This window comes from Streptomyces sp. NPDC107654, from assembly GCF_055639035.1.
The window spans coordinates 115344-227814 of sequence record NZ_JBVKBI010000013.1; the positions used below are offsets into that span (position 1 = coordinate 115344).

The following is a 112471-nucleotide window of genomic DNA, read 5'->3' on the forward strand; positions in this document are numbered from 1 at the left end:
TACCGCTTCCCGAGCCTGGGCGGCTTGCTGATCTTTCGGAGCGGGATGAGGTGCGGCTTCTGTGCTTGACGATGTCCGCTCGGCTGGCCCCCCTGGGCGCGTGCCGCTGTTGTTCCTGATGACCTGGGGGCGCGGACGGCCCCGCTGCTGCCGCCTGCTCCGAGTCGCGCCGTGCCGGCCTGCTGGACATGGGTGACTGCTGTGACTGCGGTGACTGTTCGGTGGACGTTCGCAAGGCTGGGCACTCGATTCCGCGACGGGTGCAGGGTGCGGATCGTCGACCGACAGAAGGGCGGGGGCTGGGGCGATGTCCCGGGCAAGCGCTCGGCCCGGCTGTCGAGGGAATCGCCGAAGACGCTGGATGACAGGACTGAGTTACCGAACGTCACTGTCGTGTGCCAGGGAAGATCATGCCCGCCCATCAGGCGAATGCCAGCGGCGTAACGCGACGGGCCATCCACACGCCGGCCGCCGAAGGGCGCCTTCGGTGTCGCTTCCGCGAGATGCGCTGTCCACACAGGACCGGGTCACCACGGCCCTGGTGTCGGCTGGCTGTCCAGTGGCCCCTTGGTGGCGTCCGTCCGCAGAGCAGCCCAGAAGTGACGGGGCCGGGTGCTGGCCCGGGTGCCGCCTCGCCCGCCGCGCGAGTGGGCGGGCGGGTTGGTTCTCGTCCCCCGGTGCGGTCGCGTGGCGGTGCGCCGCGTGCGGGGGTGTGCCCGGGGCGGGGGTGCGCCGCCGCTCAACCGACGGTAGGCCGGTCGCTGCCCGGGACCAGGCGTGCGTGTCGGCCCCGGGGGCAGGACAGCAGCCGTTCGTCCAGTCCGAGCCGGTGCGCCTCGGTCAGGAAGTCGTCGAGAGGTGAGCGGAAGACGGTGTAGTCGTCGTAGTGCACGGGCAGCACCCGGCGGGAATCCAGGCGCCGTGCGAGTTCGGCTCCCTGGGCGCCGTCCATGGTCACCACGAAACCGCCGGGCAGCTGCGTGCCGCCCAGATGGAGGATCGCCAGGTCGGCGGTGGGGAAGCGGCGGCCGATCTCTTCCAGACCGTCGAACAGCAGTGTGTCACCCGAGACGTACAGGCGCAGCCGTACCGGTCCGGTGGCCGGGCCGAATTCCAGCATGCTGCCCATGACGGGCGGCAGCAGACGGCGCAGCGCGGGGTGCAGGGCGTGCCGTCCGGGCAGTGAGGTCACCCGGACCTGGGCGGTGCCGTGCCGCAGGGTGCAGCTCTCCCAGGTGCGCAGGCCTCCTGCCCGGTGAAATCCCTGCAGGGTGCGCAGCCGGCGTGCGGCGTGGGGTGTGGTGACGATCGGGAGTGCGTGGTCCAGGTGCTTTCTGGCGCGGCGGTCCCAGTGGTCACCGTGCAGGTGCGAGAGGACTACGCCGTCCAGCCGGGGCAGGCCGACGGCATCGAGGGCGGGTTCGGTGAGCCTGCGGCTGACCAGTCCGTATCCCAGGTGGGCGCGCTCGCCGCGATGGAGGAAGTTGGGATCGGTCAGCAGGGTGAGTCCCCCGAACCGCAGCAGGACGGTGGCGTTGCCGATGAAATGGAGGTCGAGGGTGTCGTCGAAGGCTGTCATACCGGTTCCTGCCCGGCGGGCGCGGCCCGTCTGAGGTCGGCACGGTCTGGTTGCCGGTCCCCGGGTTCCCCTCACTCCGGGGCGCATACGTCGTGCCCGCTCCGGCAAGGAGCGGCTGATCACACGGCTGGGGCGGTCACGTGCCGTGACGATCTGGGACGGTCGCGTCGCTGGGGCCGCTTGTCGTCCGTTTGCCGGCGAGGAGCGGGCTTGGTGGTCCGTTCGAGCATGGTGGGCTTTGATCTCGTCGATTGTGGGGGGCGCCGGTGGGGCACGGCTTGCCGTCGTTGCCCGGTTCCGTACGTGCGGGGACGATCTTCAGGCGGCCGCAGGCGGCATCTCGATGTGTGTGCTCCCCATGAGGGCGCCGACCGAGTGCTCGGCCCCTCGCCGACGGCCCCGCGTCCTGCGGCCGGCGCGGCCCTTGCCCATCGACCGTGACCGAGAGCCGGCCGCCACTCGGTCCGGCCGCGAACCGCGGCGGTGCTCGCAACCGAGACCCCAGGGTTCGAAGTGGCCCCACCCGCGGAGGGCGCCGGTCGTCTGTTTGGATCTGGTCGTGACGGACTGGTCGAAGCTCAGCGATGCGCACGGCTCTGCAGAGGGTGAGAGGGTGTCCCAGCCCTGCTCGAGCGTTTCGAGGCGGACCCGCAGGGTGTCTGGTCAGAGCTGATGGACCGGATGTGTCCGCAGCTCGACACTGCGTTCTCGGCGAGTTTCGCGACCTTTCCCGGCTTGCCGAGATGGCGGCCGGCCGGGAGCCCGCGGAAAGACACCGGGTCCTGTTTGCAGCCGGCCCGATCGTGTCCGAGTCCCAGCTTCAGCGGCAGGAGTTGCCAGGCGATGTCCTGGTGCAGGACGTACAGGTTGCCTTGCAGCAGAGCCGATCTTCCACTGGCCTCGGCGACCGCGTCGGCCTCGGCCCCGGCGACCGCGTCGGCCAGGGCGGCAGCAGCGGTTCGATCAACGCCGCAAGTCATCGTCCATCATCCACGGCCGAGTCGTCACGCCCGCCGAATGATCGGATCGTCACAACAGTCACGCTCGACCGGGACACCTCAGCAAGTACTCTCGGCGGGCTTACACAGCCATGCGTCGTGCTCCGATTTCGCCACCCGGTCAGCTGGGCCCACCGTGAGGCTGCGGGCGGGAGCCGCGTGTGTCAGGCGTCCGCCGCGTACCGCCAGAAGTCCCTGATCACCGGTGCCGGCACGGGACCCATCGCTGCCACCTGAGTCAACAGGATGGTGACCGCACCCGTGGCCGGGATGACGTGCGCCGCTGTTCCCGTGCCGCCGACCCAGCCGTAACGGCCGGGCGTATTCCACGGGTTGGTCCGGTCGATGTCGACCGAGCCGCCGAAGCCCCAGCCCTGGCCCTCCAGGAACAGCCGGCCGATGTCGCGCTGCGCCGAATTCGTATGGTCGGTGGTCATCATGCGCACGGAGTCGGCCGACAGCACCCGGTGGCCGTCGGCTGCCACCCCGCCGGCCAGCAGCATCCGGCAGAAGGCCAGCCAGTCGTCGGCGGTCGAGGCCAGCCCGCCATTGCCGAGCGGTAGCGCGGGCAGGCTGCTCCACTCGCCGTCCGGGCCGTCGGCGAGTTCCAGGCTGCCGTCGTCGCGTGGCCTGTAGAAGCTGGTGAACCGGTCCCGCTTGGCGGCCGGCACCACGAAACCGGTGTCCACCATGCCCAGTGGTCCGAAGATCCGCTCCGTCAGGAACTCCGGCAGCGGCTGTCCGGCGACCCGCGAGATCAGTACTCCTTGCAGGACGGAGCAGGTGTCGTACAGCCAGGCAGCGCCGGGTTGGTACAGCAGCGGGATACGGCCGAGCGCCGCCATCCACTCGTCGGCCGGCGGGAAGCTGCTCGGCACCCGGCCGTCCTTCTGCACCGTGAACAACTCCTGCACCGCCGGCAGTGTGAAGTCGGAGGGGAATCCGTACCCGGCCTGGTAGGCCAGCAGGTCGAATACGGTGATGTGCCGGTCGGCCGGCACGACGTCGTCCACCGGGCTCGCCGGCGTGCGTACGACCACCGGCTTCCCCAGCTCCGGCAGCCACATCCCGATCGGGTCGTCCAGTGCGATCCTGCCCTCCTCCACGAGGATCAGCAGTGCGGCGGCGGTGACGGACTTGGTGATCGAGGCGACCCGGAAGATGGAGTTCCTCGCCATGGGGGCGCCGCCGCCGGCGTCCTGCGTGCCGACGGCCGCCACCTCGACCTGGTCACCCCGGGCCACGAGGCCGACCGCTCCCGGCAGCGTACCGGCACCTACGTGGGCTTCGAGCAAGTCGTGCAGGGTCGTCATGAGGCCGCCTTCCAGAAGATCGCTGTCGCAGGACAGACTCCCGCACGGGCCGGGAATCATCGGCGCCGACAGGTCTGGTGGCCGCAGCCTCGTCACGGAACGTCTCAGGAAGACCAGATCATGATCGTGTCACGGGCTCTTTGTTCGTGTTTCCAAGAGGTCCCAGCGGAGGCTGTCGATCACGACCGGGATCGTTCCAGGCGGCCAGGCTACGTACTTGGCTTGGTCGTGGCGATGATCACTCCTCCCGCGTGTGGTTTCGGCTGCGAGGCATTCCCCCGTCATCACCGAACGCGGCCGACAGCACGGCACCGGCCTGGGCGCCTTCCGCTGAGTCGTGGAGCCGACCATCTCTTACCGCCGCGTCCAACGCCTTTGTCAGGGCCTCTGAGCCTCGGTGCTGAGCGCCCCGAAGCCCTGACGTTGGCGAAGTGGTCGAACACCGGACGAGCGAGGAGAGGGTCTGTCGGTCGTCAGCCTGGTCCTGGCGGTCGTGCCCGTTGTAAGGGCGGGGTCCGAGGTCGGCCGACCCGGCGTCGACCCGGCCCAGGGAACGGGGGCAAGGAAGTGACCTACAGCCTCGGCCTCCTTCCACAACGAGGAGATGGACGAGTACTCCGGAAGCAGTGCCCGCGCCCACGAAGGTGGTGCCGCCCTGGATCACAGGCCCTGCAGCGTGCCGCGAGGAAGCGAGGGTCAGCGCCGACCGTGTAGCGGCGGCCAGGGAGCAGCGGCATCGCAGACGGACGGAGCCGGGGCTCGGTTCTCCACCGCTCCTGATGTGTGCCGCCTTGGCATCCCTCCACGACCCAGCGGTGTCGGCCGAGCCGCGTGGAGGACTCGACGCCCTTGCGGGCGATGCGGTGGCGGATGCGACGCTCGCGAAGCCAATTCCTCGGGTGGTCGGAGTCGTAGCCCTTGTCGGCACGGAGTTCGGCCGGACGTCGGCGACGCGGACCGCGGTGGGAGCGGAGGGGCGGGAGCCGCCGCACGCGCGGTCCCAGGCCGAGGCTGTCGTGGGTGTTGGCGCCGGAGACACCCAGTGACAGCGGTACGCCGTTTCGGTCGGTCGGTCGGATTCGGTCCGGTCAGTGGCCCCCTTTTGTCGCTCACCGCGGCCAGTCCAGCTCACCCGAGCGCCGAGTTCGTCGAGGGTGATCCGGTGGAGTCTGACCCGCACTCGGTCCCGGCTCCACTGGGGCGAAGCGCCGGTAGACCGTGGGTCAAGCCGGCCCGAACACCGGCTGCAGTTGCCTCCAGGTGCGGCCCGAGGCGGCCACGAGAATGATCGCCCGCAGGCATTCACGGTCACCGGTCCGGCGTCGCCCACCGCCCTGCGGGCGTATGACCACCGTCGGTGGGACCACCCATCGGCACCATCCCCACAACTCGTCCGGCACCAACCGCTCCGCCAGATCCTTCATGGAGAAGCTCAGCGAGCGAAATCGGCGTCGTAGAGTCTCTCTGTGGACAGCAACACCTGGTTCGAGGTTGAGGATCCGGAGGAGTGCGGCGAGGAGCCCTGGGACTTCGACGAGGCCGAACTCGCCTTCCTCGCAGCTCTTCGTACCCGCGCCTCCGCCTGGCGAGTGTCATGGGCTCCCAGCAACGTCTCTCGTCCCGAGGACGACTCGTCGCTCCTCGTCTGGATCTCCCTCCTTGATGAGAGGCGCCCACGGATACTCGGTGAGTGGGCGGTGCATTTCCACGGCACACACGTGCGGGCAGGGAAAGTCTCCGACCAGCTTTTCAACCTGCATGAGTCACACGAGCACGGCTTCTTCCGTATCTCCGGCACGGCGGACGAGCTCGCCCTACGGTGCGCCGACTGGTTCGAAAGCCTGCTGAGCCGCCCTGTCGTTCGTGCCGAATGGCCGGGAGCGGCCGGAACAATCGCAACCCGCTGGGAGTTCGCCGACACAGGAGAGGCCCTCCTCATCAGTCGTGACGTGCCCGCCGATGGCACGCCCCCGATTCGCCGGGTTCTTGTTCGTCCCTGAGCCGCCGCGTCCCTGATCCGCCGGCCACTCCCTCGGCCGCGAGCCGGTGGTCCCAGCGCCCGCACCGCCACCGCCACCGCCACCGCACGGACGAGACCGCGCCTGTCCGCAGCCAGGTCTCGCCGTAGCCGACGGGTTGGTCGCGTCGTTGGGGATGCCGAGGACGTCCGGGTCCTCGCCGAACTGCTCATGAGCGTCTCGTACAGCCCGTGCAGCCCGTGCAGCTCGTACAGGTCGTGCAGCTCGTACAGGTCGTCGAAGGGCGGCCCCCTGCAGATCGCCAGGCACATGGCGAACTTCCTGGGGGAGGGGTGGAGGACAGGGAACATCGCCGGTGCGTCGACCCGCTGCCGCAGCGCGGCCAGGACCGGGTTGTCCGTAGCCGCAGCCCGTGGAGCACGTACCGCAGGAGAAGCAGCGCGGGCCGACCAGCACCGTCCGTGCCCCCCGCCGGCTCCTCATCACCGGCCTGGCCCGTCTCGACTGTCCCACGATGCGGTGTGCCCGTCCGTTCACCCGGGCGAAGAAGTGCCTGTCCAGCCAACGCCTGGTCCGTAGGCGAGTAACGTCCTTGAACTGTCGAGGGTCGAGAGCAAGTCCGCCTCCCTCGTGGACCCTCCTCGAGCGTCCCTGGAATGTGAACTCCCGCCAGATCCCGTTCCCCCCACCACCGGAGCCCCCCTCATGACCACAACGGCGCTGGGACTCCCCGGCGAATCCTCCGGCGAAGAGCCGGCCGACCCCCTGGCAGGCATGCCCGCACACCTTCGCCCGGCCGCACCCGACGAGGAACCCGCCGGAGGACTTCCCGCAGGCGTCACCCGGCGGGGCTTCCTGGGTGCGGCGGCCCTGGGCGGCGTCGGTGCCACGCTCGGTCCGTTCCCGGCGTTCCCCGCGGCGGCCGCATCACCCTCCGGCCCTTCGACGGACAGGTCCGCGGCAAGCGGGCCGCACAACCGGACGCTGACGTTCACCGCCGGCACCAACGCCTCCGCGACGGTCTCTCCCGACGGTGAGCGGCTCGTCATCGAGGTGCAGGGCGTGCTGTGGGCGTTGCCACGGAGCGGGGGCACGGCGACCGCGCTGACCGCCCCGGAACTGGAACCGACCCGTCCCGTCTGGTCGCCGGACGGCTCGTCGATCGCCTTCTGCTCCTACAAGGGCGGCGGCTTCCACGTGTGGACGATGGCCCCGAACGGTTCGGACCCGCGTCGGCTCACCTCAGGTCCCTGGGACGACCGTGGCGTGTCCTGGTCACCGGACGGCACGCGGATCGCCTTCGCCTCCGAACGCGCCGGGGACCCGGTGCGGGGCAGTTCGTACGACATCTGGACCGTGGACGTGGCGGGCGGTGAGCTGACCCGCCTGACCAGCCGGCCGGGCGTCGAGGACTACGACCCCGCCTGGCACCCGGACGGCGACCGGATCCTCTTCGTACGCGCGGACGCCGCCGGAGCGCGGACCATCGCCTCCGTACCCGCCGCGGGCGGCGAGGTCACCACGGTACGCACGGTCGAGGCCGGCACGCTGACGTGCCCCGCCGTCTCCAGGGACGGCCGCGTGGCCTTCGTGTGGACCGCCGGCGGAACCCGAGCCGCCGCCGCGACGTCGGCCCTGGTCGTGGACGGCCGGACGGTCTCGGGCACCGAGGACGTCTCACCGCTCCCGCCCTGCTGGACGCCGGACGGTGGCCTGCTCTACTTCGCCGACGGTCGGCTCAACACCCTGAGCCCCTCGCTGGAGCCGGCCGGGGACATCCCGTTCACCGCGTCGCTCGAAGTCCCTCGGCCCGCGTACCGCCGCAAGGCACGCGACTTCGACTCCGCCGCCCCCAGGCCGGTGCGCGGCATCCACCTCCCCGCGCTCTCACCCGACGGCGGGTCCGTCGTCTTCGCCGCTCTGAACGCCCTCTGGCTGATGCCCGTCGGCGCGCGCCCCCGCAAGCTGGTGCAGGCCGCCCCCTCCCGGTACGTGCAGATGCCCTCCTGGGCCAGGGACGGCAGGAGCATCGTGTACGCCTACGACGGAGACGCCGGCGGCGACGGCCTGGCCGCCGTCCACCGGTTCTTCCCCGCTACCGGTGAGGACGCGGTCCTGGCCACCGGCGGACGCCTCAACCCGGCTCTCTCCCCTGACGGGAGCCGGCTCGCCTGTCACGACACCACCGGGAACCTCCTCGTCGTCGACGTCGCATCCGGTGCCGAGACCAGGCTCGCCGCACCTCTCGGCGGCAACGGCCTGCCCGGCCGGCCCAGTTGGTCGCCGGACGGCCGGTACATCGCCCTGTGCGACCGGAACCGGCTGAACCAGCGGTTCCGCGAGGGCTACAACGTGATCCGGGTGATCGACACCCGTGACGGCTCTTCCCGGGCCTTTCTGCCGCTGCCCCACATCTCGGTGTCCGACCGCTGCGACAGCGGACCGGTCTGGTCGCCCGACGGAACGGCGTTGGCGCTGGTCGTGGAGTCCGCGTTGTGGGTCCTGCCCGTCGGCCCGGACGGCACCCCCGCCGACGGACCGCAGCGCATCACCGACGAACCGGCCGACCACCCGTCGTGGTCCGGTGACTCCCGCCGCCTGCTCTACCTCTCCGCCGGCCGGCTGCGGATGGTCGACCGGAACGGCACCGGGCGCCGTACCCTCCCGGTTCCCCTGGCGGCGGCCCGCCGTCTGCCGCCCCGCACCGACGTGACCCGGGTGCACGCCGGACGGCTGTGGGACGGCACGGGGGACACCGTCCGCGAGGACGTCGACATCGTCATCACCGGCAACCGCGTCACCGCCGTCGAACGCCACCGCTCCGGCGCCGGACGGGCGGGGGAACGGCGGATCGACGCCTCCGGATGCACCGTCGTCCCGGGTCTGTGGGACTCCCACACCCACCCGTACCAGAACATCTACGGCGGCCGTCAGACCAGCCTGATGCTCGCCTACGGCATCACCACCAACGTCTCCCTGGGCGGCTTCGCCTACGAGCAGGCACGCCTGCGCGAAGCCTCCGACAGTGGCGCCCTCGCCGGTCCCCGGCTGCTCACCACGGGCGAACTCATCGACGGCAGCCGGGTCGCGTACAGCATGGGCCGTGCCCACAACACCGCCGACGGCCTGCGGCGCACCCTCCAGCGTGCCGTCGCGCTCGACTACGACTTCGTCAAGACCTACGTCCGTGCCCCCGCCCGGGTCATGGCGGAGGCGGCCCGCACCGCCCACGAGAGGCTCGGCGTCCCCGCCGGAAGCCACCTGCTGACGCCCGGCATCCAGGTCGGCCAAGACCTGACGACGCATCTGACGGCGACCCAGCGCCAGGAGTACGGCCGCTCGGCGTCCGCCACCGGACACACCTACGAGGACGTCCACGAGATCTACCGCGGTGGCCGCTTCGAGATCATCATCACGCCGTTCAACGCCCTCTGCCTGCTCGGGGACGACCCGGCCCTGGCCGACGACCCCCGGGTGACCTCCCTCATGCCCCCGTGGGACACCGTCGCCGTGAAAGCCCTGGCCAAGGCCCGGCCCACTGAGGAGCAACTGCGCGAACTACGACGGGAAATGGCCACCTACCGGCGGATCGTCACCGACGGCGGCACGCTCGCCATGGGGACCGACTCCCCTCTCACCCCGATCGGTCTCCAGGTCCACCTCGGTCTGCGCGCCCTCCACCAGTACGCCGGTCTGTCCCCCGCCCAGACCCTGCGGACCGCCACCGTCGTGCCCGCCCGGATGTTCGGTGTCGAGGACGACCTGGGCACCGCGGAACCCGGCAAGCTGGCCGACCTCACGGTGATCGACGGCAACCCCTTCCAGGACTTCACCGACCTGACCCGTGTCTCCTGGGTGATGCGCGACGGCATCGTGCACCGTCGGGAGGACGTGGTCGGCCCCCACCGCCTCGCCACCGGGCGGGCGGCCGGCGACAGCGAACACTGGCACGCGGTCGGCCGGATCATCCGCCGCGAAAGCTGCTGCGCGACCTGACCGCCCCGGCTCCGACGGGCTCCTCGGCCCTGCCCTGAGCGTGTGGGCGGTGGCGGAGGGGCCGGTCTCGGACCGACCGGCAACGGCGGCGAGCCCGCATCAGGACCCCCGACGCGTTGCGCCCCCGCACGCCTCGCCTGCCGGAGTCACATCCCCGTCACCCGTGCCACCGTGAACGGTGTCCGAGGGGTGCCCGGGCCCATCGGGCCCCCCTTGTCGAACTGGGAGCGGACGACGAGCAGGCCGCGGTGGTCGTGGGCCAGGGTGGTCGGGGTCTGGAGCGCGGGGTCGGTCAGGCTGCCGGTGAGACGGGCCCTGGTGCCGTCGGGGGACAGGCGCCAGCGTGTGAGGGTGTGGGTGGCGTTGTGCGCGGCCCACAGGGTGCCGTGCGTCAGCTCCAGGCCGTCGCCGTGCGTCAGGTCGCCGCCGTGCAGGGCGACCCGCTGCACCGAGCCGTCGGCCACGGCCACCCGGTAGAGGCCGCCGCCGGGCATGTCGACGACGAACAGCAGACGTCCGCTGGGGTCGGCGGCGATGCCGTTGAGGGCAAAGGCCGCGGACGGTCCCGGGGGCAGGGCCGTGCTCAGGTCGTAGCGTGCGGTGAACGCCGCCCGGCCACCACGGGCGCGGGCCAGTTCGGCCGGGGTGACACGGTGGATCAGCGGACGCACGCTGTCGGTGATGTACGCCGTTCCGTCCGCGGTGACCACGAGGTCGTTCAGGAAACGCGGGTTGTCGTCCGGCGTCTCGAAGCGGGCCAGCAGGCTCCGGTCGTGCAGGTCGTACACGTCCACGCCGGTGGTGGAGTCGATCACCCACAACCGGCCCGCACGGTCGACCTTGAGGCCGTTGGCCGTGGTCCGGCCGTCTGCCCCGGCCGGCAGGAAGACCTGGGCGGTGCGGTGCCCGGCGGCGGCCCGGTAGACAGCGCCGGTGGTGTACGAGCCGACGTACGCGTCGCCTGTCCTGCGGTCGAGGGCGATGCCCTCGGGATAGGCCCGCTCATCGGGAAGGGTGCAGGCGGTGGAGATCTGGGGCCGGGTGGCCGCCTGCGCGGACACGGGGGCGGTGACGGCCAGAGCTGCGGCCGTGCCGGCTGTCAGGAAGGTGCGGCGGTGCATCGAACGGGACACGGGTACCGGCGCCTCTCGGATCGGTTGAGTCGTCGCTTATCGACGTACGCGAACCTATGTTAGAACTCTAATACTCGTCACGGTGCGAATCTTTCGAGGAGCGCGCATGCCTGTATGTGCCCGCTACCATGCGCGGGTGACCACCTCCATGCCCGCGTCCGAGCGCCTCGGCTCCCACCTCAAGCAGGCCGAGCAGGCCCTCGCCGCCACCAAGACCGCGGTGCTGAAACCGACCGGGGTGACGGTCGCGCAGTACGCCGCGCTGCTTCACCTCGCCGACAAGCCCGGCATCTCGGCGGCCGCTCTGGCCCGGCTCTGCGGTGTGACACCGCCCACCATGAACACGGTCCTGAAGAACCTCCAGGACCGCGGACTGATCGCCCGCACCCCGCACGAGTGGCACAGGAACGTCCTGGAGACCCGGCTCACGGACGAGGGCCGTACCGTCCTGGCCGACGCCGACGCTCGCGCCGTACGCGTGGAACAGGCCCTCGCCGCCGAGTTCACCGACGAGGAGAGAAGCGCGCTGACGCAACTCCTCGCCCGCTGCGTCAGGGTGCTGGGGGAGCAACGCCCCCGGTGAGCGCCCCAGCGCGGCGTCCCCCAGGACGGGACGGACGACAAGCCGCAGAAGCAGCCGGCCCGGCCCCGCCCCGCACCCGGCCCTCGAGCCTTGGCACCGATGGGACGGTCGAGCCGCGGCGGTGCTACCGGGCGTCCGCGATCCAGTTGCCGTGGAATCCCAGCGGCACCCGGCCGGGGAGATGGACCCGGGCCAGCGGACGGCCGCCGAAGTCCACGGCCGAGAGGATCACGAGGTCGGTCGCGCCGCGGTCGGGGTCGTGCACGTACGACAGGACATAACCGTCGTCCTCGTCGCGCGCCCCGCGCCGCGGCACGAACACCGGCTCGCTGACCGCCGCTCCCTCGGGAAAACGGTGGAACTGCCGGCTGCCGCGCAGCATGTCGTGCTTCACCAGGTAGTTCGTGAACTTCTCGTCCGGCGGCACCCCGTCGACGGTCTCGTACGCGCGCCACATCTCGGCCGTACTCGCCGTATAGGCGTACCGGTGCCGGCGGGAGACCAGGGACTCGTTGATGCGGGGGAACTCCTGCGGGCGGTCGTCCAGCCGGGTGCCGCGGACCCGGCCCGCGCCCACATCGATCGTCCAGCGGCTCAGAGTCGGAGCACCGGTCGCCGAAGGACCGCCCGTGCCGAGCCCGGCAGCGTAGAACGGCGCGGGGAACCCGGTGTACTCCACCACGACGGTGTCACCGTCGTCGTAGGCGTTGAGGGTGTGCGAGTAGAACACGGGGTCGATCTCGAACCAGCGCGCGGTGCCGCCGGTGCGCGGCAACAGCCCGACACGCATCGGGTGCCTGTCGTTCCACACGTACGGCACGATCGCGCCCGCCTGTGCGGCGGCACCGTCGAAGGTGACCGGCACGTCGACGATCACCACGTACGTCGCGGTGAGCGCGAAGTCGTGCATCATCGGCGCGTCCGCGACGGGGATCCGTGTGGTCCGCACCGCCCGGCCGGTGCGGTCGATCATGATGTGCCGCACGTGGTTCCAGGCGGGGTAGTACGCGATCGCGTGGAGTTCGTCAGCCGTGGCGTCGTACTTGGTGTGCGCGGTGAAGGCGCCCGTGAGGGTGGAGCGGAAGTCGTACGGGCGCACGGTGTTCAGCTCGCCGTCCAGTTCGTACGGCAGCGGCCCGCCCTCCTGCAGGGCCAGGACGCGCCCTTTGTACGGGATCACGTGCGTGTTGCACGCGAAGTCGTCCGGCGGCGCCTGACCCGGGTACGTCTCCCCGAGCTTCGCCGCCACCTGGGAGGACCGCACCCAGCGGTTGCGGTACCACTCCGCACACCCGCCGCGGAGACGGACCCCGTGCACCATGCCGTCGCCGAGCATCCAGTGGTGAGCGCGGACATCCTCCAGACCCAGCGCGTTCGGACCGTTGCGCAGATAGCGGCCGTCCAGGTCACGCGGAACGCGTCCCGTCACCTGGAGATCGAACACGGTCGACTCCTCGGTGACCGGAGCGAAAGCCCCCTGAAGAAACGGGGTCGCCCCCGTCGTGCCGCCGCTCCCGCCGGCGAGGGGGCTCGCCTGTGCCGAAGCCGTGAAGAAGCCGCGCCCCAGGCCGCCCCCGACCACCCCGCCCGCCGCCGCGACCGCGGCGCCCTTGAGAAGTCGCCGCCGCGTGTGACTGGCCATCATGCTCCCCCGTTCCCTTGCCGATGCACGGACCCGTCGGCCGGACCCGTCGTGACGGAGGCAACCTTCCTCCTCGCTCGCCCCCGAAGCAGTCGGCCCAGACCCCGAACGGGGGGTGGTGCCGGCACCACCACCCCCGGAGTCACTGTGTCGACCGGATCCGTGAACCGGTCTCCGTCTCACCGGAGTCGCACCCCCGGCCGCCGTTGCGGGCCGCCATCGGGCGACTCTCCGCCGTCGTCGAGAGCCTCGCCGACGACGGGGACGGAGAGGCTGGTCACGGGGGAGAGGGCCTGCGCCGGTCCCCGTCCCGCTCCGGCACCGGCGTGTGTGGACGCATGAGTGCCTGGGTGGCGTCCCGCATCCCGAGACGTTCATCGAAGAAGGAATGACAGGCGTAAAGGGATTGTTTGCCCATGACATGCCGTCTTCTTCCGCCGAGCTCAGCAAGCCCGTCCCCGCCGAGCCCCCGTCAGCACCTGCCTCGTCCCCGGCGCCGTCCGCCCGCATGCCACTCGCCGTGTACATCCTCGGCCTGTCCGTCTTCGCGCTCGGCACCAGCGAGTTCATGCTCTCCGGGCTGCTGCCGCCCATCGCGCAGGACATGCACGTCTCCATTCCGCGCGCCGGACTGCTCATCTCGGCCTTCGCCATCGGCATGGTCGTCGGCGCCCCGCTGCTCGCCGTCGCCACTCTGCGGCTGCCCCGCAAGACCACGCTCGTCGCGCTGATCAGCCTGTTCGGGCTCGGCCAGGTGGCCGGCGCGCTCGCGTCGGACTACGCCGTGCTCTTCGTCTCACGGGTGGTGAGCGCACTCGCCTGCGCCGGGTTCTGGGCGGTCGGCACGGCCGTCGCCATCGCGACGGTGCCCATCGGGGCGCGTGCCCGCGCCATGGCCGTGATGATCGGCGGCCTGTCCATCGCGAACGTCCTCGGCGTGCCCGCCGGCGCCTTCCTCGGCGAGCACCTCGGCTGGCGCTCCGCCTTCTGGGCCGTCGCCGTCGCCTCGGCCATCGCTCTCGTCGGCGTCGTCACCCGCATCCCGCACATACCGATGCCCGAGAACCGGCCCCGCCTCAGGGGCGAGCTGGTGATCTACCGCGACCGGCAGGTCCTGCTGTCCGTCCTGATCACCGCCCTCGCCGCGGGCGGCGTCTTCTGCGCCTTCTCCTACCTGGCCCCGCTGCTCACCGACGTCTCCGGTCTCGACGCGGGCTATGTCTCCGCCGTCCTCGCCCTGTTCGGCATCGGTGCCCTCCTCGGTACGTACATAGGCGGTCGGCTCGCCGACGCCCACCTCTTCGGCGTGCTGCTCAGCGGCATCACCGCCTCCACCGTCTTCCTCGTGGCACTGGGGCTGCTGGCCTCCAGCCCCGTTGCCACGATCACGCTGACCTTCCTCCTGGGCGTCTCCGCCTTCTACACCGCGCCCGCCCTCAACGCCCGGATGTTCAACGTCGCCGGAGCCGCCCCCACGCTTGCCGGCGCCACCACCACCGCGGCTTTCAACCTGGGCAACACCGGTGGCCCCTGGCTCGGCGGCACCGTCATCGACGCCGGCCTCGGCTACGCCTCCCCGGCTTGGGCCGGCGCCGCCATGACGGTCCTCGCCCTGGCCACGTGCGCCATCGCCCTGCGGCTCACCAGGACGACCTCCCGGATCGTGACCCGGTCCTCCGTCGCCGACGCGGAGGAGACGTCGGCCCCCACGGCTGACCCGCCCCGCGTCTCGTCTCGCTGACCCACCCGCCACGCGCGAATACGCCATCGCCGGGCCGGCGCCTGCGCCGACGGCCGGGGAGGCGAGCAAGGGGTCGGCCCGACCCATCCGGCCCGACCCATCCGGCCCGACCCATCCGGCCCGACCGATCCGGCCCGACCGATCCGGCCCCGGCGAACCGCCCCGACCGCACCTCTCCGGTCTGCGAGTCGCCCTCTCCTCGGACGGAACTGGTACGGCTGGCTTCAATGCCGCGGATGCGACGTGGACGAGGGCCAGCCTTCTCCCGTGCACTGCGGGACACGGACGTGCTGGGCCTCGTCTCCGGGACGGATTCCCTGCCTGTGCTGATCCGCCCGTACTGAGCCCGGCGCCCTCCGGGTCCCGACGGCCCGCCGAACCCTGGTTCCGGCGGGCCGTCGGCTTCCGGGGGCGTCGTCTCGACGGCCGGACCAGGCGCGGTCCGGGCGGGCTGGAGCAGAAGCCGCGGCGCTCACCGCGCCGGTGCCACGACGAGCGACTGTGGCGCCGTTTCCGTCCGCCGCCAGGCCGGCACGGTATTCGGTCTGCTGCCGGTCAGCCCTTCGGTGACCGTGGGATGGTCCCTCACGCCCACTCTCGGCACGGCAGCGGGCGGCCACAAGCGGGCACCCGGGGCGGCGGGCCCCGGCGTCGTTCAGGACGAGGTCCGGCGGCGGTGCCGGGCGGCGACGGCCCCCAGGACCACGCCGACCGCGATGACGATCAGCCCCCGCGTCCAGACGGCGGCCTCGATCTGTGTGGCGAGCGCCACGCAAGAGGCCGCCCCGAGGACGGGGACGGCGGTGTACGCCCGGAAGTGTGGACGGTCGGAGTGGTCGCGCCGCTGGACGAGCACCGCGGTGTTGACGATGAAGAACACCACGAGGAGCAGCAGGACGAGGGTGGCGGCGAGGCCGGCGACGTCACCGGTCAGCGCCAGCAGGAAGGACAGCACGGTCGTGGCCGCGATCGAGGCCCACGGCGTACGGCGGCCCGGGAGCACCCGGGTCAGGAAGCGGGGGAGGAGGCCGTCCCGCGCCATGCCGTAGGCCAGGCGGGAACTCATGATGCCGGTGAGCAGCGCGCCGTTGGCCACGGCGACGAGGGCGATGGCGCCGAACACCTTCGGCGGTACCCCGCCCGCCTCCTTCACCACCTCCAGCAGGGGGCCGCTGGAGCGGGCCAGCGTCGCGGTGGGGACGGCGGCCGAAGCGACGACACCGACCAGCACGTACACGGCTCCCGCGGTGACCAGTGCGCCGAAGAGGGCGCGCGGGTAGGAGCGCCGCGGGTCGCGGGTCTCCTCGGCGACGTTGACGGAGGTCTCGAAGCCGACGAAGGAGTAGTACGCGAGCACCGTTGCGCCCAGCACACCGGCGGCGGCTCCCGTGTGGCCGGTGCCGAGGTGTACGAGCCTGCCGGGGTCGCCGTCGCCGCGCAAAAGCAGCCAGACACCGAGGCCGACGACGAGCAGCAGACCACCGACCTCGACGACCGTCGCCGCCACGTTGGCGCGGGTGGACTCGCTGATTCCACGGGCGTTCAGCAGGGCCAGGGCGCACAGGAAGACGGCCGCCACCGCGACGACCGGAAGGCTGACGAAGACGGCCAGGTAGTCGCCGGCGAAGCCCCGCGCCAGCGCGGCGACGGAGACGATGCCCGCGGCGAGCATGCAGTATCCGGCGAGGAAGCCGGTGAACGGTCCGTAGGCGAGGGTGGCGTAGTGGGAGGCGCCGCCCGCCCTCGGGTACTTCGTGGCGAGTTCGGCGTACGAGGCGGCCGTCAGGAGTGACAGCAGCAGGGCCAGGAGCAGGGGCAGCCACACGGCGCCGCCCGATTCCGAGGCGATCTGGCCGACCAGGACGTAGACACCGGCGCCCAGCACGTCGCCGAGGATGAAGAAGTACAGCAGGGGGGTCGTCAGCGCTTTCTTGAGCGCGGGCGCCCCGCCCTGCGGCGAGCCGTCCGTCGCAGCGGTGGACGGCGTGGAAGGAGTGGTAGGAGGTGTCACCACACCCGCCTACCCCCTGGGGGCCGTCCGCAGACGGGAACGAAAGTGTGACGTGCCCGGACGATCACGGCAGACCTCCGCCGGTCACGGAGCAGATCACGCATCGGTCGCCCTCGGCGGCCTTGCGCGTCATGGGGGAGACCTCATCAACAGTGCCGTCATCGCGGCGTCCCCGGCGGTCGCCGAATTCCATGCCGTACTGGAGCCCCCTACACCCTGTAAGCCGTCCAGGCCGAGGTCAGTTCCGGCAGGTTCTGTCGTGGGAGGGCAGGACACCGGTGGTGAGGTAGTGGTTGACCGCCTCGTCGATGCAGGCGCTCTTCGGCGCGAAGAGCCCTGCGTAGACGGTGTGCCGGAAGGCACCGCGCAAGGTGATCAGGCGGGAGTTCCCCAGGTCGCGGTGGGCAGCCAACTGGCCTTGGTACACGGTCGCCGGGTCACCCGTGGCACCCACCATCAGCAGTGGCACGTTGTTGTGCACGTCGGTGGGGGGCTCCGCGGGGGCCGTCGGCCAGAAGGTGCAGGGGGTCACGGTCCGGGTGAGGGGCCCGAAGACGGGGTCGTCGTCGCGGTGCTGCCGAATGTCGCGGTAATAGGTTTCCGGGTTGCCCGCCGCCCGGTGTCCCACACCGGCCAGGAGCAACCCGGACGCGGGGAGCGGCCGGAACGGCGGCCGCGCGGCCAGGAGGGGGAGTGGCCACCCCTGTGCGTCGGTTGGACGCAGCTGGCGGGTCGTACCACCGACGAGGTTGACGCGGACCCGCCGCTCACCGATGCGCTGCTTCCGTGGACCGTGGACCGCGGACCCTGGCACGGGCGAGTAGGTCGCCAAGCCCCGCGACGTCACCGTCGTCGACGAGCTCCGCGTACCGCGCGATCAGGTTCTCGACAGCCCGGTGACTCGGTGTCGAGTCGGCATGCAGGCGTGCGGGCGGTGTGACTCGCTCTCCTCCGGGCGAACAGACGGACCCCGGCGAGCCTTCGACGGCATCACCGCCAAGTCGCCGAAGGTGCCGGCAAGTCGAGGCGGCGTAGCACAAGGAACCTTCCACCACCTCTGCCCCTTCCTGCCGGGGAGGTGCTTCCCGCGCCCCACGGCCCCCAACGGCGAGGGCTCCCACTTCGGCCCGCATCCCGAAACGGCCCTGCTCCTTCGGCCCTATGAGCGTAGGGCTTGGTGGCTGGGCGCGGTGGTGAGGTTCATGACGGTGTGCAGACCGAGGCGGTTGAGCAGTGCGTAGTGGTGTTCGTTGAGTCCGGTGACGGTGAGCGAGCCGCCCAGATCGTCGAGGCGCTGGTACCAGTTGATGAGGGCGGTGATACCGGTGGAGTCCAGGGACAGGGTGCGGGAGGCGTCCAGGGTGAGGTGCCGACAGCCCTCGTCGATGATCCGGTCCGCGACAGCGCGTACGAAGGGTGTGGAGTGGAGGTCGACGTCTTCGGGCAAGGCGGCGGTGACATGGTCGCCGATACGTCCGACGAGGTGAAGCACCGCTTGGCCTCCCAGTGCACGGGCTGGTCACCGCGCGGATGAGAACACGTCAGCGACCTCTCGCTGAGCCGCGTGACAACGTTACTGGCGGCGATCGCGAACGATACAACGATGCCCGGATTATGCACGGCGGTGGCTTGCCTTACGCCAGGACGCTTGTGGCGTTTGCGTGAGCCTTTCCCGAGTGACTTGCAATGACCGGGGCTGGTGCGGGACGGTTGCCACAGGACATCTGTTTCCATATGGCAGGAAGGTGGTGAGGTACGCACTGGGCGTGCCTCCGTTTGTGACTGCTTCCCGCAGCTTTTCCACCCGTCCACCCGACGCCGGCCGGCAGACCGGACCGGCGTGGACCGAGGCTCCCTATCCGGTGCTGGTCGCCGACCGGCACGGCCACCTCGTGCGCCTGAACGACGCCGCCCGGCTGGTACTGCCGGGCGCGGTGAGCGGCGCCCGTCTTTCCGAGCAGGTGCCGTCCTGGCTCGCCGACGCCCATCAGCGGGTCGTAGCCACATCCTCGCCAGGCACTGCCGCCCCCGAGGTACCGCACGGAGCCGTCGGTGACCGCCACTTCGAGGCGCGCCCCACCCTCAGCGAGGGTGATGTGGTGTGGTGGCTGGTCGATGCCACCGACCGACGCCTGGCCGAGAGGGCGCTCAGCGATGCGCGACGCCGCTCCAAGGTGTTGTCGGAGGCGTCCAGCACGCTGCTGTCCACACTGAACGTGCCGCGGTGCATGGAGGTGGCGGCTTCCTTGGCCGCGGAACACCTCGCCGAGGCCGCCGTCCTGATAGCGCCGCCTCGGGGGCGGCGCTTGTCCCTCACCTACGCCTGTCAGGGGGGCCGCGTCGTACAGACCAGTCGGCAGGTCGACGTCGGCGGTGTACCCGGGCTCAGGGAGGCGCTGCAGGGCTTCCCGCCGGTGCCGGCCCGCTGGATCAACCCCGCCGACATTCCCGACTGGGCGATCCCGGACGACTTCGCCGGTTCGGTCGGCTCCGTCATCGTCGCCCCGCTGCCCGGACACGGCGTGCCGGCCGGCGCACTCGTCCTGCTGCGCTCCAGCACGGAGCAGGCGTTCACCGAGGGCGAGGAAGTCTTCGCCCGGCTGTTCGCCGCACGCGCCGGCGCGGCCCTGTCCGCTGCCCGCCTGTACACGGAGCAGGCCACGATCACCGCCACGCTGATGCAGGACCTGCTGCCGCCCACGCTGCGGACGGTGCACGGCGTGGAGTACGCCGGAAGCTACCGGACCTCGAAGGAGCACGAGCGGGTCGGTGGCGACTTCTACGACGTCCACCCCGGCGCCGGGCCGTCCGAGGAGACGCTGGTCGTGCTCGGTGACGTGGCGGGCAAAGGCCTGGACGCGGCGGTCCTGACCGGCAAGATCCGCAACACCCTGCACGCCCTGCTGCCACTTGCCGCGGACCACGAGCACATCCTCAACCTGCTCAACAGCGCGCTCCTGTCCTCCCACCACACCCGCTTCGCCACCCTGGCGCTGGCTTCCGTACGCCGCCGCGGCGGCCGGGCGCAGCTGCGGCTGACCAGTGCCGGGCACATGCCGCCCCTCATCGTCCGCACCGACGGCACCGTGGAGGAGGCCGACACCCGAGGCACCCTGGTCGGAGCCCTGCCGACCGTCACCGCGCGCACGGTCAGGACGGTTCTCGCCCCGGGTGAGACCTGCCTGCTGTACACCGACGGGATCACCGAGGCCCGTGGCGGCCCCCTGGGTGACGAGCTCTTCGGTGAGGACCGCCTGAAGCGGGCCCTTGCCGAATGCGTGGGCATGCCGGCGGAAGCGGTGGTGGAGCGGGTGCAGATGCTGGCCGCGCAGTGGCTGGGCAACGGCCGTCACGACGACATGGCCGTCATGGCCATCACCGCCCCGAAAACCGGCGCGCTGAGCATCGTCAACGGGCAGGCGAGCGGTGGACCGACCAGGAGGAGCGGGCGGTGAGTGAGCCCACCGCGACAGCCGGTGCGGTGCGACGGCTGTGGCAGGCCGTGATCGGCGGTGACGAGGACCAGGCTGCCGCGACCGTCCACGACGCCCTGGCCCAGGGGTTGAGTGAGGAGACGTTCCTGCTTCAGGTCATCGCACCCGTGCAGGAGAAAGTCGGCGTGGAATGGGCGGCGGACCGTATCAGCGTCGCCCAGGAGCACGCCGCCACCGCCATCAACGAGCGGGTCATCGCCTCCCTCGCCCACCATCCCGGCGCCGGCCGGCCCGCACCCGATCGCGGTCGGGTGACAGTCGCTTGCGTGGACGGGGAATGGCACGCGCTGCCCGCCCGCCTGGTCGCCGAGGTCCTCGCCCTGCAGGGCTGGCGGGTGGACTACCTCGGCGCCCAGACCCCCACTCCGCACCTGGTCGCGCACCTGCATCTGACCAATCCCGACGCCCTCCTGCTGTCCGGCTCGATCCCCACCCACCTGCCGACCGCGCACGCCGCCATCACCTCCTGTCAGGCCATAGGTGTCCCCGTCCTGGCCGGTGGCCGCGCCTTCGGCCCCCAAGGCCGCCATGCGACCGCTTTCGGGGCCGACCGGTGGGCGCCCGACGCACGGGCCGCGGCCGCCGTCCTGGCGGCGGGCATACCGCGGCCGGACGCCTCGGCGCTCCGGCACACGGTGGACGACCTGCCGCACCTCGGCGACCAGGAATACACCCTGGTCGCCCAGTCGCGGACCCGGTTCGTCAAGCAGACCCTCGCCGACCTGGAAGACCGATTCCCCGCCGTGCGCGCCTACAGCCGCGCCCAGCAGGAACGCACAGCCGAGGACATCGCCTACATCGTCGAGTTCCTGGCCACCGCCCTCTACGTCGACGACCCCCACCTGTTCACCACGTTCCTGACCTGGACCGCCGGCATCCTCACGGCCCGGGGCGTCCCCGCCCACTCGCTGCCGGCCGGCCTCGACGCCCTGGCCCACCAGCTCCACGACTTTCCCCGCGCCCTCAAGATGCTCGAGCACGGCAGGACCGCCCTGACCGAGCACGCCACCCGCCCTGTCCCCGGCCCCGACATACGCGCATGACGCACCTGCCACCCAGCGAGTTCACCCTGACCGTCCGCCGTGAGTCCACCACGCTGACCGTCATCATCCGCGGCGAACTCGACTACGACGCCAGCGACGACCTCCTCAACGAGGTCGGTCAACGGTTCACGGCCGGCCGGCCACCGCCCGCCGATGTCCGGCTCGACTTCCGCGAGCTGGCGTACATCGACTCCTCGGGACTGACCGCCCTGCTCATGATCCACCGCCGCACCAGCGCCCTCGGCGCCACCCTCCACCTGGACAACCGGCCGGCCTGCCTCGAACGCATGCTGCACCTCACCGATGTCCTGGACCACCTCACCTCCCACCCGCACTGAGGCCCACCAGGCGGAGGAGACGACGGCCTCACCGGAGCAGGCATCACCTGACCACACTGCCAGCGGCCGGACCGGGGCACCCGCAGCGAACGTCTGGCGCCCAGCCGGTCCTCGCCTGCGGGGCGCCCAGTTCGGCGTGCTCATGGCAGATGCTCCTCTCGGCCGCCACATGGACGATCGGGGCGATACTGGCGAAGCTGCCCGAGCCGAAGCCGCCGGGCGGGGGACAGCGGGCACCGCGGATCGATCTGCCAGACCTCTCCGGTGTGCGGGCCGTTCAGGACGAGCCGGTTGTAGATGCCGCAGCCCTGCTCGGCCAGCATGAGGGTGCCGCGGGTCAGATCGGCGGGTGCTCCGATCGGGCCGGGCAGGGGTTTCGTGAGGGGGAACGGCTCTCCGAGGCGGCCCGGCAGCCGGTCTTCTCTCCACTCGTCGTCCACGGCCCACTCCTCGTCGGCCTGCGGGCGTGGGACGGTCAACGGCATCATGCCGTGTCCGGGCCCGGCGGGGCCGTTGCCCACCTCCGTGACGAAGGACCGGTACTCGGCCGGCAGCACGATGCCGTGGGCTTCCTCGAACGCCCGGATCACCTTTCCCGGTAGCTGCGGCTCCAGCGCGTACCGATGCGTGCGCGCACCGAAACGCTCCCACTCGGGGTCTCGTGCGGCCATCTCCCGTATCCGTACGCGGACGCCGTCCCCGTCCCAGTTCGCCATCCAACGACCGTAACAATGACGTCCGCGCCCCCGCCCGCCGCACCGGTCGGCCCCGCATCGGCTTGGCCCGACGGGTCCGAGCTGTGAGTCAGCCGGCCGTCCTGACTCCCGGTCGCTCGGCCCGGGTCGCGCAGCCATGCGCCCAGTGCGCGCAGCCCTGCGCCCAGTTGGGTGACCGGCACCGTGGTGCGGGTCTCGACTGGCCCGGCCCCGACCGAGTATCGGTGGGGTGGACGCAGGTCATGGCCCTGCTCAGGCCCGGCGGGGCACTTTGACAGCTCGTCAGCACGATGACACGTACGGGCGGCTGCTCGCGGTGACGGCCACGCTCACCATCCGCGGTCGGTATGTCTGGTCCTGTGGGCGAGTTACGGAACGGGAGGCGCTGGTGCATACGGACAACGCGTCAGGGGCGTCGGACCTGCCAGGTGATGCCTGTCGGAGCAGGCGGGGTCACGGGTCGGCGGCGCGGTGGGCGTCGGCGGCGTTCCTGCTGCCTGTGGCGGGTCTCCTCTACAACGACTGGTTACTTCAGTTCTGGGTGCAGACCGGGCTTGACCAGCGCAATTCCTATGTCAGCGAGACGTTCGCCGCCGACCAGCCCCACCGTTTGCTGTTCACCGCGGTGGAGTTGCTCTCCGCCGCGCTGCTCCTGGTGGCCTCGTGCCCGATCCTTCCCTTGTTGTCATGGAGCTGGACGTCAGCAGCTTGGGCCGCCCTCGCGCTGTTCGCTGTCTGCTCCGTGGCGGACGTTGCGCTGCCCATGCGGTGCGCACCCTCTCGGGAGCCGGGCTGTCCGGTGGACAATATCGCGCACACGACGACCAGCGCGCTGGTGCACTTTGCCGTGTTCACCTCGATGGCCGCACTTGCCGTCCATGCTCGATCGGCCACCGGGCGGCAGTGTCGTCCCGGACGCTGGGCCCGTTGGCTGTTGCCGCTGTCGATGACGGCGGCGATCCTCTCGGCCGGTCCCTACGTCGGCATTCACGGTGGGCAGGGCATCGCTCAGCGCGCCCACCTGATCACCGTGGGAGTGTGGCTGTGGCTCTTGGCAGCCGAGGCACGGCGCGAGCAGCGCCGGACAGCGGCCGGCGATATCCGCCGACAAGTCAGAGTGGGATGACCGACGGGATCATCACCTCCGGGCCGTCGAATCACAGGGAAGGAACTCTCCGCTCGGTGCGGCCGGCGCGCGCCGCGAAGAACACCCGCATTCTGAAGGGCGCGGTTCCGCTCTCGGATGCGGGCATCCGCACCTGGGCGCGCGGTGTGCGAAGCAGACCACACGGCCGGACCGAGGCTTCGCCCGGTTCCTCGCGGGGGCTGGCGCCGCAGTGAACGCCTACACCGGTGACGTCTCCCGCATCGGCGAGACGCTGCTGGCCCTGGGCCGCGGCGAGTACGCCCCGCTTCGGAGGAGGTACTCGCACACCCGGTCGGTGATCTGCTGGTCATGCACCGGATGATCACCGAGCCCGAATGGCGCGGGGCCGGCCTGGGGCCGGTGCCGGCAGGCGCGGCCGTCCGCCGCCTGTCGCGGGTCTGCACTACGGCAGCGTGCGAGCCGGCATCGGCCGGCGGCCGCGAGATGACCGACGACAGCAGCGCCAAACGGTCGCTGAACTTGGCGGTTGTGGTCCCTCATCGGCTTCGAGCCCTTCCAGGACGGAGTCGCGGTTCGTCGCGGTGTTCATGCTGTCCCGGTCCTGGATCCGGGCAAGCGGGGGATCGGTGACCGGTCCGGGCCCGGGGAGGGTGGTTCGCCGAGGCGGAGGAGGACATGGTCGCCGTCGTGGATCACGTCGTCGACGGTGAGGCGGACGACGCGGCTGAGTGGTCGCGCGCCGAGCCGGACGATGGCGCCCGCGCCCCGGTCCGCAGCGGCAGATCGTGGCTGGTCAGGGGCCGGCACATCGCAGATCCAGGACTTGCCGTCATCGACATCCCGGCAGGCGTCACAACAAGCCGGGTGCACTCTTCCGGCCGGGATCCTTGGATGCCGGGTGATCCGGACCGCCTGCCTGGGTGGCGGCACGCAGCGCCGCTTCGACCCGGCGGTTGCTGGTCATGGATGCCGTGACGGCCGTCATCGTCAGGAGGAGGCCGGCGGCGGCGCAGAGCGGGGTGCGGATGTCGTAGGTGGCGGCCAGCCAGCCGCCGAGGAAGGCCCCGATGGGGGCGGCACACATGGCCAGCATGCGGGAGGTGGAGGCGACCCGGCCCATCAGGTGGGCCGGGACGATCGCCTGCCGGAGGGAGGGCCCGAGCACCATGGTGGCGCCCATGCCGGCCCCGCAGACGGCGAGCGCCAGCCCCGCCGCGTAAGGGTTCGAGGCAGCAGCCAGGCCCAGAATGGCGAGCCCTTCGACGGCGGCTGTGCAGGTCAGTGCGGTGCCGGTGCCGAGTCGTCGGCCGAGGCGGGAGGCGATGCCTGCTCCCAGCAGGCCGCCGGTGGCCTCGGCCGTGAGGAGCAGTCCGAAGCCGTAGGTGCCGATGCCCAGGCGGTCGTGCGCGAAGAGGGCGAGGACGGTCTCCACGGCGAGGAAGGCGACGTTCCCGACCGCCGGGCGGAGCGCCAGCCCGAGTAGCACCCGGTCCCGGAAGACGTACGAGGCTCCGGCCCGCGCTTGCCGGAGCAGCGACTCGCGGACCTCCGGCACGGGCCGGGGCATGGCGGGCAGTGTCCGGACGAGCAGCCCGGAGAACAGGAATGACACCGCGTCGGCGAGCAGCGGGACCGCCCGTCCGAGCGCGAGCAGCGCACTGCCCGCAGGCGGCCCCGCGAAACCGGACATGGCGGTCTGGGCGCCGCGCAGGCGAGAGTTGGCGCGTTGCAGGAGCGCGGGATCGCGGCCGAGCAGATCCGGCAGGTAGGCCGTGGCGGCCGTATCGAAGAACAGCCCGCCGATGCCGAGAAGAAAGGCAACGACCGAGAGCAATGGAATGCTCAACACGTCGAGTGCGGCCGCTGCCGCCGCTATGGCGAGCAGCACCGCACGCGCCGTGTCCGCGACCCACATCGTGCGCCGACGGTCCCAGCGATCCACCAGTGCACCGCCGAGCACCCCGAAGAGCAGCCACGGCAGCGTCCCGGCGGCCGTGACGACGGCGAGTGCCATCGGATCCCGCGTCAGCGTCAACGCGAGCAGCGGCAGTGCGGCATGCGACACCCCGTCACCAAGCGAAGACACCGTCTGCGCACTCCACAGCCGTCCGAACCCGGTCGGCAACTTCCGTATCCGCAAGGTCACTTGGCGCCCTCCTCGGCCTGCTCGCGCGCTGCCGGGTGGAACAGTGCGAACACGAGAGACGCGTCCGGCAGTGACGGATCGGACAGCTCCCGGTACTCGTCCGCCAGTGCCTGCAACCGCGCCCCCAGCTCCGCGAACTGCTCGTCGGTGAGCCGCAGATGAGCCATCCGCACGTGCCGCTCGCCCTCCGTCGGCGCCGCCTCCAGATCCGCCACCGCATGCCGCATCAGCACATCCGGCCCTCCGTCGCCCGGATCCGGCAGCACGATCGCCCGCGCGGCCATCGCGTAGTACCGCTCGGTGACGCCCCGGACCTTCCGCGTCCGCACCACCTTCACCAGGCCGGCCCGCTCCAGCAGCCGCACGTGATAGCTGGAACTCCCCTTCGCAAGGCCCACCCGCTCGGCGATCTGCGTAATCGTCGCCGGTTCGAAGCGGAGTACGGCCATGATCCGGTGACGTGTGAGATTGGAGACGGCACGCAGCTGCTCGTCCGTGGTGACGTGAAACGTCTCGGGCAGATCGTCGGTAGACACGCGAGCAATGGTCAACGAATCTTGACCATTGTGCAAGGGGATTCGCTCGAACTTCGATACCGGAGCGGCAACTTGACGCGCTCAGCGCCGCCGGGTTGCGGAAGAAGGGCGTGCTCCGTCCCGAGCCGAAGGTGCGCGTATGCCCTGTACCGCCGCGCTCGCCGCCCGCCTCGTCCGCGCGACCGCGCACGCCGCTCCGGCCGCTGTGCCCGGCGAAACCACCACCCTGCCCGTGAGGGACGTGCTCGCCCGGCTCCAGGTCCTCGACGAGGACCGCACCGGTTACGAGCGCACCGCGTGCAAGCACTGGATCGATGCCGACGAAGCGAGCGCCATCACCTCTCGTCCGGCGGGCGGATGAAGTAGGGCTGCTCGCGCGCCTTACCGGTAGCCGGGTGCTTACCTGGCTGCTACTCGTGGAAGCCGTCCCCCGGAAGCAGACAGGGCCGTTTGACGACCGTCGCGGTGGAACGCCGGTGTCTCGTGTACGGTCTCCACCCGAGCGTTGATCATCCGTGCCCCGATCTCGCACATGCGGCCACTCCCTCACCGCGGGGCCTTCCGGCTGGATCGCGACTCCGCTGAGCACGGACGGGCGGCATCACCTCCAACCTCAGCTTCCGGGCAGGCCAGTGCTCGGAGCGCCTGCTGCCCACGGCACGGGAAGGGACCGAGAACGCCGGTTCCGGCGCGCAGGCGGTGTGTCACGCGCACCTCGTGCGAAGCGATGGTCATCACGGACAGGTCGAGCGTCTTTTTGAGGAGCATGACCTGCGTTTCGTGGGCATACGGTCTGCACCAGACCCCGGCATCGGGGGAGCGTGTGGGAGGAAGCCGGCCATGGCGATGGACGATTCGGAGTGGGAGACACGGGCGAAGTGCCGCACCGCGGACCCTGAGGAGCTGTTCGTTGAGGGCGCATCCCAGAACCAGGCGAAGACTCTGTGCAACGGCTGCCCGGTTCAGACCGAATGTCTCGCCTACGCTCTCGACCACCGCATCGGGCACGGCATCTGGGGAGGGATGACCGAACGGGAGCGGCGAGGTCTTCTGCGGCGCCGCCCGACGGTGACCTCTTGGCGCTTGCTGCTTGAGACCGCCCGCAACGAGCACGTCGGCCCGGGCCGACCGTTGCCAACCTCGGAGGCGGACCGCATGCGGACCGCCTGAACCGCGCAGCCGGCACCTCAGGATGCACTACTGATGCTCAGCCCAACTGGACTCAAGCCGCAGCGCGTCGGCGATCGCGGTCCGAAGGTGCAAATGTTCGGCAAGGATCGCCTGATCCTCCTCGCTGTCCAGCGTCACTGCTGCGTTGGGGCAGGTGATCTTGTTGACGAACTGGATGCGGAGGTAAGTGCGAGGGGAGGCCTTGTCGGACGCGTCACCACGCAACTGGGCAAGGCGCAGGCGCCGCCATTCACCTGCAGTATCCGGAACCGACGCCAGGGATACGCGGACTTGCCCCCAGACCTCGGCCCCGCCTCGTGCGGCGCGTTCGAGTACGAGCGGGCAGCCTCCTCCAACAGCAGAGCCCGAAGCAGCCCGTCCGCCGAGTCTGCGGAGGCCACGCGGGCGGCCATCTCGGCAGCCTTCCTCGTCGACGTGGGGGATCCACGACCGCGGGCGGGAGTCGCGTCGCCAGCCCTCCTCGAACGCATCGTCAGCCGCTGCCGACCAACACGGTCCGCTACGCACACTCCGCGGAGTCCGTGTCCGCGGCAGCTGCCCGGCACCCTGCGAATCGACGTCACCGACGACGGCCCCGGCGTGCCGGCGGCGTTCGCCGACGACCAGGTCCAGCCCGGCCGCCGCACCGACTCCGGCGACGGGTACGACGGCCCGGGTGTCGGACTGCCGCTCGCGCGGCGCCTGGCTCGCGCCCTCGGCGGCGAACTGTCCACGATCGCGGTCACACCTGCGGGGCACGCTTCCGGGCCGACCTGTCTGTCGGGTGACCGGACCCGGTCGACCCGCTGAGGGCAAGTGGTCCCACCCGGCAGGCTTCTCAACGGCTTGAGGTGGGGCCAGGACTTCCGGTCAGCGCTGTTCGGGGTGGATCGCATACCTGAACGCATCCTGACTGCGGCGCGGCACCGGCTGGCCGCGACCGCCTCACCGGAGCACCATGGGAGTCATGACCAGTCATGACCACCGGCTTCCCATAGCGGCACCCCACTCCCTCCCGTCCGCCGCGATGGAAGAAGTCCGTAGTGCACCCTCCGACTGGCTCCCACCCGCCCACTGACCGGGCGGCGCTCTGGCTGCGCCGCAGACTCGGCCGGGCCGTCGTGCTGTCCTACCTGACCGCCCTCCTCCTGCCCGGCCCCGGACTGTGGCTGCGCCGGGAGCACACCCTGCCCCTCGGCACAGTGACCGGCCTGCCGCTGAGTACTGGCCCGCTGCTGCTGTCCCTGGTGCTCTTCTCCGCCGGGCTGCAGGTACCCATCCGCGAGCTGAGCCGGCTGCTGCGCAGCCCCACCACCCTGTTGGCGGGACTCGTCCTGCACCTGGCGATCCCGCTCCTGGTCATCCCCCTCGTCGCGTTCGTCCTGCACCAAACCCCCGACACGGACGGCGGCAGCGGCCTCGTCACAGCCATGATCCTCATCGTGGCGATGCCCGTCGCCGCCGGAGCCACCGTATGGACCGGCAAGGACGACGGGGACCAGCCCACCATGGTGGGGCTCGTCCTCGCCTCCACGCTCCTGAGCCCGTTCACCATCCCGCTGGTCATCACCGCCCTCGTGCCGCTCCTCAGCGATGACTACGCCGAGACGCTCACCACGAGCGGGCACACGGCCCACGGCGGCTTCGCCCTCGTGAGCGTGGTCCTGCCCTGCGCGGCCGGAATTCTGTGCCGTCTCGCGCTGCCGACGGCGTGGCGGGGCCGCACGCTGCGCGTGATCACGCCTGTGGCCCTCGTCGGATCGCTGGTCCTGACGTATGTCAACGCCAGTGGCGCCCTGGGTTCCTTCCTCGCACATCCGCGCCCGCTGTTGTTCGGTGCGGCACTGGTCGTGGCGGCGCTCGTCTGCCTGCTCTCCTTCCTGCTGGGCCGGGCCGCCGCACACCTGCTGCGCCTGGACGCCCCCTCCTCCTCGTCGCTGACGCTCGCCTGCGGCATGAACAACAGCAGCGCGAGCGCGGTCCTGATCACCACCACGCTGCCCGACAAACCACACCTGCTTCTCCCTGTGCTCGCCTACGGACTGCTGCAGAAGACCGCCGCGAGCCGGGTCATCGCCGCGGCCTCACGCGCCTGAACAGTCGCGGCCCATGACTTCCGCTTCCCGCGCGGTCGGCGGGCATCCGGCGGGCGCCCTCGCGCACGATCTCGTCGATCAGGGAGCCGGACTGGGTGGTGCCGCCTTCGGTGACTACCCTTCGCGGAAGAGGACCGGGCCTACGGTGAGATCGGCTTCGTCCACTGGTAGCCAGGTCGGGAAGACATCCATGTCGCCCTCGCGCAGTCCGGCGAAGGGGTCGACGTAGGCGCCCGGCGCAGCTGTACGGCGATGACCACCACCCGCTCGATCCGGGCCGACCCACCCCGCGGCACGCCCACGACGGCCGTCCGTTCCGCAGCGATCCGGAGGTAGGCCCCGGGCGAAGCGCGGTACTCACGTGCGGAACGGTCGTTCCCCCCGGTGTGCCGCCTCCCAGTGCGGCGGTCTGTCATCTCCTCGCGTAGAGCCCACCGGACCAACAGCTCCTGCCCGGCATCGAGAGAGGACTGTGCTGTCAGTGCCCATTGATAACGTGCGTCATCCGGTCGTGGAGTTCATGGAGGGACGCGGTTCGTGCGAGATGTGACATGCCATGAGGTCGGCGAGCAGCGGTTGGCCGAGGCGCTTGACGACATCGATGGGCGGGCCTACACGCGGTGGCACTCGCTGCGGTACGGCAGTATCTCGCCGACGATGATCCGGGCCATGGCGGACGAACTGCTCGACCACGTCGCCGCGCGAACGGTGACGGAGCCGGGGCTCGACGCCGCGGCCGGCACGGTCGCCGTCACCGCCGCCGAGTGTGCGCACGGAGTGCTCGGCATCATGTGCTTCCCGAGCGGGGACCAGGAAATCCGCTTCCCTCTTATCGGGGAGCGGATCAGCACGGACCCGGACGACGACGAGTTCGGGGACGGCCCCATCACCTTCCGGGACGTCGTCAAGGAGGCGCCCACCGCGCGGACCTGGCTCGACATGTTCGAGATGTGTGTCGTCAGCGGGCACGTGTGGGACTGGGAGCGGGGGACGGGGCTGCTGCTGCGCGGCGACTACGCGCACGCCATCCGTGACGGCGTGCCCTACAACCGGTACACCTCCGTCTCCGACCCCGCCGACCTCGCCGCCATGGACGCCCTGTGCCCCTATCTCACCGAGGCGGCCGGGCATCTGCCCCGCGACTGGCCCACGGTTCCGCTGCGCAAGCCGGACGTCGGGGAGCGCGCGGAGGCCGCCCGGCGGCTCGACGAGGTCGGCGACGCGCTGAGCGCGGACCAGCGGCTGCTCCGCGTACTCCTCGACGACGACCAGCACGCCTTCGAGGACGCCCTCGTCGCCCGGCTGGTCGCTTACCGGAAGAGCGTCGAGGCCGGTTCCGGTGATCCCGCGCCCCGGTCCCTCCTCCCCCTCGGCACACTCGCCCTGGCCTGCCTCGCCGTCCAGGTCCATGGGTGGGAACTCGGTGTCCGGTCCGGGTATCTGCCGTACGGTCTGCTGGGATCGCCGGACGCGCCGCGCCGGGCGGCGGAGGGTAACCGGAACAACTTGGCTTGCTAAGCCGACAAGTAGGCCACCAGGTGTGCGGATCTGACGAGGCGGGCTGCCGTAACCTGCCAACGCCATGAGCACGCGGCGGCAGCCGCACCTGCGAGGGGCCACGGCTGGCCGCTCGGCCTCGCGGACATCGCGCAGCGGCGACCCGCGCCGGCCCTGGACTTTCCTGCGGGTGCGGGGAGTACTTGAGCGGCTGTGGCCCGCTCGCCGCGGGACCATCCCCGCCGGCGCGGAGGGCACTCTGCACCCGACACCCGACACCCGACACCCGTGACCCGTGACCCGTTTGGCGTGGTCACATCCCCGTGGGCACGGGGGAGCAGCCGTACGACCCGGTCCTGACCCGGTCCCGGGCGCGGAGTACCCGGGACCTTCCCCCACGTGCGGGGATGGTCCCGCCCCAAAGGTGTCTGGCAGGCCAAAGCAGCCGTGCCGGGAACAACCGGGCCCACCAGCACGGTTGCATCGCTGAGAGACCGGCGCTGCACCAGGTTCCGGGCTCAGGATTGCGGTGCAGCCGCTAGGCACTCAGACCAGACGTATCTCCGGAGAAGGATTGCTTCATGACCAACCGGCCCTTGACGCTCATGGCAGTGCACGCCCACCCCGACGACGAAGCCACCGGAACCGGAGGTGTCCTCGCTCGGTACGCGGCGGAAGGCATCCGCACGGTTCTCGTGACGTGTACCGACGGCCGTTGTGGTGACGGTCCGGGAGGTGTCAAGCCGGGAGATCCGGGACATGATCCGGCGGCGGTCGCCGCGATGCGCCGTCAAGAACTCGAAGCGAGTTGTGCCGTCTTGCAGGTCAGCGATCTGGAGACGTTGGACTACGCCGACTCCGGGATGATGGGCTGGCCGAGCAACGACGCCCCCGGATCCTTCTGGCAGACCCCCGTGCAGGAAGGCGCGGCCAGGCTCGCGGAGCTCATGCGTCATTACCGACCTGATGTGGTCGTCACCTACGACGAGAACGGCTTCTACGGACACCCTGACCACATTCAGGCCCACCGCATCACGATGGCGGCACTGGAGATGACCGCGCTGGCACCGAAGGTGTACTGGACCACGATGCCCCGTTCGATGATGAAGCGATTCGGCGAGATCATGCGCGAGTTTCATGATGACATGCCTGAGCCGGACCCTGCCCAGGCCGCCGCGATGGCCGAGATCGGCCTCCCCGACGACGAGATCACCACATGGGTGAACACGACTCGGTTCAGCGGTCAGAAGTTCGAGGCGTTGGCCGCCCACGCCAGTCAGGGCGAGAACATCTTCTTCCTCAAGCTGGGAAGCCAAAAGTTTGACGAGTTGATGGGCATAGAGACCTTCGTTCGGGTCCAGGACAGCACCGGCGCCGCCCTACCCGAAGACGACCTTTTCGTCGGACTGCGCTGACCCACCCATGTTCGGCCGGAAAGGCGTGTCGACTGTACGACGCCCGATCGAGCAGGTTGCTCGTTCACGCGAGTTCCGCTTCGACGTCCGGCCTCCAGGACTCGTCGACGCGTGCCCGACCTCCACACCGACACCGCGCTCGTTCGCAAACCACCTGGCCAACTCACGGCCACATTCGGCGTGTCCGGCGGGTGGAGACCGCTGCGGAGGTCGACCGAGAGCGAGGTTGCTGCCATCTCGCCGGCCTCTCCCCGTACCGCGCGGGGAGCACCGCAGCTCGGCGCGGGTGTGAACCGGCTGCCGGGGCCATCCACACGGGGGCGGGGAGCAGTCGGGCATGCCGACGACGCCATGGCCGAGGCCGGGGCCATCCCCGCGGGCGCGGGGATCTGCACGAAGTAGCGGAACCAGCGGGGCCGTCCCCACGAGCAGAGGATGCGTCCCCGCGGGTCTCCCCAGATGACGACCCTCGCGCTGTCTGCGGCCTGTGGTCTGTCTGGTAGGAACCGTGCATCACGGGAAGCATGCATCACCGTTCACTCCGGACTGCCGTTGTTCACCCGAGAGCGGCTGTCACCGGCCCCGACGGCCGGCTACCACACCACCTCGGGCTCTACAGGACGACCTCGAACGTGCGCTGTGCCCCCCAGCCTGCCACTGAGGCCATCGTCGGCTCCGTCGCGGCGCCCCGGACGGCGCTGCTGGGCCGCTACGGCGCCGCAGGCCGTCTGCAGTGCACCGGGCGCAGCACCACGGAGATCCCGACCCAGGTACGGGCGCGGACCACGGTGAGCCGGACGGGGTCGTAGGAGCCGAGCTTGACGAGCACGGGGGAGGCGAGGCTGTTTGTCTGTGCGGTGTGGGAGGGACGCGTGTCCATTGACGCGCTCTGGAACAGCACGACTGCACGACAGCACTGCAGCCGGCGCGCAGCGGCGCCCCGGCGCGCTCATTCGGATTGGACGCCGGCACACTGCTGGCCGCCGGCTGCGCTCCCAGACGGATGGGCTGCTCGTCCGCGACCGTCTCCCGGAGGCCTCCAGCAGGCGGATCCCAGGGGCAAAGTGCTGAAGGCCATGTCCAGCGGCGGCTGAACCGGATTACCCGACCGCACTCTCACCCCTCCTCGTAGACGGTGGACGTCCGGTAAGGCGGGCTCGTCGAGACCATTGACCCGACGGACCCCCACTGGTTGAGTGGCTCATCCACTGAGCCACTGGAGGACGGCATGGAGCCCCTGCCCCGCGAAACCCTCGTGGACGCCCTGGAGAGCCGGCTGCGTGAGGACATCCTCGCCGGGCGCCATCCGGCGGGCGGTTACCTGCCGCCCGAGCGCTCCCTGGCCGACGGCTACGGCGTCACCCGCACCACCCTGAAGCACGCGTTCGGACGTCTGATGCAGGCGGGCCTGCTGGAGACCCGGCACGGCGTCGGCACGCGTGTGCGCGACTACCTGCGCCTGGGCGGCGCCGACCTGCTGCCGATGCTCGTACGGCACAGCCCCGACTGGATCGGTGAGGTGTTCGAGGTGCGGCGCGGCATCGGAGCGTTGATCGCCGAACGCGCGGCGGGCCGAGCGAGCGAACGGCAACGAACCGAATTGGCCGCCCTGCTGGCGGCCGTGGGGGAGGCGGCGGACGCGGACGCCGTGCAGCTGGCGGACATGGAGGTCCACCGGGCACTGGCCCGCGCCACCGGCAACCGCGTCTACGTCCTGCTCACCAACACCCTCTTCAACGCCTACCTCCCCGTGCGCGCCGCGCTCCGGGGACCGTTCACGGATGCCAAGGTGGCCCGGGAGCGCCTGGCGCCGGTGGTCGCCGCGGTGCGGTCCGGGGACGAGGCCGGCGCCCGGCGAGCGGCCGAGCAGTACCTGACCGTCACCGAGCGGATCATGCTGGAGGGCCTCGCATGAGCGCGGCCACGGCCTCACGCACCCACCCGGGCAGACGCTCGAACGCGCGCCGCACCGTCTTCCGCGAGACGATGCTCGGCACGCTGCGGCTCGACGGCGAACACCGCGACCGCCGCGTCCGCCTGGACCTGACGGTGTCCGCGGACCACGTGATGCGGCTGCGGGGCACGACGGAGGCGCGCGCCGCAGGCCGTGTACGGATCGCAGGCGTGGCCGACGATCCCGACGCGGACGGAGAGCTGGAGATCTCCCCCCTCGCGCGACGCCGTATCCGGTACCGCATCGCGTTCACCGCCGGTGGCCGCCGACTCACCCTCGACGGCTGGAAGTCCGTCTCCGCCCGCAGGCCCGTGGCCTCGATGACCGTGCTGCCGTTCACTCTCTACGAGGACGGCGCGCCGCTGGGCACCGGCACCCTTCGCTTCCGGTTGCGTACGCAGCTCCTGCCGTTCCTCGCGAGTTTCCGTTTCCCGCGGTCCTCGAAGCCGGGCGCGTTCCTCGCGTCCCGCTGGCGCGGTGAGCCCGGCCGCACGGAGGTCTGGTACACCACCGTCACCGACCCGGACTCCGGCAGCGGACTGTGGCTGCACCACGAACTGACCGCGCCGGCCGACGGGTCGGAGCCGTACGCGCACGGCTGGGCCGCGGTGTTCCCCGGTGACGGCCCCGTGCGGCACGCCCGCTTCGGCCCCGTGCCGTGGTCCGGCGCCGAGCCGGGCTTCGGCGCCGGCGAGGTCACCTCCCGGCCCGGGCGCCTGTCGGGGTCGGCGGACGGGGGCGCCCTGCACTGGGACATCGCGGAACGCCCCGCCGGCGAGCCGCTGTTCACCTTCCCCCGCTGGTCCTGGAACCGCCCGCTCCTGCCCGCCACGCACATGCTTCCGGCCGCGCGGTCCCGGTACGACGGGACCTTCACGTACGACGGCAGGACGCTGACGCTCACCGGGGCCCCGGGCGCGTCGGCCCGCATCCACGGTCACGGCAACGCCCGCCGCTGGGCCTGGCTGCACGCCGACCTCGGTGATGGGGACGTGCTGGAGGTCGTCGCCGCGGTCTCCACGCGCCCGGGACTGCGCAGACTGCCCCCGATGGTCTTCCTCCGGCTGCGCCGTCACGGCCGCGACTGGCCCCGCCGTCCAGAGCGCGGGGCCGCCGGCTGGGCCGGAGCGGGACGCTTCCGGGCGGACACGGTGCTGCCCACGTGGACGGTCACCGGCCGTACCGCCCTGCGCCGCATCCGGGTCGAGGTCACCCAGCCCGCCGACCGCACCCTCGCACTCGACTACACCGACCCCGACGGCCGGCACGCGACCTGCCGTAACAGTGAGCGCGCCGACGCGCACGTCCTGCTGGAGAGGTGGTGGTTCGGCGGCTGGCGCACCGAGGCCGAGTGGACACTGGACGGCACGGCCCACGCGGAGGTGGGCACACGATGAGTCTCACCGGCCTCGTCGCCGCCCTCATCGCCGACGACGGCACGACCGACTGGCCACGACTGGTTCCCGACCGTCTCGAGACGGTCCTGGCCGCGATGCCGGTGGCCGCCCGGACGGGCATCCGGGCCGCGGCACGCGCGGTGGACGCCTACGCCCTGGCCCGCACCGGGCGCACCCTGGCCGGGCTCACCGCGCGCGAACGGCAGTCCGTTCTGACCGCACTGGCCGCCCGACCCGCGCTCCTGCCGCTGCTGGACCTCCTCAAGGTGCCCGTCCTGATGTCGGCCGGAACCGAGCGCATGCTCCACGGGGAACCGGCGACGAGCGTCCTCACGCGCAGGGACCCCCCGCTCGACCTGACACCCGCGTGCGCCTGGCCCGCCCGCTCCACCGCCGATGCCGTGGTCGTCGGCTCGGGAGCGGGCGGGGCCGTGGCCGCGCGGGCCCTGGCCCGGGCAGGCCTCGACGTCGTCGTCCTCGAAGAGGGAAGTCACCACTCCACGGAATCCTTCGGCCGGCGCGCGCCCCTGGACCGGTTCACCGAGCTGTACCGGGACGGCGGAGCCACCTTCGCCGTCGGCTCACCGCCGCTGCTGCTGCCGGTGGGCCGAGCCGTCGGCGGCACCACCCTGGTCAACTCCGGAACCTGCTACCGCACCCCGGACCACGTCCTGTCCCGCTGGAGCAGGCACTTCGGGTGGACGGCGGCCGACGACTTCGACCGTCACCTGGACGAGGCCGAGCGCATGCTGAGCGTGGCCACCCAGCCCCTCGACGTCCTCGGCGCCAACGGACGAGTCGCACTCGCCGGCGCCCACGCACTCGGCTGGCGGGCCGCGCCCCTGCGAAGGAACGCGCCCGGCTGCCAGGGCTCCTGCCAGTGCGTGACCGGCTGCCCGACCGGCGCCAAACAGAGCGTCCAGCTCTCCGTGCTGCCCGAGGCATGCGCAGCCGGGGCCCGCATCGTCACCGAGGCGCGGGTGGAACGCGTACTCGTCGACCCGGACCGCCCAGGAGGCCCCCGTGCGGCGGGAGTGCGCGTACGCCGGGAGCGGGGCGGCGCGTTCGACATCCTCGCACCCCTCGTCGTCGTCGCGGCGGGTGCCCTGCAGACCCCGCAGCTCTTGCGCCGCTCCGGACTGGGCCGTCACCCCCGACTCGGACACAACCTCAGCGTCCACCCGGCCACGAGCGTCGCAGGACGCTTCGCCGAACCGGTCAAAGCCTGGCAGGGCGTGCTGCAGAGCGTCGGCGTGGAGGAACACCACGGCGCCGGCATCCTCATCGAGGCCACCGCCACCCCACCCGGCATGGGCTCGTTCGTCCTGCCCGGGGTGGGCGGCGAACTGCGCCGTGAACTGGAGGACGCGGACCGGCTCGCCACGCTCGGAGCGATGATCGCCGACAGTCCGGCCGGCCGCGTCCTGGGCCGCCACCGCACCGTGATCCGCTATGACCTGGACCCCCGCGACGCCGGCCGTCTCCTGCGGGCCGTCCTCGCCATGGGCGAGCTGCTGTTCGCCGCGGGCGCCGAGGAAGTACTCACCGGCATTCCGCGCACGCCCCGTGTGCGCAGCCTCACCGAACTGCGTGACGCGCTGGCCGGCACGAGCGTGAGACAGCTGCACCTGTCGGCCTACCACCCCACCGGCACGGCCGCCGCGGGTGCGAGCCCGCAACGCTTCCCGGTCGATCCGCAGGGCCGGCTCCGCGGTGTGCACGGCGTGGTGGTCGCGGACGCGTCGGTGCTCCCCAGCTGCCCGCGGGTGAACCCCCAGCTGACCGTCATGGCGGCGGCCATGGCAATCACAGAGACCGCCGTCCGCCCGCCTCGGCAGCGAGGGCTGCCACGGTGAGACTGCCGTGGGAGGCAGAGGTCTCTCCGCCCAGGGGGCGGTCGCGGTCCGTCGCCTGGCGGATGTGGTTGCCCTCGCCCTGGTGGTGGTCGTTCATGTGAAAGTCCTCGTGACATGCCTCCAAGCCCTGCCCCGCCCGCGTCTGGGAAGCGAACGCTTACGGCTGAGCCGGTTGATCGGATGAGGATGTCGGGCTTCTCAGCGACGAACGCTTACGGGCCATGGCCGGCGGAAGCGCGCCTCGGCCATGGAGACGAGCCCGACCGCGACGTGAGCCGTGACCTGTGACAGTGAACCTCGGCGGTTTGCCATCGAAGGTCAACCACTGCTCAGCTCGTGCCAACGGACACTGACCGCCCAGGCGCTGGATGTGCTGGATGCCATCCCGGTTGCCGGTTGCCGGTTGCCGGTGGCTTCGGAGCGGGCAGGACGCTGAGGCGACTCATCGGCACCCTGGCCGGAACGACCGCGCGGTTTCGATCATGAGAGGCCGCAGCCCGTTTTCGGTGGCTCGGTCATCCGGTCTGCCCAGATGCCGGGCCCGCTGTGGTCGGAGGGACTCAGCGCAGCCGTCGCGCACGCAGCACCAGGTCGTCGGTATGGTGCGCGCCGGCGCCGCCGCCGGGTGCCACGCGTGGCCGCTGCTCGTTCACCTCCACCTTCCAGTCGTCGGTGAACAGGGCGGCGACCATCGAGGGCCAGACGTAGTCAGCCGGGTCGAAGCCGCTGTCGTGCGCCTGCCGGGTCTCCATCCCCGCATGGTGTACGAGCAGCAGCACGCCGCCGGGCGCGACGGCCGCGAGCAGCGCTCGCTCGGCTGCGGCGTCGGGCGTGCGCAGCAGGGCCGGATACTGCGCGGAGACCAGGTCGAAGGAGGCCGGCGGGAGCGCTGCTTCCGTCAGCGCGGCGTGTACCCAGCGAACGGCGACGCCTGCATCCCGCGCGTGCCCGGCCGCCCGCTCCAGCGCCACGCCCGAGACCTCGAGCGCGGTCACGTCCCAGCCGCCGCGCGCGAGCCAGACGGCGTCCGCGCCCTCGCCGCAGCCGACGTCGAGCACCCGCCCGGGCGTGAGCCCGGCGACCTCGGCCACGAGCGCTCCGTTGGGCCGGCCGCTCCACAGCTGTTGTCGGTCGGCGTATCGGTTGTCCCACTCCACCCGCACCGCGGGGTCTCCGACGTATCCGTCACCAGGCAAGGAAGTGTCAGACGCGGGCGATCCCGCTGTGATGTTGTCGGTCATGGGCCCAACGTCACCCATCGTGGCTTGGTCACGCCACTCCTGTTGCCGCTCCGGCAAAACGGCAGCAGCCGGGCAGGCCGGCCGCGGCATCCTTGGGCGGCTCTGTCCGGTTCCGGCTCCGGCACACTTTTGTGACGCGTGCATGTTGAGTAATGAGGTCGGGAGGACCGTCCCGGCTGGTTGGACGCCTCACGCTCCCAAACCGTCAAGTCGGTTGCCGAGATGCCCGTAGCCTTGCCTCCTGTTCGAGAACGGACGCGAGGGGTCTTCGGTGGACGTGGTGCGAGTAATGGAAGCGTTGGCCGAGCAGGGGGTCACGGTGTTGTTCAAGGCCGATGCCGAGCGTATGCGCGACGGCGTGAAGCCGTGGACGTTCGTGGCGAACGGGAACCCGTTCCACGAAGATCTCCTGGTGCGCACGGACGCCGTGTCCGTGGAGGCCTGCCTGGACGCCTGTTTGCCTCGACTGCGCGCGCTCGGTCTGGTCATCCCGGAGTAGGAGCCGGGCTCAGGCGGCGGCCGTCGCCTCAAGCGCCTCCGGCGACGACGGGAAGGCCTGTGCTTCGTTGCAGTGCTCGCCGTGCGGTCGGTCAGGGCGGAGGCGTGCCAGTCGCGGGGCTTGTCGCGTCGCCCTCATGCCGTAGGCCCGGGTGATCGGTGATGAGCCCGCACAGGCCTTGAGGCCCCCGGCGTCGGTGAACCGCGTGTGGTCGTCCCCGATCTCGGCCGGCACCCGGGCGCGGAGCTGTACGCCGAGTCCGGGGAAGCTGAGGAGGACGTCAGCGTCCGGGTGCTGAGGGATCGTCTTCTCCACCGCCCTGGCCAGGTCGCCGGCGGCGGTGCACGCGGCTTCCAGCTGGCCGGGAGGGGCAGCATCTGCGTGCCGGGTGCGTCCTCGACCAACGGCAGTTGCCGCGCCCACTCAACCGTGACGGTGATTCGTGAAACCGAGCGAGCGCCTCCGCGAACTCCTCACCACAGCTGTGTGCCCGGCGCCCCCTTGAACGGTCCCCGCACCTCCGAGGTGATCCAGCCGCCGTGGAAGTCGCCCTCCTGCGCCGTGACCACTTCCCCGGCCACCGTGCAGCGGTCCACGCGGCTCGGGTAGAAGGCGAAGAAGTCGGCGAGGGCCGTGTACGGGGGCTCGGGACGGGGATACGTCCAGGCGGCGCGGGCGCGCACGTCGTCGCCCACGACGACGTCCCAGTACCGGGCCGTCCCCTTCCACTCGCACCAGGTCCGCCCCCCGGCCGCCGGGAACAGGAGCTCCATACGGACGTCCTGCGGGGGGACGTAGAACACGGGGGGATGGCTGGTCTCCAGGACCCGGATCGTCCTGCGGCTCTCGGCCACCACTTGGCCGGCGCACTCGACGACCACGACGCGGTCGTCGTGGCTCATGGCGGGCGGTCGCGGGTAGTCCCGGACGGACTCGGGCCCGCGCGGAGCGGATCGTGGTGCGGGCTCGTCCAGCGGATCCAGGTACACCTCGTCCTCGTAGCACCAGGCCCAGCCGCCGTCGTGTGCCAGGCTGCGGACCACCGGGTGCCCGGCGGCCTCGAAGTGGGCTGTGGCGTGGGCTCCGGGAGCGCTGTCGTGGCAGCCCACGTGGCCGCAGGTCAGGCAGAGCAGCAGGCCGGCCGGCGCCCGTCCGCGCGCGGCGCAGGCCGGGCACGTCGCGCTCAGCGGCGTCGGGTCGGCCGTACAGGTGTGGGAACAAGGCCTCCCCGACGGCCGTCCGCCGTCCGGCCGGGGCGTCCATCTCGTCATCGGCGATCACCGGCCGGTCGAGGCGGCATCACACGCGTCCGCCGCCTCCGCTCCCCGCAGGCATCCGTGTCGGTCACGGTCCCTCCTCTGCCGTCATCGGTCCTACACCTGCTTCGCCCCGACACCGCGCTGAGGATGCAGACCGCTGATCCCGGGGTGCGCCAAGCGTTCGGGCATCGGGGATGAGCCGGCCACCCCCTTCGCGGTTCGCTCACCCCCTCGCCGCGATCGCGTCCGTTCCGGTGGCGCAGGTGGGACAGGGGCGGTCAGCGGTGATCCGCAGCGGGATGACAACACCGTCGGCGGCCTCCGCCGCGGTGACGTCGATGTCGTGGCCGGTGTCCTGATTGCTGCTGGACGGGGTGGAGCCGAAGACCGCTCGTTGATCTCTCTGAGCCCTCACCCAAGGACTCGGCGACGGTAAGACCCCGCAGCCAGTCCGGGGTGCGCCGTGCTGGACTACGCGGAGACCTGCCACCACCGGTCTGCCTCAGCGCGAGCCACTTCGGCGTCGTACTGGCCGGCGTCGAAGTGGAACTCCGGCGGCGGGGAGGCGGGGGCCTGCGGAACCTCCCAGTCCGACCACTGCACGATGTCCCCGAACCGTTGCACGACGACGGACAGGAAACCGCAGCAGCCGCCGGTGCAGTCTGGTTCTCCCAGCTCCAGACGGCGTGCCTCGCTGGTCGCCCGCAGGAGGCTTGGCCGGCCAGCAGGCAGCACGTCCGCCGCGAACGGACCACGGCCGCCCTTGTCGAGCGCTCCTTCGATCACGTCCTCGCCGTTGACCCGGAACCGCAACTGGGCAGCGAACCGGGGTTCCGGCGGCAACACGCGGATCTCCCAAAGATCGAACATCGGACCACCCTACGGGGCCCGCCGGAGTCGGCGCGCGGCCCGGTCGGCACGTGGTCCTCGCCGCTCGACGTGGTCACCTGCCGCCCATCTCCGAGACCCCGGGCTACCCCTTCTCCAGCGCTGCCCACACAGACCGAGGCGGTGGTCCCGACACCGACGTCATCACCCTCGGCGTGCGCGGAAACACCCTCGGCTTCGCCGACATTCTGATGAAGTGCCCGCAGCTGTGCGGCGAAAGCGATGGCGAGGGAACCCCGTGCAAGGACGCCCCCGGGCGAAGGCGTCCCTGCCCGAGGGGGGAAGGTGTGCCAGGAATGCGACCGGATGCCCATCAGCTTCCTGCACCCCACCGACGAACGGGAACCGGTCGAATCGACACCCGGCACGGCACTTTTCCGGCTTTCCCTCCCCCGCACGGCCGGGGCGCGGTTGGATGTCCTCATGACCTCCGCCGAGCACGCGCGGCTGATGCGCGCCAATCAGGCGAACTGGGACGCCCGCACTCCGGTCCACGTCACCAGCCGGTTCTACGGCCTGGACGAGGACCTGGATCCGGAGCGCTGGTTCGCCGCGTTCGAGTGGGAGGACCTCGGTGAGTTGTCCGGCCGGGACGTGCTGCACCTCCAGTGCCACCTCGGCACCGAGACGCTCGCCCTCGCCCGGCGGGGAGCCCGGGCGGTCGGCCTGGACTTCTCGGCGGCGTCCGTGACGGCCGCGCGGGACCTCGCCGCGAAGTCGGGCCTCGACGTCACCTACGTCCAGGCCAACGTGTACGACGCCGTGGCGGCGCTCGGGGGCCGGCGGTTCGACGTCGTCTACACCGGCAAGGGCGCCCTGTGCTATCTGCCCGACCTCGACCGGTGGGCGGATGTCGTGGCCCGGCTTCTGCGGCCGGGCGGGCGGTTGTACGTCGTGGAGTTCCACCCGCTGCTCAACGCGCTCGGCCCGAAACCGGGTCCGGGCGAGGGACCGGAACTGCTGCTGCGTCACGACTACCTGGGGGGCTCGGGTCCGGTGCACCGGGATGCCACCCACACCTACACCGACGGGCCGGCCGTCGAGGGCGCCACCGACAGCTACGAGTGGATGCACGGAATAGGAGAGGTCGTGAACGCGGTGACGGACGCGGGGATGGCCGTCCGGCGCCTGCGGGAGAGCGACGAACTGCCCTGGCCGCGCTGGCCGCGGATGGTCCGTACCGACTCGGGCTGGTGGCGGCTGCCCGAGCCGCGGATCCCCCTTTTGTACGGCCTGCTGGCCGTTCGGTGAGCCCCCTTCCACCGCAGGGCAGCCCCGGCAGTGGCACAGCGCGAGCAGCACGCGTGCTTGGCCCCCCGTTCGGAGCGCCGGTGCCGGTTCACTTCTCCGTCGGCTGATCGGCCCGTCACTTTCCGACCCGCGCGTCAGCTCCCCCACACCGCCCCGCGAGCGGACTTCCCCTGTCGTATCCGAGGTGCGATGAGCCGCAACTCGGGCGAGGCGTCACGGCGGTACCCCCTGCAGGCGACCGAGCTCCACCGCCACGCCCGCACCCGCCCCGGCACCGGTCACCGCACGACAGGGCACCTCCGCAGGGAAGGCGGAGAAAGCCCCTCGCTGCGTCCTCAGACCAGGCGGAAACCGCCGTAGCCGAAGCGTCCGCCGGACGTCCGGCGACCCTGAAACCGACCGCCACGCGCGGCGGGTGCGCGTTCCGGCCCGGCGCCGTGCTCGTCGCACCACGGCGCCGGACCACGCACGCGAGTGCAGCGGGGGCCCGAACGTCCGCCGCCCGTTCAGCTCGACTCGCGGACCACGAGGTCGTTCGGCATGATCACCGGCTTCCTCGGGCCACCCTTGATGAGCGCCAGCAGCAGACGCACCGTCGCGGTGGCCTGGTCGGCCATGGAACTGCGCACCGAGGTGAGCGCGGGCGTGGTGTAGGCGGCGGCCTCGATGTCGTCGAACCCGACGACGGCCACGTCGTCGGGGACCCGGCGGCCCGCCTGGTGCAGGGCGCGCAACGCCCCGATGGCCATGAGGTCGTTGGCCGCGAACACCGCGTCGAGGTCCGGGTCGTCCTCGAGCAGCTGCCGCATGGCCTCCGCGCCCGACACCCGGGTGAAGTCGCCCAGCGCGACGATCGAGCGGCGCCCGGTGCCCCGCAGGGTCGCCCGGTACCCCTCCAGCCGTTCACGGGACTCGTACAGGTCCAACGGCCCCGTGATGGTGGCGATCCGGCGTCTGCCCCGGTCGAGCAGGTGCCGTACGGCCAGCTCCGCGCCGCCCGCGTTGTCCAGCGCAACGTACGGGACGTCCGTCGCGGCGGTGCGGTTGAAGGATGCGACGGGCAGGCCCATGCGGGCGAGCGCGGCCGGCAGGGGATCGGCGCCGTGCAGTGCCACGAGCATCACGCCGTCCACGTGGCCCCCCGCCACGTAGCGCTCCACCCGGGCCCGGCTCTCGTCGGACTCGGCGAGGATCAGCACCACGCGTCTGCCGACGGCCTCCAGCTCCCGGCTGACGGTGCGCACCACGGTCGAGAACAGCGGGTCGTCGGACACCACGCCCTTGGGCGGGTCGGAGACGACCACGGCCACGGCGTCCGTGCGGCGGGTGACCAGGTTGCGGGCGGCGGCGTTCGGCACGTACCCGAGTTCCCGCACCGCCCGCATGACGACGTCCCGGATCTCCGGCGCGACGGTGGTCTCCCCGTTGATGACCCGGGAGACGCTCGACTTGGACACGCCGGCCCGGGCGGCGACCACCGCGAGCGTGGGTCGATTCATCGCCTTCCGATCACCGGTGCCCGGTCCTCGAGTCCAGGGAGCGTTCTCCCCTCAGGATGACCTCGGCCCGATCCGCCTGTCAACGACCCCTTTCCGCACCCTGGTGGGGGGAACCCGCCGTCAACCGGACGTTTCCGAACGCCTGTTGAGGGGTGCCGTCCGTACCGCAGAAGGGATCTCAGAAACCGTTCCCCGGAACGGACCGTGTACGTCAAGGGTGCTGCGGGCCTGTTGCCCAAAGCCTTGACAGTCCACCGGGACCGGCTCATTCTCACCCCTCAGGGAGCGCTCCCTCACCCTTCCCCCACCGAGGAGTCGCCCGTGCATCCCCTGCTCCGCCGCATCGGCTTACCCGCCGTCCTCGCGGCCGTCCTGCTCACCCTCGCCGGCCTGCCCGCGCCCCGGGCCCACGCCGCCGAGACCCTGCTGTCGCAGGGCCGGCCCGTCCTCGCGTCGAGTACCGAGGACCCGTTCGGCGCGCCGGGAGCCGTCGACGGCGACCCGGCGACGCGCTGGTCCAGCGCCTTCTCCGACCCGCAGTGGATCAGGGTCGACCTCGGGACCCCGGCCCGCATCAGCCGCGTGACCCTCCAGTGGGAGGCCGCCTACGGCAAGGCCTTCCGCATCCAGGTGTCGGACGACGCCGAGACCTGGTCCACCGTCCACGAGACGACGGACGGCACCGGCGGCACCCAGAACCTGACCCTGACGGCCACCGGCCGCTACGTCCGCATGTACGGCACCCAGCGCGGCACCGGATACGGCTTCTCCCTCTGGGAGTTCCAGGTCTTCGGGACCAGCGGCACCGGCGGCGACCCGGGCGGCGGTGGAGGGGACACGCTGCTGTCGTACGGGAAGACGGGCGCGGCCTCGTCCTCCCAGAGCGACCAGAACTGCTGGGAGTGCACACCCGCCCGGGCCTTCGACCGCGACCCCGCCTCGCGGTGGGCGACCAGCTCCACCACCGGCTGGACCGACCCAGGCTGGATCTCCGTCGACCTCGGCGCGACCGCGCAGATCAGCAGCGTCGTCCTGCAGTGGGACCCCGCCTACGCGAAGTCCTTCCAGATCCAGGTCTCGTCCAACGGCAGCGACTGGACGCCCGTCTACTCGACCACGTCCGGCACCGGCCTCAAACAGACCCTGGCGGTCTCCGGCACGGGACGCTACGTACGGATGTACGGCACCGAACGCGCCACCCCCTACGGCTACTCCCTGTGGGAGTTCCAGGTGTACGGCACCGGAGGCGCCCCCGTACCGGCACCGCCGCTGCCGCCGGACCCGGCGCAGCCGCCGCGGCTGGTGTGGAGCGACGACTTCGACGGAGCCGCCGGCAGCGAGCCCGACCCGGCCAGGTGGCGGGCCGACCCCGGCACCGGGCAGAACGGCGAACTGCAGTACTACACCGACCACCGCAACGCCGCGCTCGACGGCGGCGGCCACCTCGTCATGGAGGCACGCAAGGAGGCCAGCCCCGGCCGGGCCTGCCCACCGGACCCGCTGACCGGCAGCACCACCTGCCAGTACACCTCGGCCCGCATGAACACCGGTGCCACCTTCCAGTTCACCTACGGGCGTGTCGAGGCGCGCATCAAGGTACCCAAGGGCAACGGGCTGTGGCCCGCGTTCTGGATGATGGGCGCCGACTTCCTCACCGGCCGTCCGTGGCCGTACAACGGCGAGGTCGACATCATGGAGGTCCTCGGCAAGGACGTGAAGACGGCCTACTCGACCGTGCACGCCCCCGCCTACAACGGCGGCGGCGGGATCGGCTCGCCGTACCGGCTGCCGTCGGGCGCCGACTTCTCGGACGACTTCCACACCTGGGCCGCCGACTGGAACAGCAAGGGCATCGTCTTCAGCCTCGACGGGCGCACCGTGTTCACCCTGGACAAGGACCAGGTGGAGGCCACCCGGGGCCCCTGGATCTTCGACCACCCGCACTACATGATCCTCAACCTCGCGGTCGGCGGCGACTGGCCCGGCCCGACCGACGCGTCGACGCCGTTCCCGTCCCGGATGCTCGTCGACTACGTACGCGTGTACCAGTAGCGCCGCCGGCACCGGCCCCCTTGTCAGGTCCGGCCCGGACACCTCGGTCGCGGGCCGGACAGCAGCCGCACCACGTCCCGCCCCCTCCGATGAGGAAGTGACATGCGTAGATACTCCTTACACCTCTGTCCCGTGTTGGTCGGCGCCCTGGCGATCGCCCTGGCCGCCGCCCTGGGCATCACCCTCGGCGCCCCCGCCGCGCAGGCCGCCACGATCACCGTCCAGGCCGAGTCCTACGCGGCACAGTCCGGCGTCGCCCTGGAGGCGACCGCGGACATGGGCGGCGGGCAGAACGCCGCCTACCTCGCCGACGGCGACTGGATGCGGTTCGACCAGGTCGACCTCGGGGCCGCCGGCCGTCTGACGGTGTCGGCGCGCGTGGCCTCCGCCACGGGCACCGGCTCCGTCGAGCTGCGCGCCGGTTCCCTGACCGGACCCCTGCTCGCCGTGATCCAGGTCGGCCCCACCGGGGGCTGGCAGACCTGGGCGACCCGCACCGCCGACGTCACCACCCACCCGACCGGACCCCAGACCGTGTTCGCGGTGCTGCGCAGCACCACGCCCGGCGACTTCCTCAACATCAACTGGTTCTCGTTCGTCAGCGGCGGCGACGAGCCCGCGCCGGGCTGGGTCGACGTCGACCAGGCCAAGTGGCAGGCCCAATTGAACCAGTTCCGGGCCATGACCCCGGCGCCGGTGCCCGCCAACGCGGTGCGCGTCCCCGAGTTCAACGCCACCTGCACCTACAGCCACTCCAAGCCGGACGACCCGATCGTCGCCCCCGGTCTGCCGGGCGCGTCCCACATGCACAGCTTCTTCGGCAACAAGAGCACCGACGCCTTCACCACGACCCAGAGCCTGCTGGGCAACACGGGCACGAGCTGCACACCCGCCAAGGACCTCTCCGCCTACTGGATCCCCACGCTCTACGAGCGCGGCAAGGCGGTCGAACCCGACGGGATGATCGTCTACTACGGGTCGCGGCTGCCCGACCCCACGGCTACCGTGCCCTTCCCGCAGGGCTTCCGCATGATCGCGGGCAACGCCAAGCTGCAGGTGGCGACCCCGGCCGGCTCGCCCAACCAGTTCTGGTGCGCGGGACCGGGCGGCGAGACCGGCCGCAGCACCGACGGCAACTGGCCGTTGTGCGCGCCGACCGCCAAGCTGGTGTACCAGCTGGTCTTCCCCGACTGCTGGGACGGCAAGCACCTCGACAGCCCGGACCACAAGTCGCACGTCGCCTTCACCTACGACGGCAAGTGCGGCGGCGCCTACCCGGTCGCCATTCCGTCGGTCTCGTTCGTCATCAGCTACCCGACCAGCGGGAGCGCCGACGGATTCTCCCTGGCGTCTGGCATGGCCTCGTCCATCCACGGCGACTTCTTCAACGCCTGGGACACCGCGGCCCTCGGGCAGCGCGTGAAGGACTGCATCGTGCAGAGCGCCAAGTGCAACTCCGCCGGAACGTTCTGACCCGGCGGAGGGCGGCCGCCCTGCTCCTGGGCCTGGCGGTCGCCGGCTGCACCCCGCAGCCGGCGGCCGACCGGCCCGCGCCCGCCGCCTTCAACGACACCGACACCGCGTGGATCCAGCTGATGATCCCCATGGACGAACGAGCCAAGCTGCTCACCGACTTGGCGCCCGCACACGCCGGCCGCCCGGCCCTGGCCGGGTGGGCGAAGGATGCGGGGAAGAGACTTGAGGACGAACTCGTCGGTCTGCGGCAACTGTTGAGGCTCTCGGGCGTGCCCGACACCCGCCCCCACGAGGGCCACGACATGCCCGGCATGGTCAGCCTCGACACGGTGCGCAGGGCGAAGACCGTGTCGGGGGAGAACTTCGACCGCCTCCTCACCGAGAGCATGCGGGCCCACCTCGTGCAGGTCCGCATGCTGTGTGCGAGCGAACGCACGTCGGGGAGCGCCGAGCAGGCGACGGAACTCGCCGCCGCGATCGAAAGGACCGTGGCCGAGCGGATCACGCGCCTCGACGCGGTCACGTGAGGCCGCCGGCGCTCGGTCGTCGCCGTCGGCCGGGGGCGGAGCCGCCGTCACGCACCGCCCCCGTGAACGCGAAGAACTCGATCATTCGCTCCAGCCCTTCCGGCCGAACATCGTCTCCAGGCTGATCCAGGCTGACGGCGGACTCGGCGGCGGACGCCTCGCTGCGCGGGAAGAGTGCCTCCTGGTACGCGGCGAGGGGCGCCTCCGGGCCTCCCGGGCGGGCGGCGACGGCATCGGCGAGCTCGGCGCCGTCCAGCATCGCCGGGTTGGCGCCCCGCCGCCGAAGGGGGACATCGGGTGGGCCGCGTCGCCGAGCAGGGTCACGCCGGGGACGCGGTCCCGGCGTGACCGACGGGCAGGGCGTGGACGCGCCGCGGAACGAGCGCGCCGTCGGCGTCGGCGTCGGCGACGAGGCCGCGCAGACCCTGGACCCGGCCGTCGACGTGCGTGAGGACCGCGGCCTTCACGGCGGCGCCGTCGCCGAAGCCGACGCAGTCCAGCCGGCGCTCGTCGCCCTGGTCGGGGCGATCCCGCCGAGGTCACGTGGAGTGCAGTGTGGAGTGCAGTGTCTTCTGTCCGAATCCGTATGGCGATGTCATGCGCGGGTTCGAGTGCGGCCCTTGTGGGCGAATGCGGCCACATCGCCGGACTTGGCCATTCCGATGGGCGTTCAGCGCGGAGCCGCTTCGCTTAAGGGAGGCTTAAACACTCCTTAAGCGACCTTGAGTCTCGGCTCACTCCCCAAGTAACCGCAGTTCAGGCGGTGTTGAGCGCACTGCGGACAAGTTGGCCGAGGTAGCCGTCGTGCGTACCATCGGGGTCCACCCGCGGCTCACCGCAGGCGAGAGAGCGCTCTCAAGCGGAATGCTCTGCCTCCTCGTCCGCGGCCTGCCGTACGGGCGGAACCACCTGAATCCCCCACAAGACAAGGTGTCATCCCAGCCATGGCAGCTCATCGCGCTCGGCGGTGGACGCTCGGCGGACTGGTCTCACTGGTCGCCGCCGCCCTCGTCACCGCCGTCCTCATCACCACGACCGGTTCCGGCGCGAACCGGGCCAGTGCCGCACCCACCGCGGTGACCTGGTCCGACGACTTCGACGGCAGTGCCGGAAGTGCCCCCGACCCCGCCAAGTGGACGCTCGAGACCGGGGGTTCGGGCAACGGCAACCACGAGCTGCAGTACTACACGCCGGGCAACCGGAACGCCGCCCTGGACGGCGAAGGCCACCTGGTGATCACGGCGCGCAAGAACACCGACTCCGGACTGCAGTGCTGGAACGGGACGTGCCAGTACTCGTCGGCCCGGCTCAACACGGCCCGCACCTTCAGCCAGGCGTACGGCCACTTCGAGTCCCGCATCAAGATCCCGCGCGGCCGGGGTGTCTGGCCGGCCTTCTGGATGCTCGGCAACGACCTCGGGAGCGCGGGCTGGCCCAACAGCGGCGAGATCGACATCATGGAGAACGTCGGTCACGAGCCCGGCGTGGTCCACGGCACCATTCACGGCCCCGGATATTCCGGCTCCGGCGGCCTCGGCGCCGCCTACACCCTGCCCGACGGCAAGGCGTTCGCCGACGACTTCCACGTCTTCGCCGTCGACTGGAGCCCGACGGCGATCACCTGGTCGGTGGACGGCCACGTCTACGAGAACCGCACGCCGGCCGACCTCGGCGGCAAGAAGTGGGTCTACGACCACCCGTTCTTCCTCATCCTGAACCTCGCCGTCGGCGGCGACTGGCCCGGCACCCCCGACTCGGCCACCTCCTTCCCGCAGACGATGACCATCGACTATGTCCGCGTCTCGACCTCCGACACGGGCGGTTCGACCGGGTCGACGGACAAGAGCGGTGTCATCAAGGGCATCGGCGGTATGTGCGTCGACGTCGCCGGCGCCTCCACCGCGGACGGGACGCCCATCCAACTGCACGACTGCACCGGTACCGACGCCCAGAAGTGGACCCTGGGCCGTGACGGCACCGTCCGTGCGCTGGGCAAGTGCCTCGACGTGCGTGGCGGTGCCACCGGGGACGGCACCCCCGTCCAGCTCTACACCTGCAACGGCAGCAAGGCCCAGCAGTGGACCTACACCGGCGCCCACGACCTGACCAACGTCGGGGCGGACAAGTGCCTGGACGCCACGGGCGGTTCGGCCTCCGACGGCACTCGGCTGCAGATCTGGACCTGCGGCGGCACCGCCAACCAGAAGTGGACCGTGGGCTGACCCGCAGGGCGGACGACCCACCCCACCAACCCCACCCACCCCCCACTCGCCTCCCAGAGGCACACGCACCAACGAAAGGCACGGCACATGGCAGCACGTCACCAGCGCAATCTCACCCGCCGCAAGCTGTTCTTCGCCCTGGGCGGAGCGGCGGTGGCCGCCCCCGCCGTCGCGGCCCTCGGCCCCTACGCCCTCGCCGGTACGGCGGACAACGGCACGAAGGCCGCCGCGGCGGGCGCGCTGCCGCTGACGATCGTCAACGACAGCGGCTCGTTCGACAACGCCTCGGTGCACGTCTACATCGTCGGCAACCAGGACGGGAAGCAGGTACGGGTCACCCCTGACGGCACCCTGGCCCCGATAGCCCTGTCCGACAACGGTGCGGACGGCTTCACCGACTACGCCCTCTCCCTGCCCGCGAGCGGAGAGGCCACCCTCAAGCTCCCTCATATGTCCGGCCGCATATACGTGTCGCTCGGGCAGAAGCTGAAGTTCAAGGTCGTCAAGGACGGCGACGGAAACCCGGCACTGCAGTACCCCGCCGGCTGGGTGACCTCCGACCCCAACTACCGCGTACTGCACGACTGCGCCGAGTTCACCCACAACGCCGCGGGCATGTTCTGCAACACGACCATGGTCGACATGTTCAGCGTGCCGATGAGCATCCGGCTGACCGGAGCCAAGGACCAGACCACGGGCACCCTGCGCGACGGCGGCCGGGCTTCGGTGTTCAGCGCGGTCAAGCAGGTCGCGGAGTTCGCCCCGCTGGTCGTCGACGACCTGCGCGTCATCGCTCCCGGACACGGCCTGGACGCGGGCCTGTTCGCCAAGGACTACTTCGCCCCGTACATCGACCGGGTGTGGAGCACCTACACCGGCAAGGACCTCAAGATCACCACCAACGCGGGCACCTTCACGGGCCGGGTGCGCGCCGACAGGTTCACCTTCGACGGCCCGGCCCCGGTCACCTTCGGCAAACCGTCCACCCGCGACGTCCTCTTCTGCGACGGCAACCTCGCCGCACCGAACGACGGCACCACCGGTCCTGTCGCCGCCGTCCTGGGCGCCGGCTTCAACCGCTCCACCCTCCTCAGCAACCCCGACCAGCCCGTCACCGACGCCTCGGCCTTCTACCGGACCGACCTCACCAACCACTACGCGAAGGCCATCCACGCGGCGACCCAGGACGGCAAGGCCTACGGCTTCGCCTTCGACGACGTCGCCGACTTCGCCTCCTACATCCAGGACACCGTGCCCACCGGCATCCGGCTGACCCTCACACGGTTCTGACGCGCGCCTCGTCGCGGACCGGATCGCGCCGCCGACACCGGCCGATCCGGTCCGCGCCCGGCGGAAGGGGCCCATCGACGGCGCCTGGACGGGACTACCGCCTCAGCGCTGTGCCGGCCCCGGTGACCAGCGCGCGGTGTTCCGGACCTGATCGGTGATGCGCTGCCTTCTCGGTTCAGTCGCCCTCATGACCCCCACGCCAGACTTCCGCACCGACGTCGAGGACAGCCCGCGGCCGGGGCAGGTGGGCGGGAGGGAGCGGCATGCGGATCGGGGAGCCGGCCGAGGCCGCCGGGGTCAGCACCCGCTCGCTGCGCTACTGCGAGGAGCAGGGCCTGCTGCCCGCCGAACGACTCGCCAACGGCTGCCGGGAGTAGGACGAGCAGGCGGTTCGCCCGGGTCGCCTTCATCCAGGACCTCTCCCGCGCTGGTCCGTCCTCCGAGCCGAGCGTCACGCGGACGTCGTGGTCACGCGGATGTCATCGCTTCCGCGCTGACAACGTCCTGCACACGGCCCCAAGACGCGACCGGGGACCTGTGTCGCGGGATACAGGTCCCCGCACCGAGCACGCCCGAAGCGGCGGGACTCACGGTCGTAAAACTGTCCTGCGGTGGCTTTACGGGCGGCCCACGGGCTGTCACCTGGCAGGCGGCGCCGCACCTTCGGCTGCGGCACGGTTGGTCAACGGTCCCGAGAAACTCCTTGGGCGCACGTCGTGCATCATCGGTGACGTCGACAGCGCCCACGGAACCCTGGACCGCGAGGGGTACCGGACGGTGACGGACCAAGCCGCTGCCTTACTGGGGGGCCGGACGCAACGCCCGCGTCGAGGTCGGCGGCGACGCGGACACCTTCCCCGAGGAGCTGTCCGTCCTCGCCCACGTCCACGCCTCCGGCGGCGCATGCTGATCTTCGGCGGTGTCGACTTCGCCGCAGCCCGTACGATGCCTTGACGTGGTACACGTCAGTTGCGTCGCGTGGGAGGGGATCATGTTCGTGACGAACAAACTTGGCAGGCACGGCTGTTGGCGGTCGGGGGCGCTCGTGGTCGCCGCTGTCATGGGCGCTCCGCTGTTGACGGCCGCGCCTGCGGCAGCTGTGCACGGGGCCGTGCCCGGTGACTTCAACGGTGATGGTTACCGCGACGCCGTGCTTCCGGCGCCGGGGGCGAACGTCGCCGGCAAGAGGGCAGCGGGCGCTGTGGTCGTGCTCTACGGTTCGAAGTCGGGGTTGTCGGCGTCCCGGCGGGCGACCATCACGCAGAACAGCGCGGGCGTGCCGGGCACGGCCGAGACCGACGACGAGTTCGGTGGTGCCACCGCGATGGCCGATCTGAACCGGGACGGTTATGCCGACCTGGTGGTCTCCGCGCGTTCGAGGACACCGCGGGGGGCGAGGACGCCGGCACGGTGACGGTGCTGTGGGGCGGCAAGAAGGGGTTGACGTCCGGCACCGACCTGCCGGCCGCCACGGCCGGCAGCTACTACGGCATCGACGTGGCAGCGATCAGCACCGGCCCCGGAGCGAAGACCGAGGTGCTGGTCGCCGGGTACCAGGGGTCGATGAGTTTCACGGGGCCCTTCAGCCGCAGTGGCACCTACGGCCGAGCCGTGGAGAACTCGGCCACCGCTGCCGTCCAAGGCGTCGCGCTGGGCGATTTCGACCGCGGGGGCTCGCCGGAAGAGGTTGTCGTCACCGTCCGGCTGAGCGACCTCAGCGGCGGCGCGGTGTACGTCAGTCCCGAGGTGGGCGGTGAACAGCGGAGGGGCAACGGCCTGATCGCGGCCACCGGGGACGTCAACGGTGACGGATACACCGATCTGGCCGTGGGAGACCCGGACGAGCCGGGCAGGGCCGGAACCGACGGCGCGCTCGGCGGTCGGGTCCTGCTGTGGTACGGCTCGGCGCAAGGCATCGCGCGGGACGCGAAGCCGGTGCAGCTGACCCAGAACACCGCCGGTGTGCCTGGTTCGAGCGAGAAGGCGGACAAGTTCGGCGGTTCCCTGGCGGTGGCCGACCTGAACCGCGACGGGCTGGCCGACATCGTGGTCGGCGCGCCGGGGGAGGACACGGGCAAGAGGAACGCCGGGCAGGTGACGGTCATCTCCGGTCGACGCACCGGGGCACTGGGCGGCGGCGCCTACGCCTTCACCCAGGACACCGCCGGTATCCCCGACGCCGGCGAGGCCGAGGACGCATTCGGCACCACCGTGGCCGTCGGCGACATCAACAAGGACGGCAAACCGGAACTCTTCGTCAGCGCCGAGGGGGAGAACAACTACACCGGCGCGGTCTGGGTGCTCCCGGGCGGTACCGGCGGCCCGACCGCGAAGGGCAGCCGCGTGATCACCGCCGGATCTGTCGGCTTCCCGCAGAGGGACAGCACTCTCCTCGGGGGCTACCGGGTCGGGTGAACGGATCCGTGTGCGCGTCGAAGCGGTGGCGTGGGAACCGCGAGGGCACTCCTTGCACCGCACGCTCATCCAGACCGGTACCGACTCCTACCGCTTCCAGGCCACACCACAATGCTGTCGTCCCCGGTGGCAGGAACCGTCGGTGCCGGGGGATGTGAACCATCAGCGCGGGTCGCCCTCCGGGACGAGGGCGACCCGCGCCTCCCCGGGCCGTCCGGCAAGAAGGCGACTTCGAGCGCCGCCAGGAGGTTGCCACAGAGGCAGCGGCGAGACCGGCATCGGCCTCCGCCATTGGGTCGCCGGTCGCGAAACGTTCGGCAACCACGACCGTGACCGCCGGTCAAAGCCGGGGCGGTTCAGGACACCACGGGAGCCCTGTCCGTGACTTCGCTCAGCCGGACCGTGCACAGCCCGCGGGGCTCGCTCTTCACCTCCGTCACCTTGAGCTGGGTACCCGGGGTGAGGATGTACTCCTCCTCGCCGGTGAAGGCGGAGAAGCTCTTGATCCCGACCGCCCGGGCAGGCGTCACTTCGAAGAGGGTCCGCTTGCCCCGACTGCCCAAGAACGCTCGGGCCACCTTCAGCTCGGAGGTACACGAGGAGACACCCCACCAGGTCACCGTCCGGCCCACCGGATACTGCGCCCGAAGGTCCAGCGACACCCCGCGCCACAACGGCTGCGTGTAGGTCGGCAACTGCGCAACCGCCGAGAACAGCAGTCGCAGGTACGGCAGATAGGGGGTGACTTCGGTGCGGTCGGGGGAGCGCAGAACGCTGTTGATCCCGCGGTAGAAGGCTGACTCACAGGTGTAGAGGTGGAGCGCGGCGATCGCGTCGGCGGGCAGGCCGCCGCCGGCCGTCTGGTCCGCACGCTGCTTGCCGAAGTCGAGGGAGCGCCGGATGTGGCCTGTGAGGTCGGACAGTGCCGCGGAGACCGGGGCGACGGCGTCCTGGAAGTCCATCAGCGGGGTGTCGAAGACGCCGGTGATCGTGGGCAGGACCAGGCCCTCGTCCTTGACGCTGGTGAGGCGCTCCAGGTACAGCTGGTGCAGGTTCATGGTCGACTCGATGAAAGCACCCATGCGTGCCGAGACACCGCCGTCCGCACCGCCCCCGCCGGCCGTCGGCGCGTTCCACCCCTTGCTCGGCAGCCAGTCGACGGGGCCGGCGCCCAGCGCGGTCAGGGCGTCGTTGACCTGGGCGAAGTGGTCGCCCTCGCAGAAGATGTCGCCCTGTGCCGCCGGGTTCGCGTGGTCGAGGTGCCGGACCTCGACGTCCGGGTACTTCTGCTGGAGCCGGAGCACGACCCGCTTCAGGCTGCGCGCGTGGGCCCCCCACCACGCGAACACGACCCCGCGGTCCTCCCCGGCCGCGTCCTGCTTGGCCTTGAGGATCTCTTCGACGATCCGTTCGGCGACCGGCCGCCAGAACGCCGTGTGCTGGTCGGTACCCATCGCCCCGTCACCGCTCGCGGTCAGCGACGCGTTCAGCAGGAGCACGCCCTGTGTCAGCATCGCCTGGAACCACTCCGGCGGCTGGACCGTCTCCCGCTCCTTCAGCAGCGCCCGCACGTCGGCGATCGGGGTCTTCTTCGGGATGCCGTACTTCCACATCGCCGCTGCCTTGATGAGGCACCGGATACTGACGACCCGGCCGAACTGGCTGTCCTTCCAGTCGCTGAAGGTGTTGTCGAACATGGCTATGCCGGTGGCGCTCTCCGGCCGCGGATAGGGGTTCTGACCGAAGACCACGACCTTCCACTTGTGCGGCGGGTTCGGCTTGAGCGCCTGGAACGTCAGCTCGCGGACCGGGACCACCTCGTGGCCGCGGTCCTTCCCGATGAACCGTGCGGCGTCCGGCTGCGCCTCGATGACCGGCTTCAGCAGCGGGAGCCAGGCTTCCCCGCCGCCGTCGAAGAGCTCGGTCAGCGCAAGAGGATCGTCCGCATCGGCGTGGGCGTGCAGCGGCTGTCCCGGTGCCGGGACGCCGGTCGTCGATCCGGTCACGGCGGAGGCGCCTTCGCTCGTCGTGGCCGAAGGAGAGCAGGCGGCGGAGGGAGCGGGAGCGGCAGTTCCGGGCGCGGGGGCAACGGGGGTGACGGCCGTCGGCGGCACGATGCGTACCCGATGGTCGAGGGGCGCGTTCTCGATCCCGTGGAGCTGGGAGATGATCGTGGACCGCAGCTCGTCGTCGTCCTCGAACCAGTGGTCGTGGAAGAGCGTGTAGCCGGTCCACATCAGGTTGGCGCACACCCGGGCCGGCACCTGGCCGGTCTGCGCCCCCATTCCGACCAGCGCCACGGACCGGATACTGCCCGCCTTCTTCCGGTTCTGCCGGTGGACGGCCTGGAAAGCGGCCGCGCACGCCAGTGCCACGTTCAGCGTGGCGCTGACGTTCTGCGAGGACCGCACCATCGTCGGCGTTGATATCAGATACCGGGGGACTGTTGCGCCGGACGGGACGCAGACCGCGCTGCCCACCGGCATGGGCCCGGCGAACCGGTCGCGGATCACCCGCTGGACACGGACCTGGATGCCCGGTCCCAGATACCGCTTGATGACGGCGTCGACCCCGCCGTCCATCCGTCCCCGGGAGTTCGTGGGGGTGACCCAGGCGTCGACGTCCTCGTCGAGGATCGAGCCCTTGCGGATCTCGATGCCGGGGGTGTCGGCGAACGCGGCGCGCCACGCCTCCACCACCCGCTCGTTGACGTCCGTCAGTACCACCCTGAGCGCGGGCAGAACACTGCTCTCGGCCATCGTCCACTCCTGTCGTGCAACAGCGTTTCCAAGGGCTCGAATGTACTGCCCACCACTGACAACGCACTGCCGCCAAGGGGCCGGTGACCTGCCGTCATGCTGGCTGCTCGTACGGAGCACGGTGTTTCCGAGCGCTGGACGAGACCCGTATCCCGGTCATGGTGCCGGGCGTGCATTCCACGCGGGCGTCCTCTCGACGACCCGGCGGCGGGACGGTACGACGAAGCCGTGGAGAGAGGGCCGGTACAGCCCGCAGGTGAGCGGCGTGCGGTCGACTGTTGAGTGTGGCCGCCTGCATGGCGGACAGCCGGTGGACGTGGCGGGAGGCGGCGACTGCCGTCGGTACGACGAGGACGTGCAGGACGAGGTTGATCCAGGTCGCCGGCTGGAACTCGTACGCGTCATCGATGCTGTCGGACGAGAACGAGTACTCGGTGCGCTCTTCGAGAAGCGCTGTCCACGGGGCCCAGAAGAGGAAGGGCCAGACCCCCGGCCCTCGAGCTCCATGCCGAGTTCCCCGAAGAACGCGGCGGCGGCGTCCATGTCCTCGACGACGCTGCCGGCATCGTCCATCCGCCTGATCGCCATGCCGTGCTCTCCTCGGTGCTTGTGGCCGAGCGCCCCACCGGGAACGTGTCCCCGAACAGAGCGCTCGGCACAGACGGGGCCCGGCCGCTAGCCCGGGACCACCGTGTCGCTCGTGCTCGGCTTCCCCTCACCCGACGCGTTCCAGGCGCAGACCAGGATCACGTACTCGTGACCCGCCGTGACCCCCGTGATCCTGGCGGAGCGGGCGGAGGCCGGGTAGCCGATGATCCGGGAGTAATGCGTCGGGGTGCTCTTGTCGTACACCCACACCGCGTACCGGACGATCGAGCCGCTGTGCGAGTCGGTCGGCGCCGACCAGCGCACGTCGATCGAGCCCGCGCCGGCCGTCGCGGTGAGCCCCGGCGGCCGCCCCGCCGTCGTCGGCGCCGCCTTGCCCCGGACCGCCGAGGACCACGAGGAACGGTTGGCCGCGCCGTCACCGGCGACCGCGCGGGCCCGCACCTCGTAGGTGTGGCCGTCATAGGGCTGGTCGGTGAACTGCCAGGACATGTCGTAGCGCGGGGCGCTCACGCCGGGCACCACGTCCTGCCAGTCCGCGTTCGAGTCGGTGGTGACGTCACGCCACTGCACGTCGTAGGTGTGCGCGCCGAAGACCTTGTTCCAGGTGGCGGTGACGCCCTGCTGGGTGCCGTCGAACTTCAGGCCGGACGGCGTGGCGAGCGACCGGCCGGGTGCGCTGTCCGGCACGTCGGGCGCGGCGGCGCCGATGCCGAACTCCTTGTGCAGCACGGAGCCGAACGCCTGGGCGATGCGGTACTCGCCGAAGGCGTTGGGGTGCAGCCCGTCGTAGGTGGTGGAGCAGGTCGTCGCCTTCGGGTCGCAGCCCAACGCCGTGTCCAGGTCGGCCAGTTCCACCGGCGAGGCGCTGGTGCTCCAGCCGGGGGCCGCCTTGGCGAGGGCCGCGTTGTAGTCGCTGATGCGCTGGGGGAGGGCGGGGTTCGCGTCGCCCAGGGTGGTCCGCTGGGGGACGTTGGCCAGGACGATCCGTACGTCCGGGTTGACCGCCCGCGCGTTGTCCACGAACTTCTTCATGGTGCCGACCAGATCGGCGCCCGCCCCGTACCAGCCGATGTCGTTGAAACCCAGCTCGACCAGCAGCAGGTCGGGCGTCCGGCCCTTGGCCTGCAGCTCCTGCATCACCGGCTTGATGGTCGGCACGGTCCGGGTCAGTGAACGGCCCCAGAGGGCGTAGTGAGCCGAGCCGCCGGCGGAGAACCCGGTATTCACGTCCCCGGCGTACTCGCCCTGGACGCGTGGGTCGCCCGGACCCGGCTCCGTGGGCTCGCCGCCGCCGCTCTCGCCCAGCACCGGCGGCCGCGGCGGCTGCGCGTCGGCCTGCTGCACGGTGCCCCGGTACGGTCCGACGAAGGTGACCGGCCACTTCTCGCTCCTGGCCCAGTCCCACAGCCGGTAGCGCCAGGTGTGATCGCCCTCGTACCCGTGGCTGATGGAATCGCCGACCACCATGACATCGCGGATGTCGGTGTGGGTCACGGAGTTGCGGGCGATGATTTCGTCGATGAGCTTCCCGCCGGGGAAGTCCATCATCATGACGCCCATGCGGTCCAGGTCGGACCGCCCGCCGAACCGGTCGTCGCGTCCGGCGTAGAACTCCGGGCACCGGTCCTTCTCGGCGCGCAGACACTGGATGAGGAAGTTGTTCACACCGGTCGCCGTCGGGGTGCCGCCCGCCACCGTGTAGGGGTGGACGCCGGCCCCGGAGCCGCTGGTGTAGTTCAGATACAGCGCGTCCTGCTCGTACTCGTGGTCCTTCTCACCGGGGCGGCTGCCGTCCCAGGTGCCGTTGGTCCGGCGCAGGTGCGCGCGGACCTTCTCCCACTTGTCGTCGATGTCGCTGATGGTGGAGAGCTCGAAGTCGTCCTGCACGTACTCCTCGTTGGAGCCGCCGGACGGGTAGGGCTGCTGCAGCCCGTAGCCGCCGTAGATGCCGCCGCCGGTGTTCCGGTAGCCGAGGAGCACGACCTTGCCGCGTACCTCGCCGAGCGTCGGGACGCGGCTCGACTGGCTCCTGCCGGTGACCGAGGGGCCCCAGAACAGGTTGCGCCAGGCGGTCGACGGGGTGCTCTCGTCGCCGTCCCCGGTGTACGAGCGGCCGTCCAGGTAGGAGTCGAAGACCTTCTTGCGCCACTCGTCGGTCCCGAACCCGCCGGCGTCCTTGCAGGAGAAGGTGGAGCCGGTGCACTCCGCCTTCAGGTTCATCAGGACGGTTTCGCCGGGGTGGTCGCTCAGGAAGTCGTGGGTGACCTTCAGTACGTCGGTGAAGTTGGCGTACTGATAGGTGGCGCCGTGGTGGACGGTGAACTTCAGCCCCTCGTCACCCTTGTCGACCCGGACCCGGATGTCGAGCGCCCGGATGCCGGCGTCGAACTGGGTGGTCAGGGTCTTCGCGCTGAAGCCGTGGTTCTCCTGCGTCTGGGTGATGCTGGTGACGATGCCCGAACACTGGCCCGTGTCCGGGTCCGGTGTGTCCCCGCAGAGCGCCAGACTGTCATGGGTGCCGGGTACCGAGAGCCAGGCGAGGTTGGTGCCCGTCCGGGACGCGCGACATCCAGTCGACGTTGGCCGCGGAGGCTTCGGTGATGCTGCTGTAGTAGTCGTTCGCCCGGGCGGGGGTGGCGGAGAGGAAGACGCCGGAGACGGACAGCAGCAGGGCGAGGAGCACACCGAGCACGGTGCTTCTCGCCACCATCGCCGGCCGGCGCATCAGGGATCTTCGGGACGAGCGGGTCTGGCGTATGACGATCATTTCCATCCTGGGGCGGATCGGTCGGTCGGCTGGAGGGCCTCGCGTGCGCGCGCGTGTCGTCCGGCGAGGTGTGTGATGATCTTCTTGTCGGGCTTGCCGGTTGGTGATCGCAGCCTGCCCGGGACATCCGTCCCGGGCCAGCCCGGACGGCCGTTCCGGGACGCTGGAACGTTCCGCACCCCCTGACCAGGCGGGATGCGGCCGCATGGGACACCGGGTGGGACGTGTGGGTGGGGTGAGGACGGTGAGGGACGCCGACACGGCGGCCGGGCTGGGAGAGATGCTGCGCTCGCTGAAGGAGCGCGCGGGCCTCAGCTACGGCGCTCTCGCGGGCCGGCTGCACCTGAGTACCTCGACGTTGCACCGCTATTGCACCGGTGACTCGGTGCCGGCCGAGTTCGCCCCGATCGAACGCTTCGGCCGGATCTGCCGGGCGGACCCCGAGGAGCTGCTGGAGCTGCACCGGCGATGGGCGGTGGCGGACGAGGCGCGGCGCGGAAGGGGGGCGAGCCCGTCGGAGCGTGCGGAGGTGCCGGTGCCCGCGCCGGTACCGGCTGTCCAGAGTCCGCCGACTGTCGCGGAGCCGACGCCGCGAGCCCGCCAACTCGTCTCGCGGTACGTCCTGCTGGGGGCCGCCGTGGTCGCCCTCAGCACCTCCGGAGCGCTTGCCATCGACCGGTTCCGGGCCGAGTCGGTACCGGACCTGACGGCCCCGGCCATCACGGTGCCCGACCCGTCGACCGAGGAGGTCGGGGCGGCCGGAGGGAACGTCCCCCTCTCGGCGGCCGTCGTCCCGTCCGGCGACGACTGCCCCCGGACGGACGGCACTCGGACCCGTCCCACGACCTTCCGCCTGAAGGTGCGAAGCACGGCAGAGGGCCCCGTGACCATGACCGCCATGGACGTCCGGGTACTGTCCGCCGAAGCCTCGCCCGCCGAAGTCACCTACACGGACTGCCAAGGCACAGACGCACAGCACCCGTTCGCCGTGGACCTGGACGCCCCCGAGCCCCGGGCCGTGAGCCCGAGGCGCGGCTTCCCGTACGAGGCGTCCGCCGGAACCCCCCTGGTCCTGGATGTCACCGCGCACACGTCGAAGAGCGAGGTGCGCTGGTACCTGGAACTGAGATGGACCCAGGGCCCCCGCTCGGGCACGCTACGGATCGACGACGGCGGTCACCCGTTCCGCACCGGAGCGGTGAAGTAGCGCCGCCCCCCGCCCAGGTCCGCACCGCCAGGTAACGCCACCCGCCCCAAGTGCTCACGCCGGTCATGTCCTCGGAACCGCGGACGTACTCCGAGCGGACGCGGGAGGCGGGAGCCACGTCCGCACCGTGGACGACCACGGCGTCATGTGCGGGCTTTCGTCATGGGGACAGGGCACGTCGCCTTGCCCGAACGGCGCTGCGGAAGCCGACCGTTCGCGCCGCCGACCTGCGCAGGGCGGGGCCTCAGCGCCAGTCACCGAACGTCTCGAAGTACGCTTCCAGGGGGCGCACACTGGTCGCCTCGACGGCGGCCCGCTGTGCCTCCCAGTCGCCGGCGAACGCTTCGACCAGCACCTCGGCGGCCCTCGGGGTACCGATCACCTTGCGCAGGCATTCCTCGCGCCGGGAACCGCTGAAGTGGACGAGCGCGGCCCGCGCCAGGTTGTAGGCGCGGCTCGTACCGCTCAGGCGGTACGGCGGATACGTGCGGAAGCGGTGTGCCAGCCGTGCCCCCGGTACGGCCAGCACCTCGAGCCCGGCCCGCCATGCCCGGAGGCTGAAGTCCACGTCCTCGATGCCGAGTTCGCGGAAGGCGCCGAAGCCGCCCAGCCGGTGGAAGGTCGCCCGTCGTACCGCGAGGCAGCCGCCCGGCGCGAGGGGCACGGCGTACGGGGTGGCACCGTCGGGTCCAGGGGGCAGCCAGCGCACCCGCAGGTGGGCGTCGATCAGCCGCGCCCCGCAACCCGCCGACGTGCCGGCCACATCGTGCACGGTGGGCGCGACGACCGCGTGGGGCCAGGCGTCCAGGGCCGCCCGCAGGCGTGCCAGGCAGTTCTGCTCAAGCCGGCAGTGTGCGTCGAGGAATACCAGGTGCGTACCGTGGGCGAGCCGGGCGCCCGCGTTGCGGGCCGCAGCGACGCCGCTGCGCCGAATGCGGCGTACGACGACGCCGCGGGCCCGCCACTGCTCCCGTTCCAGCAGGGCGCAGCTGCCGTCTGTGCCGCCGTCGTCGACGATGATCGTCTCGTCCGGGGCGACGGATCCGGCGTACACCGACTCGATGGTCGCGTGCAGTTCGGAGCCCTCGTCCAGCGTCGAGACGACCAGCGACACCGTCGACGCTCGTGTGCCGGGCGGCGTCTGCCCGGGCGAGGACGCCGTACGGTTCATGTCAGTGGTGGCCCGGGGGTGCCGGGCGGGACGCCCCCGGGCGGCAGCGTGGCGACGAGGTCGATCAGGCCCGGGAGGAGGGCCGAGTGCCTGAGGGAGTCCTGCAGGTAGGCCGTGAGCCCGGCGGTGAGCGCGAAGTGGTAGGAACCCAGCCGGTCGAGTTCCCCGCCGTCCAGGCTCAGTGACAGGAGGTCGCCGACCCGTAGTGTCGCCAGGCCCAGCGCGTCGAGGACTTTCTGTGGCGAGGCGGCGAACTCCAGATAGTCGGCGAAGTCGGTGGACGACTGGAACTCCGCCTCGGCGAAGCCGGCACGTTCGAGGGCGTGCTCGAGTGCCCGGTCGCCCTGGCGCACCAGATAGTCGGCGGACGGGACGTCCGCCTCGCGCAGGTGCTCGAGTAGCTGTTTCGTCAGGGCGCCGACGAGACCGATGTTGGTGGCGTTCCTCCGGTCGGTCAGGACTGGGGTGAGATGGGCCCGGCCCTCGGTTCCGATCATGGCGATGCCCACTGCCTCGATGGTCTGCGACCCGATGCCCTTGGGCGGCCACGGCCGCTCCGTCACGGCCAGCGCGAGGACGAGCCCCTGCCCGCACAGCAGTGGCTCCAGCACTTCGGTGAACAGGTACGGGTAGCCGTTGCGGCGGCAGAACGCCGCCAGCGCGGTCCGCGTCTCGCGGTCGGTGTCACGGGACACCCGCATCCGAACCGACTCGTTGACGGGGGAGTGGTAGGTCATCGCGGGCCTCCGAGGGCGGGGGAGCCGGCACTGGACATCCATCCGGCGACCGCGTACCGCGTGCCGTCCAGCACGGTCGCCACCTCGTGCATCAATGAGGAGCGGAACAGCAGCAGCATCCCTGGCTCGGGGACGACGACCACCCGGCGGTCGGGCAGGCGGCGATCGGTCTCGTAAACGGTGAGCGCGCCACCGTCGAACGCCGGCAGGGCCCCGGTGGCGCGGCGCCCGTTGAGGTACAGCAGCAGCGACCAGCGGTGGGCGGCGAGCCGCGGCGGATCGTCCTTGTGGTTGGCGACGTCGCGGTGCGCGCGGAAGTAGCTGCCCTTCTCGTACGACATGAAGTACGGGCCGTAAAGGAAGTCCGCGTCCGAGTCGAACGCCGCGCGATGGTCGTCGAAGTAGGACGCCATGCGCTCGCCGATGCGCCGCTTGTGATCCTCAGGGAGATGGTGGTCGAAGCAAAGACGCAGCGAGGAGTCGAGAACCGATTCGCCGGCGCGGACCACCTGAGCCGGCTCGCGAGGTGACTCGTTCATGGCCCGGATGACGTCGGTGCACTCGGCGGTCGAGAGGAAGCCCGGGGCCGACGCCACATTCTGCGTCCTGAACTGGGGTCGCATGAGTACTGACGCCTCCCGGTGGGGTACGTCGCGTGGGGTGCGTCCAGGCTCCTGCACGCGGTCCCGGCCGCCGGGGTCCGCCACGCCGGAGTAGCCCGCGCGGCGGAACGGGGGTGGGCCAGACGTCCTCCCGCCCACCTCGACCCCGCTCCATCCGCGGAGTCATCCTCTGCATCCCGGGCGCCGTCGACCCCGAACATGCGCTGCGTCGCAACTGTCTCCGCCTCCGCCTCCCGCGCCGCAACCTCACTGACCTCGAAACCCGCTCGCCCCTCCCAGAACCTCGACCCCGCCCCCGGCCAAGCCCGGGCCCTGCTCACCGAAACGGTCGAAGCACACCGGCTGGCGCCGCTGACCACCCCAGACCCATCAGCCGACGAAGTACTGGACCTCCTGCGCCAAGCCCTGAGCCACACCGAGCCGTCGCCTGAGCAGAACAGCGACGAGGATCCTCTCAGCTCCCTCACCAGGCGGCGCAACAAGCCAGGCGCCCTTCTTGGCCAGACCCGGCCATGGATCGCCGATCTCAAGCGCCAGTTCGCCGAGAACACCGGTGCCGGTTCGGTCTGCGGCCGGTGCTCGCCAGTGTGCCTGCCTGGTGTTCACGCGCACTGTTTCCCCCCGCTTCTCTCTCTCAATACGTACCCTGCATGTTCTGCCGAGATCGTGAGGAAGGAAGCTGAACATGCTGACAGTCCGTACCGCCCGACCCGACGAGTTACCCGCGCTGACGACCTTTTCGGACGACGGTGAACGGAATGCCGCCACCGCCGCCTACCTGAAAAGCCTGCTGGAGAGCGGGTGCACCCGGCCCGAGTGGTGCCTGGTGGCCGAGTGTGACGGCCGGTTGGCGGGCAACGTCGTGCTGTGGACGATCCCCGGGCGGAACGTTCCGATGGACATCGTGCTGCTGGAACCCGGCGACCCGGACACTGGCCGGGCGCTGTTGGCGTACGCCGCCCAGCAGGCCCGCGAACTCGGCGCGAAGATCCAGGGCCACGTGCTGGACACGCCGGCCCAGGCCCCCCAGTTCCAACGGGATCCGCAGTTGCGCGAGACGCTGCTCGTCGGCGCCGGTTTCACCGTCGCCCGCGACGGCCGCCGATACGAATGGACCGTGGGCGACCCGATGCCGGCCCAGGACGAGCGGCTGCACTGGCGCTCCCTGGCCGACCTGGGCGAAGAGCCCTTCGTGGAGCTGCTGTCCGACACGTTCACCGACACCGCGGATTCGATCTTCCAGGCCGAGATCGCCGAGCACGGCCTGCGCAGCGCTGCCGAACGCAACGTGGCCGACATGCTGGAGATGGACCACCGGCCCGCCTGGTTCGAGATCGGCTACGACGCGGCGGACACACCCGTGGCGATCAGCATGCCGGCGCGTACGGCCGGCTCGGCGGTGATCGGCCTGGTCGCCATCGCGAGGGTCGGCCGGGGCCGAGGCTACGCCACCGCCGTGGTCGCCCGGGGGACGCACGTGCTGGTCGAAGCGGGCTTCGGCGAGATCCGCGGGGACTGCGACGCGGGCAACATCGGCATGGCCAAGGCGTTCCAGCGCGCCGGCTACCGCAACTTCGCCAACCGGAGGATGTTCACCCGCCGGCTGTGAGGCCATGCCCGGCGGGCTTGTGCCCAGCACCCGAGTCCGGTGCCGGGCACAAGCCCGCCGGGGATCGGCCTTGCCCTTGTAGCCGGGTCCGCCCACCGCGGCCGCAGGCCGGTAGGAAGAGCGGGCGCGTAAATGCCGTCTCTTTCGTGGTCAGTGCGGTGCTGACGGGGCGGCTGCGGTTGTCCGCCAGGCCGGTAGAGGTGTCCTCCGTATGGACAGACGTGCGTGCCGTCCGGCAGGAGTTCGCCTCACGGCAGTGGCAGTGGCAGTGGCAGTGGCAGTGGGTGGCGGTCGCCCAGTGCACGGCCGTAGTCGCCGTCTTCAGTGCGACCCTCGGAGTTCCGCCAGCACCGACGGCAAGCCGCCGCGGGCCGCCGCCCATTACCAGCGGGCCGGGTTCGCCGGCCTCGCCGTCCGACGCCGCTCCCGCTCCCCGCAGCACCCAGACGCCGCTCCTGCTTCCTGCGGCGCCCCCGCGGCCGGCCGCACCTGTGGCGCACCGTGCGGGGCCGCCGCCGGAGATGAGTGAGCTCTTTCAGAGTGGCCACTGACCGGGTGACCGGTCAGTGGCCCGCAGCGCACGAGACTCCTGTGCCGTTGAGAGAGGTGTTCGGCGTCTCAACTCACCCACGCGAGAGCCTCTTTGGTTCCCTGTCTTGCCGCACTCGACCTGCCTCACGCTCTGGTCGAGTGGGTAAGCATGCTCATCGTCACCAGTGAGGGTGACCGCCGCTGCAAACTCCGACCACATCAGCGTGCTCTCGTCGCCCTGGTCTACCTGCGCCGACACGACCCGCTCGCGCACATCGCCGCCGGCTTCGGCATATCCGTCGGTACCGCCCACACCTACGTCACCGCCGTCGTCGGCCACCTGGCCCGCAGGGCGCCGGGCCTACTGCGGGTCCTGCGGGAAACCGATCCCGATCACGTCCTGCTCGACGGAACGCTCGTCGAGTGCGACCGGGTCGGCGACAGCCGGGCCACTTCTCCCACAAGCACCGTCGCCACGGCGTGAACGTGCAGGTCATCGCCGATCCCGAGGGCAATCTGCTGTGGATCTCACCCGTCCTGCCCGGCCGCACCCACGACCTGACCGCAGCCCGCCCCCACCGCATCATCCGGATCTACGAACGCCATGGCGTACCCGTCCTCGCAGACCGCGCCTAGATCGGAGCCGGCTCCTGGGTGACCACCCCGATCAGACGCCTTCCACACCAGGACCTCAACCCGACCCAGCGGACGATCAATCAGGCCCTGTCAGCGGCACGAGCACCCGTCGAACGAAACGTCGCCCGACTGTAGTCGTGGCGCATCTTCCGCAGAGCTTGCTGCAGCCCCATCCGCATGACCGTCATCGCAGCCGCCGTCCTCGCCCTGGAGAGGCAACGCTGAAAGAGCTCAGTGGCCACGATGGACTCCACCGCGCGCCCGGCGCAGAGAGGGGAGGGGAGACCACGGCGGTGCGGATCGGCTGTTTCGAGCGGCGGCAACGTCGCTCGGCGCAGCGCACTGCTGCACTGCTGCTCCCGGAGTAAATGGGACTCTTAGGCGTCTTGTTGTTCTTCACGGGAGGGATGATTTCCCAGTCGTCGGACAGTGCTTCAAGTGGTAGTTTTCTTCATTCTGCTGGCATTGTGCTCATAGTGGTTTCTGTGCTGGGAAACCTGTCGAGGGCGAGACGCAGATCGGAAGACGTGCAGCGGTACCGCAGCGATGGGTGGGCGCGATGCCGGCACTGCAAAGGAACAGGCGAGGTTTTTGAGAGCGACCATTGGCAGGACTGCCGTTCCTGCTCTGGCCGGGGCTGGCTCCCACCCAACTGATGTCGGGTCGCAAAGTGATCGGGGATTGCAGCCGTCGCGGCGACGGCAAGCAGCACCTCCGTAAGCCACTCCGCCGCATCCGGTCGGCCAAGGCTCCGAACCCGCTCCGCCATGGACTCCCGCCGTTCAACCGAGGCCAGGACCGGGACGACCGTCTCACGCAGGCCTTCGCCGTGAGGTGCCGGACCCCCCATGTAGGCGGGTGTGGGTCGCCCGTCGGCGGGGCCTGGGCTCCCGCTTGAGGCCCTTGTGCCGTCCGCCGCCCTCGACCCACTACCGCCCCGGGTGGTGTTGGAGGTTGAGCGGCCCGAACTCATCCGGGCACAAGATGACTTCGGGCTCGCCTTCCTCCGGCGTGACCTCGCTGTCGGCGATCGCGTAGAGGCTGCTCGACGCGGGCCTTCTTGGCCGCGTAGTCCGGGTCGCGGGAGGCCTTCCAGGTCTTCATGCGTTGAAACGAGATGCCCTCCTCGCGGAGCAGGATCCGCAGGCACTCGTGGCTTATGTCGTCGACCACTCCCTCCGCTATCAGCAAGTCGGCCGGCTTGACCAGGCTCCAGGACCGCCGCGTCGGAACGCCCTCGCGTCGGCGGGGAAGACCAGGCGACGCCGATTGGGACATGGACGCGGCCGCCCGGTACGACTGGAACGTCGGAACACCCCCACGGACGCGGGGGCTCCCCTCCCCGCTGGCAGTACCCCGCACCAGCGAGCCCGGGAAGACGCCGTCACGGGCCTGCCCGGCACCACCACCTGCAGGGACTAGCCTCCCTCGGCGGTCCTCACGCTCCTGGCCGACCGTTTCCCCACGGGGTGCTGGACGTGCAGGAATGAGGTAGTCCGGCCCAGCTCCGAGGAGCCCAGGAATCCGGACGTGCGCCGCCAGCGGATCGCCGACATCACCGCCCAAGGTGCCCCGCAGGCGCTGGTCATCTTCCAGCAGCGTGCCCTGGGCCAAGCACGGGAGGCCGTCGGTCAAACCGGTCGAGTCGCTCGCGAGGTCAGTACTCGAGGTACGGCCAACCAGTCGACCTGGCCGCCCTCTGGTGGGGTACGCGGCGAGCACTTCCGAGGCGTCGGCCGTCCACATCACCTGATGGCACCTCACCCGCCGACGGATGGCGACGGGCACCACCGTGCTCAGCCCAGTACAGGACGCCGCCGGCGGCCATGACGAAGCCGATTCCCGCGCCCACCAGAGCGCCGAAGACACCTCCCGAGGCGAAGCCCAGCACAGCTGCGGTCAGCAAACCCACCAGCGAGAAACGGATGAAGTACCTGCGAATCCTCTCGTCCACAAAATCACCGCCTTTCACAGGGCCCTCTGCCCTGCCCTACAGCGACTAACCGGCGACTCATCACATAGGGTGAAAAGGTTTCCCTGACGGTACGGGAAACGGCCGACCAGGAACCAGGCAGTTCCGCTTCGGGAAGCGGGCCGAGAGAGCCCCGTGAGCAGCCGATGCGCCGGCACCTGCCGGTTGACCGTGACCGCCACAGCGCAATCGTTCCATCCACCTGGCGTGACACCTCACCCACTATCACGCACCAACTTGTACGTGCTGCTCAGCACCGTTGTCGACTGGGTACGAGGGCGTGATCGCGCACTATGCGGTCGCAACGCCCAGGAAGCGCAACACCGCCAGGACGCGGCGGTGGTCGGCGTCGGCCTTGGGCAGGTCGAGCTTCGTGAAGATGCTGTTGATGTGCTTGGCGACCGCGCTGTCGCTCACCACCAGCTCGGCGGCGACGCCGGAGTTGGACCGGCCGCTCGCCATCAGCTCCAGCACCTCCCGCTCGCGTGGTGTCAGCCGGTCGAGCGGATCGCTGTGTCGGCGCACCAAGCGCGGTCCGATGTCCTGCCCTGCGGAACGGCGGGCCCGGCACCAGCCGCAGCCACGTGGTGAGTTGCATGCGTCAGACGGTAAAGCCGCAGGCCATCCCCGTGCCATGACGTTCTCGCCCGGTTCGGGGGTGCACTTTTCTCCACCCCAGGTCGGAAACCTGCGTGACCGACGGCGCCCTGGTGTGCGGCGGAGGGTGGAGCACATGAAGGGGAGAGTCGGCGGGGAGCGGGGAAAGATGATGCGTCAACTGGGTACGTGCGACGAGGACGTGGTCGGCGCCAAGGCCATTCCGCTCCTCGAAAAGGCGCAGGAGCCGCGCCCGGCGCGGGGCATGCGGCGGGCCGGGCGGCTGCTGGTCGCCTGCGGGCTCGCCCTCCTGCCGTGGCTGTTCGTGCTGGCCACCGACCTGCCGGCCACCGCGACCGCGGCGCACTGGCCGGTCGCCTGGGTCGGGCTCGACGCGCTGGAGGCGCTCGGCCTGATCGCCACCGGCCTCCTCGCCGCCCGTGGCGACCGGCGGCACGCCCTGTCAGCCGCCGCGACCGCGACGCTGCTTGTGGTGGACGCCTGGTTCGACACCGCGACCGCGGCCCCGGGCGGCGACTTCGCCACCGCGGTCGCCATGGCGCTCGGCGCCGAGCTGCCGCTCGCCGCACTGTGCGGCCGGCTGGCGCTGCGGGCGCTGAGCCGGCACGAATGACACCGAACGCCCTGCCACATGCCACGGACCGGATCAATCCACCGGAGAACACCATGCACCGGATCACCACCGCCCCCGTCGATGCAGCGGCGCTGCCAGGGATGACGGCCGACGAAGAGGTGACAGTGTGGAGCTCAGGACTCTGCCGCGCCGTCGCGGGCGATGGGGGTCTGGCGCTGTCGGTACGGGAGGGCAACCGGTGAATCGGCCCCGTTCAGCGGCCACGGCGTCGCGTCAGTTGCACGACGACGAAGATCGCCGCCGCGATGAACACGGCTGCAAAGAGTGTCACTCCCCAACCGGGCAGTCTCATTGGATGGGAATTGACTGCTGCCAGTGTGATCTCGTTCACCGCGTGCATTCCCCCTTCGCGCTGCACCCTGAATCACTGTGATGTTCGGTTCCCGCTCCCATACTCACGTCCCCTGTGTTGGAGACCGATGCCGTTGCGCTCCCCGCTCCGCATTCCCGGTTCATTGATCCGCCGCGTGCCGCGTCGGAACCGCTGGTTTCCAGGCCGCCGCTCACGTTCGGAGAGCCGACGCCCAAGCCGAGTTACGGGTGGTAGCGTCAGGCCGCCGCTGAGACATACGACGTAGCAGCCCTCGCGTGGTGCCTTCCAGGACTTCCGGTGGGGTAATTGCGGTTGACGGGATCGCCTGCGGCGTAGAGGTAGGGGTTTTGTTCCCCGCCGGAGAGATCCGGTTGGGCGAAGCGGCCTATGGTGGCGTCGTAGTAGCGGGCCTTGAGGTGGTAAGGGCCGGCGGGGTCCTCGTAGTTGCCGGTGAAGCGGTAGGGCTGGGCGACCGGTTCTGTGGACTGGGCGAGGATGCGGAGGCCTCGGGGGCTGTAGGAGTAGGCGTCGGCCTTGGTGTCGTCGGCGTCCGCCACGCCGGTCACCGAGCCGACACCGACGACGGCGCACGCGTGTGGTGGGAGTTCGCCGCCGGCGTCGGCCAGCCCGCCCCAGCCTATTGCCTCTACCACGTCGCCCAGGGCGAGCAGATCACCGCCCAGTGGTGGCACCAGCAGACCGACGACCTCGAGCCCCCACCCGAGCCCACCGCCTGCCAGGAACACCACGAGCTCGGACCGGCACCCCGCCGCCCACACCGTCACCAGCACCTCCACCACGACCCTCCTCAGGGTCCTGCGGCACCTGGTCAAGCGCACCGTCCGCGCTACCCGGACGGCCGCCGTCACCGAACTCATGGCCTACGCCTCCACCGCCGTCACCGCCGGCTGGTTGCACGAACCCGACTCCGAGATCCCCTGCCGGGCCCGGACTTCGCCGCCCGGAGCACGGCACTCTTCGAAGCAGCCGCCAACGGGCCGGACGTCTCCGGCACCCTCCCCGCACGCTCCATCGCCCGGGAACCAACCCTCGACCCGGACCAGCCCACCCCCACCGTGGCCGCCGCACGCCGGCACGCCCACGAGCCCGCACAACGGTGAAAACCCACGCCGACAGGGCACCACCGACTGACGCCGGCATCACTTCCGCTGCCAAGCCCAGAAGGTGGTGCCGGCGTCGCTCCCGCCGACGCTGGTCGCTGCCTTCCTGAGGAGTCGTGCTCGCGGTGTGGGTGAACGCCCTGCTCGAGTTCCGGCGTGACGGGCCTCGGCACCAGGCTGGAGCCGACGACCGGGGTCGGCGTCGTAACCGATGCCGGTGCCTATTGGGCCATAAGGGTGATCCCCTCGGTAAAGCGAGCCCTACGAACTGGGCTCTGTGATCTTCTTGCGCCGATCCCCGGCCGGGGTACCGTGCGAAACGGAGGACTCTCATGACTTTCAAGAAGTGGGTCAAGAAGACCTGCTCGGTAGCCGCACCGATGGCGGCCTCCGCCATGCTGGTCGTCGGCCTGTCCACCAGCGCCCAAGCCGCCACCGGCACCCTGAGCTGGCAGGGCCCTCAGGGGAGTCAGTGGACGTGGACCGACCCGCCGAGCGGTACGTGCCGCACCTTCAACAACACGGTCGCCTACCAGCCCTTCAACGACACAAGGGAATGGCTCTCCGTGTACACCGACTTCGGATGCTCCGGCTCCAGTACGCTGCTCGGCCCCGGTACTCGCGCCTCAGGCTGGACCAAGTACTACAGCTTCAAGTACTAGGCCGTTCGTTCGAGTCTGTGGCGCAAGAGGCCCCGGGGCGACCCGGGGCCTCGTCCATAGCGGGCGGCTACCTTCCTGCCCCGCGGACCAGCGCTTTCGCGGGCCCGTGCAGGGACGCCCCAAGCCTGGCCGGTTCATGTCAGACGAGGGAGGCATGACCGAACAGAGTTCCTTCGACGCACCGGCTCCCCTGTGGGGCAAGGTGTGCCTGGTCACCGGCGGAGCGCAAGGCACAGGCCTGGCCACCGCTCACGCTCTCGCACGGCACGGCGTGCACGTCCACGCCGTCGACCACCGCGAGGAGGACCGCGTACGACGCCATGGTCTGCTCAGTGAAGACCGCGCTGCCGCTCATGCAGGGAAGGCGGCGGCGGGCATATCGTCAACACGGGCTCCGCTGCCGGCGTGTTCTTCGTCAAAAGCCCCTCCGCCGCCTGCGCGGCGGCCAAAACAGCCGCCAACGCCTATCCGGCCCCGGCCTCGTCGGTGACGGCAACGACCTGCACCTGGTTTACCGAAGCCTGAGGTAGATGTGGTCGTCGTGGCCCCGGATGGCGCAGTACAGGGTGGTGCCCAGCGCGGCGAGGGCGGGAGAGCCCTTCGCGCTGCCGGGCAGTACGACGGGGCTGAGCCAGACCTCGACGAGGGTGCGCCAGGTGATGCACACCTTGCCGTCGGGGCGGGTGTAGACCAGGTGCAGCTTGCCGTTCAAGGGGGCCATGGCCGGTGCGTGGAGAGACTCGTGGCCCGGCCTGTCGACGCTGGCGGCCCACGAGTAGTGGTGGTCGCCGAGTGGGCCGTAGCTGGAGACCCTGAGCCGCGCCAGCTGTTCCCGCCGTCGAAGGCCGCGAACCACAGACGGCCGCCGAAAGAGGCGATGCCAATACCGCTGCCGGTGCGCCTGCCTTGCTCGCTGTGACGTGTCCAGTTCTCTCCCCGGGTGGAGGTGAGGATGCTGACCGGCCTGCCGGGGGTGGTGTAGGCCAGGTACGGGTTGCCGTTGTAGGAGGCGAGTGAAGGAGCGCGGTCAGTGTCACTCCCGGCGACCGCGCGGAATCCAGTCCACTGGCTGTCTCACGCCGGTTGACGTACACCTTGTTGTCGAGTCCGCGAATCGCGCTGTACAGGTTGCCCTCGTGGATGGCCATTGCCGGAGCGCCGTGGGTCTTCGCGCCGCCCCAGGGCTGTGCCACAGCACCCCACTGGGACCCGGTACGGATCACGTGCGCCACGCTGTTGTTGCTGGGCTGGGTGTAGCGGCCCCGGATGTCGAGGGTGAAGGCCCCTTCCGCGCCGCCGCCGTGGGCGTGCTGGAAAGCCCAGGTAGTGTCCGGGTTGGAGGCGGTGGGGTTGGCCAAGCGCTCCATCACGGCGCGGTCGAAGGCGATCGTGCGGTGGTGGAGCAGGTCGTCTGCCATCCATCCGACGATCTCGCCGATGAGCTGGCCGATGCTGCCGACGATGGCGATGAACTGGTGCAGCGTCTCCCACGCCCCGCCGGCCGGGAGGGCGCTCATGATCTCGGCGGTGTCCTCCAGCGCGGTAGCGATCTCCTGGATGGTGCGCCCAGCGCTGGGTCGACGCCCGAGTCCTCTTCCCACAGTTCGATGTGGCAGAGCAGGACCTTGTGGACCGAACCGCGGAACGGGATGGTGTTCGGGTCCATGTTGTGGGTCTCACCGGCGTCCACATCCCCGTACGTGCGGGTGATCGACGCCCGCTTGTCCCCTGTGCGTCGGCGCCTGCGGAGAGCGCCCAGTAGATCTCGTTCGAACCGCTGAGTTCGTGGGACTCCCGGATGCACTGAACCTCGGGTGCGTCATGTCGACTTCGAGCGCGGGCTTGTCCTCCACGTCCGCCTGGTGCTCCGAGGCGGTGACGACGGTCGCCCCGTACCCGTAGGCGGCCATGCCTTGACGGAACTCCTCGGAGTCCCAGGACGGCGCCTCGCCGCCCCCGCCGGGCTGCGCGGAGGCGTCCAGGTCGATGATGTTGCAGTTCGGCTGGGCCATCATTTCCTCGCCCAGCGCGTGCAGGTCCGCGGTCAGGTCCTGCACGGAGTGGCCCACGTCGAGCGGGCGTGAGGCGAGGCTGTCCGGAAAGAGCGCAGCGCGCGCGGGCGCCTCCTCCCGGTAGACCCGGCCGAAGTCGCGTACCTCCTCCTCCGTCAGTAGGTGCCGGAGGAGTCCGACCAGCTGCGACTCCAGATCCGTGAGCTCCAGGCCCGTCTCGAAGCGGGCAGCACCGTGGAGCATCACCCCGTACAGCACACGCGCGCTCCGCGTGGATTCCACCCGGGCGTCGAAGGCCTGGGAGGTTCCGCTCTGCAATTGGGCACGAAGCCGCTTCAGACGTTCATCGCGGGATACCGCGAACTCAGACGGCATAGCTGCTCCCATCGGCGAGAGAATGCGCCAGATCGAGGCCGCATCCTCTCAAGGCGACTTCGCACAATAGATCATTTGCAGACAGTCACCATGCCTCGTCCCGCTTGCCTAAGGGTTGTCCCGCATTGCCGGGCTGGGGGGCGGTGGGTGGTCGGCTCGGTCCGGGCCCTACTGTTCGTTGGGCGATCAGTCACGCTTGTCGAAACGCGGACCCCGGCCGGCGCCGACGGGGCTCTAGGCCGGCTCGATCCCGGCCAGGCTCATGGAGGTCGAATCAACTGTGTGGACCGAAGTCGTTGCGGCCCTGCCCGGCATGGCCGTCTTCCAGTCCCCTGCATCGGAGTCGTCGCTGATCCGCTGCGCCACGGTCCTCGGCCATCCACTGCCTACGGACCTCGCCGATCTCCTCCGCGAGAGCAACGGCGTCGAGGGCGAGTACGGAGACGGGCTCATCTGGTCGGCCGAGCGCATCGCCTCCGAGAACCAGCGTCTTCGCGAGGACGCTGAGCTTGCCACCCTGTACATGCCGTTCGATCCGCTGCTCTTCTTCGCGGATGCAGGAAACGGTGACCTCTTTGCGCTCCTCCCCAGGATCGACCGGCCCGACGTCTTCGTCTGGAACCACGAGGACGACAGCCGGACGTGGGTGGCGCCGAGCCTGGCCAAGTACCTCGAATGGTGGCTGACGGGGCAGATCAAGCTGTAACACCGTGGTTCACAGCCCAGCGTGCCACGATGAAATGATCTTGGCATGGCTGGTGTGATCACGGCGTCGGAACCGTCCTGGATAGCCCCATTCACCGGGCTGCGCCCCCGCGACTTCCGCAAGCTGATCACAATGCTGCGACGGGAAGGAGCCGACCGAACCCGTCCAGGGCGCCCCTGGTCGCTGCCGTTGGAGGATCGAGTGCTCCTGGTCGCGGCGTACTGGCGAACCAACCTGACGTTGCGGCAGCTGGCGCCCTTGTTCGGCATCTCAAAGTCCAGCGCCGACCGCATCATCGACCACACCGCGCCACAGCTCGCCTTCAAACAGCGGCGGCGCTTGCGGAGGGACGCCGTGTTCATCGTCGACGGCACCCTCGTGCCGACCCGCGATCACACCATCGCCGAGCAGTCCAGGAACTACCGCTACTCAACGAACCACCAGGTCGTCATCGACGCCGACACCCGCTTGGTCATCGCGGTCGGACGGCCGGTGCCCGGCAACCGCAACGACTGCAAGGCGTGGGCCGAATCCGGGGCCAAGCAAGCCGTAGGAAGGACCACGACAATCGCCGACGGCGGCTACCAGGGCACCGGACTCGTAATCCCGCACCGCCGCCCGGCCGGCGGCGAACTGTGCGAGTGGAAGCAGGACCACAACCGTTCTCACAAACAAGTCCGGGCTCGGGTCCAACACGTCTTCGCCCGGATGAAGACCTGGAAGATCCTGCGCGACTGCCGACTCAAGGGCGATGGCGTCCACCACGCCATGCTTGGCATCGCCCGCCTCCACAACCTGCTCCAAGCGGGATAGCCGGACCACCGCCCCAACAATCGGCATGCCCTGGCACACCTACAAGATTGATTGCGGGACAACCCTTAGTCTCTGAACTGTGTGAGGAGGGTGGGGCTTGAAGAGCGGTCCTTGATCACCAAAATGTAGGTCCGGCCATGAGTGATGACTGGCGGATGGACCGGATCGGGACTGCGATGAGAGGGGAGAACTCGACCGTGCTGCGACGGCTGACGTCGGGGTTCGCGGTGATCGGGGATGTTCAGTTCCTGCCGGGTTACTCGGTTCTGGTCGTGGACGAGCCGGATGTTCAGCGGCTGTGGGACCTGCCGAGGGGGAGGCGGCTGTCGTTCCTTTCTGATATGGACCAGCTCGGTGAGGCGGTCGTGCGTGCCCGTCGGCGGCTGGACCCGGCTTTCCGCCGGGTCAACCTGGAGATCCTGGGGAACACGGACACGTTCTTGCATGTGCATGTTTGGCCGCGGTTCGAGTGGGAGCCGGCCGATGTGGTGGGCAAGCCGGTGTGGCTCTATCCGCGTGAACGGTGGAGTGACGAGCGGTTCAGGCTTGGTCCGCAGCATGACGTGCTACGGGATGCGATCAGCGGCGAACTGGACCAACTACGTTTGGTGGCAGGAGGGTTGCGGGCCGCCGACCGTCAGGTCGGCGGGCCCAGGGATCGGTGACGGTCAGCCGAACCTCACTGGAGGCGCCTGAGCGGGACGATGCCGGTGACACAGTTGGCACTCGTGGGGCGGGCGGCTTCCTGGACGGCGAGCAGGGCGACGATCGTGACGGGCTGGTCGCAGTGCGGGCAGTTCCGGACGGCCGTCGGCGCCAGAGAGTCGATGGTCCCGGGGGCCGTCGCTGCGGGGCAGGCGGAGGGGTTTGGGGATGTTCGCCGTGGCGTCGTGCTCGTTCTTCGTCGCGGGTCCGGTTGCGTTGTCTTTCCGACTCATGACGGCATTCGGGCGAGCGGTAGATCTGCGGGGCTGGCGGAGAGGATGCCGTCGCAGACTGGGCAGGTGTGTGCGGTCAGGCCAGCGGGAGCGCGTCGAAGGTTGGCGGCGCTCTTGCAGCGGGGAGAGCAGTAGATCTGTCTCGGAGGCGGCAAGAACTCGTCTGTGCAAACCGGAAAGTTGAGCGTTCTGGGGGTGAGTTGGTCGTCGTTGTGGGTGGGGAAGCTGATCCGCGACCTGACCACCCTCCGATTTGGGGCAGTGGCCAGTTCAGCTGGCGCATGATCCCCAAAGGACAGAATCCGGACGGTGGCAAGGCCCTCGGCAACTTCTACCTCTACAACCGGACCCTGGGGGAAGGACAGGTTCCTCGTCTGGATCAAGAACTAGTCACCGCCGACCATCCGGGACGCAGCATGAACGAGCAGGCCACGCACGGGCGACAGCTCGTGCCCGTGCACTATCACCAGTTCAGGATCAGCGATTAGGACGGCCCCGCCGGCCCCGATCTGCCCCGTGAGCGCAACGGCCTGGTTGAGGTGCTTGTAGGAGGACCACGATGTACCGTGCCGGAGACTGGATCACCGTCACCGACGGACCATCAAGGGACGGACCTTGGAAATCAGGTCCGCCCGCATGTTCGCCACGGACCCGGCTACTGGGCAAACGGCGGCGGCCTGCTGCCGCCGGGCCGGGTCGTCCTCACCTGGGGACGCTCGGGCGGCAACCCGTGCGGCGCCGACTGCACGAAGCACCAGCACGACCTCGTCGGAACGTGCGACCACTGCCGCGGAGTGTGCCTGTGCCACCTCCGGCAGGATGACGCCGCCTTGTAGAGAGGAGAACTGCGATGCCCCGCTACGAGGTGCACGGCACTGCCAAGGCCTACCAGTCGCCGGTGACTGGGAGCCGATCCTTGAGACCGATGATCCGGTGGAGGTGACGTGGGTGGTGCATGAGTGGGAGGCGACGTTTTGGCGGCGGCTTCTGGAGGACGGTCAGGTCGTGCTGCCGCGAGTGCAGGCGGGGCGCTCCCGTTGTACTCCCGGGTGGCCCCTGGGCCCTTCCTCGTTACAGGTCGAGCCAGGTGATGATGACGTGGGCGAGTACAGCCTGCGCCACCTTGACGGCGACCTGGGTGGCCGCGTGGCGTACACGCGCCCACTGGGTGTTGCTCTTGTTGTTCGAGTTGGTGTCCAACGACGTTCCTCTCTCAACTGGCCGGCCCCGGCGGACCCGGGCCGGCGAAGCTTGAGAAAGGGCCTTGGCGGTGAGCCTAGCGTCTGAGCGGCCGTCACCGGTAGCCGGTCGGCCGTATCAGCTCCGGACACGCCGTGAGGAGAGCGGAGGGAACGCGGGCACGGATCGGCCGGAGCGTGATCTGAGCAGAACCGGGGAGGCACCCCAGGCTCCGTCCCGATTCCCCGTGTACTTTCAGACTACGAAGCCTGCAGAGAACGCGGCGCCATCTGCCTCACCCCTCACCGGCATGTGGGTGAGCACGTGGGCGCCATCGTCGACCCCGACGGCCGGGAGGTCCGTCGCCTCGACGGCTGGAGGACCGATAGGACTGCCGAGGTCGCAGAGCTTCTGGGGGATGGGCTGGAGCAGGACAGGATCAGGTCAGTCGCCCTCCTGCTGCCACTTGGCGAAGTATCCGTAGACCGTGTTCCAGTGCGGGAAGTCGTGAGGAAGGTAGCGCCACTGCACCCCGGTGCGGCCCACATACGAGATGGCGTCCATGATGTCGCGCAGATCATGCTCGGGCGGCCGAAGTCCAGGGCCCTGCCGCAGCGCTTGTAGCGCCAGGCCGAGAGCAGGGTCTTTCGCTGGCTGATCTGGGCCCTACCGTCTGGGAAATCCCAGGTCAGGCCAGGTCAGGAGGAGGGAGGGGGCGTCGGCAGCTGAGCCGGGGTGTTTTCCAGATCGACCGAAAGCCGTGTCCTGACTCCCATGGGTTGCCCGGGCAAGGCATGTCCGAAGTGACACTGAATTCGAACACGCGATCTAATGCAAGTATGGACGTGACTGACTTCCCCGACGACCTGGTGCAGACGCAAGCCGCCTGGAACGCCACCTACCAAGCACTCGCCGCACCCCACCCCCGCGACACCACCGCTCTGCGCCGCCGCCTGCTGCGCCTGTCCGTACGGCTGTGGTGGCACCCCTACTGGGAGACCGTCCCTTCGGCACCGGTGGCGCGCTTCGAGCTGCGCCAGCTGGCCCGCGCCCGGCGAGCCGTCCAGGCCGCGTGAGCGCCCGTCGACCGGGGAGCCCTTCCCCAGGGCCCGTGCCGTGCCCGCGGCCGCAGCAAGGCTCCTTCGTCGGTCGGGCATGCGCAGCGCTGCCGCTTGGTTCCGGAGCGACACGACGCGGCGGTGGTCCGGCGGGGCGTCCTCGTGGTCGGCGGACGTGCACTGGGGTCTGAGGACGGCGACGGCCGTGCGGATGGCGTCGCGGCTGACGCCGTGCTCGCAGGCCAGAGTGGCGATCTGCCGGCCCCTATTTCTTGGCTACTCGCGCCGCCGAGCAACTGCGCCTCGGGAACCTTCACCGGGGTCGGCCCGTCCTGGCGGGGCGGCCTTAACAGACTCCGGTGACGGGCCCTAGAAGATCCGCCGCTGCAAATAGACCGTGACGGTGGCGCTGCCGCCGTGCCTGCCCTGCACTGAGGTGGGGGCGCCGTGAGCGCGGAGGTGAGGGTCGAGCCGGGGCGGATCGTCCGCTTCCTGCGGCTACGCGGCGGCCGCGTGGAGCGCAAGCTCCGGGAGCGCACCGCACGAGTGGCACGGATTGCCGCGCAGGAGGCGCCCGGCACGATGAGCCAGTACATCGACTGGGAGATCGTGCAGGGCCCCGCGGGCTGGAGGGCGTCATCCACTCGCGGCACCACGCCACGCTCTGGGTCCTGCACGGCACCAGGCCGCACCTGATCCGGCCGCGTCGGCGGGGCGGAGTGCCGTTCGAGGTGGACGGGCACGTGGTCTTCACCCGGCTTGTGCGCCACCCCGGCACCAGGCCGAGCGACTTCCTGGTGGCGGGCGATACGGCTGGGCCGGTGACGTGGGGCACCCTCCCGCCGGCTCCTCGCCTGCCCGCGTCGACTCAGACGGTTGCGGACCGTCCTCGTAGCCAGATGTTTCCGAGTTGCTGCCCGCCGTTCAGCGCCAGATGAGTCGCCTTGAAGTAGAGGCCTACGAGGGCGCACAGGACGAGTCCGCGGGCCGCCTCGTCGCCGTCGAAGGGCGTTGAGTCGTCGAAGGAGAAGATGCCGGCCATGAGGTCGAGAACCGTGGTGAAAGCGACGGGGACGACCCACAGTGCGGGCAGGACCAGTATCCAGGCGAAAAAGTACGCGCCCGGCGTCGGTGCGTCCTTGACGGTCATCCAGCCCAGCAGGAAGACCGCGAGAAGCACATAGGCGGTCGTCGTCTGTGACCAGTGCAGCCATGCGGCGGGTGCGAATCCCGCGATGGCGGTCTGGTCGGTGAATGCCTCTTGGGTCGGGGTGGAGTAGGCGAGGGCAGCCAGGTTCACGAAGGCCAGCGAGTAGAGCAGCCAGGCGACCTCCGCCAGCACGAGGTAGCCGGTCAGAATGGCAGCGGCGGCCGGACGCTCCGCCGTCACCCGGCGTGCCGAAGCCCGAAGATCAGCTGCGGTCCGGGCTGCCTTGCGGGTCGTCGCCGCTATGGCTTTGGCGCTCTCGACCCAGGCTTTCACCGTGGCGTACAGCTTGAAGAGTGCTAAGACGCCCGCTCCGAACACGACAAGAATCGCCTTCTGGATCAGTTCGTCAGGCATCGGAATGTTCTGGATGATGCTCATGTCCCCCCCGGGTTGGTGGTCAGAGTAGCCGCGGCCACCGGCCATCGTCAGGGCTTCAGCGGGACATCACCGGCGTGGCTCCTAGGGCCTGTTGCGAAAGTGCTGGTCACAGCCACTCGTTGATGGCTTCGACCAGCACGGTTGCTTCGTAGCGGACGGCGAGTTCGTCGTACCGGGTGGCGACGGCCCGGTGACGCTTGAGCCGGTTGATCCCGCACTCGACCGCGTGCCGCTGCTTGTAGTCGTCCTTGTCGAACTTCGGCGGCCGCCCGGCACGCGATTCGCGTCTGAGGCCCCCGATGTGTCCCGGCCACTGGCGAAACCGGTGTGTCCGCACGCAGCGCATTTCGCGGGCACAGCAAGCGGCCACGGAGCGGCGGTCGGCAGCGTGGAGAGACCGCTGACCGGTTCGGCGATCTCGGCTTCGGACAACCCGCCGGCTCGCCGAACGGGGCCGGGACCTCCTCCTCGTCGCCCGCCGCGGCGACCGTCTGGAGCAGCTCGCCGCCGCGCTGCGCGACGAGCCCGGCGGCACGGTGGAACCCCTCGCCGCCGACCTCCCCGAGGTGCCGACATGGTCCGGGTCGCCGAACGTGCCGCCGACGTGGACCTCCTCGTCAACAACGCGGGCATCAACGGCTACGGGCCGTTCGCCGAGACCGAAGCCGGCTTGCCGGCCCAGGTGCTCGCCGTCATCGTCACCGCCCTGACGGTGCTGACCCGGGCCCGCCGTGCCGGAAATGCCGGCGCGCGGGCGGGGCGCCGTCGTCAACGTCGCCTCGCTGCTGGCGTTCGCCGGAAGCCCGCCGCCGGAGCGGCTGCCCCACCGGGCCGTGTACGGCGGCACCAAGGGGTACGTCGTGACGTTCGTCCGTACCCTTGCCGCCGAACTGACCGGGTCCCCGGTGACCGTGCAGGTCCTCTGCCCGGGCTTGACCGCCACCGAGTTCCACCTCACCCGGGGCGACGTGTCCGTTCCCGGCGAGGAGAAGGTCCACGACGACGGCGGCATGCCACCCAAATACGTCGTCGACGCCTCGCTGGTGGCGCTGCGCGACGGTGAGACGGTGTGCGTGCCCGGCCTCGGCAACCCGGCTGCGGTGGACGCGCTGGCCGCCTTGAGGGCGCGCTGCGCGCCGGTTCCCAGGGCAGCCGGATCACCGCCCGCTACCGGCAGCAACGGACCACGGCGGACTGACCTGGCGCCCCGCGCTGGGCCAGATCGAGTCCTCCCCGCCGACGTGGGGTGTTCCGGGATCCGGCTCGTACGTCGGGCAGGTGGCCGAGTCCTCCCCGCCGACGCGGGGGTGTTCTGTCGCAGGGCCGGGCCGGGCGTCCGACCCACGGCAGCAATGACGGAGACTTTCGGCTGGTCAGCTGCTGAGGTCAGGACCGGCGAGGAAGTGCGAACGCACGATGACGAGGAAGTTCTCGGGATCCTCAACGTTCACCAAGTGCCCTTTATCTGGCAGAACTTGGAGGGTCGCCCGGGGGATTGAGCGGACGAGGACCTCGGTGTCCTCCACCGAGGCGAGCCGGTCCTCGCCCCCGGCGATCACGACGGTGGGCGCTGCCACGGCGGTCAGATGGCCAGTTGCGTCGAAGGTCCGCTGGGCCAGGTACAGCTTGCTCCAGTCGTCCGGTTCATCACGGCGAACGTGGAGGCGAGGACGAGCCGCCGGAGCATGGCCGGGTGCCTGAGCGCGAAGGCCTGCGCCACCAGACCACCCATGGAAAACCCCAGGACGTGTGCGGAATCGAGCCGCTGGTCGGTGAGGACGGCGGCCACGTCGTCGGCGAGGTCCTCGATGGTGTGGCCGTCGACAGACGCGGGCGTCCGGCCGGAGCCGCGCAGGTCGATCGAGAGCACCCGGAAGCGGTCCGCCAGGGCCGTGCGCTCCGCCTCCCAGAACGAGATGTCGCCGCCCAGACCATGCAGCAGAACCAGCGGACTGCCGTCCCCCTCCGCGACCCAGTGGACCGGCCCCGAGGGCGTCTGCGTGAACGGCATGGGTGCTCCTGCTCTGTCCTCGTGAAATGACCCCGCGAAGCATCGCACGGCCGCCGATTCCGCATCACCCGCTTTCCCCGCCGCACACTCGTCGAGGGGCAACGTGCGGGGGACCCGGTAATCGCCACGCCTCAGCCGCCACGCTCTGCCTGGCACTGCCCGGCACCACCCCGGCCCACGCCATCGTTGGCGGATCGGACGCCGCCCTACAGCCCGTGCCCCACCAGGTCAGCGTCGCGACACAGACCTGGACGGGGACATCACACGTCTGCGGTGGCCTCCTGTCTGCGGTGGCTTCCTGCTCTCCGCCATCAAGGTCGTCACCGCCGCCCACTGCGTCGACGGCCGGGACGCCAGCAAGTTGCGGGCGAAGTGGGGCGGTCCGAAGCGAGACGGGTTGCCCTCCGCAAGGTGTGTCACCCAAGGTCGCCCCGCACCCGCAGTGGGACGCGCGCTGCCTGTCCGGTGACGTCCTGCCCGAGGCCACGGTCGCCATCCAGGTGTCCGGCACCTTCGGCTTCCGGCAGGAGGAGGCCCAGCGGCTCGGCCGGGTGCTGCGCCCCAAGGCCGACGGCCACCAGGCGCACTTCTACTCGGTCGTCGCCCGCGACACCATCGACCAGGACTCCGCCGCCCCCGGCAGCGCTTCCTTGCCGAGCAGGGGTACGCCTACCGGATCGTGGACGCGGACGAACTCCTGGCCGCCAGCTGGCGCGTCACGCGGTGTGGACCTCCAGCGCGGCCCGCACGGCGGATTCCAGCGCGCCCTCGATCCACGCCGGTTTCACGGAGGTGTGGTCGCCCGCGAAGTGCAGGGGGCCCTCCGGTGCCGGGATGGACGGGAGCAGTTCCGTGTGCTGGCCGGGCAGCAGGACGGACGCCTCGCCGTAGGCGTAGGGGTCGCGCAGCCAGCTCTGGGTGCGGCCCGCGCCCGTGTAGAAGACCTCGATCCGCTGCCCGTACACCTCCTGCAGGCCGCACAGGGCGTGCGGGTAGCGGGCGTCGTCGTCAAGGGAGTCCCAGCGCAGGGCGTCGTCCGCCCAGCTGTAGGAGGCCAGGACGATCCCGCCCGGACTGCCGGGGACCGGGTGGGACGGGTGGTACATGAAGCGGTTGGCGTTGTCCGACACCGAGCCGCCGCCGATGACACCGGCCGCTTCCGGCTGGTCGCGGGCGACGGCGCGGTTGGCGGCGTAGTGGACGCGCTGGCCGGGGGTGATGTGGCCGGCCGGGACGGACGGGTGGGCGCCGAGCAGGCTGCCGTCGCCCGGGGTGCGTCCGGTGCGGTAGGCGTCGTAGAGACCGGGGTCGATGCGGTGCAGCTCCCGCTTCCAGTCGGACTCCTCGAACTCCCACCAGCGGCGGCTGAACTCCAGCAGCACCTTGGTCGCGCAGTCGTAGTGCAGCTCCGTGACCGCCCGGCGCTTGGTGTACGACATCGGCGGGCTGACCTGGACGTGGCGCAGACCGGAGAAGGGCACGGTGACCACGGCCGCGTCGGCGGTGAACTGCTCCCGCACGACCGGGCCGTGGCGCCCCTCGGAGACGGTGTCCACCCAGACGTGGGGCCCCTTGGCGTGGACGTGCCGCGTGTCGCCCCCGGCCCGGTCGGGGTCGTAGTACTCGATCCGGGTGACCCGCCGGTCGAACCGCACGGCGTCGCGGACCTTGGCCAGCAGGGCGTCCGGCAGGACGGCCGTGCCGCCCTCCAGCTCCCAGAACGCCGTGTCCGGGCTGATCAGGGACGAGCCGATGAAGCTGTGGACGAAGGACAGGGGCAGCCGTGAGGTGAGGTTCTCGATGGTGCCGATGAGGTCGACCGTCCGCTCGTCCAGGCCCGCGTGCTCGGTCAGGAAGCGGAACATCGACCAGTCGCCGAAGCGCTGGATCACCCTGGCCCAGCCGCGGACCCGCTCGGGCAGCGGCTTGTCGACCCGCTTGCCGTCCGGGCCGGCCGTGCTGAACTCGTCGCGGACCGGGTCGAGTACCGAGCGCAGGATGGCCGCGGCCGGGGTGTCCCAGTGGGCGCGCGGGACACCGAAGGAGCGGTTGATGCGCCGGGGTGCGCGGGCGTAGTCGGCGCGCCGCATTCGGATGCCGTTGACGTGAATCCAGGTGTGGGACACGGGGCGTCCGTCCGCGTCGACGTCGACGTAGTGGAACGGCCGTTTGCGCAGACCCAGTTGGGCGATGAGGTCCATCACCAGCGGGTGGCTGCCGGGCAGCCGCATCGCACCGGCCTCGGCGTACTGGCGCGGGTCGGCGAAGGGCTGCGCCGCCTTCTCGTGGCCGCCGCGGCGGAACGTCTTGATGCGTCCGCCCGCCCGGTTGCCGTTGGCCTCCAGGACGGTCACCCGGTGCCCCGCCCGCCGCAGCAGCCAGGCCGTGACGAGGCCGGCCGGCCCCGCACCGACGACGAGGACGTTCTTGGCCCCGCCGGCCCGCGCCCGCGGCAGGCCGTCTCTGAGCACCCGCTGGTAGCCGGGGACGAGGTGCCGGTCGCCGGAGTCGACGACGAGCAGGGCCCGGGCGACGGCGAGGCAGCGGTCGAAGTCCGCGCCGCGCGCCTGGGAGGGGGCCGCAGAGGCTGGGCCTCGGGCGGGCGCCCGGGCGGGCAGCGCCGCCGCCCCGCCGGCAGTGAGGAAGGTGGCCGCTGCGGTCGTGCCGGCGGCGGTCGTGAGGGTGCGCCTGGTCAGGCCGCCGTTGCCGGCGTCCGCCTGGTGGTCATCGGTCATGGCGAACTTCTACTGGCCCGTGCGGCCGACGCGCCCCGGATCGCGGCTAGTTGCCACGGACGAGGGAAAGCCGCGGTTCAAACCGGAACGGTGTGGGTGCGCTGAGGCACGACGGGGCGGGCCGGCGCATCCGGTTACGGCGAAGGGATGAATCACACGCCGTGCCGCCCGGCGCGGGCCCCCCGGATCAGGACACTGCCCCCTACAGGCCTGCGTGCGGCAGGGGAACACGGTGGAGCAGCGGGGTCACGGGATGGGTGCCCGGTCGCGGTACTGGTTCGACACGACCCTGGCGTACGGCACCTCCGCCCTGCTGGGCTGGCTGGTGGCGGTCTGCCTGGCCGTCGTCATTCCCGAGAGCGTCGCGCTGGTGTGGACGAGCAGACACGCCCCCGCCACCCTCCCCGGGAAGCCGGCGGCGGACTGGTGCCTCACCGGGGAGACTCTGCGGCTGGGCGGCACCACCGGCACCCCGCTGCGGGTGGCGCTGTCGGTGCTGCTGGCCCTGGTCGCCCTGGTCGCCCTGGTGTACGTCTCGACCCTCGTCGGTCGCATCACGACAAGGCTGACCGAGCGGCTCATCGCTCCCGGCGCGGCCGCTCCACGCTGCTGGAACGCGGCCGCGGGGTGGTGCCGGGTTGGTCGGAGCAGGTGTTCACGGTGGTGAGCGATCTGCTCGCGGCGAACGCCAACCAGCGGAGTTCGGCGGTGGCGGTGCCGGCCGACCGGAACAAGACAACCATGGAGGAGGCGTTGCACAGCAAGGTGGGCCGGCCACCGGCGACTCGGTGATCGTGCTGCCGCCGGACGAGTCGCGCGGCGACGCGGAGGACGCACTGGCTGACGGGGTGATCAGCTTCAGCGGCCGGGTCGGAGTGCCCGACTGGAGGACGCCTTGCCTGGGTGCCGGCGGTGTCGTGGCCTGGGGTGTGTGATCGGTATGGGCGGTCGCCTGCGTCCGCTGGGGCCAAGCTTGGGTAAAGAGGTGCTCTTGAGCGCAGGCCGACGGCTTGCACTCCAGGTCGCGGCCGACGCGGCGACGAGGGCGCGGATCGCGACGGTCCCCCTGTCTGGGTCCATGGGAGCACCGTAGGAGCCACCGTCACGAGCCTGCTCAGCGAGGCATGCCGGGTCGCCGCGGCCAGTACGGTCGTCACGGCGGCGAGGGCTGTGCCGACGACCACCGCCACGGCGGACTCGGCCGCAGCCACCTTCATGATCTGTCCTCGCACGGTGCCGGCGAGTTCACCGGTGTCCTCAAGGCGGAGTACCTACTGAGCTCTTCGGGTTGTTGTCGGGGGTGGTGACGTGTGGTGATCCCTGCGGTAGGCCGGTGGTATGCGGTATGCGCAGGGTGGTGGGCTGACCGCGGAGCGACGACGGTTTCGCGAGCGGATCCGGTATGAGGCGGGCGAGCGGTTCGCTCGTGGTGAGAGAACCGCGGTGATCGCGAAGGATCTGCGGGTCAGCGAGCGGTCGGTGGAACGCTGGCGTCGCGCCTGGCGGGAGGGCGGAATGGCCGCCCTCGCGTCCGCAGGGCCATCGAAACTGCCCAAGCTCTCCGATGAGCAGTTCGCTGAGCTGGAGAAAAACCTGGCGCGAGGGCCGGCCGCCCATGGCTGGGAGGACCAGCGCTGGACCCTGGCCCGGATCAGGTCGCTGATCGCCCGGACGTTCCGGCTGGACTGCTCGTCGGCGGCCGTGTGGCGGCTGTGCACCGGCACGGCTGGTCCTGGCAATCTCCAGCCCGCAGAGCTCTCGAGCGCGACGAGCAGGCGGTGGGCTTGTGGAAGAAGGATGTGTGGCCGCAGGCGGAATGACTGCGGCGGCGCTGGGCGCGTACATCGTCTTCGAGGACGAGGCCGGGTTCTCGATGACACCGCCACGCGCCCGCACCTGGGGCCGGCGTGGGCACACGCCGGTGGTGCGGGTGCGGGGTCGCTCCTGGCGCCGCTGGTCGATCACGGCGATGTGCTGTTACAAGCTGGGCGAGATCTCTCGGCTGATCTACCGGCCGCGCCGCCACCGCAAGCACCGGGGCAAAGGACGCGACACCTTCGCGTGGAGCGACTACCGCGACCTGGTCGTGCGCGCGCACATCCAGCTGCAGGCTCCCATTGTGCTGGTCTGGGACAATCTGAACACGCACCGGGCCGCCGGGATGCGTGAGTACGCGGACGCACATGACTGGCTGACCATCGTGCAACTGCCTTCCTATGCACCCGACTTGAACCCGGTCGAGGGCGTCTGGTCGCTGTTACGGCGTGGCCCACTGGCCAACACCGCGTTCACCGACGACGAGCACCTCGAGCGCACCCTCCGCCGGGGAATGCGCCACATCCAGCTCCGTCCCGACCTGATCGATGGCTGCCTCACCGGCACCGGACTCACACTCACCCAACAGCCGACAACAATCCGAAGAGCTCAGTAACGCCGGTCGGGGGCGCTGACTGTACTCGGGCGGCTGGGTCTGTCCCCCAAGACTGTCGTAGCACGGGCGGTGGTGTCGTCTACTGCCGGACGGTGCCGGTCCTAACAACCTCTAAGCTGATCGTCTACTGGGCTGCTGATGTGCTGGAAGCGGGGGAAGTGTGAGTGCGGATCGACGGTCCCATGTCTCAAAGTGGTTGGGGTGCACCGTAGTTGCTGTGATGAGCACACTGACGGGTTGCGGCAGCCACGACACGGCCAGCGCCCCGACAGACGGATCGACGGGAACGGTCCAGGCTCCCTCGCCAGGCAAGAATCCGACCGACCAGCCGTCGCGTCCCACGATGCCGCCGGTGCGTAAGCCGGTGCTGCATGTGCGCGGCGCCTACACGTACAAGGTGCAGATCCTCAACGCCAAGACCATGGTGGACGTGCCGAACAATCCGCCACCGGCTGGAACGAAGGCCCTGGCTCTGCTGCTGCGGGTGGAAGCCGAGCCGCGGAACCGTAGCATCCACGCGCCTTACGCGGACCTGGGTATTGCGTATCCCAGCCTTGAGGCCGACAAGGACCAGCACATCGGAGACGTGATCGATGACGCAACGCCCTACCTGACCGAGGACCAGATGCTCTACGGGGGTGACGGCGTCGAAGGTATCGACCCGGTGTTCGGCACTCTGCGAGCGAACACCGAGTACTACCACTGGGTCTGGCAGTTCGTCTCGGAGGAGGCCGACCTGACCGGCGCTTCCCTTTGCCAGGCGCAACTTTCCGGGCATAGATGCATCCCGATTGGAGCCATCCAGACCGACTCCTGAGCTGCGTAAGGTCTACGCGAACCGCGCTGTTCATCGCCAAAAGGGACTGATCTGGTCGAAAAGAGGAAAATCCGGCTCGCCCGGAAACCTCCATAGCGTCAACGCCTGGCGGGGCTGGGGCTGCCCTCGCCGTGGCTCAGCCGGGCTCGGCTCAGCGCCGTCCGAGCCTGTCGGACGTCGGCCCGTACCCGGGTGGCCAGGGTGTTGGGGTGCCGGTCAGGACCGTGTCACCAGCCGCAAAGGGCGGCAGCAATCGGGCGGGACTCAAAGGGCTGAGCCTCTGGACGTACGAGTCGAGCCGGGCGGGGAGTTCCGGGGATGGGCCGGACGCACCCTGGGTGCCCCGGCCCGCACCCCGATAGCCAACCGGCGTGGCTGCGGCTGGTGTCCGCGCCGGAGGACAAGGCGTCGAGGAAGCTGTGGGACGGCGCCTCGACGCCCAGCACGCCTTCGGTGACCTGGACGGGCACCGGCCCGCGCTCCTGGCCGTCCACGACGCCGTCGATGACGGTACCGCCTACCGGGCGGAGCGGTCGGTGCGCGTCGACCAGCCGGTCTTGTCCGACGACCCGATCCTCCAGCACGAGGCCCAGCTGCCGGACTCCTGGTGGCAGGAGCTCGCCGGGACGCTGGAGAAGGCGGCGGCCGTCAACACCGACCGCGTCGCCGTACGCCAGCAGTACATGGACCGGGCGATCCCAGGTTCGTCGGCACCCCGGCCCGGTCGTCACCTGCTCGACCACCGCCCGCTCCGACGTGCACTGGGCGAACCTCACCGCGTCGCCCCTGCGGCTCTTGGGCTGGGAGGGCGGGGGCCGTGCGCCGGAAGGCTTCGACGCCGCCACGCTCTACGTGACGAGGGGCTTCAGCAGGACCACTCGCTGGTGTCCTGCCAAGGGGTGCAGCACCGTCGGGTCAGGAATCGTAGACATGGCCCTCACTTTTCCCGACCCACGCACAGTGATCAACGACGTGATGCGCATGGATCCATAGCCCAGGCATTATCGAACGTCCTGCCACCACATCAGCCCGAGGCCGGCCGGCACGCGCCCGCTCACGGCCGCCGCCCGCCACCGAGCCCGTCTCGCCTGCGGCCACTGCAGCGCTTCGACCAGGTCGTACGGCCCCGTCCGGGCTCCCGGTGGCCGTACAGGACGCGCGCGCTGCCCGCACGGCCTGCCGCCGGGACGCGCGCGGCTCCCGCACGGCCTGCCGCCGAGACGCCTTCGGCCCTCCGATCGAGCTGATCGACGCCCTCGGTACGATCAGCCGCCTCACCTGAGACGCCGACGGCCGGCTCCTCACCCGGACCGCGCCCGGCGGCAACAGCGAGGGCCGGGAGTGGGACGGCGAGGGCAACTGCGTCCGCCACACCGACCCGCTCGGCGGCGTGACCAGCACCACCTCCGGCCCGTGTCGACCAGGTCCGATCCCGCACGACTCCGGACGGCCGCACCCACACCTTCGCCCACGACACCGAGCAGCGCCCCGCCCCCCGAAGAAGTGATCGAACTTCCATGGTCAGCGCCGTCGCGGTCACCTGAGCCGCCAGTGTGCCGGGTCTCGGCGTGGCGGGCGCGGCCGGGGGACAGGTTTCCTCCCAGGCTGCGTCGGCCGGGTCCACACCATTCCCAGCTCGTCCAGGTCCGCCGCCCGCTCTGCGGCCATCCTCTCTCCGGCCGGAGTGCGGCGTTGATCGGCCGGCCACCTCTCCAGGGGGAAGGAGTGTCCGGCCGGCATCCGTTTCCGGTGCCCGTACGGCACCGCCAGATGCCCGGTCCGCTCCCGGACGTGCGGTGCCCGCAGGCGTTCTGCGGCCGGTCTGGGCGACTGTCGCCGACCACATGCGCACATCGCTGGTCACCGATGCGAGCGAGATGGCGGTCGCCGCCCGTAGCGGCCACGTCACGTGTCCACCGCCCACCGCTGGGGGCAGGAGGGCGAAGACCCCGACGTCCTTGATCGGGGCACGACCTCGATGATGCCGACGCCCTCGCGCGCAGGTGATGAACTCCTCACCCCCATGGGCGTCACCTGCAGTGACCTGCACTTTTCAGGAGCGCTCGGCATGAAGCCGGGTGAGCAAGGCGCGATCCGCCATGCGCTCCTGCATGCGGCGGGGCGCATTCCATATCGCGTGCTGGTGGCTTTCGTCAAGTGCCGAGTTCTCGGGGAGTGACTGTGTTTCGTCGGCGGGGCCTACTTGATGTGCGTGGCTCGTCGGACATGCGGTCCGTAGGTGAGGCGGAAACCCGCACTGATGGATCTTTTTTGCCGCCCTCGACGGATGCCCCGGGATGACGGCCCTCCTCGCACCGATCCGCCGACCGTCGAGCCCGAAATCCGAACCACGTCGGAACACCCCTCCGGAAGGACAAAACCATGCCCTGTGAGGTTCACACCCACCACCAAGGACGAATCCGCCGTTTCACGTACGGAGCGGTGCGCCGAGCGGTGCTGGAGTACGCGATCAACGTCTGTGCCTGGCAGCGCACCGCCCTGACCACGCGTCACCGCACCGACGAGAGCTACGTACAACGCCGCCCGTTCGCCCTGCGTGGGCCGGACGACGTAGCGAGCCTGCGTACTCGAGTCGAGGAACTGGTGGCGGGGCTGCTGGAGGACTATCCCGCCGAGGCAGGTGAATTCGCCGATCAGATGGCAGCGATCCTGCCCATGGTCGCGGACCGGCAGCAGGGGATCGACACGCTGAAGGAGCAGTGCCGCCGGATGTACGTCATCGAGCACGGGACGAGCGGGACCGAGCCGCCGGTCGACGGAGACTTCCGCGTCGTCACGACCGAGGACGCGGCGGAAGTCCATGTCCGCTCGCGGGCGCAGGACCAGGTGTGCGCGCATCGGCCTGAGCAAACGGACCTGGACAGCGATGACTATCTGACCGCTGTGGCCAGGTGTCTCGTCGCGGCGCGCGAACGCGGCAGGGCACTCGGCGAGGACGAGGTCCTCGCCATACATCTCGCCTACACACTGGTCTCGGACGGTGAGCGAGTGCCGCTGCCCGTCCGCCCCTGGAGCAGCCCCGGCTTCCGAGACACCCAGAGCTACATGTCGATCACCGACCCTGGCGAAGGGCACCTCCTCGGTACCACACGGCGCAGCGAGAACCTCCGAGGGGTGATCGTGCACATCGAGCACCTCGAGCGGGGCAGCACTCACGAGCGTGAGGCCGTGGAGCCCTACCGGATCCCGGCACCGCAGTCGATCCCCCGGGTCCGCCTGCACACCGGCACGCAGGCACCGGTCTCCTCCTACGTTGGCCGCCCCATGTTCGAGGGCAACGTCGCCGACTCCCTGCTGAAGACCGTGCACACCGTGTCCGCCGCATGCTCCGCGCTGTTCATGGACGGCCTGACCGAGTGCAAGCTGGCCATGGAGCGGATGACCGCCACCGAGGCGATCGACTTCATGCGCGCCATCGTCGGGAATGTACGGCGCAACCGCCACACCCAGACCCTGTCCGCCGCTTTCAACCTCAACACACCCATCGTTGACGACCGGCCCGCGACGAAGCGGTCCCATGGGGGACGTCCCCGTACCATCAGCGACCGCTTCCAGGTGGGGCTGCTCGGCATCGAGCTGGTCGCCGAGGCCGGATTCGACAAGGTGACCTGGGACGGTACGGCCGACACCTACCCCAGCCGCTGTGTCATCGAGCAGCTCACCTTCGAGCAGGCGGTCACCCTGGTGCACCGCGCGCACGAGGCCGGTCTCCTCACCTATTTCTCCGCCGGCTTCCGTTTCCACCACCTCGCCGACGTCACGTACACCGGCACCGACGGGGTGGGGGTCGGCGGCGCCCAGATTCTGCGGTACATGGACCAGCGGACGGGGCACCATGGACCGTTCAAGGAGGAGAACATCGCAACGATCCTTCAGATCCGCGACGAGGCCGCAGCGTCCGTCCTCGGGCAGGGCGCGGCACTGCTGGCCCGGCTGGACCAGATGTTTTTCGAGAAGAGCATCACAGCGGGGCAGAACCAGGCGCGAGAGTCCCTCTACCCAGCTCTTGCACAGCGCGACGAGGCGCGCGTGGCCACCCTCCTGCCGACGATGCGCCATGCGAGGGTCATCCTCGATTCGACCATCGAACCTCCGGTACTCGGCTCCGCACGCAGGCTCATCGCCGCAGGTCACGCGAGTCTGGCGGCCACCGCTTACACCCCGCTGGAATTCTCGCGGCTGCTGGTGCGACTGGAGCACGCCGTGCGCCGGCACGACGCGGAGCACACCGCCGAACTCCTCTCCGCGGCCAGAGCCCACGTCGACGAGTCCCACGGGGACTTCACGCCCGAGCAGTTCCCTTCCGCCGCCTGAACTACCCTGAAGGAGAATCGCAGTGCCCCGCCCATGCATTCGCCGACCGAGGCCTCGTCAGCCGCAGTCCCACGGGACAACGGAACACCGCCGGCTGCAATAGTCCACGCCGGCAGGCCTTCCCGCAGGCGCTCTGCGTCGACCCGGATCATGGACCCCACAACCTGCTCGCCGAGCCATGCCAAGACGAGAAGACTCTGCCGCGGTCGACGACGATCGTCTCGGGTAGGACACGAGGACAGCCTGCTGAGCGCGAGGTGGGACGGGGCGGAGAGCGGGAATGGTGACGTACTGCCGGAAGCACATCCAGTGGGGCCGGCAGCACGCGCTCCTGCCGCTTCTGACCCTTGTAGATCAGGGGCATGCGCCCGTCACGATGGGCCTGACAGGCAGTAGTGAGGCACGGCTCTCCGTGATGTTGCCGGCTGTGAGATCACGAGAGCGCCATGGCCAAGTCCTCCTCATGTGGGGAGAAGCAGCCGCTGGACGACCAGATGGCTCTGTTCACTCCCGCCCCGGACCGCCGGGCATCGGCAGCCTCGCCTGCCTCATCGGCTTCATCCGCCAGTCAGCCATCACCGCCATCTGCGACGGCATCGGCGCCTGCGCACGCGCCCACCCTCGTGACATTCCCCGTCGACTGGCCACCCGAAGACGAGATCCTCTCCTGCTGCGCCCGGCAGGGACTCGCACTGCGCGGTCCATCCGGACTCCACATCGATCCGCGCGGGCGCCGGAAAGGTCTACTCATCGTTCGTGGCTCCGCCCGAGCACGCCCACCGGCCCACGACAGTTGCCGGTGAGGTCACCCGTACCTGTCCTCGGCATTGGTCCGTGCGGCCACCCACAGGGCGATCTGCGTGCGCGACCGCATGCCGAGTTTGTCGCGGACCTTGTCCAGGTGCGTGGCGACCGTACGTGCCGAAAGACCGAGCCGCTCCGCGATCTGCCGGTTGGTCAGTCCGTCGGCGACGAGCCGGGCCACCATGAACTCCCTCCCGGTGAGCGTGGACCGGTCGCCGACGACCTCCACGGCGTCCCTCGTCGTTCGGTGGTCGCCGCTCCTTGTCCGCAGCGCGTACGCGACAAGCCGGTTCCCGCACAGCCGACGGCCATCGCTGACAGCCGCGTCCCGAGCGGCTGCCGGGAGCTCTGTCCTGGCACGAGCCACCGCTCGCTCCACCTGGCGTCGCCACGGAGCTTCGGACACGGCGTCGAGTCGCCGGCGTGCCTGCGCGCTCGCCTCGTACAGTCGAAGGGCTCGCCGCATGTCGCCGCTCTCGGCGGCCACGAGGGCCAGGCCCTCCACCGGGTAGAGCGCGTGAAGACTTGTTTCGGGGACGATCCGCAGTACCTCGGTGAACAGGGCCTCGGCACTTTCCAGGTACCCCAGAGCCAGCCGGACGGCGCCCGCGGTGTGCAGAGCGGCCGCGACCCGGCTCCACGGGGCGTGAGCCCTGAGCACCGGTAGGCAGCGGGACATGAGCGCGTCGGCCTCCTGTTCCTCGCCCCCTTGCAGCAGCGCCCAGGCCAGGTGATGGGTGCACCACGCGGTGTCCTCCGGTTTGCCCAGCGCGGCGACGACGTCCACGCACTCGCGCAGATCCGCGACGGCCGCGCCGAACTCCCCGCGGTACAGCCGGGCCGCGGCCCGCGCGTCCAAGGCGTTGGCAAGTCCGGCGGGGTGACCGCGCGTGCGCTCCATGGCCACCGCCCGCTCGCCGAGGCACAGCGCCTGTGCCGGGTCGGCCCGCTGGCAGGCCACGCGCGCGGCGAGCGCCGGCGCCTCCCCGCCGAGCATCCGCCCGCCGGCTTCCGGCAGCAGTCTCGCCAGCAGCGCGCGGGCGGCTGACGGCTGTTCCTGCTCGTAGTGCACGCGCGCCAGTTCCAGTACCAGCCGTGGAAGCGAGGCGCCGTCGCGGACGGTGGTGCCGGCCAAAGCCGCCACGAGGTTGTCCCGCTCCACGGTCAGTGGGCTGCCTGCCTGGTCGGGGAAGACCTCGTCGCCGGCCCGGTCGGCCAGCCCGTTCAGCCACTCGAGGACCCGGCGCCTGGTGGTCTGCAGTTCACCCGATGCGAGCAGACACTCCAGGGCGTAGGCGCGGATGGGGCTCAGCTGTCTGAACCGCGCGGTCCCCGCCTGTGGGACACGTGTGATCAGGGACTTGGCCTCCAGGGCAAACAGGATGCCGAGGACCTGCGCGGGTGCGATACCGTCACCGGCGCAGACCTCCCGCGCCACGGCCACGTCGAACCCGCCGACGAGCACCGCAAGACGCCGGAAGACCGCCTGCTCGGCCGGATCGAGCAGGCGGTGGCTCCAGTCGATCGCGGAGGCGAGCTCGCCGTGGCGCCCGGGTCCGGTCCTGTGTCCGCCTGCCAAGAGGGACAGCGACGACATCTGGTCGCCCAGCCCCGCCAAGATGTCACTCAGCGGAAGGGTCCCGGCCCGGCGGGCCGCCAGCTCGACGGCGAGCGTGAGACCGTCCAGTCTGCGGCAGATCTCGGCAATCGTCCGGCCGTTTCCGCGGTGGAGCCGGAATCCTGGTGAGCGACTTGCGGCACGATCGACGAACAGCCGGACGGCGTCCGCCCGCAGGAGGACGACCGGGTCGTCTCCGGCGTCGGCCGGCGGCAGCGAGAGCTCACCGACTCGGAGCACGGTCTCGCCGGGCACCCGCAGGGCCTCCCGACTGGTGGCCAGGATGCGCAGCCGAGGGCAGTGACTCAGCAACGTCGCGATCAGTCGGGCGCAGGGCTCCGCCAGATGCTCGCAGTTGTCGAGGATCAGCAGCCGACGGGTGTCACCGATCGCGTGGACCAGGACGTCGACACCGGATCGTCCTGCCCGTTCACCCACGGCCAGCGCGGCGGCGACGGACTGTGCGAGCGCGGCGCCGTCATGCAACGCGTCGAGTTCGACCAGGTCGACCCGCCCGTGGCGGGCGGTCAGCCCCTTGGCGAACTCCAGTGCCAATCGCGTCTTGCCGACGCCGCCGGCACCGGTCACGGTCAGCAGTCGCGACGTCCTCAGCAGGGTGTGCAGTCGTGACAGCTCGGCCCGTCGGCCCACGAAGGAGTCGAGTGCCCGTGGTAGGCCTCGGGCCTGGGTGGTCACCGGGGCATCGCTCTGCGGGGGCGGTGATACGGCCGTCTGCGTCAGGCCGGAGTTCCGGCGAGCCGAGCGTTGCCGGAACGCCCGCTGTCTGCATGCGTCGGAGCAGTAGCGCCGGTCGACCGCGACGCGGTCGACCGGTCAGCGGTGCACCGCACGTCTCGCATGTCATGCGCCTGTCATTCCCAATGCCGAGTCGCTCACTCCCGGGCGGAGGACCTGGAGTTCGCCGTGCCGTCGGGGTCGATGCCGAGCACGACGGTGCCGGTCACACCCTTGCCGAGGTCGCTGCCGATCTGCGTGAGCGTCAGCAAGGTGGAGGACCCGCCGTTGCGGTAGATGCCGTCCCTGGCGTTGAGCGTGCGCGTGGCGGTGTTGTTCCGGTAAGGGGCCAGAGTGGCGACCCTGCTGTTGTACGTCTCCGGGAAGTACAGCTGACCGGTGTGGGAGACGTGGCCTCCGCGGTACTTGCCGTCGGTGACGGTGCCGCCGACATGTGTCTTGACGTGGATGTGGAGGGCACGGCCGACGTACCAGCCGGGGTAGACGGTGGTGAACTCCGCGACGCCGGTGGAGTCGGTCAGCTGGACGCCGCGCAGGAACGTCGTGTCCGGGGTCGAGCCGCCTGCGACGTATCCGGAGTAGACGCCGAGAGCGTCGCAGTGCCAGATGTCGACCGCCGTGCCGGGTAGTGCGGCGCAGGTCGCGGTGTCGATCACCTTGACGCGGAGGGTGAGAGGCACGCCGGGCTTGCCCTCGGTGATGTCCTTGCGGACCGTCTCCAGGTCCAGGTAGTAGGGCCCCTCGGTCTGCTCGGGCGTGAGGACGCAGTCGGCGACCGGCCGGGCCGGGGTCTGGTCAGCGCGGCTCCGGTCCGCGGCCGCGGTCGCCTGTCCGGTCGTCAGCCCCAGGGCGGCCGCTCCGAGGGTCGCACCGCCCAGGGCGGCTATGACGCTTCTGCGGGTTGAACGGGGGCGGGGGGTGTCAGTCATGCTGCGAGAATGGCGCGTGCGGCCGCTCGCTGGGATCGATCGGATGACCGGTGGATCGTGCGCGTTACGAAACTCACCACCGGATGCGGCCGGATGCGATGTCAGGAAGAGGCGTGAGGCCGAGGGGACACCGGCTTCTCGCCCAGAGTCGGCTGTATGACGGAGACACCGGTTCAGGACCGCGGCCGCACGGTCCCGTGGCGCGATGCTCGAAACCGCCGGCGAACTGATGTCGCGGTACGGCTGCGCCGCCACGTCCATTCCGCCCTAGCCTGCGAGGCAGTGAGGGTAAGGATCGGTGCCGACGCTTTCGGTGACGGCTCCTGACGCGAACGGGGACCGGTGTCGCGGGATACAGGTCCCCGCACCGAGCGGCGGGGTTTAGCGGAGAATCCTCCGCGACTCCGCCAGTGGGGCGACGGCCTCCACCGCGCCGTCCAGGCCGTCGCCCCCTGCACAACCTCGCCGCGGCGGGATGGAACAGCGGGTCAGTCATCACCCCGTCATGCCGCCACCACGACGTCTGCAACGCCTGTCAGTGGTAGTCCTGTTGCGAGCCGCCGAGACGGATCGACCACGTCGGCAGCGCCTTCCGCCTGGTGATGCACCGCCCCGGTCTCGGCCCGGACGAACCTTGTGGCGAGAGGAATCAGACCGTCCCGCTGGTCCCGAGGCGTCCATGGTTCGGTCGCCCTGCTGCTGCGCCACCATGCCGAGGTTCTTCGCTGCGGATCCCCCCCCGAAGGTCGGCGTGCAGCAAGTCCAGGAGGCGGCCTTGCGGTGGCGCTGGCGTAGCAGTACCAAGCCCACCATCAGTGTCGCCCCAGCGCCCGACACGATACCGACGGCCAATCCGCCGCCGAATCCTGGCCCTTCGGCCGATGCCGTGCTCTCGTCCTGGCCCGATACCGTCAGCTCTCGCGTCCGTGCGCGAAGCGCGGCGGCTCCGCGTTGGAACAGGTGCGGGCTCTGCCCACCGCAGAAGACCCTTGGCGTGCTCCGGCTGCGCTGATTGAGTTCCGTCATGGAGCTCCTGGAGATTCTGGTCCTCGGCGGTACGGCGTGGCTGGGGCGTGAAGTGTCCCGGCAAGCCCTCGACCGTGGCCACCGCGTGACGTGCCTGGCCCGTGGCGACAGCGGACCCGTGGCAGAAGGCGCGCGCCTGGTGGCCGCGGATCGACGCGACCCCACCGCGTACGCGTCCCTGCCCACCAGGGAATGGGACGCTGTGCTCGAACTGTCCTGGCAACCAGGCTTCGTACGGGACGCAGTTGCGGTCCTGAGCACGCGGGCACGTCACTGGACCTACGTGTCCTCGGTCAGCGCCTATGCCACTCACGGTGAGCCCGGCGCGGACGAGTCCGCCGCCCTGCTGCCCGGCGCAGACCACGACGAGGTGGACCGTGGACAGTACGGCGAGGCCAAGTCCGCCTGTGAGACCCTGACCCGGGCAGCCCTGGCCGACCGCCTTCTCATCGCACGCCCCGGGCTCATCGGCGGGCCCGGCGATCACAGCGATCGTTCCGGCTACTGGGTTGCCCGCGCCGCCCGTGCCCCCCGGGCGCCGCTGCTCGTCCCCGACACCCCTCGCATCCCGACACAGACCATCGATGCACGCGACTTGTCGAGCTGGCTTCTCGACGCCGCGGAACTGCGAACCACAGGCACCTACAACGCGGTCGGCCCGGTGGTGCCCTTCGCCGAATGGATCGACCTGTCCCGCAGCGTGGGCGGGCACACCGGACCGGTCATCGAGGTGGCGTCCCACGACCTCCTCGCACAGGGAGTGGCGCAGTTCATGGGCCCGGACTCATTGCCGATGTGGGTGGTGGAACCGGGGTGGGAAGGCTGGTCAGCGCGCGACGGATCCGCCGCCGCTACCGCCGGCCTGCGCCACCGTTCCCGTACCGACCTCCTTGCCGACACACTGCACTGGGAACGCGAGCAGGGCTTGCACCGGCCACGCCGCGCAGGCCTCGCCCCGGACAGAGAGCGCGCGCTTCTGGCCTCCCTCGTTCACTGACTTCGGCTTGTCAGGGGGAGGTGGGACCGTCGAGGCTCAGGCCGACGCCGGCCATGAAGCCGCCGAGGGTGCCCGGGCCGGTACTCAAGGCGCTCGAGTCGGCTGCGGCCGAGGGCTGCGAGCCGGTCCAGGGCGACGACGGCGAGGCTGGCCAGGCGTTCTGCACCGGTCGACGCTGGTGCACGCAGGCTCGAGCCCGAGTCGCGCCGCCGGGCCGCCCTACAGCAGTCGTACCAGGGTTACGACACGGTGCTCACCGCACTGCGGAGCGGCGATCTGATCCCCGATGACACGGCGCTCGTCCGGCTGCTTCTCCGCCACGGGTCGACCGGTGACGCCGAGGCGGCGAGCGCGGCGATGCCCGACCGGCACCGCGACCCTCGCGCAGCTTTGCTCTCCCGGAGAGGCAACTCCTTGACGACCGGGGGCAAAAGCTACTGCTACCTCACCGATGCGATCGGCTCGGTGATCGGGCTGGTCTCGGATGGCAGCCACCACCCATCGCTTGGCGCGGGCATCGGCTCCCCGAAGGTGAGCGGCGGCTTGCAGAGCCGCAGTTGAGACGCGGCACGCGGCGGATCGATGCATCTCGCATGCAGGGGAAGGGGGAATCAGATGTTGAACGGAATCGCGCCGGACGCAGTCAATTCGCATCCGACGAAGCTTCCCGGTGGAGGCGTAATACTGTTCGCCGCCGTAATCCTCGCGGCTGCGATCTTCGTTGGTGTGCAACTGACGCGACGTCGCGGCCGCTGACGCGAACCACTGACGTACGGGACAAGGCTCGGAGCACGGGCAGACGTTGCTGGTTGGCCCTGGACAAGGAACCGGTGGACTGCACCCCGTTCGAGGCGCCCGACGGGCACCCGCTCCGCAAGGGTTTGCTCCGCTTCCGCGGGCCGGAGGAGAAGCTGTTCGAGGAGACGGGGACTGGGCGCGGCCGATGACCGATGCCGAGTACAAGCTTCGGTACCTGAGCGGCGTCGACGTGACTATGGTCTTCGCCGCGGGTGCCAGCGGCCTGGTCGTCGGGCTCGGCTTCCGACGCAAGTCAACGACTCGGCGCCCGGCTGAAGTTGCGGCGCTCGTGACGGGTGAACCCGAGTCGCTGGTTGATCCACCGCGCGGTATTCGGCCAGATCCGATGGCTTTGTGCCATTCGTGGGCAACACGTCTCCAACATCGCTGCGGCGCCGCTACACAGGAAGGCCGGGACGGCGTTCTGCCGTCACGGTGTACTGGTGGCCGGTCGGTGGGGGAGGTTGGGGCGGTTGCTGACCATCAATCTGGCGGTTCTGCTCGCGGTCATCGTCGTCTGGCGACTGCGGCGTCGTACCGAGGCCCGAAGCCGCTTCGACGAGAAGCTCACCGTCGTCATCGTCCTGGCGCTGGGCGTCTTGATCGCACCCACCCCGGCAGGCCAGGGAATCGTGAACATCCTGGGGCAGCTCGCCAGCGGCGTCACCCAGGCCAGCCGATGAACCCCCGCGCGGGCCGGACGGCGCCCGCCGGTGCGCACCGCGGATCACGGGCCGGGGGAGTGGGGGAGTGATGGCGGCAGGCCGACGACGGCGGCGCTTGAAGAAGCGGACGCGCAGGCAGCTGCAGCTCTGGGGCGGGCTCGCGGTGGGGATCGCCGTGGTGTGGGTGGCCGGGCACTGGTCGGTGGTGTGGCCCGTCCTCGTGGCCGTGCTCGCCACGGCCGTGGTGAGCGGGACAGGCTGGCGGCTGCTGAGGGCGCACCGCCAGGCAGTCGGCGAGGACCGTGCGTGGCGGGCGCAGGCGGAAGCCCGGGTGCGGGAGTTGTCGATGGCCGAGGTCGATGCGTTGTCGTGGCAGGAGTTCGAGTCGTACGTCGCTGATCTGTGCCGACGGGACGGCTGCACGAAGGTCGTCGTCAGTGGCAGGAGCGGTGACCTGGGAGCGGACGTCGTCGGTTATATGGCCGACGGTCGCAAGCTGGTGATCCAGTGCAAGAAGTACGCGCCGCACCGAAGCGTGTCTTCGCAGGACATGCAGAAGTTCGTCGGCACCGCCCGCCTTGAGCACGGTGCGGACGTTGCTCTGTTCGTCACGACCTGTCGCTCGTTCACCAAGGCCGCCCTGGGCCTCGCACTGCGCCAGGACATCGTGGCCCTGCATCGCGACCTGTTGGGCGCCTGGGTCAAAGGCGCTCACCTGGAGACCCTGATTCCGCTGAACGGCAGCGGCGGCGGCACCAAGCGGCGCCCGCCTGCACGACCGGCTGGCTGCCTGCGGTGCGACCCGGCCTCCCCAGGTGTGGGCTGCGCCAGTGCAGGGCAGAACGCGACAACGCTCGAAGGTGACGAGTTGGCGGGTCGGGGCAAGGACAGGGCGAGTGGAGGGTGACATGCCGAAGCGCGTTTTCGCACCGACGAAAGCATACGTACGTCCCGAGTTCGGCAGCCCGACGAAGGCGAGCCTGCGGAGCGCCGCATCTACGACCACGACGCTTCCGAAGGGCGCTGGGATTGTCCGAAATCCGGGGCCGTGATCGTGGCCGGTCCGACACTGATAAGCAGCTACGAGTGCGCCTGCGGCACCTGTGCTCGTATCACGAGCAAAGCACGCTTGCCGGTCACTCCATGCCGGAGGACCAGCGCTGCCCGCTGTCCAGAGAACCGATCAAGACGCCCGCTGCGCGGAAGCGTCCCCGTCCCCGTCGTGGTGCCGATGGCCCCGTGCGGCTCGTGCCGCCGGAGCCCAGGGAGGGTGGGCGAAGCCGGTCACGGGCGGTAGCGGCTCCAGCGTGTACGCGATGCCTGCTGGACTGCCGGGTCACGGGCGCCGCCACTAGCGCGAAGCGACGGGCTATCAGTCAGGCGGAGTTGGTGATGAGGCACTGCTCGGCCTGAGATACGTGCCGCTGTTCTTGCACGTGGCGCCGGTGCTCGACAGGCCGGCGGCGGTCGCAGCCAGCGTCAAGACGCGGGCTCTGGCATCTCATCGCCCCATGACCGGCCCTTCCGACTCCTTGGCTGGGCAAGAGTGGATGAAGAACTCCCGGACCGCTCCGCCCTGGGGGCGCTTGGCCGGCGCGGTGCACGGTGGCGGGAACCGGTCTCCACCGCGCTTCTGTGGGACTGGGCTGCGCCGCTGAAAAGTCAGGGGCGGCCGAGGCCGGACGACCTGGATCGCGCCCTGCGGCATGATCGGCGCGCTCTCCCGCCAGATCCGCGGAACCGCGATCGACGCGGTCTTCAGCGGCACCGAACGGATCACCCAGGACAGCCTGCAACCTCTCCCGCTCGACGTCGCTGCCCAGTCCCCACGGCTGCTGACCGACGCGAGGCACACATGGTGACCGCGACGTACCTCTGCACTACCCCGATCAGACAGCCCCCCATCCAGCCCCGCCCCCGAGCAGGCGAGGGACGCACCGCGTTCATCGAGCGCCTGGCCATGGGTGAATCTCCTCAGACCCAGCTACCTGCGTGCTTACCTACGTGACCCCCACTCCAGGGAGGCCGCCCCAACCTGGGAGCGCCTGGCCCGGGTCACCGCCGCGACCCGGTTCTCCCACAGGAGGTCCTCGACTGGAAGCAGTGCGTCGAGTGTGGCAAGCCTCTGCCGATCGGGGACGTCTGAGAGACGACCTGCTCTCGCACCTTGCTGCTCCGTCAGCCTGCAACCCGGCGCCGGCCGCTGTGTCAGCGCAGCATCGCACCTCGGCTCTGCTACAGATCGCAGCTGTGATCTCGTATCGCTCCCTTCTGCGCACGGCCGCCGCTCTTGCCTCAGCTGCCGTTCTGGCTGCCTGCGGCGCCGCGTCGCTCCCTGCGAAGCCGAAGCCCAAGCCGTCCGCGAGTCCGTCCCGGGCCGAGCCCTACCCGGTGGACTGCCGCAAGGCCAAGTGCGTGGCATTGACCTTCGATGCCGGCCCGGACCGCTACACGGCCCACTTGCTGGACATCCTCAAGGCAAAACGCATCAATGTGACCTTCTTTCTGCTCGGCAAGTCTGGCGTGGCCCGTCATCCCGAGCTCGTACGCCGGGAAGCGTCTGAGGGGCATGAGCTGGCCAACCACACCTGGAGTCACCCTCGGCTCACAGAGGTCCCGGAAGCCGAGATCCGTCGCCAGCTCACGCGTGTCCAGGAACGGGTGGAACAACTCACTGGTCGCGCACCGTCCCTGATGCGCCCGCCGCAAGGGCGTACGGATCAGCGGGTGGCAGAGGTCAGTCGCTCCCTCGGACTCGCCCAGATTCTGTGGAGCGTCACCGCCAGCGACTACCACGAGCACGACCCGAGCGTGATCACGCAGCGCGTACTGGCGGGCGCTGAACGCTACGGGATCATTTTGCTGCACGACGTCTACCCGGGCACTGTCCCAGCCGTCCCCGGCATCATCGACGGCCTCCGCAAGCGCGGCCTGACACCGGTCACCGTCTCGCAGCTCTTCGCCCCCGACAAGCCCCAGCCTGGGCGTGCCTACTGGTACGCACCGCAACGGGACAGCCAGAGCAGGGCGCCGGCCCAAAATGATCAGTGAGCCGGACGAGGCTGCTTTCACCCATGGAACGCGTCTCATGGAACGCGTCTCTTCAGTACACCAGTTCCGTGCTCCGGCGAGGCGGATGCGACAGCGGAGCCAGGAGCGCTTCAGGCGCATACGGAACCGTCTGATCGGTCCGGCAGGTACGCCGTCCGTTCCGCCGGCGTGAGATCGCGGACGAACCCGGCTGCTGGAGCCCGCACATCACCCGTGGCCGGACCCGGCGGGCCGGTGCCTTCGCCGACCGGCGGCTCCCCGGACCCTTGCCGGCGCCCCCGCTGTCGGCCCGGCTCATCACCCTGCGCAGTTATGACACCGACACCGGTGCTCTGGAAATACTGGAGCCCTGCCCCTCAGGAACTCACCGGAGCCTCCGAGTGCTGGCCCGAGCCCTGTCGCCTCCCCCTGCCCCGGACAGCGGACGCAGTATGCGCGCATACCACGCTAGGGCGGCGGATGCGGAGCACCACTGTGAGACGAACTCCCGCTCAACAGCCGCCTCAACACGCTCGCCGCCGCGGCGCGGGGGAGCTTCGCCCCGAGTCGGCCGGCGGCGGCCGAGCTAGGCTTGAGACACCCGCGCCGGTCGCTCAACCCCGTCCCACGTGGTCGCGTCCGGCAGCCGGACGGCGTCGGCACGCACCTCCGGGAAGGACAGCGCGAGGTCCGTACCTCTGCGCGAAGTCGCTCGTTGGTTCGGTCATGGGTCGGGGGATCTGGCGAATCGCGAGTGGTCGTTACTGGAGCCGCATCTGCCTCCCCTGGGTGGGCGAGGCGGCCGGTGGAACGACCACCGCACTGGCGTGTGACCGTGGCCAGCCGCCAGTTCGCAGGCAATGTCCTGACCAGCGATCGCCAGGCGCGCGATCTCCTGGGTAATCCCCTTCAGCAGGTCTTTCACAGCGAAGGCATGACATGTGTCCTCGACCCTGCTCAGGCGGCATGTCAGCTCCATGGAGCCACGGACGACCCGCTGGTCACGCCGGTCATGGACGACTGCCGCCCTCGGTGCCGCAACATCGCACGCACAGACCGCGACATCGAGCGCGTCCAAGCCCAGCGTGAAGACCTCCTCGAGGTCATCGCCGATCCGCTCGCGCCATCCATTCGGCATGCATGCGAACTGCACGAACTACAGCGCCTGGACCACATCCTCAACCAGCACGAACGGCACGCCGACCCATGACAGCCATCAACAACGACGCAGACCCGGTCCGCCAGGCCATCCTCACCGTGATAGACCGCCCTTCTCGCCGGGACCCCGCTGCGATCGAGCGGACGCCTCAGCGTCTCCCAGCCGGTGATCGAAGCTCGCGTCAAGCGGAGGCGTCTCAAGCCACCAGCACCTGGACCTAAAGGAACTGCTCGATGCGCGCGTGACGGCCCAAAGTTCCACTCCGCAGGCTTTCGCGAAGCGTGTCAGCGAACACGATGAGCTCAAGCGCAAGCACGAGAAGCTGATCGAGTGCTGCACTGAACTGGAAGAGCGCCTCCAGGGCTACGCGGTGGCCATCAATCTTCCGGCCCTTGAGAACGCAGCCCTGGCTGCTTCCGGCACAGGCGCCTCCGTGCTCCCCTGGCCAGTCCAGAGGCTTCCCCGTAGGAGCTCGGCAGAGCAGACCGAACCTCCCCATCGGGCCAGTTCGTGGCCGATCGCGTTGTCCAAGTCCATGAGAGACGATCGGGCGGGCCCCAGCACCGTGGTTGACCTTCACCTTGGGGGAGGCCACAGCATCAGTGGGGCCGGGTGATGCGCTCGGCATGAGGAGGAGCGAGCATGGGGTTGCTGACCATCGGGGCGTTCGCGAAGGCGTCCCGCCTGTCGCCGAAGGCGCTGCGTCTGTACGACGAGCTCGGCCTGCTGACCCCTGCACGCGTCGACCCGGTGACCGGCTACCGCCTCTACGCACCGGACCAGTTGGACCAAGCCCGCCGGGTCGCCTGGCTTCGGCGCTTGGGCATGCCACTGGCCCGCATTCAGCACGTCTGCGCGCTGGATGCGGGCCCGGCGGGACAAGAGGTCCGCGCGTTCTGGGCCCAAGTCGAGGCCGACACCGCCGCACGGCGGGACCTGGCCACCTTCCTCATCGACCACCTGTCACGGAAGAACCCCGCCATGTCCCCGACCGCCAAGTCCCTCGGAATCCGTTACGCCGCTCTTTCCGACAAGGGTCTCGTCCGCGAGAGCAACCAGGACACCGCGTACGCGGGATCCCGGCTCCTCGCTGTCGCCGACGGCTGTGGAAGCCAAGGAGCCCCTGCCAGCGCAGCCGCCATCGACGCGCTCAAGCACCTCGAAACCGACAGCATCCCAGCCGGCAACCTCCTCAACGTCCTCGAAGACGTCATCGAACAGGCCAAGCAAGCCGTGCACGACGTCGCCGGAACGGGCTCCGCATCCGAAGACACCGGCACGACACTCACCGCGATGCTCTGGACCGGATCACAGCTGGCCCTCGTCCACATCGGCGACTCCCGCGCCTACCTCCTGCGCGGCGGACGGCTGTTCCAGATCACCCACGACCACACCATGGTCCAGTCGATGGTCGACCAAGGACGCCTCAGCCCCGAAGAAGCCGCCTCCCACCCCCAACGGTCGCTCTTGGTGAGGGCACTGGGCCCAGGAGCCGACACCACCCCCGACATGCGCCTCCACGCCGCCCAGGGGGAAGACCGGTATCTGCTCTGCTCCGACGGCCTGTCGACTGTCGTGCCGACCCAAGAGATCCACCGAGTACTCTCCGAGATCAGTGAGCCCGAGCAGGCCGTCCGCGAACTCATCGCCCTCGCCAACGCCTCCGGCGGCCCCGACAACGTCAGCTGCGTAGTCGCCGACGTCATGGAGCTCCAGCAGTAGGAGCGAGCGGCATGCACTTCGACTTGCACCGCATCCGCTCTCAGGAACTCATCGGCGAAGCTGACGAGTACCGGCTCGCCCGACAAGCCAGGAGGGTCAAGCTGGCTCCCCAGACCAGGGCAACCCGAACATTGCGACCTGCCCCCCGTCGCCTGCTGTCTTGGCTCCGCGGCTGAACATCACGCTGTCTGCGGTTGAGCGGGACGCCGCCCCCCACCTGTCCCACTCAATCTGAGCAGTGCAGGCCATCTCTCTGGCCTGTTGCCACCTCTACTGTGTCCACCTCCCTGGTGACCTGCACATCTTCACAGCGGGTGACAGCTGCAGCATCAGAACAGAGTTGAGAAAGAACGGCGGTCATGTCGGACCCTGCCCCGAGCGCAGCGACACCCGCCCCCGGCGCGCGCAGCGAGCTGAGCGCGGAAGCCGTCCTTCTCCAGACTGGGCTATGTCTCATGAGACACCTGCGCGCAGCTTCTGCCGAATTCGTTCTGCCCTTGTCTCGGGCCTTCGGCGTACTGGTGGGGTGTCTCCGCGGGGCGGGGAGGCCGGTATGTGCGCGGCCTGCGCCGAGAACAGGCGTGTGTACTTGGTCGGGACACAGCGCCGGCTAGAGGAGTCCCGTGCCCGAGGACAGGGCCTCGGTGGGGTGTCGGGACTGCGCCGGGGAGAAGGGACGGCACCTACCGCCGTCAGGATTCGGCGGTGGACACGTGGCAAGCCAACTCGGTGGCCAGGCGTCGCATGACCGTGCGGTTGGCGTGCCGCATCGTGGCCCGTACAACGGGGGCCAGCAGCCGGTCGGCGAGCGGGGCGCGTACCCACGTGTACGTGAACGATACGCGGGCCCCGCCGGTGGGCAGCGGTTCGATGGTGTAGGTGCCGCGGCCCTGCCGCCGGCCGGCCGCGCTGACGTTGCGTTCGACGATGCGCCGAGGGGCCTCGGCCTCGATGACATCGATGGTGACGTCGGTCTTCGTGCCGCCCAGCGCGGCGGTGACCGTGGCGCACGATCCGATGCCGCTGGCGGGCCCGGTGTAGCGCCAGTTGGTCAGGTAGTGGTCGGTGAACCGCTCGTGGTTCGCCATGACGTCGAGGAAGCCGTAGACCTGCTCGGGAGTCTGAGGTACGTCGATCGACACGATGACAGACTTCATGTACCACACGGTACATGCGCCATGTACCGATTGGTACAGTCGGGACGTGGTGACCATGGACGACTCCCATCCCGAGGGCGAGGCCGAGCAAGGCGCGCACGGGGCTCGACGCGCACAACTGGTGGACGCGGCTGTCGACCACGTCGCGGCACACGGCATCGCGGACCTGAGCCTGCGCAGGCTGGGCGCCGCGATCGGCGTCAGTCACCGCATGCTGATCCACTACTTCGGCTCCAAGGAACAGCTGCTCGTTGAGATCGTCCGGACGTCGGAGGGACGCCAGCGCGACGTGCTGTCCCGGCTCCGCCTGGAGCCCGGTCTCTCGCCCGCCGATGTCGCGCGGCTGCTGTGGCGGCAGCTCACGGCCCCTCGGCTGGCCGGTCAGGAGCGGCTCTTCTTCGAAATCTGCGGGCACGCGCTGCGCGGCCGCCCCGAGGCCGCCCCGGTCCTCGAAGGGCTGGTGACGGACTGGCTGGAACCGCTCGTGGCCGCCGAGGTCGGGGCGGGGGTGGACCCTGACGTGGCCCGGAACCGGGCCAGGCTGGGACTCGCCGCCGTCCGCGGCCTGCTGCTGGACCTGCTCGCCACCGGTGACCGCGACGGCGTCGACGCGGCGATGGAGGAGTTCCTCCGGCTGTACTACGGCTCGGAGTGAGGAGATCACCGATCGTGCCTCGCAGGTTTTCTGAGACACATTCGAAGCGTCTGGAGAACCGTCCCACTTCGGCTCCGCAGCACCGGTGATCAGGTGGATTTTCGATCCCAGCTTGCCGCGGTCGGTCGGATTCGCTCCGGTCAGTGGCCGTCTTTGCGGCCCGAACGCTGGCGGAGTCGACCGCGCACCGCGTCCGGTCCAGCTCGCCGCGGGCGCCGAGTTCGCCGAGGATGACCCGGTGCCGCCTGGCCCAGACGCGATCACGGCTCCACTGGGCGAAGCGCCGGTAGACCGTGGGGCAGGCCGGCCCGAGCGCCGGCGGCAACTGCCGCCAGCTGCAACCCGAGGTGGCCAGGCACTCGCGGTCACCCCTCCGCTTGCCGCCGCCCTGCGGGCGTATGACCTCCGTCGGCGGGACCACTCGCCGAAACAGCGTCCACAACTCGTCCGGTACCAACCGCTCCGCCAGATCCGTCATGCACGGTTCAACGAGTGATCACGTTCTTCGGGGTCTCGAAGTCCGTGGCGAACCGCATCACCGACCACCTGGGGCCGATGCTCGCTGTCCAGCCCCGCAAGCGGTTCGCCAAGGACACCGAGCTCATCGTGGACGGCACCCTGGTTTCCACCCGGGACCACACCATCGCCGAGCGGTCGAAGAACTATCGGTACTCCATCAACCACCAGGTCGTCATCGACGCCGACACCCGCTTGGTCGTCGTGGTCGGCCGGCCGCTCGCCGGGAACCGCAACGACTGCAAGGCGTGGGAGGAGTCCGGCGCCAAGACCGCAGTCGGTAAGACGATCACGCTCGCCGACTGCGGCTACCCGGGCACCGGACTCGTCATCCCGCACCGCCGACAGCGGGGCCAGGCCGAACTCCCGGACTGGAAGGAGGAACACAACAAGTCCCACAAGCAGGTCCGGGCTCGGGTCGAGCACGTCTTCGCCCGCATGAAGACCTGGATGATCCTCCGCGACTGCCGTCTCAAAGGCGACGGCGTCCACCATGCCTTGCTCGGCATCGCCCGCATGCACAACCTCAGTCTCGCCGGGTAGGACCGCGGGTCACACAACGGCCGAGCATGTCCGAGCGACCTGCAGATCATTTGCGGGACAATGCCTCGCCGTCATGACCGGCTGTCCCGCAGCAGTGTGGCAGCCATTGCGGCGAATGCGTTCAGCAACTCTTTGGTGCGCCGCGTTCCGTTCCTCAGGAACGGAACGACGAGCAGGGCCGGAGTCGTGGCAATCACCGCAATGAGCAGCGTGGGTGCCAAAAGTGCGACGAGAAGCACGCGCTGCGCTCCTCTCAGTGCGGCCGTCGGCAGGGCGATGTGAGCCATGGGAAGCCTTTCCTCCGCTTGTGCGTCGTGTGCGCTGTCCTGCTCACAATGTGAGGTCGCCCCGGGAAGACGACCGGCAGTGTGGTGGCCGATCTCCGGCATGCCTCTGACCGGCGACTGGAGCCGTCCTGGCAGGTGATCGGCCGGGAAGGCCACGGCAAGGGGGAACGGCATGGAATGCGATGGACGCGTTCCGCCCCGCGAAGACGCACATCCGCGCTAGCCTCTGTTGCCCGCAGGGCCTGCGGTGCCCAGGGGGAGTGATGGCGGAGAATTTCGACACCCGGTTGTTCACCGAGATCGAGAGACTGGCCGACAAACAGGCGGCCGTGGTGGAACTACTGGAATGCCCCACGCTGCTCGGACTGCTCCCGACCGGGTTATTGCCTCAGCGGGACACGCCGAGTGAACGGGCGCGAGCGTTGCGCAGACTTCTTCTGCGGTTTTTCGATACCACGTACGAAACCAGCCGTGAACGGGACGACGACACCGCCGCCCGGACCGTCCTCGCGGTCGGGGCGCTCATGGGAATGGTCACCCAGGGCCCGAGTGAGGGACCGTGCCGCCCGAGCGAGATGCGCGCACCCGTGCGAGACAGGGAGAACCGCCAGTACACGGCCGGCAGCTGGCTGAAGCCGCCTGTCCAGCCCCGCACGGTGCGCGCGAACAAGCGGCGATACCTGATCACCTTCCAGCACGAGTTGCTGGAGTACGTGGAGACACTCGACCCCTCGTACGCCGCTGCTGGTGCTCGGGCTTCGGCGTGGCAGGACCGTGACGACGTGGAGGCGACCCGGCCTTCCCCCGCCGAACCGGCGCCCCGGCGAAGCCGGAAGTGGAGGACACTCCTGAGCCTCGGCGTGTACCTCCAACCCACCGCACCGACCGGCGACTTCCCACCCATCGTCACAGGCTCCCGCTCACTGGGCGGTCTCGCCAACCGAGCCACAGGACGCTTCGCACTGCGCATGGCCGACCGCGTCTACGAACAGGCTGTCGCAAAGCTGCGCCGCCGCCTCCAGCTGCCCCCGGCCTCACCTTCCGAGATGCGTCGACGACAGGAACAGGCGAATTGGCCCATCTTGCATGGCTTCAGCACGGTCCTGGTGCCTCGTCCCTCCGACTGGCGCTCCGGCCTGGAGGTCGTGGGCAACTGGTGGCCCCATTATGAGGCGGCCGAACGGCTGCCTACTGATCTGGAGGACTTCCTGCGTGCCGGACCCCGACCCGTCCTCATCGGCTTCGGAAGCATGGCGGCTGGTGACGGGGAGCGGCTGAGCGAGATCGCTGTACGAGCCCTGCGCCGCGCCGGGCTGCGCGGCATCCTCCAAGCCGGCAGTGCCGGTCTTGCCGCCGACGGGAACGACGTGCTCACGATCGGGGACGTACCGCATGCCTTGCTGTTTCCACGGCTGGCTGCGGTGGTCCACCATGGCGGGGCCGGCACCTCGGCCGCCGCGTTGCGTGCTGGAGTGCCCGCGGTCACCGTACCGGTGACTGCGGACCAGCCGTTCTGGGCGGGGCGACTTGCCGCCATCGGCGCCGCCACCGACCCGATCCCCTTCCGGTCCCTCACCGCCGAACGGCTTGCCGACTCACTTCACCAAGTAGTGAAGCAGCAGGCACACAGTCGAGCCGCCGCAAAAGCGGCGCAACATCTGATGACCGAGAACGGAGCGGGTCACGCGCTCAAGGCCATCCAGCAGCTGACCGATGGATGACGCCAATCCCTCCTCGTCCTCATTACTGCGCTTTCTTCAGTCTGGGCGCCGATCGGGTGACGGCTGAGGGCGCGTAACAGGCCAGGCCCGCGGATTGTTGATGGAGATGTCTGACGTCTCAACCAAGTAGCCCTGGAGACCGCGTTGGTCATCTACCCTGCCGCACTCGACGTATCGCATGCACTCGTGGAGTGGGTCACCATGGTCATCGTCACCCGCGAGGGAGACCGGCGCTGCAAGCTGCGCCCTTCTCAACGCGCGATGGTGGCGCTCGTGTACTCACGTGAGCACGTTAGGTTGGCGCAGATCGCCGTAGGTTTCGGGATCAGCGAGTCCACCGCCCACGCCTACACCACTGCGGTCACCGACCTGCTCGCCGAGCGCGCTCCGGGTCTGCTCAAGACACTGCGTGAAGCCGACCCGGACTTCGTCCTGCTGGACGGCACTCTCGCCGAGTGTGACCGCGTCGGTGACGGGCGGGCGGACTACTCGGCCAAACACCGCCGCCACGGCGTGAACGTGCAGGTAGTCAGCGATCCTGGCGGCCGGCTGCTGTGGCTTTCCCCGCGCTGCCGGGTCGCGCCCATGACCTGACCGCCGCCCGTACCCACCGAATCATCCGTATCTGTGAACGCCAGGGCACCCCCCTCCTGGCCGAACTCGCTTACTAGGACTTGTCCGGCCGATCATGTGACTACTCCGCACCCGTGTCGTTGATGTGGACATGGGGCGGGGCGATCTGACGGATGCCGAGTGGGAAC

93 protein-coding genes and 15 pseudogenes are annotated in these 112471 nt (G+C 70.2%); 61 read left to right on the forward strand and 47 right to left on the reverse strand.

Annotation, left to right across the window (positions count from 1 at the left end; all coding sequences use genetic code 11):
* Nucleotides 1–739 precede the first annotated feature (739 nt).
* The 3 genes and pseudogenes from ACZ7N4_RS23300 to ACZ7N4_RS23310 form a co-directional block, all read right to left on the reverse strand.
* Nucleotides 740–1579 (reverse strand): MBL fold metallo-hydrolase, encoded by an 840-nt coding sequence (locus ACZ7N4_RS23300; protein WP_471360766.1) that lies wholly within the window; start codon nt 1577–1579, stop codon nt 740–742.
* A 1162-nt stretch (nt 1580–2741) separates the two neighbouring features.
* Nucleotides 2742–3890 carry a serine hydrolase domain-containing protein gene (locus tag ACZ7N4_RS23305; protein ID WP_471360768.1) on the reverse strand — a complete coding sequence of 383 codons (1149 nt, stop codon included), beginning with the start codon at nt 3888–3890 and terminating at the stop codon, nt 2742–2744.
* An 800-nt stretch (nt 3891–4690) separates the two neighbouring features.
* Nucleotides 4691–5314 (reverse strand): annotated as a pseudogene (locus ACZ7N4_RS23310) (transposase); the annotation flags it as partial.
* A 42-nt stretch (nt 5315–5356) separates the two neighbouring features.
* On the opposite strand from ACZ7N4_RS23310, the gene ACZ7N4_RS23315 reads away from it, so the two are divergent.
* Both ACZ7N4_RS23315 and ACZ7N4_RS23320 read left to right on the forward strand, forming a co-directional pair.
* The gene (locus ACZ7N4_RS23315; protein ID WP_471360771.1) at nt 5357–5890 is read left to right on the forward strand and encodes a hypothetical protein; all 534 of its coding nucleotides are present in this window, start codon (nt 5357–5359) and stop codon (nt 5888–5890) included.
* Between the two features lie 753 nt (nt 5891–6643).
* On the forward strand, nt 6644–9865 hold the full coding sequence (locus ACZ7N4_RS23320; protein ID WP_471360773.1) for an amidohydrolase family protein: 3222 nt from the start codon (nt 6644–6646) through the stop codon (nt 9863–9865).
* A gap of 146 nt (nt 9866–10011) precedes the next feature.
* On the opposite strand, the gene ACZ7N4_RS23325 is transcribed toward ACZ7N4_RS23320, so the two are convergent.
* Entirely contained in the window at nt 10012–10998 is a 987-nt protein-coding gene (locus tag ACZ7N4_RS23325; RefSeq protein WP_471360776.1) for an SMP-30/gluconolactonase/LRE family protein, read from the reverse strand.
* A 136-nt stretch (nt 10999–11134) separates the two neighbouring features.
* On the opposite strand from ACZ7N4_RS23325, the gene ACZ7N4_RS23330 reads away from it, so the two are divergent.
* Nucleotides 11135–11581, forward strand: coding sequence for a MarR family winged helix-turn-helix transcriptional regulator (locus tag ACZ7N4_RS23330; protein WP_471360779.1), 447 nt, complete (start codon nt 11135–11137; stop codon nt 11579–11581).
* 124 nt (nt 11582–11705) lie between these two features.
* On the opposite strand, the gene ACZ7N4_RS23335 is transcribed toward ACZ7N4_RS23330, so the two are convergent.
* On the reverse strand, nt 11706–13223 hold the full coding sequence (locus ACZ7N4_RS23335) for a carotenoid oxygenase family protein (protein WP_471360989.1): 1518 nt from the start codon (nt 13221–13223) through the stop codon (nt 11706–11708).
* A gap of 508 nt (nt 13224–13731) precedes the next feature.
* On the opposite strand from ACZ7N4_RS23335, the gene ACZ7N4_RS23340 reads away from it, so the two are divergent.
* Nucleotides 13732–14964, forward strand: a complete 1233-nt coding sequence (locus tag ACZ7N4_RS23340) for a Cmx/CmrA family chloramphenicol efflux MFS transporter (RefSeq protein WP_471360782.1) — start codon at nt 13732–13734, stop codon at nt 14962–14964.
* Nucleotides 14965–15619: 655 nt separating this feature from the next.
* Here ACZ7N4_RS23340 and ACZ7N4_RS23345 read toward each other — a convergent pair.
* The 3 genes from ACZ7N4_RS23345 to ACZ7N4_RS23355 form a co-directional block, all read right to left on the reverse strand.
* Complete coding sequence (locus ACZ7N4_RS23345) at nt 15620–16978, reverse strand: APC family permease (protein WP_471360785.1); 1359 nt, start codon at nt 16976–16978, stop codon at nt 15620–15622.
* Nucleotides 16979–17213: 235 nt separating this feature from the next.
* Complete coding sequence (locus ACZ7N4_RS23350) at nt 17214–17789, reverse strand: alpha/beta hydrolase (RefSeq protein ID WP_471360787.1); 576 nt, start codon at nt 17787–17789, stop codon at nt 17214–17216.
* A 345-nt stretch (nt 17790–18134) separates the two neighbouring features.
* Nucleotides 18135–18467 carry an STAS domain-containing protein gene (locus ACZ7N4_RS23355; RefSeq protein WP_471360790.1) on the reverse strand — a complete coding sequence of 111 codons (333 nt, stop codon included), beginning with the start codon at nt 18465–18467 and terminating at the stop codon, nt 18135–18137.
* Between the two features lie 286 nt (nt 18468–18753).
* Here ACZ7N4_RS23355 and ACZ7N4_RS23360 point away from each other — a divergent pair, with 286 nt between their 5' ends.
* The 3 genes from ACZ7N4_RS23360 to ACZ7N4_RS23370 are packed head-to-tail and all read left to right on the forward strand — an operon-like array spanning nt 18754 to nt 21850.
* Nucleotides 18754–20430 (forward strand): PP2C family protein-serine/threonine phosphatase, encoded by a 1677-nt coding sequence (locus ACZ7N4_RS23360; protein WP_471360792.1) that lies wholly within the window; start codon nt 18754–18756, stop codon nt 20428–20430.
* Complete coding sequence (locus ACZ7N4_RS23365) at nt 20427–21512, forward strand: cobalamin B12-binding domain-containing protein (RefSeq protein ID WP_471360795.1); 1086 nt, start codon at nt 20427–20429, stop codon at nt 21510–21512. Before ACZ7N4_RS23360 ends, ACZ7N4_RS23365 begins: the two co-directional genes overlap by 4 nt.
* The gene (locus tag ACZ7N4_RS23370; protein ID WP_471360798.1) at nt 21509–21850 is read left to right on the forward strand and encodes an STAS domain-containing protein; all 342 of its coding nucleotides are present in this window, start codon (nt 21509–21511) and stop codon (nt 21848–21850) included. Before ACZ7N4_RS23365 ends, ACZ7N4_RS23370 begins: the two co-directional genes overlap by 4 nt.
* Before the next feature lie 140 nt (nt 21851–21990).
* On the opposite strand, the gene ACZ7N4_RS23375 is transcribed toward ACZ7N4_RS23370, so the two are convergent.
* On the reverse strand, nt 21991–22566 hold the full coding sequence (locus tag ACZ7N4_RS23375) for an SMI1/KNR4 family protein (protein ID WP_471360801.1): 576 nt from the start codon (nt 22564–22566) through the stop codon (nt 21991–21993).
* Nucleotides 22567–23065: 499 nt separating this feature from the next.
* Between ACZ7N4_RS23375 and ACZ7N4_RS23380 the strand changes: the two genes are divergently transcribed.
* A complete protein-coding gene (locus ACZ7N4_RS23380) occupies nt 23066–23692 on the forward strand; it encodes a DUF998 domain-containing protein (protein WP_471360803.1) in 627 nt (208 codons plus the stop codon).
* Nucleotides 23693–23903: 211 nt separating this feature from the next.
* Entirely contained in the window at nt 23904–24035 is a 132-nt protein-coding gene (locus tag ACZ7N4_RS23385) for a hypothetical protein (protein WP_471360805.1), read from the forward strand.
* Between the two features lie 489 nt (nt 24036–24524).
* Here ACZ7N4_RS23385 and ACZ7N4_RS23390 read toward each other — a convergent pair whose 3' ends face one another.
* Both ACZ7N4_RS23390 and ACZ7N4_RS23395 read right to left on the reverse strand, forming a co-directional pair.
* The gene (locus ACZ7N4_RS23390) at nt 24525–25799 is read right to left on the reverse strand and encodes an MFS transporter (protein ID WP_471360992.1); all 1275 of its coding nucleotides are present in this window, start codon (nt 25797–25799) and stop codon (nt 24525–24527) included.
* Nucleotides 25800–25816: 17 nt separating this feature from the next.
* Nucleotides 25817–26356, reverse strand: a complete 540-nt coding sequence (locus ACZ7N4_RS23395) for an ArsR/SmtB family transcription factor (protein WP_471360808.1) — start codon at nt 26354–26356, stop codon at nt 25817–25819.
* A gap of 139 nt (nt 26357–26495) precedes the next feature.
* Here ACZ7N4_RS23395 and ACZ7N4_RS23400 point away from each other — a divergent pair, with 139 nt between their 5' ends.
* The 6 genes from ACZ7N4_RS23400 (at nt 26496) to ACZ7N4_RS23425 (ending at nt 32534) form a co-directional block, all read left to right on the forward strand.
* Nucleotides 26496–26717 carry a hypothetical protein gene (locus tag ACZ7N4_RS23400; protein WP_471360811.1) on the forward strand — a complete coding sequence of 74 codons (222 nt, stop codon included), beginning with the start codon at nt 26496–26498 and terminating at the stop codon, nt 26715–26717.
* A gap of 479 nt (nt 26718–27196) precedes the next feature.
* Nucleotides 27197–27526, forward strand: a complete 330-nt coding sequence (locus tag ACZ7N4_RS23405; RefSeq protein WP_471360814.1) for a WhiB family transcriptional regulator — start codon at nt 27197–27199, stop codon at nt 27524–27526.
* 600 nt (nt 27527–28126) lie between these two features.
* Nucleotides 28127–28336, forward strand: coding sequence for a hypothetical protein (locus ACZ7N4_RS23410; protein WP_471360816.1), 210 nt, complete (start codon nt 28127–28129; stop codon nt 28334–28336).
* Nucleotides 28337–28569: 233 nt separating this feature from the next.
* Nucleotides 28570–29622, forward strand: a complete 1053-nt coding sequence (locus ACZ7N4_RS23415; RefSeq protein WP_471360819.1) for a bile acid:sodium symporter family protein — start codon at nt 28570–28572, stop codon at nt 29620–29622.
* Between the two features lie 537 nt (nt 29623–30159).
* Nucleotides 30160–31140: an immunity 49 family protein gene (locus ACZ7N4_RS23420; RefSeq protein WP_471360821.1), complete on the forward strand. Its 981-nt coding sequence runs from the start codon at nt 30160–30162 to the stop codon at nt 31138–31140.
* Between the two features lie 560 nt (nt 31141–31700).
* Nucleotides 31701–32534: a PIG-L family deacetylase gene (locus ACZ7N4_RS23425; protein WP_471360824.1), complete on the forward strand. Its 834-nt coding sequence runs from the start codon at nt 31701–31703 to the stop codon at nt 32532–32534.
* 709 nt (nt 32535–33243) lie between these two features.
* Here ACZ7N4_RS23425 and ACZ7N4_RS23430 read toward each other — a convergent pair.
* A complete protein-coding gene (locus ACZ7N4_RS23430; RefSeq protein ID WP_471360827.1) occupies nt 33244–33414 on the reverse strand; it encodes a hypothetical protein in 171 nt (56 codons plus the stop codon).
* A 348-nt stretch (nt 33415–33762) separates the two neighbouring features.
* On the opposite strand from ACZ7N4_RS23430, the gene ACZ7N4_RS23435 reads away from it, so the two are divergent.
* The 3 genes from ACZ7N4_RS23435 to ACZ7N4_RS23445 are packed head-to-tail and all read left to right on the forward strand — an operon-like array spanning nt 33763 to nt 37741.
* Nucleotides 33763–34449 (forward strand): FadR/GntR family transcriptional regulator, encoded by a 687-nt coding sequence (locus tag ACZ7N4_RS23435; protein WP_471360828.1) that lies wholly within the window; start codon nt 33763–33765, stop codon nt 34447–34449.
* On the forward strand, nt 34446–35885 hold the full coding sequence (locus tag ACZ7N4_RS23440) for a hypothetical protein (RefSeq protein WP_471360831.1): 1440 nt from the start codon (nt 34446–34448) through the stop codon (nt 35883–35885). Before ACZ7N4_RS23435 ends, ACZ7N4_RS23440 begins: the two co-directional genes overlap by 4 nt.
* On the forward strand, nt 35882–37741 hold the full coding sequence (locus ACZ7N4_RS23445) for a GMC family oxidoreductase N-terminal domain-containing protein (RefSeq protein ID WP_471360834.1): 1860 nt from the start codon (nt 35882–35884) through the stop codon (nt 37739–37741). Before ACZ7N4_RS23440 ends, ACZ7N4_RS23445 begins: the two co-directional genes overlap by 4 nt.
* 560 nt (nt 37742–38301) lie before the next feature.
* Here ACZ7N4_RS23445 and ACZ7N4_RS23450 read toward each other — a convergent pair.
* Complete coding sequence (locus tag ACZ7N4_RS23450) at nt 38302–38982, reverse strand: class I SAM-dependent methyltransferase (RefSeq protein ID WP_471360836.1); 681 nt, start codon at nt 38980–38982, stop codon at nt 38302–38304.
* 271 nt (nt 38983–39253) lie between these two features.
* Between ACZ7N4_RS23450 and ACZ7N4_RS23455 the strand changes: the two genes are divergently transcribed.
* Entirely contained in the window at nt 39254–39481 is a 228-nt protein-coding gene (locus tag ACZ7N4_RS23455) for a hypothetical protein (RefSeq protein WP_471360839.1), read from the forward strand.
* A gap of 132 nt (nt 39482–39613) precedes the next feature.
* Here ACZ7N4_RS23455 and ACZ7N4_RS23460 read toward each other — a convergent pair.
* The 4 genes and pseudogenes from ACZ7N4_RS23460 to ACZ7N4_RS23475 all read right to left on the reverse strand — a co-directional run.
* Nucleotides 39614–39906 (reverse strand): annotated as a pseudogene (locus ACZ7N4_RS23460) (transposase); the annotation flags it as partial.
* Nucleotides 39907–39954: 48 nt separating this feature from the next.
* Nucleotides 39955–40752 (reverse strand): DUF427 domain-containing protein, encoded by a 798-nt coding sequence (locus tag ACZ7N4_RS23465; protein WP_471360842.1) that lies wholly within the window; start codon nt 40750–40752, stop codon nt 39955–39957.
* A gap of 211 nt (nt 40753–40963) precedes the next feature.
* The gene (locus ACZ7N4_RS23470; protein ID WP_471360845.1) at nt 40964–41155 is read right to left on the reverse strand and encodes a hypothetical protein; all 192 of its coding nucleotides are present in this window, start codon (nt 41153–41155) and stop codon (nt 40964–40966) included.
* A 56-nt stretch (nt 41156–41211) separates the two neighbouring features.
* Complete coding sequence (locus ACZ7N4_RS23475; RefSeq protein WP_471360847.1) at nt 41212–41610, reverse strand: hypothetical protein; 399 nt, start codon at nt 41608–41610, stop codon at nt 41212–41214.
* Nucleotides 41611–42051: 441 nt separating this feature from the next.
* On the opposite strand from ACZ7N4_RS23475, the gene ACZ7N4_RS23480 reads away from it, so the two are divergent.
* Nucleotides 42052–42879 carry a class I SAM-dependent methyltransferase gene (locus ACZ7N4_RS23480; RefSeq protein WP_471360995.1) on the forward strand — a complete coding sequence of 276 codons (828 nt, stop codon included), beginning with the start codon at nt 42052–42054 and terminating at the stop codon, nt 42877–42879.
* 506 nt (nt 42880–43385) lie between these two features.
* Here ACZ7N4_RS23480 and ACZ7N4_RS23485 read toward each other — a convergent pair.
* Nucleotides 43386–44378, reverse strand: coding sequence for a LacI family DNA-binding transcriptional regulator (locus ACZ7N4_RS23485; protein WP_471360850.1), 993 nt, complete (start codon nt 44376–44378; stop codon nt 43386–43388).
* Nucleotides 44379–44699: 321 nt separating this feature from the next.
* On the opposite strand from ACZ7N4_RS23485, the gene ACZ7N4_RS23490 reads away from it, so the two are divergent.
* The 3 genes from ACZ7N4_RS23490 to ACZ7N4_RS23500 all read left to right on the forward strand — a co-directional run bounded on the left by ACZ7N4_RS23490 (nt 44700) and on the right by ACZ7N4_RS23500 (nt 48433).
* Nucleotides 44700–46430, forward strand: coding sequence for a discoidin domain-containing protein (locus ACZ7N4_RS23490; protein WP_471360853.1), 1731 nt, complete (start codon nt 44700–44702; stop codon nt 46428–46430).
* Nucleotides 46431–46562: 132 nt separating this feature from the next.
* Nucleotides 46563–47903, forward strand: coding sequence for a DUF1996 domain-containing protein (locus ACZ7N4_RS23495; protein ID WP_471360855.1), 1341 nt, complete (start codon nt 46563–46565; stop codon nt 47901–47903).
* The gene (locus ACZ7N4_RS23500; RefSeq protein WP_471360858.1) at nt 47879–48433 is read left to right on the forward strand and encodes a DUF305 domain-containing protein; all 555 of its coding nucleotides are present in this window, start codon (nt 47879–47881) and stop codon (nt 48431–48433) included. Before ACZ7N4_RS23495 ends, ACZ7N4_RS23500 begins: the two co-directional genes overlap by 25 nt.
* On the opposite strand, the pseudogene ACZ7N4_RS23505 reads toward ACZ7N4_RS23500, so the two are convergent.
* A pseudogene (locus tag ACZ7N4_RS23505) lies at nt 48426–48951 on the reverse strand (FAD-dependent oxidoreductase); the annotation flags it as partial. The gene ACZ7N4_RS23500 and the pseudogene ACZ7N4_RS23505 sit on opposite strands and share 8 nt — an antisense overlap.
* A gap of 426 nt (nt 48952–49377) precedes the next feature.
* On the opposite strand from ACZ7N4_RS23505, the gene ACZ7N4_RS23510 reads away from it, so the two are divergent.
* From ACZ7N4_RS23510 to ACZ7N4_RS23530, 5 genes are all read left to right on the forward strand, one after another.
* The gene (locus ACZ7N4_RS23510; protein WP_471360861.1) at nt 49378–50655 is read left to right on the forward strand and encodes a ricin-type beta-trefoil lectin domain protein; all 1278 of its coding nucleotides are present in this window, start codon (nt 49378–49380) and stop codon (nt 50653–50655) included.
* A gap of 87 nt (nt 50656–50742) precedes the next feature.
* Nucleotides 50743–51945, forward strand: coding sequence for a glycoside hydrolase family 64 protein (locus ACZ7N4_RS23515; RefSeq protein WP_471360863.1), 1203 nt, complete (start codon nt 50743–50745; stop codon nt 51943–51945).
* Nucleotides 51946–52208: 263 nt separating this feature from the next.
* Complete coding sequence (locus tag ACZ7N4_RS23520) at nt 52209–52322, forward strand: MerR family DNA-binding transcriptional regulator (RefSeq protein ID WP_471360865.1); 114 nt, start codon at nt 52209–52211, stop codon at nt 52320–52322.
* Nucleotides 52323–52942: 620 nt separating this feature from the next.
* A complete protein-coding gene (locus ACZ7N4_RS23525) occupies nt 52943–53359 on the forward strand; it encodes a hypothetical protein (protein WP_471360867.1) in 417 nt (138 codons plus the stop codon).
* A complete protein-coding gene (locus ACZ7N4_RS23530; protein WP_471360869.1) occupies nt 53356–54360 on the forward strand; it encodes an FG-GAP and VCBS repeat-containing protein in 1005 nt (334 codons plus the stop codon). The genes ACZ7N4_RS23525 and ACZ7N4_RS23530 overlap by 4 nt, the downstream gene beginning before the upstream one ends.
* A 356-nt stretch (nt 54361–54716) precedes the next feature.
* Here ACZ7N4_RS23530 and ACZ7N4_RS23535 read toward each other — a convergent pair whose 3' ends face one another.
* The 4 genes and pseudogenes from ACZ7N4_RS23535 to ACZ7N4_RS23550 form a co-directional block, all read right to left on the reverse strand.
* Entirely contained in the window at nt 54717–57119 is a 2403-nt protein-coding gene (locus ACZ7N4_RS23535; protein WP_471360872.1) for a macro domain-containing protein, read from the reverse strand.
* 486 nt (nt 57120–57605) lie between these two features.
* Nucleotides 57606–57707, reverse strand: a pseudogene (locus ACZ7N4_RS23540) (VOC family protein); the annotation flags it as partial.
* 87 nt (nt 57708–57794) lie between these two features.
* On the reverse strand, nt 57795–60233 hold the full coding sequence (locus tag ACZ7N4_RS23545) for a phosphatidylinositol-specific phospholipase C domain-containing protein (RefSeq protein ID WP_471360998.1): 2439 nt from the start codon (nt 60231–60233) through the stop codon (nt 57795–57797).
* Nucleotides 60234–60237: 4 nt separating this feature from the next.
* The gene (locus ACZ7N4_RS23550) at nt 60238–60495 is read right to left on the reverse strand and encodes a hypothetical protein (protein ID WP_471361008.1); all 258 of its coding nucleotides are present in this window, start codon (nt 60493–60495) and stop codon (nt 60238–60240) included.
* A 244-nt stretch (nt 60496–60739) separates the two neighbouring features.
* Here ACZ7N4_RS23550 and ACZ7N4_RS23555 point away from each other — a divergent pair, with 244 nt between their 5' ends.
* Nucleotides 60740–61702: a helix-turn-helix domain-containing protein gene (locus ACZ7N4_RS23555; RefSeq protein ID WP_471360874.1), complete on the forward strand. Its 963-nt coding sequence runs from the start codon at nt 60740–60742 to the stop codon at nt 61700–61702.
* Nucleotides 61703–61946: 244 nt separating this feature from the next.
* Here the strand turns inward: ACZ7N4_RS23555 and ACZ7N4_RS23560 are convergent, their stop codons facing one another.
* The 4 genes from ACZ7N4_RS23560 to ACZ7N4_RS23575 form a co-directional block, all read right to left on the reverse strand.
* The gene (locus tag ACZ7N4_RS23560; protein ID WP_471360876.1) at nt 61947–62873 is read right to left on the reverse strand and encodes a glycosyltransferase family 2 protein; all 927 of its coding nucleotides are present in this window, start codon (nt 62871–62873) and stop codon (nt 61947–61949) included.
* Nucleotides 62870–63610, reverse strand: a complete 741-nt coding sequence (locus ACZ7N4_RS23565) for a hypothetical protein (protein ID WP_471360879.1) — start codon at nt 63608–63610, stop codon at nt 62870–62872. Before ACZ7N4_RS23565 ends, ACZ7N4_RS23560 begins: the two co-directional genes overlap by 4 nt.
* Nucleotides 63607–64149 (reverse strand): 2OG-Fe(II) oxygenase, encoded by a 543-nt coding sequence (locus tag ACZ7N4_RS23570; protein ID WP_471360881.1) that lies wholly within the window; start codon nt 64147–64149, stop codon nt 63607–63609. The genes ACZ7N4_RS23565 and ACZ7N4_RS23570 overlap by 4 nt, the downstream gene beginning before the upstream one ends.
* Nucleotides 64150–64602: 453 nt before the next feature.
* The gene (locus tag ACZ7N4_RS23575) at nt 64603–64920 is read right to left on the reverse strand and encodes a hypothetical protein (RefSeq protein WP_471360883.1); all 318 of its coding nucleotides are present in this window, start codon (nt 64918–64920) and stop codon (nt 64603–64605) included.
* Between ACZ7N4_RS23575 and ACZ7N4_RS23580 the strand changes: the two genes are divergently transcribed.
* The gene (locus ACZ7N4_RS23580) at nt 64919–65842 is read left to right on the forward strand and encodes a mycothiol acetyltransferase (protein WP_471360886.1); all 924 of its coding nucleotides are present in this window, start codon (nt 64919–64921) and stop codon (nt 65840–65842) included. The genes ACZ7N4_RS23575 and ACZ7N4_RS23580 overlap by 2 nt on opposite strands.
* A gap of 643 nt (nt 65843–66485) precedes the next feature.
* Nucleotides 66486–67234: pseudogene (locus ACZ7N4_RS23585) on the forward strand (transposase).
* A gap of 620 nt (nt 67235–67854) precedes the next feature.
* Here ACZ7N4_RS23585 and ACZ7N4_RS23590 read toward each other — a convergent pair.
* Nucleotides 67855–68341: pseudogene (locus tag ACZ7N4_RS23590) on the reverse strand (transposase); the annotation flags it as partial.
* 931 nt (nt 68342–69272) lie between these two features.
* Nucleotides 69273–69512, reverse strand: a pseudogene (locus ACZ7N4_RS23595) (response regulator transcription factor); the annotation flags it as partial.
* Nucleotides 69513–69714: 202 nt separating this feature from the next.
* Between ACZ7N4_RS23595 and ACZ7N4_RS23600 the strand changes: the two are divergent.
* Nucleotides 69715–70212, forward strand: a complete 498-nt coding sequence (locus ACZ7N4_RS23600) for a hypothetical protein (RefSeq protein WP_471360888.1) — start codon at nt 69715–69717, stop codon at nt 70210–70212.
* A 214-nt stretch (nt 70213–70426) separates the two neighbouring features.
* Here ACZ7N4_RS23600 and ACZ7N4_RS23605 read toward each other — a convergent pair whose 3' ends face one another.
* Both ACZ7N4_RS23605 and ACZ7N4_RS23610 read right to left on the reverse strand, forming a co-directional pair.
* Nucleotides 70427–70564 (reverse strand): hypothetical protein, encoded by a 138-nt coding sequence (locus ACZ7N4_RS23605; protein WP_471360890.1) that lies wholly within the window; start codon nt 70562–70564, stop codon nt 70427–70429.
* A gap of 218 nt (nt 70565–70782) precedes the next feature.
* A complete protein-coding gene (locus ACZ7N4_RS23610; RefSeq protein WP_471360893.1) occupies nt 70783–71346 on the reverse strand; it encodes an RHS repeat-associated core domain-containing protein in 564 nt (187 codons plus the stop codon).
* Between the two features lie 653 nt (nt 71347–71999).
* On the opposite strand from ACZ7N4_RS23610, the gene ACZ7N4_RS23615 reads away from it, so the two are divergent.
* The gene (locus ACZ7N4_RS23615) at nt 72000–72329 is read left to right on the forward strand and encodes a hypothetical protein (protein WP_471360895.1); all 330 of its coding nucleotides are present in this window, start codon (nt 72000–72002) and stop codon (nt 72327–72329) included.
* Between the two features lie 139 nt (nt 72330–72468).
* On the opposite strand, the gene ACZ7N4_RS23620 is transcribed toward ACZ7N4_RS23615, so the two are convergent.
* The 3 genes from ACZ7N4_RS23620 to ACZ7N4_RS23630 form a co-directional block, all read right to left on the reverse strand.
* On the reverse strand, nt 72469–72684 hold the full coding sequence (locus tag ACZ7N4_RS23620; protein WP_471360897.1) for a hypothetical protein: 216 nt from the start codon (nt 72682–72684) through the stop codon (nt 72469–72471).
* A 156-nt stretch (nt 72685–72840) separates the two neighbouring features.
* Nucleotides 72841–73050, reverse strand: a complete 210-nt coding sequence (locus ACZ7N4_RS23625; protein WP_471360900.1) for a hypothetical protein — start codon at nt 73048–73050, stop codon at nt 72841–72843.
* A 955-nt stretch (nt 73051–74005) separates the two neighbouring features.
* Entirely contained in the window at nt 74006–74659 is a 654-nt protein-coding gene (locus ACZ7N4_RS23630) for a hypothetical protein (protein WP_471360903.1), read from the reverse strand.
* Between the two features lie 337 nt (nt 74660–74996).
* Between ACZ7N4_RS23630 and ACZ7N4_RS23635 the strand changes: the two genes are divergently transcribed.
* The 4 genes from ACZ7N4_RS23635 (at nt 74997) to ACZ7N4_RS23650 (ending at nt 77661) form a co-directional block, all read left to right on the forward strand.
* Complete coding sequence (locus ACZ7N4_RS23635; RefSeq protein WP_471360906.1) at nt 74997–75422, forward strand: SMI1/KNR4 family protein; 426 nt, start codon at nt 74997–74999, stop codon at nt 75420–75422.
* A gap of 45 nt (nt 75423–75467) precedes the next feature.
* The gene (locus tag ACZ7N4_RS23640; RefSeq protein ID WP_471360908.1) at nt 75468–76235 is read left to right on the forward strand and encodes a transposase; all 768 of its coding nucleotides are present in this window, start codon (nt 75468–75470) and stop codon (nt 76233–76235) included.
* 137 nt (nt 76236–76372) lie between these two features.
* Nucleotides 76373–76900, forward strand: a complete 528-nt coding sequence (locus ACZ7N4_RS23645; protein WP_471360911.1) for a diadenosine tetraphosphate hydrolase — start codon at nt 76373–76375, stop codon at nt 76898–76900.
* 554 nt (nt 76901–77454) lie between these two features.
* Nucleotides 77455–77661 (forward strand): hypothetical protein, encoded by a 207-nt coding sequence (locus ACZ7N4_RS23650; protein WP_471360914.1) that lies wholly within the window; start codon nt 77455–77457, stop codon nt 77659–77661.
* Nucleotides 77662–78244: 583 nt separating this feature from the next.
* On the opposite strand, the gene ACZ7N4_RS23655 is transcribed toward ACZ7N4_RS23650, so the two are convergent.
* Complete coding sequence (locus ACZ7N4_RS23655; RefSeq protein WP_471360917.1) at nt 78245–78373, reverse strand: hypothetical protein; 129 nt, start codon at nt 78371–78373, stop codon at nt 78245–78247.
* A gap of 429 nt (nt 78374–78802) precedes the next feature.
* Nucleotides 78803–79044: pseudogene (locus tag ACZ7N4_RS23660) on the reverse strand (transposase); the annotation flags it as partial.
* A 147-nt stretch (nt 79045–79191) separates the two neighbouring features.
* Here ACZ7N4_RS23660 and ACZ7N4_RS23665 point away from each other — a divergent pair.
* Both ACZ7N4_RS23665 and ACZ7N4_RS23670 read left to right on the forward strand, forming a co-directional pair.
* Entirely contained in the window at nt 79192–79428 is a 237-nt protein-coding gene (locus ACZ7N4_RS23665; RefSeq protein WP_471360919.1) for a hypothetical protein, read from the forward strand.
* A 429-nt stretch (nt 79429–79857) separates the two neighbouring features.
* The gene (locus ACZ7N4_RS23670) at nt 79858–80106 is read left to right on the forward strand and encodes a hypothetical protein (RefSeq protein ID WP_471360922.1); all 249 of its coding nucleotides are present in this window, start codon (nt 79858–79860) and stop codon (nt 80104–80106) included.
* A 172-nt stretch (nt 80107–80278) separates the two neighbouring features.
* On the opposite strand, the gene ACZ7N4_RS23675 is transcribed toward ACZ7N4_RS23670, so the two are convergent.
* Both ACZ7N4_RS23675 and ACZ7N4_RS23680 read right to left on the reverse strand, forming a co-directional pair.
* Nucleotides 80279–80998: a hypothetical protein gene (locus tag ACZ7N4_RS23675; protein WP_471360925.1), complete on the reverse strand. Its 720-nt coding sequence runs from the start codon at nt 80996–80998 to the stop codon at nt 80279–80281.
* A gap of 106 nt (nt 80999–81104) precedes the next feature.
* Nucleotides 81105–81335 carry a hypothetical protein gene (locus ACZ7N4_RS23680; protein WP_471360927.1) on the reverse strand — a complete coding sequence of 77 codons (231 nt, stop codon included), beginning with the start codon at nt 81333–81335 and terminating at the stop codon, nt 81105–81107.
* Nucleotides 81336–81738: 403 nt separating this feature from the next.
* On the opposite strand from ACZ7N4_RS23680, the gene ACZ7N4_RS23685 reads away from it, so the two are divergent.
* Nucleotides 81739–82497 (forward strand): SDR family NAD(P)-dependent oxidoreductase, encoded by a 759-nt coding sequence (locus ACZ7N4_RS23685; RefSeq protein ID WP_471360929.1) that lies wholly within the window; start codon nt 81739–81741, stop codon nt 82495–82497.
* Nucleotides 82498–82580: 83 nt separating this feature from the next.
* Here ACZ7N4_RS23685 and ACZ7N4_RS23690 read toward each other — a convergent pair whose 3' ends face one another.
* Nucleotides 82581–83009: an alpha/beta fold hydrolase gene (locus ACZ7N4_RS23690; protein ID WP_471360931.1), complete on the reverse strand. Its 429-nt coding sequence runs from the start codon at nt 83007–83009 to the stop codon at nt 82581–82583.
* Between the two features lie 268 nt (nt 83010–83277).
* Here ACZ7N4_RS23690 and ACZ7N4_RS23695 point away from each other — a divergent pair, with 268 nt between their 5' ends.
* Both ACZ7N4_RS23695 and ACZ7N4_RS23700 read left to right on the forward strand, forming a co-directional pair.
* On the forward strand, nt 83278–83478 hold the full coding sequence (locus ACZ7N4_RS23695; protein WP_471360999.1) for a trypsin-like serine protease: 201 nt from the start codon (nt 83278–83280) through the stop codon (nt 83476–83478).
* A gap of 4 nt (nt 83479–83482) precedes the next feature.
* Nucleotides 83483–83712: pseudogene (locus tag ACZ7N4_RS23700) on the forward strand (DNA repair helicase XPB); the annotation flags it as partial.
* Between the two features lie 13 nt (nt 83713–83725).
* Here the strand turns inward: ACZ7N4_RS23700 and ACZ7N4_RS23705 are convergent.
* Nucleotides 83726–85744: a flavin monoamine oxidase family protein gene (locus ACZ7N4_RS23705; RefSeq protein ID WP_471360934.1), complete on the reverse strand. Its 2019-nt coding sequence runs from the start codon at nt 85742–85744 to the stop codon at nt 83726–83728.
* A 253-nt stretch (nt 85745–85997) separates the two neighbouring features.
* Between ACZ7N4_RS23705 and ACZ7N4_RS23710 the strand changes: the two genes are divergently transcribed.
* From ACZ7N4_RS23710 to ACZ7N4_RS23725, 4 genes and pseudogenes are all read left to right on the forward strand, one after another.
* Nucleotides 85998–86411, forward strand: coding sequence for a hypothetical protein (locus ACZ7N4_RS23710; RefSeq protein WP_471360937.1), 414 nt, complete (start codon nt 85998–86000; stop codon nt 86409–86411).
* Complete coding sequence (locus tag ACZ7N4_RS23715) at nt 86408–86536, forward strand: hypothetical protein (RefSeq protein WP_471360939.1); 129 nt, start codon at nt 86408–86410, stop codon at nt 86534–86536. The genes ACZ7N4_RS23710 and ACZ7N4_RS23715 overlap by 4 nt, the downstream gene beginning before the upstream one ends.
* A gap of 546 nt (nt 86537–87082) precedes the next feature.
* A pseudogene (locus tag ACZ7N4_RS23720) lies at nt 87083–88175 on the forward strand (IS630 family transposase).
* 217 nt (nt 88176–88392) lie between these two features.
* A complete protein-coding gene (locus tag ACZ7N4_RS23725) occupies nt 88393–88992 on the forward strand; it encodes a hypothetical protein (protein WP_471360941.1) in 600 nt (199 codons plus the stop codon).
* Between the two features lie 1536 nt (nt 88993–90528).
* Here the strand turns inward: ACZ7N4_RS23725 and ACZ7N4_RS23730 are convergent.
* The gene (locus ACZ7N4_RS23730) at nt 90529–90846 is read right to left on the reverse strand and encodes a helicase associated domain-containing protein (RefSeq protein WP_471360944.1); all 318 of its coding nucleotides are present in this window, start codon (nt 90844–90846) and stop codon (nt 90529–90531) included.
* Nucleotides 90847–90901: 55 nt separating this feature from the next.
* Here ACZ7N4_RS23730 and ACZ7N4_RS23735 point away from each other — a divergent pair, with 55 nt between their 5' ends.
* Together ACZ7N4_RS23735 and ACZ7N4_RS23740 are read left to right on the forward strand one after the other, a co-directional pair.
* On the forward strand, nt 90902–91171 hold the full coding sequence (locus ACZ7N4_RS23735; RefSeq protein ID WP_471360947.1) for a hypothetical protein: 270 nt from the start codon (nt 90902–90904) through the stop codon (nt 91169–91171).
* Between the two features lie 263 nt (nt 91172–91434).
* Entirely contained in the window at nt 91435–93327 is a 1893-nt protein-coding gene (locus ACZ7N4_RS23740) for a hypothetical protein (RefSeq protein ID WP_471360948.1), read from the forward strand.
* Nucleotides 93328–94132: 805 nt separating this feature from the next.
* Here ACZ7N4_RS23740 and ACZ7N4_RS23745 read toward each other — a convergent pair.
* Nucleotides 94133–96445, reverse strand: a complete 2313-nt coding sequence (locus ACZ7N4_RS23745) for an ATP-binding protein (protein ID WP_471360951.1) — start codon at nt 96443–96445, stop codon at nt 94133–94135.
* Nucleotides 96446–96642: 197 nt separating this feature from the next.
* Nucleotides 96643–97434, reverse strand: a complete 792-nt coding sequence (locus ACZ7N4_RS23750) for an intradiol ring-cleavage dioxygenase (protein WP_471360954.1) — start codon at nt 97432–97434, stop codon at nt 96643–96645.
* Nucleotides 97435–98467: 1033 nt separating this feature from the next.
* Here ACZ7N4_RS23750 and ACZ7N4_RS23755 point away from each other — a divergent pair.
* On the forward strand, nt 98468–99457 hold the full coding sequence (locus ACZ7N4_RS23755) for an NAD-dependent epimerase/dehydratase family protein (RefSeq protein WP_471361002.1): 990 nt from the start codon (nt 98468–98470) through the stop codon (nt 99455–99457).
* A 10-nt stretch (nt 99458–99467) separates the two neighbouring features.
* On the opposite strand, the pseudogene ACZ7N4_RS23760 reads toward ACZ7N4_RS23755, so the two are convergent.
* Nucleotides 99468–99612, reverse strand: a pseudogene (locus ACZ7N4_RS23760) (IS630 family transposase); the annotation flags it as partial.
* A 94-nt stretch (nt 99613–99706) separates the two neighbouring features.
* Between ACZ7N4_RS23760 and ACZ7N4_RS23765 the strand changes: the two are divergent.
* The 8 genes and pseudogenes from ACZ7N4_RS23765 to ACZ7N4_RS23800 all read left to right on the forward strand — a co-directional run bounded on the left by ACZ7N4_RS23765 (nt 99707) and on the right by ACZ7N4_RS23800 (nt 106831).
* A complete protein-coding gene (locus tag ACZ7N4_RS23765; protein WP_471360957.1) occupies nt 99707–100018 on the forward strand; it encodes a hypothetical protein in 312 nt (103 codons plus the stop codon).
* 251 nt (nt 100019–100269) lie between these two features.
* A pseudogene (locus tag ACZ7N4_RS23770) lies at nt 100270–100496 on the forward strand (telomere-associated protein Tap); the annotation flags it as partial.
* 232 nt (nt 100497–100728) lie between these two features.
* A complete protein-coding gene (locus ACZ7N4_RS23775) occupies nt 100729–100938 on the forward strand; it encodes a hypothetical protein (RefSeq protein ID WP_471360960.1) in 210 nt (69 codons plus the stop codon).
* Nucleotides 100939–101008: 70 nt separating this feature from the next.
* Complete coding sequence (locus tag ACZ7N4_RS23780) at nt 101009–101827, forward strand: restriction endonuclease (RefSeq protein ID WP_471360963.1); 819 nt, start codon at nt 101009–101011, stop codon at nt 101825–101827.
* 799 nt (nt 101828–102626) lie between these two features.
* Complete coding sequence (locus ACZ7N4_RS23785) at nt 102627–102782, forward strand: hypothetical protein (RefSeq protein WP_471360965.1); 156 nt, start codon at nt 102627–102629, stop codon at nt 102780–102782.
* A 388-nt stretch (nt 102783–103170) separates the two neighbouring features.
* Complete coding sequence (locus ACZ7N4_RS23790) at nt 103171–103971, forward strand: polysaccharide deacetylase family protein (RefSeq protein WP_471360968.1); 801 nt, start codon at nt 103171–103173, stop codon at nt 103969–103971.
* 814 nt (nt 103972–104785) lie between these two features.
* Nucleotides 104786–105160, forward strand: coding sequence for a hypothetical protein (locus ACZ7N4_RS23795; protein WP_471360970.1), 375 nt, complete (start codon nt 104786–104788; stop codon nt 105158–105160).
* A gap of 591 nt (nt 105161–105751) precedes the next feature.
* The gene (locus ACZ7N4_RS23800; protein WP_471360972.1) at nt 105752–106831 is read left to right on the forward strand and encodes a MerR family transcriptional regulator; all 1080 of its coding nucleotides are present in this window, start codon (nt 105752–105754) and stop codon (nt 106829–106831) included.
* 692 nt (nt 106832–107523) lie between these two features.
* Here ACZ7N4_RS23800 and ACZ7N4_RS23805 read toward each other — a convergent pair.
* A complete protein-coding gene (locus ACZ7N4_RS23805; protein WP_471360975.1) occupies nt 107524–107988 on the reverse strand; it encodes an SRPBCC family protein in 465 nt (154 codons plus the stop codon).
* Between the two features lie 55 nt (nt 107989–108043).
* On the opposite strand from ACZ7N4_RS23805, the gene ACZ7N4_RS23810 reads away from it, so the two are divergent.
* Entirely contained in the window at nt 108044–108643 is a 600-nt protein-coding gene (locus ACZ7N4_RS23810; RefSeq protein ID WP_471361005.1) for a TetR/AcrR family transcriptional regulator, read from the forward strand.
* A gap of 87 nt (nt 108644–108730) precedes the next feature.
* Here the strand turns inward: ACZ7N4_RS23810 and ACZ7N4_RS23815 are convergent.
* Nucleotides 108731–109121, reverse strand: a pseudogene (locus tag ACZ7N4_RS23815) (transposase); the annotation flags it as partial.
* A 23-nt stretch (nt 109122–109144) separates the two neighbouring features.
* Between ACZ7N4_RS23815 and ACZ7N4_RS23820 the strand changes: the two are divergent.
* Nucleotides 109145–109702: pseudogene (locus ACZ7N4_RS23820) on the forward strand (transposase); the annotation flags it as partial.
* A gap of 71 nt (nt 109703–109773) precedes the next feature.
* Here ACZ7N4_RS23820 and ACZ7N4_RS23825 read toward each other — a convergent pair.
* Nucleotides 109774–109989, reverse strand: coding sequence for a dTMP kinase (locus ACZ7N4_RS23825; RefSeq protein ID WP_471360978.1), 216 nt, complete (start codon nt 109987–109989; stop codon nt 109774–109776).
* A 263-nt stretch (nt 109990–110252) separates the two neighbouring features.
* Between ACZ7N4_RS23825 and ACZ7N4_RS23830 the strand changes: the two genes are divergently transcribed.
* Complete coding sequence (locus ACZ7N4_RS23830; RefSeq protein WP_471360981.1) at nt 110253–111710, forward strand: glycosyltransferase; 1458 nt, start codon at nt 110253–110255, stop codon at nt 111708–111710.
* 144 nt (nt 111711–111854) lie between these two features.
* Nucleotides 111855–112378, forward strand: a pseudogene (locus ACZ7N4_RS23835) (transposase); the annotation flags it as partial.
* Nucleotides 112379–112471 lie beyond the last annotated feature (93 nt).

Bases quoted from the DNA above. Each gene is read 5' to 3' on its own strand.
- ACZ7N4_RS23475 (WP_471360847.1), bottom strand. From the start codon at position 41,610: ATGTTCGATCTTTGGGAGATCCGCGTGTTGCCGCCGGAACCCCGGTTC.
- ACZ7N4_RS23665 (WP_471360919.1), top strand. From the start codon at position 79,192: ATGGACGTGACTGACTTCCCCGACGACCTGGTGCAGACGCAAGCCGCC.
- ACZ7N4_RS23400 (WP_471360811.1), top strand. From the start codon at position 26,496: ATGCCCTGTACCGCCGCGCTCGCCGCCCGCCTCGTCCGCGCGACCGCG.
- ACZ7N4_RS23550 (WP_471361008.1), bottom strand. From the start codon at position 60,495: ATGATCGTCATACGCCAGACCCGCTCGTCCCGAAGATCCCTGATGCGC.
- ACZ7N4_RS23650 (WP_471360914.1), top strand. From the start codon at position 77,455: ATGATCCCCAAAGGACAGAATCCGGACGGTGGCAAGGCCCTCGGCAAC.
- ACZ7N4_RS23690 (WP_471360931.1), bottom strand. From the start codon at position 83,009: ATGCCGTTCACGCAGACGCCCTCGGGGCCGGTCCACTGGGTCGCGGAG.
- ACZ7N4_RS23565 (WP_471360879.1), bottom strand. From the start codon at position 63,610: ATGACCTACCACTCCCCCGTCAACGAGTCGGTTCGGATGCGGGTGTCC.
- ACZ7N4_RS23485 (WP_471360850.1), bottom strand. From the start codon at position 44,378: ATGAATCGACCCACGCTCGCGGTGGTCGCCGCCCGGGCCGGCGTGTCC.
- ACZ7N4_RS23620 (WP_471360897.1), bottom strand. From the start codon at position 72,684: ATGAGCGGCAGCGCGGTCTTCACTGAGCAGACCATGGCGTCGTACGCG.
- ACZ7N4_RS23560 (WP_471360876.1), bottom strand. From the start codon at position 62,873: ATGAACCGTACGGCGTCCTCGCCCGGGCAGACGCCGCCCGGCACACGA.
- ACZ7N4_RS23435 (WP_471360828.1), top strand. From the start codon at position 33,763: ATGGAGCCCCTGCCCCGCGAAACCCTCGTGGACGCCCTGGAGAGCCGG.
- ACZ7N4_RS23780 (WP_471360963.1), top strand. From the start codon at position 101,009: ATGGCGGCAGGCCGACGACGGCGGCGCTTGAAGAAGCGGACGCGCAGG.
- ACZ7N4_RS23375 (WP_471360801.1), bottom strand. From the start codon at position 22,566: ATGGCGAACTGGGACGGGGACGGCGTCCGCGTACGGATACGGGAGATG.
- ACZ7N4_RS23440 (WP_471360831.1), top strand. From the start codon at position 34,446: ATGAGCGCGGCCACGGCCTCACGCACCCACCCGGGCAGACGCTCGAAC.
- ACZ7N4_RS23625 (WP_471360900.1), bottom strand. From the start codon at position 73,050: ATGGCCCCCTTGAACGGCAAGCTGCACCTGGTCTACACCCGCCCCGAC.
- ACZ7N4_RS23810 (WP_471361005.1), top strand. From the start codon at position 108,044: ATGGACGACTCCCATCCCGAGGGCGAGGCCGAGCAAGGCGCGCACGGG.
- ACZ7N4_RS23615 (WP_471360895.1), top strand. From the start codon at position 72,000: ATGACTTTCAAGAAGTGGGTCAAGAAGACCTGCTCGGTAGCCGCACCG.
- ACZ7N4_RS23340 (WP_471360782.1), top strand. From the start codon at position 13,732: ATGCCACTCGCCGTGTACATCCTCGGCCTGTCCGTCTTCGCGCTCGGC.
- ACZ7N4_RS23570 (WP_471360881.1), bottom strand. From the start codon at position 64,149: ATGAACGAGTCACCTCGCGAGCCGGCTCAGGTGGTCCGCGCCGGCGAA.
- ACZ7N4_RS23640 (WP_471360908.1), top strand. From the start codon at position 75,468: ATGGCTGGTGTGATCACGGCGTCGGAACCGTCCTGGATAGCCCCATTC.
- ACZ7N4_RS23785 (WP_471360965.1), top strand. From the start codon at position 102,627: ATGATCGGCGCGCTCTCCCGCCAGATCCGCGGAACCGCGATCGACGCG.
- ACZ7N4_RS23580 (WP_471360886.1), top strand. From the start codon at position 64,919: ATGCTGACAGTCCGTACCGCCCGACCCGACGAGTTACCCGCGCTGACG.
- ACZ7N4_RS23730 (WP_471360944.1), bottom strand. From the start codon at position 90,846: ATGTGCGCATGTGGTCGGCGACAGTCGCCCAGACCGGCCGCAGAACGC.
- ACZ7N4_RS23535 (WP_471360872.1), bottom strand. From the start codon at position 57,119: ATGGCCGAGAGCAGTGTTCTGCCCGCGCTCAGGGTGGTACTGACGGAC.
- ACZ7N4_RS23465 (WP_471360842.1), bottom strand. From the start codon at position 40,752: ATGACGAGATGGACGCCCCGGCCGGACGGCGGACGGCCGTCGGGGAGG.
- ACZ7N4_RS23510 (WP_471360861.1), top strand. From the start codon at position 49,378: ATGGCAGCTCATCGCGCTCGGCGGTGGACGCTCGGCGGACTGGTCTCA.
- ACZ7N4_RS23515 (WP_471360863.1), top strand. From the start codon at position 50,743: ATGGCAGCACGTCACCAGCGCAATCTCACCCGCCGCAAGCTGTTCTTC.
- ACZ7N4_RS23370 (WP_471360798.1), top strand. From the start codon at position 21,509: ATGACGCACCTGCCACCCAGCGAGTTCACCCTGACCGTCCGCCGTGAG.
- ACZ7N4_RS23675 (WP_471360925.1), bottom strand. From the start codon at position 80,998: ATGAGCATCATCCAGAACATTCCGATGCCTGACGAACTGATCCAGAAG.
- ACZ7N4_RS23335 (WP_471360989.1), bottom strand. From the start codon at position 13,223: ATGGCCAGTCACACGCGGCGGCGACTTCTCAAGGGCGCCGCGGTCGCG.
- ACZ7N4_RS23305 (WP_471360768.1), bottom strand. From the start codon at position 3,890: ATGACGACCCTGCACGACTTGCTCGAAGCCCACGTAGGTGCCGGTACG.
- ACZ7N4_RS23405 (WP_471360814.1), top strand. From the start codon at position 27,197: ATGGCGATGGACGATTCGGAGTGGGAGACACGGGCGAAGTGCCGCACC.
- ACZ7N4_RS23705 (WP_471360934.1), bottom strand. From the start codon at position 85,744: ATGACCGATGACCACCAGGCGGACGCCGGCAACGGCGGCCTGACCAGG.
- ACZ7N4_RS23300 (WP_471360766.1), bottom strand. From the start codon at position 1,579: ATGACAGCCTTCGACGACACCCTCGACCTCCATTTCATCGGCAACGCC.
- ACZ7N4_RS23445 (WP_471360834.1), top strand. From the start codon at position 35,882: ATGAGTCTCACCGGCCTCGTCGCCGCCCTCATCGCCGACGACGGCACG.
- ACZ7N4_RS23750 (WP_471360954.1), bottom strand. From the start codon at position 97,434: ATGACTGACACCCCCCGCCCCCGTTCAACCCGCAGAAGCGTCATAGCC.
- ACZ7N4_RS23800 (WP_471360972.1), top strand. From the start codon at position 105,752: ATGGGGTTGCTGACCATCGGGGCGTTCGCGAAGGCGTCCCGCCTGTCG.
- ACZ7N4_RS23645 (WP_471360911.1), top strand. From the start codon at position 76,373: ATGAGTGATGACTGGCGGATGGACCGGATCGGGACTGCGATGAGAGGG.
- ACZ7N4_RS23320 (WP_471360773.1), top strand. From the start codon at position 6,644: ATGCCCGCACACCTTCGCCCGGCCGCACCCGACGAGGAACCCGCCGGA.
- ACZ7N4_RS23430 (WP_471360827.1), bottom strand. From the start codon at position 33,414: ATGGACACGCGTCCCTCCCACACCGCACAGACAAACAGCCTCGCCTCC.
- ACZ7N4_RS23425 (WP_471360824.1), top strand. From the start codon at position 31,701: ATGACCAACCGGCCCTTGACGCTCATGGCAGTGCACGCCCACCCCGAC.
- ACZ7N4_RS23480 (WP_471360995.1), top strand. From the start codon at position 42,052: ATGACCTCCGCCGAGCACGCGCGGCTGATGCGCGCCAATCAGGCGAAC.
- ACZ7N4_RS23710 (WP_471360937.1), top strand. From the start codon at position 85,998: ATGGGTGCCCGGTCGCGGTACTGGTTCGACACGACCCTGGCGTACGGC.
- ACZ7N4_RS23600 (WP_471360888.1), top strand. From the start codon at position 69,715: ATGAAGGGGAGAGTCGGCGGGGAGCGGGGAAAGATGATGCGTCAACTG.
- ACZ7N4_RS23805 (WP_471360975.1), bottom strand. From the start codon at position 107,988: ATGAAGTCTGTCATCGTGTCGATCGACGTACCTCAGACTCCCGAGCAG.
- ACZ7N4_RS23825 (WP_471360978.1), bottom strand. From the start codon at position 109,989: ATGGCTCACATCGCCCTGCCGACGGCCGCACTGAGAGGAGCGCAGCGC.
- ACZ7N4_RS23830 (WP_471360981.1), top strand. From the start codon at position 110,253: ATGGCGGAGAATTTCGACACCCGGTTGTTCACCGAGATCGAGAGACTG.
- ACZ7N4_RS23450 (WP_471360836.1), bottom strand. From the start codon at position 38,982: ATGACCGACAACATCACAGCGGGATCGCCCGCGTCTGACACTTCCTTG.
- ACZ7N4_RS23575 (WP_471360883.1), bottom strand. From the start codon at position 64,920: ATGTTCAGCTTCCTTCCTCACGATCTCGGCAGAACATGCAGGGTACGT.
- ACZ7N4_RS23520 (WP_471360865.1), top strand. From the start codon at position 52,209: ATGCGGATCGGGGAGCCGGCCGAGGCCGCCGGGGTCAGCACCCGCTCG.
- ACZ7N4_RS23685 (WP_471360929.1), top strand. From the start codon at position 81,739: ATGCCGGCGCGCGGGCGGGGCGCCGTCGTCAACGTCGCCTCGCTGCTG.